Genomic DNA, 115,343 nt, shown 5'->3' on the forward strand with positions numbered 1-115,343 from the left:
CCCTCCACCCGTTCCCCTTAACACTGAAAGGTACCAGCCAAAACAGCGGCAGGCTCCTTTCCTTTTTTCCTTATCAAATGAAAATCACCCTCGCCCCCAAAAGGTTGGTAGCGCAGCGGAGGCGTCGTGAGGGCGTTTATACCCCAAAGGGCACAGGCCAACCGAGCAGCCGAAGCAAGCGGGACCTTTTGGGGAAGAGCCTCGCGCCCGCAGGCGCATTTCGGAGGCCAACCGCCGCAGGCGGCTCTTAGGCCGGAGATGGGCAAGGGAATGGAGTGAATGGTCCCCGTCCAGGGAACCGAAGCGGAATGAACTTTGTCCCGGCGAGAGTCCCTTTGGGCGTATCCCCCGTATCCCGGCACAAACTTTCCCCGGTACGGCAAAGGGCGCGGCCTCCGGTTTGGAGCAGCCGCGCCCTTGTTCTGATTCTGTTTGAAACGATCAGTCGCTGTCCAGCTTGAGCACCGCCATAAATGCTTCCTGGGGCACCTCCACGGTACCCAGCTGGCGCATCCGCTTTTTGCCTTCCTTCTGCTTTTCCAGCAGCTTCTTTTTCCGGGTGATATCGCCGCCGTAGCACTTGGCCAAAACGTCCTTCCGCAGGGCCTTGACCGTCTCCCGGGCGATGATCTTGCCGCCGATGGCCGCCTGGATGGGGATCTCGAACATCTGGCGGGGGATATGCTCCTTGAGGCGCTCTGTCATCTTTCTGGCACGGGGATAGGCGCTGTCGGCAAAGACGATGAAGGACAGGGCATCCACCATATCGCCGTTGAGGAGGATATCCAGCTTGACCAGCTTGCTGGGGCGATAATCCCCCATCTCGTAGTCAAAGGAAGCGTAGCCTCTGGTACGGGATTTGAGGGCATCGAAAAAGTCATAGATGATCTCATTGAGGGGCAGATCATAATGAAGCTCCACCCGGTCGGTATCCAGATACTTGGTGTCCTTATAGATGCCCCGGCGCTCCTGGCACAGGTCCATGATGCTGCCGATGTAGGCGGTGGGGGTGAAGATGCTGGCCTTCACATAGGGCTCCTCCGCCTCAGCGATGGTGCCGGGATCAGGATAATTGGTGGGATTATCGATGGTGATGGTCTCGCCGTTTGTGAGGATCAGCTTGTACACAACGCTGGGGGCGGTGGTGATGAGGTCCAGGTTATATTCCCGCTCCAGCCGCTCCTGGATGATCTCCATATGGAGCAGTCCCAGAAAACCGCAGCGGAAACCAAAGCCCAGCGCAGCGGAGGTCTCCGGTTCAAAGGTGAGGGAGGCGTCGTTGAGCTGAAGCTTTTCCAGCGCCTCCCGCAGGTCGGGATACTTGGCGCCGTCGGCGGGATAGATGCCGCAGAACACCATGGGGTTTACCTTCCGGTAGCCGGGGAGGGCCTCGGCGGCGGGGTTGGCGGCATCGGTGACGGTATCGCCCACCCGGGTATCCCGCACCGTTTTGATGCTGGCAGCGATGTAGCCCACCTCGCCGGCGCACAGCTCTTTCCGGGGCGTGAGGCTGGTGGCTCCCATGGAGCCGGTCTCCACCACGTTGAATTCCGCTCCGGTGGACATCATGCGGATGGTCATGCCGGGGGTGATTTTTCCTTCCATCACCCGCACATAGACAATAACTCCCCGGTAGCTGTCGTAATAGCTGTCGAAGATCAGGGCCTTGAGGGGCTTGTCATCATCGGCCCCCTTGGGCGCCGGGATATCCCGGACGATACTCTCCAGCACAGCGTGGATATTGATACCATTTTTGGCGGAAATCCGGGGCGCGTCCAGGGCGGGGATGCCGATGACATCCTCGATCTCATGGGCCACCCGGTCGGGATCAGCGGCGGGCAGGTCGATCTTATTGATGACCGGCACTACCTCCAGGTTGTGGTCCACCGCCAGGTAGGTGTTGGCCAGGGTCTGGGCCTCGATACCCTGGGATGCGTCCACCACCAGAATCGCTCCCTCGCAGGCGGCCAGGGACCGGGAAACCTCGTAATGAAAGTCCACATGGCCGGGGGTATCGATGAGGTTGAACTGATAATCCTTGCCGTCATCACTGCGGTAGTCGATACGGACAGCCCGGGCCTTGATGGTAATGCCCCGCTCCCGCTCCAGATCCATGTTATCCAGCAGCTGGTCCTCCATCTCCCGCTGAGAGACTGCGGAGGTGCTTTCCAGAAGGCGGTCCGCCAGGGTGCTTTTACCATGGTCGATGTGGGCGATGATGCAGAAGTTGCGGATATTTTCCTTGGGAAAGGACATAAAGGGTCGTTCCTCCTTGCAGGTACGGCCTGCTTTGTTCAGGCTTGCATTGTTGATTTTCCGGCGGCTCCCCAAAGGCGGGAATACAAGTGGCAGAGGCTCCAAGACCGCTTCGCCGGTACATTTTTACTGGGGTTATTATAACACAGCCTATCTCAAAAGAAAAGTTTTGCTCCACCTGAAATTTCCTGCCTGATAAAGAAAAGCGAAACCCGGCTGGGGGATCTTCTTCCCCAACCGGGTTTCGTGCGCCGCCTGAAGTGAAACACTGTTTCCGCAGCGGAGGATCCCTTCCCTCACTCCGCAAACAGAGCGCCGTCCTGCGGGCCCTTACAGGAACGCCGCTCTATGGCCTCCGGTGGTTTAATACAAGATCAAAATAAGTTTGAGTTGTAACCGGAGACTGTATCTTTATGATACCCTCATTGAACCTGAGAGTAAATTCGCAGAAACAAGGATTTTTTCCAACACTTTTCAGCAGGGTATCTAAAGTTGTGTCGAATCTTGTCGAAAGATGGCATTTTTATGGCAAAATCGACATCTGATACAAGTTTTGTGCGGTTTATTCCTCAGCTGTCACTGTTTTGGAACCGCTCCAGCGCCTGGCGCACCTTTTGCTGAGGCGCCTGCTCAGTGGGATACCAACCGCGTTTGGACAGTTCTGTAAAAATATCCGCCTGCATCTGGTGCTCCTCCCCCAACAGGTCCATCAGCACTCCCCGCAGGGCGCCGGAGGCACATTCTCCCGCCGCCAGGTTGTACAGTCCTGTCATCTCCTTTTGAGAGGCCAGCATATCGTCCAGGATCTCCCGGTCTCCAAAGTTTCCGCTGATTTCAGCCATATTTCTCTCTCCTCTCAGTTGAGCTGGTTAAGCAGGGTATTATAATGGTTCTGATGCTGTCCCGCTGCCTGCTCACAACGGGTGCGAAGCTGAGGGTCGGCACACTGGAGGGCATAAAGCTTGTACTTTTTGATGAGATTCTGTTCTCTGGAAAGCTGTTCCTCCAGCAGTGTCAGTTCCTTGGCGGTGAGGTTGGCCATAAGTTCCACTCCTTTATCGGTTAAAATGGGAGAGACTTGTTCCCCCTGGCTGTAGTATAAAACGGAACAAAGAATTTATGCCCGCCGGGACAGAAAATTTTCTCCCCATGCATCAAAAACACCTTTCCAGACCACTATTACAGCGAAAGCACATTTTTCCTGTGCCATATCTGTCTATAAACGGCGTTTGGATACCGGCCTTCGGTGCTTGCCCGCCGTCCTGGAAAGGAGAAGTTATCATGACCACCTTCAAACATTTTCTGGCCCTCACCCTCACCGGGGCCATGCTGGCCGGAGCAGTGGGCTGCGCCCCCGCAGGGCATTCCGCCTCCGGCTCTGTGCAGGAACCGTCCTCTGTCTCCCAGACCCGGCAGATGATTTCCCGTGACCCTGTTTACCCCACCGCCCTGGCAGCGGATGATTACGAGGGACGAGCCAATCAGCGGGAACAAAACCAGGCGGATGACGCCTTTTTGGCGGGGCTCTCGGATTTTTCCGCCCGTTCCGCCGGGATCATCCTGTCCGGAGAGGAAGGAAACGTCTGCTACTCTCCCCTGAGCCTGTCCATGGCCCTGTCTATGCTGACCGCCGGAACCGGGGGTGACTCCCAGGCCCAGCTGCTTTCCGCCCTGGGGATGGAAGGACAGGATATCCAGTGGCTGGCGCAGCAGAACGGTACGCTGCTGCGGTATCTGTGGCGGGAGGACGAAAACGGCGGGCTGAAGCTGGCCAACTCCCTGTGGGTGGACCAGGACGCCCTGCTCAAGGAGGAATACGCCGATCTGGCAGCGGAGGAGTTTTACGCCGCCAGCCGGGAGGTGGACTTTTCCAGCGGGGATGTGGCGGCGCAGATGAGCCAGTGGATCTCCGACCAAACCAACGGCCTGCTGAAACCTGATCTGAGCACCGATCCCGACCAGCTGCTGGCTATTATCAACACCCTGTATTTCAAGGATTCCTGGCGGGAGCCTTTCGCGGCTCAAGCCACCACCACCGAAACCTTTACCACGGGTGATGGCCGTCAGGTACAGGCAGATTTTCTCAACGGCGTTTTTACCGGCCACAGCTACGCCAAAGGGGAGGGCTATATCAAAACCGCTCTGCCCTTCGCGGGCGGCAGCCAAATGATCCTCATTCTGCCGGATGAAGGCGTTTCCCCCTCCGATCTGCTGGGAAATCCCGATGTAGCGGCGCAGCTGTTCTCAGCAGAGATGGATCAGCCGGCGGATGTCACCCTGGCCTGTCCCAAGTTTTCCTTTGATACCACGCTGGACCTGGTGGAGGCCATGAAGGCCATGGGCGTCACCGATATTTTCGGGGATCAGGCGGACCTGAGCGGAATGCTGGAGCAATCGGCGTATGTATCCAGCATCCAGCAGGGGACCCATGTGGCGGTGGACGAAAACGGAGCGGAAGCCGCCGCTTATACCTCCATCGGCATTAACGCCATGTCCGCGCCCCTGCCCCTGGAGCAGGTGACCATCCGGCTGGATCGCCCCTTTATCTTTGCCATCAACAGTGACAACGGCGTACAGCTTTTCACCGGCATCGTCAGCGACCCCACCGCATGACGCAGCCAGGCCAAACTGTGGTTTTCTTCTTTTCTCGGCATTCCCAGCAAAGAGGGCGGGACCTTCCTAAAAGGTCCCGCCCTCTTTATTGTTGTGTGTGCTGAAAAGTTTCATACGCTTCCAGGGGATACCGGATGCTACCTGGATACGAAGCCGGTTGATGCTCAAACCAGCGGCAACACCCCGGTTTCACCTCCCGATGGGCTGGGGCCAAGGCTGCCCCTTTACTTTTTGAAGGGAGTTCATGCCCCCGTCATCCGCCGGCGAATCAGGGTCCACAAAGTTTTTCTGGGAAGTTTGGTGGCCTCCAGCTCAGGAGGATGCTCCATAAAATACTGCTGGGAAGAAATACGCAGCTGACTGTCCACAGGGGTGACGGTGATATATTCCCCGCTGGCCAGCAGCCGTCTGGCCTTGACGTTGTCGCTGAGCAGCACATCCAGGTAGTGGCTCAGCCACCGGCGCAGCTCGGGGCTTTTCACCGGCAGGGCGATCTCCACCCGGCGGGTCTGGTTGCGGGTCATGATGTCGGCGGAGGAAATGAACAGCTGCCGCAGCTCACCATCCCCGAAGCAATAGACCCTGGAATGCTCCAGAAAACGTCCCACGATGCTGGTGACGGTGATATTTTCGGTTTTGCCGGGGACCCCGGGCACCAGGCAGCAGATGCCCCGGACGATCAGTTCGATTTTCACCCCGGCCTGAGACGCCTGGGAAAGCTTGTCGATCAGCTCCCGTTCGGTGATGGAGTTGACCTTGATGATGATATGCCCCTGGCGGCCCCGGGCGATCTCCCCGTCAATAAGGCGCATCAAGGTGGATTTCATGGATATGGGAGCCACCAGCAGCTTCTCATAGCTGCCGGAGAGATTGCCGATGAGCATATTCTGGAAGAAGGCAACCGCGTCCCGGGCAATCTCCGGGTCCATGGTCATAATGCTCAGATCGGTGTAAAGTCCGGAGGTCTTTTCATTGTAGTTTCCGGTGCCGATCTGGGTAATGTGGCTGAGCTGTCCGTTCTTTTCCTGGCGGGTGATGAGACAGATTTTGGAATGGCATTTATAATTTTCCGCCCCGTAAAGAACATGGCATCCGGCTTCCTCCAGTTCCCTGGCCCATTCAATGTTGTTCTTTTCATCAAACCGGGCCCGCAGCTCCACCAGCACCGTAACATTTTTGCCGTTCTCCGCGGCGGCGCACAGGTGTTTGACCACCATGGAGTTTCTGGCCAGGCGGTAAATGGTCATCTGGATGGACACCACCCGGGGATCGGCGGCGGATTCCCGCAGCAGATTCAGAAACGGCTGCATGGTGTGATAGGGATAAAACAGCAGCACATCCCGCTGGCGGACCTGCTTCCACATCGGCAGCTGATCGCTGAGATATTCCGGCCAGCAAGGGGTGAAGGGACTGTTATAGAGGCTTTTGTCACAATCGTTCAGCTGATAGGCATAGCCCAGGCTGAGAGGACACAGCCCGTGATACACCTGGCTGTCCGGCAGCCGGAGCATTTTCTGCAACAGCTTGCGCAGCTGGGGCGTATCCCCCTGCATCTCCAGACGGACAGGGGCCAGCCGTTCCCGCTGGCGCAGCAGCTGGGTCATCTGGTTGCGGAAATCCGGGGCGCTGTCGTCCTCTTCATATCTGTCCATGTAATTGATATCCGCGTTGCGGGTGACCGACACCACGCACTGCTCCACCACCCGGTAGATCTTGAATATCTTGTGCACCTGAGCCAGCAGCAGCTCCTCGGTGCGGATGTAGCGCCCATTTTGCCCGGGAAGCAGCAGAATGGGCGGGATGGGATAGGGCACCCCCACGATCCCCAGCAGATCCCTGTCCTGGCTTTGGAGCAGGGCGGCGGCATAAAGGGCCTTGTTGCGCAGATGGGGAAAGGGGTGGTTCCGGTCGATGATCTGAGGGGAAAGGAGGGGGAAGATCCGGTCCTTGTAGTAGTCCAGCACAAACTGCTTCTCTTCCTTGGACAGCTGATTGTAGGCCACATCGGCCACACCCTTGTCCTGGAGCTCCGCCATCACCTGGCGGTAGACAGCGTCCCGGTGGCGTACCAGGGGACGCACCGCCTCAAAAATCAGGTCCAGCTGCTGCCGTGGGGTTTTGCCGCTTTTGTTGTCCCGCTTCTGGGGCATCACGGCGTCCAGGTCCAGCAGGCTTCCCACCCGTACCATAAAGAATTCATCCAGATTGCTGGTGAAGATGGATACAAACCGCAGCCGCTCCATCAGCGGCACCGTGGGGTCAGAGGCCTCCTCCAGTACCCTGGCATTGAATTTCAGCCAGCTCAGTTCCCGGTTCTGGGTATAGCTCAAGTCCCATCCTGAAGCAGTTTGTGGCACAAATATCCCTCCCTTACGCCATACTTGCTGATATACAGGCCCCCGGCACACAGCTTGTCACAGACATTCTCCATCATCATCGCCCCGGGCAGGATGGTGTGTGCCCGGTCAGGGCAGCATTTGAGGATCAGCCGCCGGGCTTCACTCTCCCTGTCGGTAAGGATCTTCACCGTTTCCCGCAGCTCTTTTCCGGTGAGTGTCCGGTTGTCCGCCTCTTTTCCAAAATGGGCGTTGGCAATTTTCAGCACCGCACGGGCGGTACCGCCGATGCCGCAGACCTGATCCGCTTTTTCCGGCAGAGAGGCCCTATCCAGATTTTTGCGGATGTACCGTTCCATCTTCTCCATCTCTCTGCGTCCGGGCCAGATACGGGTGACAAAGCGGTTGAACAGGTTCAGGGACCCCACCGGCAGGCTTTGGGCCGATTGGATGATCCCCTGGCGCACCGATACGATCTCAGTGGAGCCGCCGCCGATGTCGAACATGGAACCATCCCGGATACCGCTGTCCAGCATCGCTCCATAATAGTCCAGCCGGGCCTCGGTTTCACCGGAAATAACATCCACTTCCAGGCCGGTACGATCCCGGATGGCGGCCACCGCCTCCGCGGTGTTGTCAATATTTCGCAGGGAAGCTGTGGCGAAAACCTTCATTTCGGTCATGTCAAACTGCCGCAGCAGCCACTGAAAGCCCTGGAGCACCTGGCAGGCTTTGTCGATGCCCTCGGCGGACAGCAGGCCCTTGTCAATGTAGCTGGCAAGGCCCGCCATCTGCTTTTCTGAAAAAAGCATCTGAAACTTTTTTTCCTCATCCACATCGTAAACGGACATCCGCACTGTATTGGAGCCCAAATCGGTCAGCGCTATTTTCAATCCTTTTCGTTCCTTTCCATTTTCAAGCTGGTATCACGCAGTTTTACAATCAGTGTTATTTTAGGCTATTCCTTCGGTGGGAAAACATCCTGCTGCTGTCAAATTTCAGTAAAATTCTGCATCATTTGGGCGCCTGAGCGAAAAAAGGCCGCCAGGGAAGGCGGTCTCATTGTGCAAAAAAATATTTCAAAAGCAATCAAAATCCGGCATCATAAAAATGACCATCTGCGTCCACCAGAACGGCAACCGGGAGGATTTGAGCCCTCTGGATTTGGATGCGAAAAAGCCCCGGCTTTCATGGAAGCCGGGGCTGAGCGTGTCGAAAAAGTTCGACACGCTTCCAGGGGGTATCCAATACCCCCTGGATACGCCGCAGGTTCCTGACGAAACCAGCGGCGATACCCCCGGTTTCGCGCCCTGGTGGGCGCGGGTCGTGGTATAAAAATCAGGCGCATGTCCTGATTTTTATGATTTTGAATTTTGCTTGTGCGTTGAAATAGGTTTTTCGACAGAAAGAGCCCCGGCTTTCATCGAAGCCGGGGCTTTTATAAAAATCAATATCCAATGTAATTGCTGGGGTTCTGATAAGCACCCTGATAGATCACTTCAAAATGGCAATGGGGACCGGTGGCATTGCCGGTACGTCCCACCAAAGCGATCACCTCGCCTTGGGAAACCTGCTGGCCTTCTTCCACCAAAACGCTGCTGCAATGGGCATAGCGGGTCTGATAGCCGCCCCCATGATCGATAATCACATTTTTGCCGTAAGGCCACACAGAGGCAGGCTGGGCATAGGTGACCACACCATCTGCCGCCGCGTAAATATCGGTGCCTATATCCGCGGTAATGTCCACACCGGTGTGACCATAGTAGCCCCAATAGCCGCAGTAGATGTATCCGCCGTCCACAGGCCAGATAAAGTCGCCGTCAAAATCGTCGTCGGGAATATATTCCTCCGGTTCTTCCTCCTCCGGTTCCTCAGGTTCCTGCTGGTCCGGTTCCTCGGGCGCCTGAGCGGACTGAGGCACTGCCTGCTCCTGCTGAGAGGACGTCTGTTCCTCCTCCGGCAAAGCAGCTTCCTGCTCCTGTTGGGGGTCCTGTCCGGCATCCTCCGGCTGCTGCTCCTGAGGCTGATCCACAGAAGGCTGCTCCTGCTCTGCGGAAACGGTCTCCTGCTGAGACTGCTCCGGAACCTGGACAGGCTGCTCCTGGGGCTGCTCTTCTTCCGGCTGAGGCGTTTCTTCCACAGGCTGATCCTGCATTTCTTCTGCCTGCTCAGTCTCTTCCGTCTCATCGCCCTCAGGCTCCTGGGCGGTCTCGTCCGCTTCCGTCATACCCAGGGCTTCCAGCGCTTCCTGCTCCTCGGCCAGCTGCTCCTTGCCATCCACAGTACGGTCATCCACCGCCGACAACACCCGGGAACGAAGCTGAAGGTCCTCCGACTGGGACTGCTGCTCCAGCTGCTGGAAATACTCCTCGGGGGGAGCCCACGCGCTCTGGACCGCGCCTTCAGTTGCCGCTGTCCGGGCAGGGGCCAGAACCGCCGTCAGTGTCAGGCCGATCACCGTGACCCCCAGAGACAGGGCCACCGCCAGTACCTGCTTGCCTTTTCCCACCGCCGCGCTGTGAAGCACCAGCCGCAAACGGCGCTGAAGATCCCGGCGATCCATGGCAAAACCAGCGGTGAAAGCGGTCTCCCCCGCTGTTTCTCCGGCGGCCAGCTCCAACAGCATATGTCCATAACTTCTGCGGCGCTTGGCATCCATGGAGCTGACCACCCGGCGGTCACAGCAGATTTCACAGGCATAGTCCAGATCCCTGGACACACGGTATACCACCGGATTCCACCACTGGAAACTGTTGACCACAAGGGCCAGCGCCTTGAACCAGTGGTCCTTATACTGAAGATGGGTCAGCTCATGGGCGAAAATCAGCTCCAGCTGAGCCCGGGAAAAATCCTCATGGGGCAGGTAGATCACCGGTCTGAGAAAACCGATGACCAGCGGCGTGCCCACGCCGGGACAAAGGCGCAGCTTCACCTTGCCGGAAAGACCGGCGGTTTCCGCTGCCCGGTCAAACAATCCCTGAGCCCGCTTGCCGCAAAGGGAAGAGTGCTCCGCCAGGTAGTTTCTGATCCGGCGGTAATCCATCCCCCGCACCAGGGCGAAAAACACAGCGCCCCCTGCCCACAGCACCAGCAGCGGCATGGCGGCCGCCAGCTGAAGCTGTCTGGAACGTGGCAGCATGGCGGAAAAAATCAGCTTCTGTGCAGGCTGGGGATCAGCCAGAACAGAGGAGGCTGTCTGCGCCCCTTCCACCAGCGCGGGAACCGTTTGCTGGGCCTGAGAGCCCGCGGCAACCAGGATCCTGTCCAGAGGCAATCTCAAAATATCCGGCAGGGGCATTGCCGCCGGCAGCAGAAACAACAGCAGTACCGGCAGCCAAATGTAGCAGCCAAAGGCGGGGGAAAGCCGGTCTCCCGCCGCTTTCTTCAGTGCGAAGGCCGTTAATGCCGCCAAAGTGCCGGACAATGTCATGGCCAGCAGAGCGGCAAACAGTTCGGTCATTTTTCCTCTCCTCCCTGTTGGTCGAACCACCGGCGCAGCTCCTGGGCCTCCTCAGGAGTGAGGGGTTGAGCGTCACAGAGCGCGGACAGCAGGCTGGCGGTGGAACCGCCGTGGATCTGTTCCAGAAAGGCGCGGGTCTCCATGGTTTTATACTGCTGCTCCGTCACACGGGCAGAATAGGTATTCTGCCGCCGCCGTTTGGAGATGGTAACAAAGCCCTTTTCCTCCAGACGGGAAAGGAAGGTGAGCAAGGTGGTGGGTTTCCAGCCTTCCTGGGGCAGCTGCTCCATCAGCTGTGCCGCCGTCAGGGGCTCGGTGCTGTTCCAGATCAGCCGCATGATCTTCATTTCAGACTGGGATATTTTCATTGCTGTAAACCTCCAGCGAGTGCATTCTACATCATGTAGTGAAGTCAACGATCATCATTCTACATGATGTAAAAGCTTCTGTCAACCTTTGGCTCCCTTTTTCATGGAATGTTCACAGCAAATTTTATTTTTAAGACCATTTTCAGGGCTGTTTTGCCGGAAAAAAAGCAGTGGGAAAGCTGATCTTCTCTCCCACTGCCAATGATCACAACGATATTGAAAAGGAACGAAACCGCCCTTGTCAGCAGCTGCAAGGCGGAATGGAACCCAGGAATTCCCCGGGTTTCCCAAAGCACCCGAGAAAACAGCAAGATGCCTGCCGATGGAGCGTTTCCCTATCCTCTCCTCCCTGTTATCTGCGTCCCTTTTCCATGGAGGCGGCGATAAAGGCCCGGAACAAGGGATGAGCCCGGTTGGGGCGGCTCTTGAACTCGGGGTGATACTGCACGCCCACGAAGAAGCGGCAGGAAGGGTCCTCCACCGCCTCCACCAGCCGGCCGTCAGGAGAAAGGCCCGCAATGGTCAGTCCCTCTTCCTCCATCGCCTGGCGATAACGGTTGTTGAACTCATACCGGTGGCGGTGCCGCTCGGAGATCTCTCCACAGCCATAAGCTTCCGCCAAACGGGTGCCGGGGGTGAGCACACAGGGGTACGCCCCCAGGCGCATGGTGCCGCCTTTGGGCAGGTTTCCCTGCTGATCGGGCATCAGGTCGATGACCGAATGGGGCCCCTGGGGATCAAATTCACTGGAATTGGCCTCCGCCAGCCCCAGGCGGTCCCGGGCAAAGCCAATGACCGCCGTCTGCATTCCCAGGCAGATGCCAAAGCAGGGGATGTCTTTTTCCCTGGCGTACTGTCCCGCCAGGATCATTCCCTCCACGCCCCGGTCCCCGAATCCGCCGGGGATGATGATGCCGTCACAGCCCTCCAGGGCGGCGGCAATGGTTTCCCTGGTGAGGGGCTCCGAATCCACCCAGCGGATCTTCACTGCCGTGCCGTTCTCCCAGCCTCCATGGCGCAGGGCCTCGGCCACCGAGAGATAGGCGTCGTGAAGCTGAACATACTTGCCCACCAGGGCGATCTCCACCTGGCGGTCCTGATGCTCCATTCTCCGGAGCATCTGCTGCCATTCCTCCAGGTCGGCGGGAGGGGGCGTCAGGCCCAGACGGCGGCAGACGATATCCGACAGGTGCTGCTGTTCCAGCATGATGGGCGCCTGATACAGTACCGGCAGGGTGAGGTTCTGGATGACACAGTCGGCGGGGACATTGCAGAACAGGGAAATCTTCCGCTGGACCTCCGGCTCCATGGGACGGTCGCAGCGGCAGACGATGATATCCGGGGAGATGCCCATTCCCTGAAGCTCCTTGACGGAATGCTGGGTAGGCTTGGTTTTGTGCTCTCCGGAACCGGAAATGAAGGGCACCAAAGTGACATGAATGAACAGGCAGTTCTCTCTTCCCTGCTCCAGTGCCACCTGGCGGATGGCCTCCAGGAAGGGCTGGCTTTCAATATCGCCGGTGGTGCCGCCGATCTCGGTAATGATCACATCGGCGTCGGACTTTTGTCCCACGGCGTAGATAAAGCGCTTGATCTCATCGGTGATGTGGGGGATCACCTGAACGGTGGAGCCCAGATACTCTCCCCGACGCTCCTTGTTGAGAACGTTCCAGTAAACCTTGCCGGTGGTGAGGTTGGAATAACGGTTCAGGTCCTCGTCGATGAACCGCTCATAATGGCCCAGATCCAGATCTGTTTCGGCCCCGTCATCGGTGACGAATACCTCTCCGTGCTGATAAGGGCTCATGGTCCCGGGGTCCACATTGATATAGGGGTCCAGCTTCTGGGCGGTGACCTTCAGGCCCCGGCACTTCAGCAGCCGCCCCAGGGAAGCGGCGGTGATTCCCTTGCCCAGACCGGAGACAACGCCGCCGGTAACAAAAATGTACTTGACTGTTTGTGGTACTGCCATCATCCATCATCCTTTCTGCACCTGTCAAAGGGTCTTTTCCCCATTTTGTTCCCCTATAACCGGGGGCCGGGGGAAAACGGTCTTTTTTTAGTAAACAGTGTCTTTTATTGGGGGAGAAGTCCCCAAAGCATTCCCCGAAAGCATAAAAAGAGAAGCGCCCACCAGGGGGTGCGGAAACCGCTTTCCTCCTGGTGAACGCCTTTGCTCACGGGGAACATTATACGGCCCCCGCCGGAAACTGTCAAGGGAAACTTTATCCCGATGAAAAAAGGAGATTGGCCCTTTTGGGCGGCATCCGGCCCATGGCTTCCGGGAGGAAAAAAGGTTCCCGCTTTTTGGGGAAGACATCTGCACGCTTTATGAAAACTTCTTCTTTTTGGGGGAATGCTGATAGTCCGGGAGCCTGGGGCGGCCGGACTGCCGTCGGTGCTGCATCCGCTCCCTTCAAGTCAACCCCAGGTCCTTCTTGTTTTTCCCAATAAATTGACAAAAAACCGCCTTCGTACTATACTGAGAACGAAAAATTTTCCCCTCCAAAAATCCCGGCTTTCCGGGGACACAGAAAGGAAGTTTATTCTATGACCATCACCAAGGAAATGGGCATTATGGAAGTTGTCAACCAGTATCCGCAGACCGTTCAGGTGTTCCGCAATTTCGGCATGGGCTGCCTGGGCTGCGCCGCCGCCCACTTTGAGACCATCGAGCAGGGCGCTGCCGCTCACGGCATGGATATCCCCGCGCTGATGGAGGCTCTCAACGCCGCTGTCGCGGAATAAGTTTTCCGGCGGAGATTCATTTTAAACGTCTGCGATGCGCAATATCATCGCATGAGGCAGGCTCTCATTCCTCCGGGGATGGGGCCTGTTTTTCCTAATCCCATCCCCTGATTCATTGGAAACACAGAAAGGAGAAGGCTATGACTGACGAAAAGATCCAGCGTATCAACGCTCTGGCCCGAAAGTCCAAGGCTGAGGGCCTCACCCCCGAGGAAAAGGAGGAGCAGCAGGCGCTTCGGCGGGAATATCTGGATGAAATCCGGGCGGATCTGATCCGCACCCTGGACAACACCTGCATCGTGGACGAGAAGGGCAACAAAACTCCTCTGCGCCGTCAGGTGCCCCTGTCCTGATTTGTTCCGGGGCTCCTTCGTGTCCCCTCTTTCCATGCCGGAATAGGATAAGGGAAGGAGGTGACGCCATGGAACACAAAAGCTTTCAGGGGATGATTCTGGTGGATGTCCGTTCTCAGGAGGAATATGAGGCGGGCACCCTGCCGGGAAGCATCCGTCTGGACTGTTTCGACATTCAGGAGGACACCGTTCGCCTTCTTCTGCCGGACCGGAACGCCCCCATCGGTGTATTCTGTCATACCGGTTCCAGAAGCGCTCCGGCGGTTTTGCGGCTGCGCCAGCTGGGATATACCCAGGTAACCGATCTGGGCGGTCTGCCGCTGCCGGGGGCGGAAGAAGAGGAAGAAAACGGCGGGATGGACAAATCCTCCCCAATGGAGTAAAATAAAGTCGGAAACAGGGTCTCAGCCGACCCGGAAAGGAGGAAGCAGAATGGATTGTATTTTCTGCAAGATCGCCGCGGGGGAAATCCCCTCCAACAAGCTGTATGAAGACGACCTTTGCGTGGCTTTTTATGATCTGTCTCCCCAGGCGCCGGTCCACTTTCTGGTGGTGCCCCGGGAGCATATCTCCGGTACCGACAAGCTCAATGACCAAAACTGCGCTGTGGTAGGTCATATCTTTTCTGTCATCGCCAAATTGACCGCCCAGCTGGGCCTGGATAAGGGCTACCGTGTGGTCAACAACTGCGGCGAGGACGGCGGACAGACGGTGGGACATCTTCACTTTCATGTCCTGGGCGGCCGTACTTTAGCCTGGCCCCCCGGTTGACACCGGTCTTTCACCTATTCCAAGCCGAACAGGAGAGATCATCCATGAAGCGGCCGCTATGTGTGTTTGGTGCAGGTTTTCTCACCACCATAGCGGTCGCTTTTGTCTGTCCCGGAGCAGTCGCGCCCCTGTTGGCGGCGGTGGCCGGCGCGGGGCTGATCCATCCGCGGAACCGTCGTGTGGGCTGTGTACTGCTGGCAGCGTCAGCCGCGGCCCTTGGCCGTATGGCATTGGTGGACCGGCAGCTGGAGCAGCTTCAAAAGCTGGAAGGCCAGCAGCAGACCGTGGTGGGGTATGTCTGCCGTGTCAGTCCCTGGAACCCTTCCCGGCTGCTGATCCGGGTAAAGCTTTCCAATGGCGGCTGTTACGGGGTGTGGCTGGATGCCGCAAGCCAGGATTTTCTGCCTGGAGACTGGCTGCGGGCAACCATTCACATCACCGGCGCCAGGGAAGATACCCAGGATTTCTTCTTTACCGGCGGATGGGTGCTCTCCGCGCTCCCTGTGGAGGCGCCCGAAGCGGAAAATCCTCAGTGGCCAAGCCCCCTGGCCCATATGGCCTCGGTGCGGGAACAGCTGCTGCACAAAGCCCGTCTTCACAGCTCCGGCAGCGGCACCCATGTGGTGACCGGCCTGCTCTTTTCCGCCGATGAAGAGCTCCCGGATGAGGACCGCAGAGCCATGGAACAGGCGGGCATCAGCCATCTGCTGTCTGTTTCAGGCTTTCATATGTCCCTGGTTCTGGGATGGACGGCGATGAAAGCGCCCCGGTCCAGGCTCAAACGGGGACTGCGGCTCCTTCTGTGTCTGGGGCTGGTCTTCCTGGTCCTTTCCCTGGCAGGATACGGCGCCGCGGCCATGCGGGCCGGCATACTGGGTCTGATGACGGTACTGGCGGGATGCCTCAACCGGCGGAGCGACCCGTGGACCTCCCTGTGTCTCTCCGCTCTGCTGCTGATTACCTTTTCCCCGGCCCTCATTACCGACGCCGGTGTGCAGCTTTCCTTCTGCGCCACTGCAGGGATCTTTGCTTTCAGCCGCCTTTTCCGGGGCCTGTGGGAGGATGGGCTGGTTCGTCTGCTGGGCGGCAGATGTCCTGCCCTTTGCAGAAGCTTCTGCGGCTGTATGGGTATGCTCATGGCGGCACAGATTTCCGCCGCTCCTGTTCTGGCGCTCCGCTTCGGCACAGTTCCCCTGCTGTCAGCTCCTTTGAACCTGCTGATACTGCCGCTGGTGTATCTGTCCATGGCCCTGGGCGGGGCGGGAATCTTTCTGCTGGCAACGCCTCTGGCGGGTGCAGGGGCTTTGCTGCTGGACCTTGCCTCCCTTTGCGGGGAGGGAATTCTCATCCTGGCCAAAATCTGGTGCCGGCTGCCGGGATGCACCCTGTCCACGGTCTGGCCGGGAAGGTTCCTCCTTCTGGGGTTGTTGGGAGCGCTGATCTTTACTCCCCTGCTGCCGGTACCGCGACTGGTGAAACGTCGGCTGCTGGTGATACTGACAGTGGTTCTGCTGCTGACTCAGGGAGCACTCTCCATCGTCTTTGAAAATCAGGTGCAGCTGCTTGCCCTCTCCGGCAGCAGTTCCCTCTTGCTGCGCTGGGGACAGCGGCAGGTGGTCATCAGCGGCGCGGGCGAACTTTGGCAGCTGCGGCAGCTGGAAGAGGAGCTGCTGAGCGCCGGCGTTGTCCATCCCGACGTGCTGATCTGCGGCCGGGGCGGACCGGACCTGCTTCTGGAAGCCTCCCACACCATCAGTCCCCGGTGTCTGGCAGCCCCGGAGGAGGACCTTTCCCGGGTAAAGCGGCTGATGCCCGCCTCCCTGCGTACAGTGGAGCTGGGCAAACAGGCTTTGCCGGTGGGCGGGGTATCGGTGGAGCGGTTTGACGGAGATTTGGTGGAAGTAAGGATCGGTCAAACAAAAGTGCTGAAATGTTGGGGCGGTTATGCTATAATGGATTTCGACCTGCTTTTGGGCGGCACCCAGGAGGGCGCTCTGGTTTCAGACCGGGAGGGGCGGCTTTGGCTGCGTCCGGGAATGATCAGCCTGCCCCGTTCCATGGGAGTGCGGTGGGTACTGGCCGGCAGCGGCTGAGGCAAACAGCGCCGGCGGACCAAAATCCGGCCGCTCAGACAGTGGTTTTGTATCTCAAACAGAGGAAAAGGAGGGGAACGCCATGGAACTGGCAGGGGACCGGCAGCTGGAGGGCTGGTGCAGGGAGCACGGACTGCCTCTGGCGGCACTGCTGTACGGTGACGACGGATATCAGATCCAGCGGCAGCGGGACAAGCTGATCAAGATGGCGGTCACCGCTTTCCCTGATTTCAATCTCTACACCGCTGACGGCCGTCGGAAGGTGGATATGGCCCGGGCGGTGGATTCGGCGGTCTCCACCCCTTTTATGGCGGAAAGCCGGGCGGTGGTGCTGGACGACCTGGATCTGACCCAGCAATCCGCCGAGGAGATGGACCGGCTGTGGCGGCTGCTCCAGGAGCCGCCGGAATCCACGGCGCTGATCATCACGGTACGCACCGTGCCCCTGGATCTGAAGAAAAAAAGCGGCTGGGGCTCAAAGCTGCGGCAGCTGTGTGACAAGATCGGGCTGGTGTGCTCCTTTCCCAAGCCCAGTCAGGGGGATGTGGCCCGGCTGGTCCTCTCCCAGGCGGCCAAGCTGGGGGCCTCCATGGACCGGGAGGCAGCGGCGCTGCTGGCGGAATACTGCGGCGGCGATACGGTCCGGGCCCTCAACGAGACGGAGAAGCTGGCGGCCTACCGGGGCCGGGAGACCATCACACAGGACACGGTGAAGCTGCTGGTGGAACCGGTGACCGAGGCCAGAGCCTTTGATCTGACGGACAAGATTCTCCGGCGGGACCGGGAGGGGGCCATGGCGGTGGTGGAGGACCTGCTGTTCCAGCGGGAAAGCCCTGTTTCCATCCTGTTTATCCTCTCCATGGGCTTTGCGGACCTGTACCGGGCGGCTGTAGCCAAGCGGGCGGGGATTCCCACTGCCCAGGCGCAGAAGGAGCTGGGTTATTTCGGCGGAAGCGCCTTCCGGTATCAGCGGGCGCTGGAAAATCAGCGGCGCTTTTCCCTGGACACTCTGGGAGCGGTGGTGACGCTGCTGGCAGAGGAGGACGTCCATCTCAAGGAAACCGGAGTGGACGCCGTCACTGAGCTGGAGACGGTCATCACCCGCATTTTCATGGTGCTGGACCGGGAGGGGAAACGATGATCCGTCTGAAATACCCTGTGATTGTAGAGGGCAAATATGATAAAATGAAGCTTCGGGGCATGGTGGAAGGGGAAATCATCACCACAGAGGGATTCCGGATCTTCCGGGATAAGGACAAGCTGACCCTCATCCGCCGTCTGGCAGCGGCGGGAAAGGTGGTGCTCCTTACTGACAGCGACCGGGCGGGATTCCGCATCCGGGGATATCTGTCGGGGGCCATCCCGCCGGAGCGGATCATTCAGGTATACATCCCGGAGATCCTGGGAAAGGAACGGCGCAAGGCCGCTCCCTCGGCGGAAGGCACTCTGGGGGTGGAGGGAATGCCGGAAGAGGTGCTCCGCCGCGCCCTGGAACAGGCGGGAGCCCTGGAGGATGGCAATGCTCCCCCGGTCCGGGAGCCCATCACCAAGCAGGATCTGTTCGCTCTGGGGCTTTCCGGGGGACCGGACAGCAGCACCCTGCGCCGTCTGGTGCAGCGGGAGCTGGGGCTGCCGGGGGCCATCAGCGCCAACGCCCTGTGCGGGGTGCTGTCCCGGGTGGTGACCCGTGAGGAACTGGCCCAGGCGGTGGCCCGGGTCAAACAACAACTGGAGGAAACATAACATGGAGATCGTTCATTATATCGTTGCCCGTCTGGATGGAGACTACGCCATATTGGTGCCCGCCGACGGCAGCGGCGGAGAAAATCCCGTGGCGCTGGCTCTGCTGCCGGATGCTGTGACCGAGGGTTCCCGGCTGCGCTGGGAGGACCTTTCCTATGAGCTGGAGTGAGGCGAAAGAATGAAGGGATTGCAATTATTCCTGTTGGCCCTGCTGCCCTGTGCTGCCGGATGGCTGCTGCCTCAGGGGAACGTTATTTTCTCTGACGCCTACCTGGGCGCGGTGGAGATGGTGGAGGGCTTGCTGCTGTTGTCAGTGTGGTACTGGGCGGGAGGCTTCTGGCGCCATCGGATGAAAGGGACCGGGCGCAGCCTGCTGCTGGCCAATCTGCCGGGGATCGTATGTACCATCGCCTTTGTGCTGTCGGTGCTGTTGAGTTTTTCTCTGCAGAACACCTTCCTTTACCGGATGCCGGTGGTGGCCCAGCTGGTCCAGGGGCAGTTTACCGCCCAATATTTCAGCGGCCTGCTGCTGCACCGGTATGTATGGCCCATCTTTTCCCATAATCTCATCGGCTATCCTGTGACATTGGGGCTGCAGCTCCTTGTTTTCTGGCTGGGATACCGCTTCAAACGCAGATGAACCGGCCACTTTATCATTCCAAAGGAAAGGAGGCGGTGTGATGGACGTTTTCAGCCTGCCCTTTCTCTTCTTCTTTCTGCCGGTGACCGGCCTTGTTTTCTGTCTGGTCCCCCGCCGCTTCCGGGTATTTGTACTGTTTGTAGCCTCCGCTTTCTTCTACGCCATGACCAGCCCCGTTGGATTGGGAATCATGGCGGTGAGCGTGGGCATCGACTTCCTTCTGGCCCGCCCCATCTTCCTCTGCGGCAAGGGAAGCCGCTGGGGAAAAGCGGCGGTCACTGTGGGCGCGGCAAAAAACATCCTGCTTTTTGTCACTCTTTCCTCCATCAGCCAGCTGGACCTGATGGAAATGCCCCTGGGGGTAACGGTCTACTGCTTTACTTCCCTGGGATACCTGGTGGACCTGTATAATGGGGAAACCGATCCCATCACTTCCTTTTATGACTATGGATTGTTCTGCTGCTTTTTCGGCAAGCTGTATGTGGGCCCCATCATCTCCGCCAACCAGTTCCGGGGACAGCTGGGGACCCTGCGGCCCTCTTTGAGCCTGATGGGGCAAGGGTTTATCTGGCTCTGTCATGGTCTGGCCAAAAAGGTGATCCTGGCAGACGGGGTATTGGCTTTGGGCACACAGTTCAAGGACATCCCCTATCAGGAAAAAACCGTCTTCGGTGTATGGCTGCTGGTGATCTGCCATCTGCTGGCCACCTATTACACTCTTTCCGGGTTCAGCGATATGGCCCGGGGAGTGGGCGCTCTGTTCGGCATGGAACTGCCGGAAAACTTCCACTATCCCCTTCAGGCGGATTCGGTGACCGACTTCTTCTCCCGCTTCAACATCTCCGCCAACCGCTTTGTGCGCAAGTATGTCTACGGCGCTCTGTCCGCTGAAGATAACGGCAAGCTGTCCACCACCCTGAATATCCTCCTCATTACCATCCTCATGGGCCTGTGGTACGGCATCAACATCAATTACCTCGCCTGGGGCGGTGTACTGGGCTTCTTCATCGTGCTGGAAACTTTGTATGGGGAAAAGGTCCTCCATCGTCTTCCGTCCCTGGTCCGCTGGCTGTATACCTTCGTGGCAGTGGTGTTTTCCTTTGCCATCTACAGCAGCGGCTCCATCAGTCAGGCACTGTTTTACCTCAAAACCATGGTGGGTCTGGGCACCTCCCGGCTGTGGGATAATCAGGTGCTGTATCTGCTGACCAGCAACTGGCTGCTGCTAGTGCTGTGCGTGGTGTTCTGCAGCGGCTTTATCAGCCGTCAGGGCAAACGCCTTCAGGCCCGGTGGCTGCTGGTGAGCCAGATTACCTCCCTGGCGGTGAATCTGTGCCTGTTTGTGGCTGTGCTGGCTTTTCTGTAAGATGCATCCCCGCTAGGGCTGAAAGAAAGCCGGTTGGCCCCCCGGAAAGCCGGAGGAGCAAGCCTGCTTGGAGCGCATCTCTCAGGGAGCGCCGGAATCGTTCCCCCTTTTCCTTTGCTTACAATAAGAACCTTTTTCTTTGAGGGAAAGGCTTCTTGCTTTCATCTTTCACCTGGGACAGGGTACCTGTTCCAAGTATTCGTCACTACAGTCTCTGGGGCCTTTCATCCCAGCTCAAGGAGGGATTACCCACGAAAAAAAGCCTGCTTCCCCTCACCTTTATCGCCATTATCCTGGCCATTTCCATCACCACCCTGGTGGGCGCGCCCCCGGAACTGGGGTTGTCCACTCTGGCCACCATAGGCCATCCCGTACGCCTGGCGGAGCAAATGACCCAATATTTCAAAGAGAACCTGTCCATCCGCCAATCTCTGCAAAATCTGTCTCTCCAGCTGCGGCTGATGGGGGGAAACCGGGAGATAAACGGTATTTTTCTGGCAAATGACGGTTTGATCAAAAACTTCTCCGCCACTACGGATACCAGTATTTATCAGAAAAACACCCAGTCTCTGCTGGAATTTGTCCAGACCACCAAGACCCCCTGTGCTCTGGTGCTCATTCCCACTGCCTGTGTTATTTATCAGGACCAGGTGCCGGATTACGCTCCCATTGAAAAGACCAATCAGAAGCTTTTCATTGAGGAAACCACCAAGGCTTTTGCAGGGCTTGCCACAGGAGTGGATGTGTACACCCCTCTGTACGATGCCAGAGACCGATATCTGTATTACCGCACCGATGACAATCTCACCACCGAGGGAGGCTTTGTGGTCTACCAGACATTGGCCAAGCGTCTGGGGCTGACCCCCAAAACGCCTGAGGACTTCGCTCTGGACAATCTGGGAGAAGGATATTACGGTCCCCTCTACGACCAATGGGGATATGGCGGGGTCAAGCCCGATACCATTATGGCCTGGCGTTATATTTCCCAGCCCCGGGCCTGGCAGGTGGATCACTGGCTGCGGTATGAAAACCGCACCTATTACAGCCTCTATCCCACTGAGGCAGTGGTTCAGGGCGAGGAGATCAATGGCATTCTGGGCGGCCTTTCTCCCAAAATCACCATCACCACCCTGGGCAGCGGCGCCAAAGGCAGCCTGCTGGTGCTGGGGGACCGCACTACCCTCAGCTATCTTCCCTTCCTGGCTATCCATTACCAAACCATCACCTTTGCCGACACCTCCCTGCTCACCGACAGCGAGGTACGGGCCCTGAATCCGGAGGATTATGACCAGGTATTGTTTTCCTACAGCTTGGACACTTATCTCAATACTTCGGAGCCCTACAGAGCCTCTTCCATCGGTTCCACAGCCACCCAGTAAAAATCAGTACGTCGCCTTCCATCCTTGGGAAGAAGGGAGCGCAGCGCCTGCTTTTTCAGGGGGCTTTTGGGCTGAACATTTTGTAGCAAGCATCAAAACAAACTCCATAAGAAACGATAATTGGGGCCGGAGGAAATTCCTCCGGCCCTCATTCTGTCGAAAAATCTATTTCAAAGCGTAAGCAAAATTCAAAATCATAAAAATCAGGACATGCGCCTGATTTTTATACCACGACCCGCGCCCACCGGGGCGCGAAACCGGGGGTATCGCCGCTGGTTTCGTCAGGAACCTGCGGCGTATCCAGGGGGTATGGGATACCCCCTGGAAGCGTGTCGAAAAAGTTCGACACGCTCAGGCCGGAGGAAATTCCTCCGGCCCTACCCATAAACCTGTTCAGAACGGAAAACAGCATCAGCCGCCTCCAAGGAAGGCAGAAATCATCTTCCAGCCGGGTCTCCCCAACACTTCAAACCTGCCAATGAAATCGGTTTGCACGCCCTTTAAAGATAACCGTAGCGTCGGCGGCCCCAGGCGAAGAAAAAGACGCTCACCGCCAGGGTCAACAGCTCCGCCGCAACGATAGCCAGCCAAACGCCGTCCATTCCCAGCACCACCGGCAGCAGCAGAATCGCCATCAGCTGGAACACCAGTGTCCGCAAAAAGGAGATGGCCGCTGAGACCCCGCCGTTGTTCAGGGCGGTGAAGAAGGCGGAGCTGAAAATATTGAAGCCGCTGATGAGAAACGACAGGGCATATACCCGAAATCCCCGGCAGGTAAGCTGGAAAAGCTCCTGGTCATATCCTACAAACAGCCGGGAAAGGGGGCCGGACAGCAGCTCTGCCGAGAGAAGCATGGCGCCTCCCGTTACAGCGGTGATGCACAGGCTTTTGCGAAACAGCCCCTTTAATTCCTTTCTGTTCTGAGCCCCATAGTGATAGCTGATCACCGGGGCCGCTCCCAATGTGTAACCAAAATAAATGGCGGAAAAGATGAAGTTGACATACATGATCACCCCATAGGCCGCCACGCCGTTTTCACCGGCAAAGCGCATCAGCTGCAGATTATACAGCATATTCACCAGGGAGGCGGAAAGGTTGTTCATCAGCTCGGAGGAACCGTTGGCCGCAGCCTTCAGCAGCACTTTGGGCTCCAGGGATGTTGGCACCAGGCGCAGCAGACTGTCATTTTCCCGGGCAAAATACACCAGAGGGATGCCGCCTCCCACCAGCTGACCAATGACAGTGGCCGCCGCTGCTCCCACGATGCCCCACCGGAACACCGCCACAAACAGCGTATCCAGCACAATATTGGTCATCCCTGCCGCAACCGTCACCAGCAGCCCCAGCTTGGGCTTTTCCGCCGCCGCCAGAAAGCTCTGGAAAGCGCACTGAAGCATAAACGCGGTTTGAAAGGCCAGCAGAATGCCGCCGTATATGACACAGTCCTCCAGCATCTGTCCGGAAGCCCCCAGCGCCGCCGACAAAGGGCGCAGAAAGGGAAAAACCACTGCTGTCAGCAGGATGCCCAGGGCAATGGTGATATAAATGAGCATGGAGAAATAGCGATTGGCATCCTCCCGCCTTCCTTCTCCCAGCGTCATGGAAACGATGGCGCTGCCGCCGGTACCGATGAGAAAACCTACCGCTCCCATTCCCATCAGCACCGGCATAATGAGATTGACAGCGGCAAAGGCGGTTTTGCCGGCAAAATTGGAAACGAAAAGTCCGTCCACCACACTGTAGATGGAATTGAAAACCATCATCACCACAGATGGCATTACAAAACGCAGCAGCTTGGGATAGGTAAAATGATCGGATAACTGAATCCGCATAAATAACTCCTTTTCACTTGTTCCGGGGAAGGGGATTTATCCCTGTTCCTCCTCTCCGGAACAGGGGAGCAAAAGCCGGTTGCCTTCCTGGCGCAGCGCCTGGGCATACTGCTCCTGGAGGGAGAGTAAGCTCTCCCTTTCCTCAGGCGTAAAGCGCGCCAGCGTATTGATCTCCGCCTGCAGCACCAGATCCACCGTATTCCGGCACAGCTCTTCGCCCCGGTCGGTCAAGCGCAGGGGTTTGTTTTTCCGGTTGCTCTCTCCCGGGGCCATGGCAATGTATCCCTCCTGCTGGAGCTTTTTCAAGGCGGAATTGACGGTCTGGCGGCTGAGAGACAGATTCTCACTGACGCCGCTTTGGGTATATTTCACCTCCGATTCCCGCAGCAGATACAGAATCCAAAAGGCGCAGTCCGGCAGGCCGCAGATTCTGGCCATTTGATGATAGACCTGGTCAATATCCTTAAAAACACGGTTATACCGCAGCAGCATTTGATGGAGGGAATCTTGTTCCATATCGTTCCCCTTTCCTTTATTCGTCCGAATTCGGACATTTTGCAACGTTTCTATTATAATCCGAAATCGGACAAAAGTCAAATTTCATCTTTTCTTCCTCCAAACAAGTCTTTGGTCCAAGGGGGGGAAGAAGGGGCAGCGTCCTTGTTTTTGCGCTTTTCCCCCTTTTGTGGAATCTCAAACAAAAGAGTGGTACAATAACCATGTATCATGAAGCTGACAACCAAAGCTGTCTTCCTCTGACCGGGAATGGTTCCTTCCGGCCTGCAGAGGATCACAGCGGCGGCATTTCCAGGGAAGGCGGCACAAATGAAACGGCTTATCCTTATTAACGGTCCCATGGGCGCAGGCAAAACCACTGTTACTCCGCTTTTGGCCCAAAAGCTCTCTCCGGCGGTCTGGCTGGACGGAGACTGGTGCTGGAAAATGGAACCTTTCACCGTCACCGAAGAAAACAAGGCGGTGGTGCTGGAGAACATCCATACCTTGCTGGGGAACTTTCTGCGGCGTGGAAGCTGGGAAACCGTGCTTTTTTGCTGGGTGATGGATCATCCGGAGATCCTGCGGCAGGTGCTCCAACCCCTGAGGGACGAGAAAATCCCCCTCTGGCTCTTTACCCTTACCTGCACGCCGGAGGCTTTGAAGGCCCGGCTGGAAAAGGATGTGAAGGCCGGTATCAGAACGCCGGACATCATCCCCAGAAGCTTGGAACGGCTCCCCCTCTACAGGGATATGGATACCGTACAGGTGGACGTCACCCGGCGCACCCCGGAACAGGCCGCCCAGGTAATGGCGGATTTGGTTCTGGGGAACCGGGAAAGGAGATGTTGGCCATGAGCCGTCTGTTTGCGGCAATTCTGCCTGATGACCCCTTCCGCGACGCGCTGGAGACACTGGCCGGCGGGGCGGTAACGCTGGCGGGAGGAGGAAAAGTCACACCCAGGGAAAATTTTCATCTGACCCTGGCCTTTTTGGGGGAAACCTCCCGTCAGGAAGCGGCATTGGAGGGGCTGATGGCAGTGGAGATACCCGCCTTTTCCCTGGAGCTGGGGCAGGGTGGGTTCTTTCCCGGCCATCGTGGAAATACTCTCTGGCAGGGGGTCAAGCCCTGTCCTTCCCTGGCTGCCTTGCAGCGGCAGCTGTGGTCAGAGCTGACCCGTCGGGGCTTCTCCCTGGAGGACCGGCCCTTTCTGCCTCATTTTACACTGGCCCGTGGGAGTGGGGGAAAATATTTCTCTTCTCCGCCCCCGTCGGCGCTTCCCTCCCTGAAGGTGTCCTCTGTGTGGCTGATGGAAAGCATTTTCACCGGCAGCGGGGTACGATATCGTCCCATGGGCCAGCGGCAGCTGAACCATAACCTTCACCAGCAGTGAATCCTGATTCCTTCATCGCCGATGCAAGGACTGGTCAGCCCTCTTTTTGCTGCCTTCCCCAAGAATTTTCCTTCGGTTCCAAAGCTTTTTGGACTATCAGGAAAATTTGTGAAAAAGTGCAATATTTTCCCTGGCTGTATCGTTTTATGAACAGAATGTTTACAAAGGGAACTATTTCGCCCTTTTGAGCCGGGGGTATCTGAATCATGAAGCAAAGAAAACTGTTCTGCCAGTATCATCCTGTTTGTTACTGGATCTCAGAACGAAAAGAACGGCTGCTACGCCGCCTGCGGGACCTTTTAAGCAGAGAACGCTTCGCCGCCTGCCAGCAGCAGACCCTTCTGCCGGCAGTGGTGGTGAGCCATCGCTCTCCGATCCTGCGGCCCTTGGCCGGAGTGGATATGGTCCTGCAGCAAAACAAGGCCACCAATCTGTGGCTGGCCTCGGTCCATCTGGATCAGCTGGTCATCGGTCCCGGAGAAACCTTTTCCTTCTGGCGCCGGGTGGGGAATTGTACCGCCGCCAAAGGCTACCTGCCGGGGCTGACCATCTCCAGCGGCAAGATCTCCTCCTCAGTGGGAGGCGGTCTGTGCCAGCTGGCCAATCTGATTCACTGGATGGTGCTCCAAAGTCCCCTCACCGTAACCGAGCTGCACCATCATACCGACGCCATTTTTCCCGACAGCAACCGCCGCGTACCTTTTGGTACCGGCACATCCATTTATTACAACAACGTGGACTACCGGTTCCGCAATGATACTGACCGCACCTTCCAGCTGCACATTTGGCTGGAGGGGGGAGATCTGTGCGGGGAGCTGCTGTGCGACCGCTCCCTTCCCTTCCGCTGGCGGATCGAGGAACGGGACCATCACTATCATCTGGAGGAGGACGGCTGGTACCGCAACAGCGAGATCTGGAAGCGGACCATCCGCAAAAGCACCGGCGTTTCGGAGGAAGAGCACCTGATCTTCCGCAACCATTCCAAGGTGCTGTTTGATCCGTCCTTCATCCCACAGGAGGAGATTCGATGACCAAAACACTGGCTCGTTTTCTGGCCCAGGCCCGCCGCACCCCGGATCGTGTGGCCTGCCGCTATGGAGACGGCGTACTCACCTATCGCCAGCTGGAGGAGGGTTCCGCCGCTCTGGCCGCTGTGCTGGAAGAGGCTCTGGGGGAGGATCGCCGTCCTGTAGCGGTGTACGGCGGACGGCAGCCGGAAATGATCCGGGCTTTTCTGGCCTGTGTCCGTTCCGGCCGGGCCTATCTGCCCATTGACGACAGCTGTCCCATGGCCAGGCTGCAGACCACTCTGGCTGCCGCGGACGCCTCTGTACTGCTGTGCTGCCAGCCTTTGCCGGAGACTTTGGAGGGGCTGAACATTTGGGAAGCTTCCAGGGTGGAGGAGGCCGCGGCCTGCGGCAAAGAATGCCCGGAAAACCTGGCAGTATCAGAGGAAGCACCTTTTTATATTCTTTCCACCTCCGGCAGCAGCGGACAGCCCAAGTGCGTAGCGGTCAGCGGCGGCAATCTGGACGCCTTTATGGAATGGGCGGGGCCGCTGTGCGGCAATGGAGTGATTTTGGGGTCCTCTCCTTTTTCCTTCGATCTTTCGGTGCCGGGCATCTATTGCGCCATCACCAGCGGAGGAACTTTGGCCGCCGTATCCCTGGATGATATGGACTACCGGGAGCTGTTTTACCAGATGGGCCAGTCTCAGGCGGATCTTTTTATTGCCACACCCTCTTTTGTTTCCTTCTGTCTGGCGGATCAAACCTTCAATCAAGACCTGATGCCCCGGCTGGAGCGGTTCCTGTTCTGCGGGGAAACCCTCAGCCCGCGCCAGTCCCGGGCGCTGTTCCGGCGATTTCCCCGGGCGCAGGTGTGGAACTCCTATGGTCCCACCGAGGCTACTGTAGCCGTGACAGCGGTAGAGGTGACCCGGAAAATGGCTGAAAGCGGCGACCCTCTCCCTGCCGGTGCCCCCATGGGACGCAACCGCATCTGGATCTCCGATAAGGAGGGCAATTCCAAGGAGGATGGCCGTCTTGGGGAAATCATGCTGGAAGGCCCCCAGGTAGCCCTGGGCTATCTGGCGGGAGAGCCGGGCTTTTCGGTACTGCCCAATGGGGACCGGCTGTACGCCACCGGTGATTTGGGCTGCCTGCGGGATGGACAGCTGTGGTATCATGGGCGTCTGGACCGTCAGGTAAAACTGCGGGGCTATCGGGTGGAGGCCGGAGGGGTGGCGGAGCATCTCCGCAGCCTGCGGGGAGTAGCCGCCGCCGAGGTGGTGCCGGTACTGGATGAGGAAGGCCGCCCCCAATGGCTGGCAGGCTTCGTCATCCCTGAAGAAGGCTGTCCTTCCCCGGAACGGCTGGCAAAGGAGCTGCGCAAGCAGCTGTACCCCTACATGGTGCCCCGGCGGATCGTACTGGTGGACGCCTTCCCCCTGACTCCAAACGGTAAACTGGATCGGAAAAGGCTGGTGGAACTATTATGAATCCCACAGCAGACCACCGTGTAATGCTAGAGGATATTTGCGCCATCGCCGCCCGGGTCTGCCAGGCTCCGGAAGTGGCCGGACAGCCGGACCGGAACTTGTACGAGGATCAGCTGATGGATTCCCTGGCCTTTCTCCAGCTGTTGTATACGCTGGAAGACCGCTATGGCGTAGAGATTTACCCCACCCGCCTGTGCCGGGAGGACTTTGCCTCTCCCCGCCACATCGCCGCCCTGGTGGAGCGGCTCCGCTGCCAGGGGTGATTTTTCACCTTTTATCTACCGGGCTGTGGAAAAAGAACAACTGCAAAAGGATGCGGAAAGCTTGTGTTTCAGCTCTCCGTATCCTTTTTTCTCAGGGGATGTTTCTATTTTGCTATCAGTTGGGCGAAAGTTTGCGCAGGGGGATGCGGGAGGTACGCCCAAAGGAACTCTCGCCGGGACAAAGTTCATTCCGCTTCGATCCCCTGGACGGGGACCATCCGCTCCATTCCCTTGCCCATCTCCGGCCTAAGAGCCGCCTGCGGCGGTTGGCCTCCGAAATGCGCCTGCGGGCGCGAGGCTCTTCCCCAAAAGGTCCCGCTTGCTTCGGCTGCTCGGTTGGCCTGTGCCCTTTGGGGTATAAACGCCCTCACGACGCCTCCGCTGCACTAGCAACCTTTTGGGGGTTAGGGTGATTTTCATTTGATAAGGAAAAAAGGGAAAGAGCCTGCCGCTGTTTTGGCTGGTACCTTTCAGTGTTAAGGGGAACGGGTGGAGGAATGGTTTCTGCTCCTATTTCAGCAGAGGCAGTATCACCCGCTCGCCGGTTGCCCAGATAACCTGGACAGGTCCGGGTAAAGCTGGACAATCCACTCGCTCCTTTGGGTGGGGATTTGCTCTCTGTGCTGCATGGCTGCTGGGTCAAAGTTGGTGTTGGGGGGTACGCCCAAAGGGACTCGTCCCTTTGGAATCCCATAGTTGAGGCAATAGCGAGTAGGTTAGTCAGGGAAGGAGCCTGCCGCTGTTTTGGTTTGTACTTTTTAGTTTTAAGGGGAACGGGTGGAGGGATAGTTTCTGCTCCTGTTTCAGCAGAGGCAGTGTCGCCCGCTCGCTATTTGCCCGGGTAAAGCCGGACAAAGCCGCTTGCTGCCTGGGTGGAGAAATGGCCGCCCAAGGCGGCCAAAGGCGGCGGCAGATAAACTGCCGCCGCCCCACACTGCAGAAAAAACCTATGTGAAAAACAGATAAATTCAAACTCATAAAAATCCGGTTCACGCTCTGATTTTTTATACGGGGTTCTGCGTCCTTTGGCGCGCGAGGACATCCCCCAAAAGAACCGGGGGTCTCTGGAAGGGAGCCCAATCGTTACGGCACACACAGGGACATACACCTGATTTTTATACGCCTCCCCACACCTGCCGGAGAGAAAAAATGGGGGGCACCGGCGGTTTTGTCATCAGCCAGGCAGCGTATGCAGGGGAACCGGGCCGTGGAAAGTATGCGGAGCTTTTTGCGTACGCAAAAACACGCCGGGAACCCGAAAGTTCCCGGCGTGCGGTATTTGGTTCGAGCTTTTTAGTTTTCGGCTGGAACACAGACGATGAGCGGAAATTACTTCAGCTCTACCTTGGCGCCGGCTTCCTCCAGCTTCTTCTTCATCTCTTCGGCGTCGGCCTTGGAGACAGCTTCCTTGATGGTCTTGGGAGCGTTGTCTACCAGCTCCTTGGCCTCTTTCAGGCCCAGGCCGGAGATCTCCTTGACCAGCTTGATGACGCCCATCTTGGAAGCGCCAGCCTCGGTCAGAACAACGTCAAACTCGGTCTTCTCCTCAGCAGCGGCAGCGGCGGGGCCAGCAGCAGCAACCATAACGGGAGCAGCAGCGGAAACGCCGAACTCCTCCTCGATAGCCTTGACCAGCTCGGACAGCTCGAGGACGGACAGGGTCTTTACTTCTTCAACAATAGCAGTGATTTTCTCAGAAGCCATGATAATTTACCTCCTGTTTACTGTTTATTCAGTTCATCAATAACAGAGCCATCTGCGTATTTCTTACGCGGGCTGCTCCTCGCCCTTCTTCTCCGCGACGGCATTGAGGGCCACAGCCAGACCTCTGATGTTGCCATTCAGAGCCATGCACAGCATGGTGAGCAGCTCCTGCTTGCCGGGCAGCTTCGCCAGACTCTCAACACCGGCTACATCGAGGACCTTGCCCTCCATGAAACCAGCCTTGATGGCGTACTTGCCTTTGGAAGCCTCCGCATACTTATGGAGGATCTTCGCTGCGGCGATCGGATCAGACTCAGACATGGCGAAAGCGGTGGTGCCGGTCATAGAAGCAGTCAGGTCACTCAGACCAGCGGCCTCAGCGGCACGGCGCAGGATGTTGTTCTTGATAACGGCGTATTCCACACCGGCCTCACGCAGCTCCTTACGCAGCTTGGTGTCGTCGGCAACGGTGATGCCTCTGTAGTCAACAACAACGCCGGCGACAGCCTTGTTCAGCTTGGCGCTGAGGGCCTCCACCTGCTCCTGTTTTGCCTTCAGAATTTTTTCGCTTGCCATTTGGTTCACCTCCCAGATAATTGCTGAAACTAAAAAAGCTCTTTCCAACATACCGTGGAAAGAGCGTAAAGATCCTGTGAGCGTTGCTCGCGGTGTTACACTTCTACTCCTCGGCAGGCTGGTGTCAAACCTTTAAGCCATCCAAATGATGGCACCTGCTGTCTATGGAACTAGAACAGCTTTATTATTATAGTAAAGGCGCGGGGCCTTGTCAAGGTATTTTTTCGGTTTTTTAAAGGAAAATTGCAGGTTTCTCCGTTTTTTCCTTTCTGTTTCCCCATACGCTTTCAGCCCATGGACACAGAAACTCAAATCCTGCTTCAGTTCTTCTTTTTGCCCAGCTTGCTTTCCTCGCCCCGGAGCAAGCGTCCGATATTGGCCCGGTGCATAAAGATCACCAATCCGCCGATAACGCCGGAGTAGACAAGGCCCAACAGAATTTTTGAAGGCTCCCAGCCTGCCAGCAGCATTCTCCCCAGGGTCACCACAGGATACAGCGCCGCCACGGTGATGGACGCCAGTGACATATAGCGGGTCAGCACAATGATCAGCACAAAAGGCACCAGCAGCACCAGCAGGGTACCGGGGCTCATCACCAGGATCATTCCCGCTGCGGTGGCCACGCCCTTGCCCCCCCGGAAGCCGAAAAACACCGGGAACAGATGCCCGATGACCACAAAGAAGCCGGCCAGATAGCCTCCCAGCTCTCCGCCGATCAGATGGCCCAGCACCACCGCCAGGCTGCCCTTGAGGAAATCCCCCACAAACACCACCGCTCCGGCTCCCTTGCCATAGGTGCGCATCGTGTTGGTCATACCGGCGTTTCCGCTGCCATGGCGGCGGATATCGTCCCGGTAACGGAGGCGGGAAAGAATGATACTGAAACTGAGGCTGCCCAGAAGATAGCCCACCAGGGCGCTCAAAACAAGCTGAAGCATGGAAGCTTCCTCCTTTTTATCTCAATCACAACAATGGGTATTGCATGAAAAATCAGGATGGCGGTGCTGCCGTCACCCTGCTTTGCTCCAAAATACCAAACGATCTGCAGCCGCCGGAGCAATGGGGTTTCCAAAAACCCGCACTTCTCAGGCCAGATGCCTTTTTAATCAACGGTTCTACTGGTATTGTATCATGGATCATTTTGATTGACAAACAAAATTTATTTCAAATAACAGGGAAAAAACTGTTTCAAAAAGCAAACAAAATTCAAAATTCCCATCATATGCCTGATTTTTATACCTCAACCTACATCACCGGGGCGCGAAACCGGGGGTATCGCCGCTGGTTTCGTCAGGAACCTGCGGCGTGTCCAGGGGCACCTGGTCCCCCTGGAAGTGTGCCGGCCCCCTCTTGGGACACTTATTTATCCTTTTCCTGGTTTTTCCTCCCCTTTGATGGGCCGGGGGCAGGAACTTTTTCTGTGGTATTTTTCCGAAAATCCTTCCGGCATCTTTCCTTTCCTTTGGACATAAGCTTTGGGAGAAGCTTTTTCGCCCTGGAGAGGAGGAGGATTCATGCTGGCGCTGGCCCTGGCTGTTTGTCTTGTCTTTACACCTATTTTATCCGGAGAGGCCCCTTTGAACCGGCAAGGGGTATCGGTGGGCGCCAAAGCCGCCATCGTTATGGAGGCGGAAACAGGCGCGGTACTTTTTGCCCAGAATATTCGGGAACAGCTGCCTATGGCCAGCACCACCAAAATCATGACCGCCCTGCTTGCCCTGGAAAGCCCGGAGCTGGAGGAGCCCTTTGTGGTGGACCCGGATGCCATCCGGGTGGAGGGCAGCTCCATGGGCCTTCAGGAAGGGGATGTGGTCACCCTGCGGGACCTGGCGGGAGGGATGCTCATGGCCTCGGGCAACGACGCTGCCAACGCCGCGGCGGTACGTCTGGCGGGGACCCTTCCGGCTTTCGCTGAGGAGATGAATCGCCGGGCGGAAGCCATCGGCATGCGGGACACTTTTTTCGTTACCCCCTCGGGACTGGACGCGGCGGGCCACTGCTCCACCGCCTACGACATGGCCCTGCTGGCCCGGGAAGCCCTCCAGAACGAAGATTTTGCCCAAATGGCCGCTTCAAAAAGCCTGCGGCTGCGTTATGGGAATCCCCCCTATGACCGCACCCTTTCCAACCATAACCGGCTGCTGTCCCTCTATCCCGAGGCCATCGGGGTCAAAACCGGCTTTACCAAATCAGCGGGGCGCTGTCTGGTGTCCGCTGCCCGGCGGGATGGCATCACCCTCATCTGCGTCACACTCAACTGTCCGGACGACTGGAACGTCCATGAGCTGCTGTATGAGCGTTCTTTTCCTCTGGTGAGCCGGGTGGAGCTGACCTGGGACCTGCCGCAGCTGCCTGTAACCGGGGGAATTGTGGACCAGGTGCCCCTGCGGCAAACCCGGCAAACCCAGCTGCCCTTGGCGAAAGGAGAAGCGGAGGGGATCACGGCGGAAATTTTTGCCCCGGAATTTTTATACGCCCCTGTTTTGGAGGGTGACATTGTCGGCAAGATAGTATATTATAAGGATGGAAGTCCTGTAGCCCAAAGTCCCCTGGCCGCTGCCGGGGAGTGCGCCGCCAGGACTGTTCCCAGTCTGTCCTGGTGGGAGCGGCTGAAAGCCCGCCTGGGATGGGAATAAATGCTGGAGCCTCTCAGGGGCTTTCCGGGCTGTGAAAGAAAAAATCAGGCGCTGGGCCTGTTGAGAAGGGGGCATGGTGCCCCGCATCACAAAGGAGAGAGAATATGCCAAAGCCCATCCGAATTCAGAAAGCATTGACCGACAGCGGGATTTTATCCCGGCGGAAAACAGAGGAGTATATCAAGGCCGGGCGCATCACTGTCAACGGCCGTCCCGCCCAGCCGGGCAATCCCGTCAATCCCGACCGGGATGTGGTTGCCATCGATGGCGTCCGGGTACCTCTGAGCAGCAAAAGGGAAAATATCTATATCATGCTCAACAAGCCCCGGGGCTATGTCACCACCACCAGCGACGAGCTGGGTCGGCGGTGCGTCACCGAGCTGGTGGAGGATCTGGGGGAGCGGGTCTATCCTGTGGGACGTCTGGATAAAAACAGCGAGGGCCTGCTGCTGATGACCAATGACGGCCAGTTTGCCAATCTGATGATGCATCCCAGCCATCATGTCTCCAAGACCTACCGGGTCACTGTGCGGCCTGATATCACCGAGGACCAGGTGGTGGCCCTTTCCACCGGCGTGGATATCGGGGAGGAGCGGAAAACCCTGCCCGCCCAAGTCCATGTGCTGGAAAAGGTTCCGGGACGGGTGGTTCTGCAGATCACCATTACCGAGGGCCGCAACCGCCAGATCCGCCGGATGTGCGAGGCGGTGGGGCTGGAAGTGGCACGGCTGAAACGGATATCGGTAGGCCCGGTGCGCCTGGGGATGCTCCAGCCGGGCAAGTGGCGGGAGCTGAAAAAGAGCGAAGTCATCGCTCTGCGCAATGCCGCCCGCCCCGCCGGACAGCAGGAACCCCTGCCCCAGGAGGACAAGGGGCCTCATGTGGCCAGCTTTGGCGGCACCGAGCGTCGGGGCGCCCGGCGCAAGGATCATTTTGTAGGCAAAAAGGAATCCAGAACCGAGGCACTGCTTCGGGAAACCGATGCCTATACCAGAGGCGGCAGGAGTGGCCGTCAGGGAAAGCTTTCCCGCGCCTCAGCCCGGCCCACAGGGCAGGGGCTCCGGGGCGGACGGGGCGACGGACCCAAGAAATAAGTTTTTGACAGACATGAGGGTTGTCTCCGGCTGGGGACGTGAAAAAAGCGGTCAGGGAAAAGCTGATGGAACCCCAGCAGCTATATTTCCTTTCCGGCTGTGTGTCTGAAAAATATCGTACCGGGAGACCGGTTTTCCATCGTTTCAAATGACCAGCCTCTGTTCAAGGGGCATGGAAGGGAGCGTTTCTGTGATGATTACCATTCTGCCTCTGCCGCCGGAACTGCTGGAGCCTTTGTGCGATCAGCTTTCCATCCAATGTGAGCAGCGGGTATGGGGCTACGCCGCGGCGGACGCCTCGGAACTGGCCGGCTACTGCGTGGTGGCGGAAGGAGCCTATGACGATGATCCCTGCCAGATCCTGTGGATCCAGGCGGAGGACCAATATGTGGCGGACGGTCTGCTGCGGCGGGCGTTGTATCCTTTTTATGAGGCGGGATACAAGGAATATGAATTTGTCCGCCTTCCGGAAATGACCCTGCTGCCGGATTACATCATAGTGGGCCGGGGCAGTCTGGAAAAACTGTTTACGGGGCATTGCGCCTCCTGAAAGGACAGCCTTTGGGGCAGAAGCAGCCTGGCTGTTTCTCAGGGAATGCCGGCCCCTTTGGAGCAGGCGGGAAAACACAGCGACACAGAACAAGAGGACCATGGGGAGATGCTTGCAGGCTCTCTCCCCTGGTCCTCTTTTACATGGGTATCCTGGAATCCAGGTTTTCAAAAATCGGGGTGGGCAGGGCTATGCCCCAATAAAACTTCTTCTCAGCCTTCCACCGGTACGTTGTCCCCGCTGTCCGCCAGGGGAGTATAGGCGATTTCCTTATACATCCGTACTTCCAGCGCGTTGCCCTGAGGGGGCAGGCTGCGGGTGGTGGCTCCGGTATGGAGAATATTCAGCTTTGCGCCCAGAACCAGTTGATCTTGGGACAGATAAAATTGTGTGTCGTCACCGCAGTGGAAGACGATCTCCGCCAGGGGATACAGCTCCTCCAATGTGCTGTTGCCGCAGAAGGGCTCACTGTCCAGAGAAGCCATCACCAGGCTTTTTCCTCCGTTTTCATCCTCCTGCACGCCCAGCAGCACACCATTGTAAACGATCATTTCTTCCTCCCCCAGATAGTTGGACGCGATGGCCCCGGCAGGGCTTTCCTCCCCGCCATAGAAAACTTCCACATAAGCTCCCTCCGTCAGCTTTTCCAAGGGATAGCTGAACCGGGTGTTCTCATCCACGGTAAAGGTCATTTCCGCCGCGCCGTAATCGGTGCCTGCCGCCTGGGCAAGGGTGAAGGTACCTGTGCCGTCCTTTAAAGATACCTCCGTCACAGTTCCCCGGTACAGGGCGGCGTCCGCCACATACAAGGGGGCTTGGGATGCTCCTGTTTCCAGCTGGGCCTCTTCCACCAAAGTGGAAGTCACCACCATGGGAGGCTCTCCGGAAACCTCCAGCTCCACCTGATCCCCAGGCTGCAGCTGGTCCGGCTCGCGATCAAAACGGCTTTCGCTGGTGTAATCAAAGGTCTGCTGGCTGCCGTCCGACAAGGTAATGGTGAGGGAACCGCCTTCGTTTTCTGTCTGTGTGCTGACGACAGTTCCGGTAACCGGTTTTGTTTCCAGCGGTGCCGAAGATTGGCTGCCGCTGTTTTGTCCCGCCGTTTCACCGGCCCCGGCGCATCCCGCCAGGAGCAGCATCGCCGCCGCCAATGAAAATGCCTTGTGAATCATCCCGTTCATGGATATACCTCCTTACAATCTCCGTATCCGTATGGTTGGCACAGTCTCATTTCTTTGATAAAAACCGCGTACCTGCTGTGTCAAAAAGCAAGTTCCTTATGAAAGCTGATGAAAACGTTTTCTTTGTCTTTATAGTGTCTGCCAACAGGATTTTTACTGCAAAGAAACGAAAAAAATCCTGGAAAAAAGCTGTTGGCAGATATTTGTTACAGACTGCCGCTCAGCCTGGTTGAGGAAGAAAAGCAAAAAATCCATGGCGGCAAAAAGCAGCGGGCTGCTTTGCCAGCTCCAGGCAAGAAGCAGAAAACATTCCCCAATCCGTTCCCCTTAAATCCAAAAGGCGCCAGCCAATTCGCCCAGCGGCCTGGACCGCTGCCGTGGAGGTCCCGGGCTTCCACAGCGATCAATTTCTTTTGGGGCAGCTGCTGAAGCAGCCTTCTTGATTCAATGAGAATCCTGGAGAGAGAGCCTTTGGAGATATCCCAGCGCGTCACTTTCTTTGACAAACTTTCTGTCAGACGACCACGAACAAATATTCGTTTTTTGCTGTTTTCCTGTTGAAATCCCAGGCGCAATCGTCTATAATGGAGACAGCAAAGGGGCACTATAACCCTTTATCAACACATAAACGCGGGAGGACAAACGATGGCGGACGATAAGAAAAAAGCACTGGAAACGGCCCTGAGCCAGATTGAAAAGCAGTTCGGCAAGGGCGCGGTCATGAAGCTGGGGCAGAACACCACCATGAATGTGGAGGCTATTCCCACCGGCTCCCTTTCCCTGGATATCGCCCTGGGGATCGGCGGTGTTCCCCGGGGCCGGATCATCGAGATCTATGGTCCTGAAAGCTCCGGTAAAACCACCGTTGCCCTCCATGTGGTGGCGGAAGCCCAGAAGATGGGCGGCGAAGCGGTGTTCATCGACGTAGAGCACGCTCTGGACCCGGTATATGCCAAGGCTCTGGGGGTGGATATCGATTCCCTGCTGGTGTCCCAGCCGGATACCGGCGAGCAGGCGCTGGAGATCTGCGAAGCCCTGGTCCGTTCCGGCGCGGTGGACGTGGTGGTGGTGGACTCGGTTGCCGCCATGGTCACCAAAGCGGAGATCGAGGGAGAGATGGGCGAGACCCATGTGGGCCTCCAGGCCCGCCTGATGTCCCAGGCCCTGCGGAAGCTCACCGGCGCCATCGGCAAATCCAACGCTGTGGTGATCTTCATCAACCAGCTGCGTGAAAAGATCGGCGTGGTATACGGCAATCCTGAAACCACTCCCGGCGGCCGGGCGCTGAAGTTCTACTCCTCTGTGCGTCTGGATGTACGCCGCACAGAGCAGATCAAGGTGGGCGGCGAGGTCATCGGCAACCGCACCCGGGTCAAGGTGGTCAAAAACAAGGTGGCTCCTCCCTTCAAGGAGGCGGAGTTTGATATCATGTACGGCGAGGGCATTTCCCGGGAGGGAGAGGTGCTGGATCTGGCCATCCGCCTGGATATCGTCAACAAGAGCGGCTCCTGGTTCTCCTACAAGGACAACCGTCTGGGCCAGGGCCGGGACAACATCAAAGCCATGCTGCGGGAAAATCCTGCACTCTGTGAGGAGATCGCCCAGCAGGTGATGGAAAACGCCGACAAGCTGCGGAAAAACGGCGGCAAGGCGGCGGCCGCTCCCAAAAAGCTGGGGGCTGTACCCACCGTGGACATCAACGCCGAGGTGGACCCGGAAGAATAAAGTTTCCAGGCATCGCCTCTTTTTCCACCCAAGGCGGTGCTTGCTGTGGAAAACACCGGACATTTCCAAGGTTATTCCCCTGGTTTCCTTGCAGCTGCTCACTTCTGAGACGAAATCTGCGGGTTTCTTTGTTTTGAGAAATCCATAGTCATTGGGAACAAAAACGGCACGGCCCTTTCCTTTGGTTGGGTCGTGCCGCTTTTTGCTGCGGAAAAACTTATTTTATGGGGAAATCATGGATTGGGAACCGGTAAAAACAGCACAAGCCCTGGTTTTTCAGCCTCTGCCCAGGGGTACCAGGGCGGAAAACAAAGGCATCGGATTCCCTAAAAAGTGGAACCAGCTTTTTCTGTGCCCTCAAGGGACAGAACCTTTCCTTCCCCTCAGGCATGATGCTTTTTCACTGATTGCCTGCCAATGGCATCACGCCCGCCCATAACGGGCCCCAGGGCCCAGCTCCTTTTCAATCTCCAAAAGGCGGTTGTATTTGGCGGTGCGGTCACTGCGGCAGGGGGCTCCCGCTTTGATCTGCCCACAGGCAGTGGCTACCGCCAGGTCCGCGATAAAGGGGTCCTCCGTTTCGCCGCTGCGGTGGGAAAGAATGACCCCCCAACCGGCCTTTTGGGCCATTGCTACCGCTTCCAAAGTTTCGGTGAGGGTTCCGATCTGGTTGGGCTTGATGAGCACGGCGTTGCCCGCCCCCTCTTCCAGGCCCCGGCGCAGACGCTTGACATTGGTAACAAAGAGATCGTCCCCCACCAGCTGCATCCTGCCTCCCAGGGCGGCGGTCAACTGCTTCCACCCCTGCCAGTCATCCTCCCCCATGCCGTCCTCCAGGGATACCAGAGGATAGCGCAGCGCCAGGTCCTGCCAAAAGGCGGTCAGCTGGGCGGGTGTAAAGGGACGCTGACCTTTGGGTGTGAGATACAGCTCCCCTTCCGCCTTCCACTCGCTGGCGGCGGCGTCAATGGCCAGGGAGATATCCCGCCCCGGCTGATATCCCGCCTGCTCCACCGCCTGGATGATCAGCTCCAGCGCTTCCTCATCAGAGGAGAGATCGGGGGCAAAGCCTCCCTCATCCCCCACACCGGTGCTCAGCCCCCGCTGCCGCAGCAGCCGCCCCAGGGTGTGGTAGATTTCGCAGCACCACCGCAGTCCTTCCCCAAAGGATGGGGCCCCGTGAGGACGGATCATAAACTCCTGGATATCCACATTGTTTGCGGCGTGGGCTCCGCCGTTGAGGATGTTCATCATGGGTACCGGCAGCACCGGCGGCGTTTTTTCCGCCAGATACCGGTACAAAGGCTGCTGGGTGGCCTGGGCCGCGGCTCTGGCAACAGCCAGAGATACCGCCAGGATGCTGTTGGCGCCCAGATGCTCCTTGTTTCTGGTGCCGTCCGCCTCCATCATGGCCTGATCCACCGCTTTCTGTTCCCGGGCGTCCATGCCCCGGATGGCGGAGTTCAATACCTGCTCTACCTGAGCCACCGCCTTTTGGGTCCCCTTACCGCCATAGCGGGCCGGGTCCCCATCCCGCAGCTCATGGGCCTCATGGACCCCTGTGGAGGCTCCCGAGGGGGCCGCCGCTTCTCCCCAGGCTCCGCATTCCAAAGTGACCCGCGCCTTGACGGTGGGGTTTCCCCTGCTGTCCAGAATCTCCAGCGCCGACACCTGCGTAATGGCAAAATCTTTCATGGTTCCACTCCTTCTCATCGGCGGCGCTCAGGGGGCCGCCCTTCAGTTGTTAGGCTGGACGATTTTTGTTAAAATATACCTGTAGCGTTCATACATTTTCCGCCTTCGACGGTACAGAATAGGGAGCGTCCCACTTCTCGCCGGACACGACGGGGAGCGGGACGGCCGGGGAGAGTGCGGTGATCCTCTCCCCGGTCTCCCTCCACCAAAACCCATGAAAGTGCAGGTGTGACTGATGACCAAGCAGTTTCGTTTTCCCATTTGGATGACCGTCATGGTGCTGGTCCTCTCTCTGGCGCTCACCGGCTGCTGGATGGATAAGGATGAAAGCTCCTCCCAGGAGACCCCTTCCACTTCCTCCTCCATGCCGGAAAGCATCCCTGAGAGCAGCGACAGCAGCATCCCCGAAAGCTCTTCCATGCCCGAAAGCATACCGGACAGCAGTATGCCGGAGGAGATGAGTCCCTCCTCCTCTTCCGGGAGCGACAGCTCTGAAGGCAGCGACAGCGCCTCCTCCGGCAGCAGCGCCGGGGAGGGCTCCGTAGCCGCCATGGGCGCCGATTTTGAGGAGATCGGCGCCCTTTCCGCCGAAAGTCTGGACTGGGGCCCAGGCGGTCCGGTGGACGAGAAAAACCGTTCTCAGGGGGCGCTGCTGTACAATGAGAAATATGGGGACTACGGAGCGCTGTTTATCGGTCCTGAGGAACCGGTGGTCTATCTTACCTTTGACGAAGGGTATGAATATGGTCTGACCCCCTCTTTCCTGGATACCCTGAAAGAAAAAAATGTCAAGGCGTTGTTCTTTATTACTTATGACTTCGCCAACCGCAGCGGAGACCTGGTCCAAAGAATGATCGACGAGGGCCATGTCATCGGCAACCACAGCTATTCCCATAAGAACTACTCCACCCTCACCCCCATGGAGGCGGCGGAGGACCTGACCAAGATGCACGATTTTGTCCGGGACAAGTTCTCCTATGAAATGAAGTATTTCCGTTTCCCCAGCGGAAATTTCAATGAGCAATCTTTGGCAGTGGTGCAGCAGCTGGGTTACCGTTCCGTTTTCTGGAGCTTTGCCTACAAGGACTGGCTTACCGACGACCAGCCGGAGCCTGCGGCCTCCCTCCAGAAGGTGGTGGGCGCTGTCTGCCCGGGAAATATTTACCTGCTTCATGCGGTCTCTTCCACCAACGACCAGATTCTGGGGGATGTGATCGACCAGGTGCGGGCCGCGGGATATGAGTGGGGCGATCCCAACAATCTCTGATTCCGTTAAAAATAACTGGGAGCGGGAAGGTAGATTCCCGCTCCCATCAGTTTGCAGAAAAATCTGATTTTGAAAAACAAGCAAAATTCAAAACCATAAAAATCAGGACATGTGCCTGATTTTTATATCACGACCCGCGCCCACTGGGGCGCGAAACCGGGGGTATCGAAGCTGGTTTCATTAGGAACCAGCTTCGTATCCAGGGGGTATTGGATACCCCCTGGAAGCGTGTCGAAAAAATTCGACACGCTCATGGGAGCGGGAAGGTAGGTTCCCGCTCCCATTTTATTTCAGCTTTCCCCAGGGTGGGGCAAAGACTTTTTGTCCTGAGAAGAATTATTGTTTCCTTTGGAGGATTTTTTCCGGAATCCCGCTGCCATATCCATTGCCAAATCCACCAGCCACAGCAGCAGTATCCGCATCCCACAAAGGAATGGGGTAATCAAATAATTCACCGCTTCAAAAACCGGATCAGTCAGGGCAAAAGGCAGCGCCGCCAGCACCATTGCTCCCACCGGTATCACCAGCATCCCCAATCGCTTCCTCCAGGGCAGGGGATATCTCCCCTTTCGTTTCTGCCACAGCAGCAAAATTCCACTCACAAGGGTCAGGAGCAAAATCAAACTGTCCATCGCTTCCCAGGCGGAGATCAGGCGATGGTGCGTTTGAAAAACCACCCGTTCTTCCGCTGTCAGCTGTCCTGTGCTTACGGGGAAAAAGCGGTTTCCACTCCATAACAGGGCGGAACTGATGAAGGTAAGCCCTCCCAGTACTCCTGTCCAGATCTTCCAAAGCCGTTTCAGACGACTGGGATTTTCTTTATTCCCAGTCCTGCCGTGGAGCATCGTCTCCAGATCCGTTTCATAGATCCGGCACAGCTTTTCCAACATCTCAATATCCGGGCGGGTTCGTCCTCCTTCGTAACTGGACAATGCCTGACGGGTAATCCCCAGTTGGTCCGCTACCTGCTGCTGGGTCAATCCGCATTTCAAACGCAGCCGGCGCAGACGATCTTTCATCTCCATCATTCCCCCACCTCCCCTTTGAGCATACCTGCCGGTTGGAGAAATTGTCAAGCAACAATTTGTTGCGCGGCGGCAGAAGATGATTTTACATCCTTCCGGGAAGCCGGTTTTCCAGAGAAAACAGCATGAGGGCAATTTCTTGCTTGTCAAAGCCGCGAAAAAACAAGCTCAGGCGCTGGCTTTCACCAGCAGCATCATGGGACGGCGCAGCTCGTCGGTCATTCCCGGCAGCCCCATCATTTCCTTGGGCGGACGGGCCTCTTCCACCCGTTCCAAAGTAAATCCCGCTTCTATCAGACCCATGAGGATCTGCGTCAGGGTATGGTGCTCCTTTACCACATCACAACCCAGGAAGGAGGTGTGCCGGGGGCCGGGCATAAAGTAGCCGTCCACCGGCCAATACAGAGGATTTCCATCCTGGTCCCGCACCCAGTCCTGGTTTACGCCGGCGGTAAAAACCGGGTGCTCTATATTCATCAGGAAAACTCCCCCGGGCTTGAGGGTACGGTGAATACAGCGAAAAACGAAATCCAAATCAGCGATATAATGGAGCACCAGGTTGGAAATGACACAGTCCCACTCCTGGGAGGGATAGGAATACTCCTCCAACCCCTGTACTTCATACCGGATGGCGTCGGCACTGTTTTGCAGACAGGCCTGCCGGATCATTTTTTCGCTGGAATCCAGCCCCAGCACCTCTGCGGCTCCATGGTCCGCCGCATATTTGCAATGCCAGCCATAGCCGCAGCCCAGATCCAGCACCTTTTTACCCGCCAAAGAGGGAAACATGGGGGCCAACTGGCTCCACTCCCCGGCTCCCGACAGCCCCTCCCTGCTTCGGGTCATCTGAGAATACTGCTCAAAAAAGGCTTGATCATCATATTGTTTGCTGATATTCATCTTTTAGAACCTCCCCCATTCCCGCTGCCCTGGGATATCCTTAGGAACACTCCTTGGAAGCGCTTTTGGGGTTATTATAACATATCCGGACAATGGGCAAACAGAATAAAAAGAAAGCTGGACACCCATTGCCTGATGGTATGTCCAGCCATGACCGCTGTTATTCCTTACCTATGTTGGTGCAAAAATGTTATCCCCGGGCCTGCATCCACCAGAATACAAGGCCGGGGATATGGAGCATCCCTGGGAAAGGCGCAAAGCTTTTTGAACGTCACTCCTTGGGTGCGGAAAACCCTATGTTCTTACATAATCTGCTCTTCCCGATAGATACCGGTGCTGCGGCAGATGGTCCATTCGCAGATGTTCACGGCGTGATCTCCCACCCGCTCCACATATTTGGCCATCATCAGCAGATCCAGAGCCTCGTCCCCGATACCGGCGTCCTGGGCGATCTGCTGGATCAGGCGCTTTTTGATCCGGTCAAAGTCCCCGTCTATCACATCATCAAGGGCGATGGTTTGACGGGCCTTATCCAAATCCTGGGCCAGATAGGCTTCCACGGCGCTGTCCACCATGGCTTTGGCCTGATGGAGCATCGCCAAGAATTCCTCATCCTGGGGGTTGTGCTCCAGGGTACGGGCGATCTCACAGATATCCGCGGCGGCGTCCCCCACCCGCTCCAGATCGGTGACCAGCTTGAGGGTGGTGCTGATGCGCCGCAGGTCGCTGGCGATGGGCTGCTGACGCAGAAGCAGCGTGACGCACAGCTGCTCGATCTCCCGCTCCATCCGGTCGATGTCGCTGTCATGGGCGATGACCTCTTCCGCCAACGTGCCTTCCAGCGTGGAAGCCACCTGAATAGCCTTTGCCAGAGCGACGCTTGCCATATGTCCCATCTTTTCCACCAGGCCCTCCAGACGGAACAGTTCCTGGTCATAATAATTGCGGTAACTCATTGCTGTTTCCTCCTCCCGCTTAACCGAAGCGGCCGGTAATATAGTCCTCGGTCCGCTTGTCTTTGGGCTGGGAGAACAGCTGCTGGGTGGGACCATACTCCACCAGCTCTCCCAACAGGAAGAAGGCGCAGTGATCGCTGACACGAACCGCCTGCTGCATATTGTGGGTGACGATGACCACGGTGTACCGCTCCTTCAGCTGGCTCATCAGCTCCTCGATGCGCATGGTGCTGCCGGGGTCCAGGGCGCTGGTGGATTCGTCCATCAGCAGCACGTCCGGCTGCACCGCCAAAGCCCGGGCGATGCACATTCTCTGCTGCTGACCGCCGGAAAGACCCAGGGCGCTCTTTTTCAGCCGGTCCTTCACCTCGTCCCACAAGGCCGCGCCCCGGAGGCTCTCCTCCACGATCTGATCCAGCTCCGCCTTTTTGCGGATACCGTGAATGCGGGGGCCGTAGGCGATGTTGTCATAGATGCTCATGGGGAAGGGATTGGCTTTCTGGAACACCATGCCTACCTTTTTCCGCAGCCAGGTGACGTCAATTTCCGGGCTGTAAATGTCCTCGCCCCGGTAGGTCATCTTGCCCCGGACCGAAACCCCGGGAATCAGATCGTTCATGCGGTTGATGGTCCGCAGGAAGGTGGACTTGCCGCAGCCGGAGGGGCCGATGAGGGCGGTAATGCGCCGCTCGGGAATTTCCATGTTGATGGCCTTGAGGGCCTGATTTTCACCGTAAAACAGGTCCAGGTCCTGGGCCTGCAAAATTGTCTGAGTGTTCATTTCTTCTCTCCACCTTTATTACCTTTCATCCGTTTACCCATCACCTTGGCGCAGAGATTGATGCCGAAGGTGATCACCAGCAGCACCACCGCCACCGAGAAAGCGAGATCGTATTTGGCCCGTTCCTTGGCGTAGACGTACAGAGCCACGGTGAGGGTGGCGCCGGAGCTTTTGAACAGTCCGCCCTTGCCGAAGAAATCCTGCATGGCGGTGCTCATACCGGCGGTGAACATCAGTACCGCCGATTCGCCCACGATGCGTCCGATGGCCAGAATACAGCCGGTGACGATACCGTCAATGGAGCTGGGCAGGACGATGGTGCGGATCATGTGCCACTTTCCCGCTCCCAGGCCCAAAGCTCCTTCCCGGTAGCTGGCGGGGACGGTTTTCAGGGATTCCTGGGTGGTGCGGATGATGGTGGGCAGGGTCATGATCACCAGTGTGAAGGCGCCGGCGATAAGGGTTTTGCCCAGATTAAGGAACTGACAGAACACCAGCATACCCACCAGGGCGTAAAGGATGGAGGGGATACCGGAAAGGGTCTCGGTGGCAAACTCAATGGCGGTAACCAGCTTGCGGTTGGAGGCATATTCCGTCAGGTAGATGGCGGAGCCCACACCCAGGGGCATAATGAAAATGAGGGTAACGATAATGACGTAAATGGTATTCTGAATGGCGGGGAGGATGCCGTCGGTCTTCTTGAGGATGCTCTCCTGGCTGGTGAGAAACTCCCAGCTCAGCCCCGGCAGCCCCCGATAGAGGATATAACCAATGAGGAACAGGAGCAGGGCGCAGGTGATACCGGCGCAGAGATAAAGCAGGCTCCGCATGGTCACCTCGTAAGCCCGGCGGCGGGGCGACAGCTTCCGGCAGTCCCGCTCCTCTGTGGAAACAGGGGACGCAACAGGTTGTTTCATGGCTCTTACTCCTTATCCTTTTTGAGAAACAGATTCAGCATGACGTTGATGAACATGATGAACAAAAACAGCACCAGGCCGATGGAATACAAAGCGTTCCGCTGGAGGCTGCCCACCGAGGAATAGGACATTTCGCTGGCGATGGCGGTGGTGAGGAACTTGACGCTGCGGAACAGTCCCGGCATATTGGGGCTGTTGCCCGCCACCATCAGGATGGCCATGGCCTCGCCGATGGCACGGCCCACACCCAGCACCACCGAAGCGGCAATACCGCTGCGGGCGGCGTGAACCGACACCTTGAAATAGGTCTCCAGGGGGGTGGCCCCCAGAGCCAGAGAGGCTTCCTCATATTCTTTGGGCACCGCTTTGAGGGCGGTTTCGGAAACGCTGATGATGGAGGGGAGGATCATCACCGCCAGCACCAGGATGGCCGCCAGCAGGCTGTCTCCCGCTTTCAGATCAAAAGTATCCTTGATCCAGGGCACCAGCACCATCATACCCACCAGACCGTAAACCACCGAGGGGATGCCGGCCAGCAGGTCCACAGCGGGGCGGATGACTGCCGCCACCTTTGGGGGAGCCACCTTGGACAGGAACACCGCCGCCATAAAGCCGATGGGAACGCCGATGAGGATGGCTCCGGCAGTGCCGTAAATGGAGGTGAGGATAAAGGGAAGGATGCCGTAGGCGGGATTGGTTTTATCGGTAGAGGCCCAGCGGGTGCCGAAGAGGAAATCCACAAGACCGATCTCCCGGATGGCAGGCAGGCCGGAAATAATAAGATAAACGGTGATAATCAGCACAAAAGCGATGGCGATGAATCCGCAGACGGTGAAAATCACCCGCATCAGCAGTTCAATCATCTCTTTGAGGGTGCTCCTGCGCTTGGTTTGAGGCTCCATAGCTACCAACCTTTCTGTGGTTTGAGGAGGAAAAGCTTTTACTTGGAAAACAGGCCCCCGAAAATCCTGTTTCCGGAGGCCTGTGTGCAGCTTCAATGTATGGACAATCAGGCGTTGGCGGAGACAGCGCCGGCGGCGGCGATGATCTCAGCAGCGTCAGGGCTCATGGCAAAGTCCAGGAAAGCCTGAGCAGCGTCGGAAAGAGCGGCTCCATCCTTGGTGACCATCACGAAGGGGCGCTGGATGGCATAGGTGCCGTCCTTGATGGTGGCTTCGCTGCACTCAATGCCGCCTACCTTGACAGCCTTGACGGTGTCGCCCACAGCGGACAGAGAGGCATAGCCGATGGCGTTCTCGTTGCTGGCCACGTTGCCGATGACATCACCGGTGGAGCTGTACTCGTTGGTCAGCTTGCAGGCGTCTTCCACACCCACGATCTCCTCGAAGGCGCCCCGGGTGCCGGAACCAGCCTCACGGCCATAGACAGCGATCTCCAGGTCAGCGCCGCCCAGCTGGCTCCAGTTGGTGATCTCGCCCTTGAAGATCTGTGCGATCTGCTCCACGGTCAGGTCCTCAACGGTATTGGCGGGGTTGACGATGACAGCCACACCGTCCAGAGCAACCACGTTGGAAACAGCGCCGGCGGCAGTCTCGTCTTCCTTCAGAGCACGGCTGGAAAGACCGATGTCGCAGGTGCCGGCGGTAGCGGATTCAATACCGGTACCGGAACCGGTGCCGCTGTAGTTGACGGTCACATCAGGGTTCTCCGCCATAAAAGCCTCAGCCAGAGCCTTTACCACACTCTCCATGGAGGTGGAACCGTCGGTGTTGACCACACCGCTGACAGCAGCGGCAGCTTCGGAGGAAGAAGCCTCGGAGGAAGCGGCCTCACTGGAAACAGCCTCGGAGGAAGCCGCGGCGGAAGAGGAAGCAGAGCTGGCAGGCTCACTGCTGCCGCAGCCTGCGAACATACCCATGGACAGGGTCAGGGCAGCTACTAAAGCAATCACTTTTTTCATGATGTACGATCTCCTTTTTCACATTGTACCGCCTGAAAAGATTCTATCCCATCTCATCAGGCTTTGAGATGTCTGGCCGGTTTTCTTTTCCGGCGCTGCTTTTCTTTTTCTTTCAAGCATGGTCATTTTAACATGTGGGAAAGTGCGCCGCTATCAAGGCTGAGTTTTGTTTTTGTAAAATGTACCCTGCCTTTATCTCTTCATTGGTAAAGAAACAGAAAAACAGGTAAACACCTTGTAAAACTTCGTCCGTTTTCCCCCAAGTCCGCTCTTTCACTGCTCCGGGAGAAAACAAGTGATCTCAAAAAGCGACGCTTTCTTTCTCTCCAGCTGCTGATGAAAAGCTCTCATTTGCGCTGAACTACATTCTTCCTGGGGCTGTTTTCTTTTTCTATGCCAAGAAATATCATTGTATATAAGAAAAAGTCCAGCCGAAGCTGGACTTCAAAATGCAGAAAACCTGTTTCAAGAGATGAATAAAATTTATCATTATAAAAATCAGGACATGCGCCTGATTTTTATACCACGACCCGCGCCCACCGGGGCGCGAAACCGGGGGTATCGAAGCTGGTTTCGTCAGGAACCAGCTTCGTATCCAGGGGGTATTGGATACCCCCTGGAAGCGTGTCGAACTTTTTCGACACGCTGAAGTCCAGCCGAAGCTGGACTTCAAAATGCAGAAAACCTGTTTCAAGAGATGAATAAAATTCATCATCATAAAAATCAGGATATGCGCCCACCGGGGCGCGAAACCGGGGAATCACCACTGGTTTGGTCAGCAGCCCGGGGCGTATCCAGGGGGACTGAGTCCCCCTGAAAGTGTAAACAAAAGGAGTTTCGTCTTAAGCCGTTGTCACTCCCAGATATTCCGCCAACAGAAGCAGAGTATTTTTCACACCATCCACATGGCTGCGCTCGTAGCCGTGGGAAGCGTATACGCCCGGGCCGATCAGACCATGACGCACATCCCATCCCGCCCGGAGAGCGGCGTCGGCATCGGAGCCGTAATGGGGATAGACGTCCACTGCCCAATCCGCTCCTGCCGCTTTGGCCGCCCGGATGAGATCTGTGGTCATCTCATAATCCGAGGGACCGGCAGAGCTCTTGGCGCAGATGCTCACCTGACGCTCGGTGCAGGTAAGCCCTTCTCCAACACAGCCCATATCCACCGCCAGCAGCTGGGTAACACCGTCGGGCACCGTACCGCATCCGCCGTGGCCGATCTCCTCATACACTGTCACATGGGCATAGACCTTCCGGGCCGGGACCACCTTTTCCTCCCGGAGGTACTTGGCCAGAGCCAGTACAATGGCCACGCTCAGCTTGTCATCCAGAAAGCGGCTTTTGATATAACCGGAGGCGGTCACCACCGTTCTGGGGTCAAAGCACACCACATCCCCGGGAAGGATACCCAGCGCCAGCACCTGCTCCGGCTCCTTGACATCCTCATCCAGCACCAGCTCCATGTGGCTGAAATCCCGCTTCTGGGTGGCATAATCGTCGTTGACATGAACGGAAGCGTCACACAGCTGGAAGGTACCGCTGTAGCTGCCGTCAAAACGGGTGTAAATAGTGCAGTTTTCGGTGTTGGTGTTGTCCGGCTGCAAGCCTCCCAGAGGAGACAGTTTCAGGCGTCCATTCTCTTTAATGGAGGCCACCACCGCCCCCAGAGTATCCACATGGCTCATCAGCAGCAGCCCTTCGCTGTCGTCGGGGCCTCCCAAATCCACCAGCACTCCGCCTTTTTGGGTGATTTTAGGCTCATATCCCAGCCGTGTCAGCTCTTCAAAAACATATTTTCCCGCCTGCCGGGCAAAGCCGGAGGGACTGGGGATGGCAGTCAGTGCTTTCAGCTGTTCCACCGCATAGTCCACATAGGCATCCATCTTCATCGTCAAAACTTCCTTTCTGTCCATGGAAAAGCCTTTTCCCCGATATGTGGGTGAAAAGGCCTCAATCCTATTTTATATTCTGTCTGCCCCTTTCCATATCCCCTGTACTACATCAGAGGCGGTGACACTACTCCGCACAGCCCCACATAAACCGGGGAAAACCGATCCTGCAGATATTCACTGCTGTCGGAAGAGAAGGTGGAATCCATCGGCTCCTCCCCCACGGCCGCGGGAAAGGTAAAGGCTACCGTTGTGCCGCTGCCCTCCTGAGACTGTACCGCCATGGTGCCTCCCATGGCTGTGACGATCTGGCGGGCAGTATTCAGCCCCAGGCCCAATCCGGGAACACCGCCGCCTTTCTCCAAACCGGGAGCGGGTTCAAACACCCCCTCCAGCTGCTGGGAAGGGATACCGGGGCCGTCGTCGGAAACGGTAAGCACCAAAAAGCTGCCCAAATCTCTGCCTATGACCCTTACCGTGGCCTGAGGACCGCTGTAAAGGCACGCGTTGGAAATGATATTGAGCAGCGCGCAGCTCACCTGGCTGAAATCACACCGGACACAAACGGTGGTGAAGGGCAGCGCGTAACTGAACTTCACCCCTGCCCCCTGAAGCAGCGCCGAGGCGGCTTCCAGCAGCTGTGCGCACTCGCTCCAGAAGTCTACCGGCTCTATATGCTGTCCCTTTGGATCACCGGCTCTGCCCCGGCGGGCGATATTGTCCATATCCCGCAGAATCCGATAGCAACTGCGGCTGATGGTTTCGGTCTGCTCCCGTACCTTTTCCGCCTGCTCCGGGTCCAGCTTGGCTCTGGCTGATGCCAGCGCGTAAAAAATATCGGACAGCGACTCTCGCACCCGGGCGGAAAGCCCCAAAGAGCTGTACCCCAGCAGCGAAGTCAGCGGCATTTCCCTGTCATTTTGGGCAGACATGGCCGCTACAAAGAATACATAAGCCATCACGCTCTCGCCGTCGTCCTCAGCGGGAACAAACGCCGCCGACATGGGCTGCCCGGACAGCGAAGATAGGTTCTGTTTAAAATGTTTCCGCTGCCGGACCCTGCTGACACATCCGGCGGCCTCCTCCGCTGACAGCAAAGTTCTCAGGCCGTCGGGCAGACGGAAGGCGGGGAACTGCTCCGACGCCTCTTTATTGGCAAAAAGAATGGTCAATTCGCCATCCACCAGAAGTACTGGAAAACAGGCGTCCGCAAAATGATCCCTGGCGGATTCGGGATCAGCCTGTAAACTTTGCGTCATTCCAGTCAAGCCTCCTTCATCTTCCACACCGGACAACCTGCCGGCGTGAAAAAAATGTCTTTCTTTAGTATAATGTATTTTTGCCCAAAAGTCACCCCTTTTTCCTGGGAAGAACTGCCGGATTTCACAGTTGAACATTGGTTTAATTACACAAGAAAACTATAGAAACTATAACACTTTTTGCAATAACCCCAAATATTTGTCTGTTTTTCGTTAATCAATTATCAGGCCCTTGTAGTTTTTTCGTTTTTGGTATACAATAAGGGTGTTCGTGGGACCCAAAATCAAGGAGTAAAGGAGTTTTTCACTATGGCTATCAAAATTGGTATCAATGGTTTCGGCCGGATCGGCAGACTGGTCTTCCGCGTGGCCGTGGCAAATCCCGACGTCTTCGATGTAGTGGGCGTCAACGATCCCTTCATCACCCCTGACTATATGGCCTATATGACCAAGTATGACACCATTCACGGCAAATTCAACGGCACCGCTGAGTGCGTCGATGGCAAGTTCGTTGTCAACGGCAAGGTCATCAACGTTTTTGACAAGATGAATCCTGAGGAAATTCCGTGGGGCGAAGTGGGCGCTACCTATGTTGTGGAGTCCACCGGCGTGTTCACCACCACCGAGAAGTGCCAGGCTCACCTGAAAGCCGGCGCCAAGAAAGTGGTTATTTCCGCTCCCGCCAAGGACAAGGATACCCCCACCTTCGTTATGGGCGTCAACAATGACAAGTACACCAAGGATATGACCGTGGTCTCCAACGCTTCCTGCACCACCAACTGCCTGGCTCCCCTGACCAAGGTCATCAACGACAACTTCGGTATCGTTGAAGGCCTGATGACCACCGTTCATGCCACCACCGGCACCCAGAAGACTGTTGACTCTCCCTCCAAGAAGGACTGGAGAGGCGGCCGCGCCGCTGCCGGCAACATCATCCCCTCTTCCACCGGTGCCGCCAAGGCCTGCGCCCTGGTTATCCCCGAAGTGAAGGGCAAGCTGACCGGTATGGCTTTCCGTGTACCCACCCTGGACGTTTCCGTTGTGGACCTGACCGTCCGTCTGGAGAAGGCTACCACCTATGAGGAAATCTGCGCCGCAGTCAAGAAGGCTTCCGAGGGCGAGCTGAAGGGCATTCTGGGCTACACCGACGAGGATGTTGTTTCCTCCGACTTCTACACTGATCCCAGAACCTCCATCTTCGATGCCAAGGCTGGTATCATGCTCAACGACCACTTTGTCAAGCTGGTTTCCTGGTACGACAATGAGTGGGGTTACAGCAACAAGCTGCTGGATCTCATCAAGCACATGGCCAAGGTAGACGCGGAGTAATTTTCTTCGCCCACCCAATATTGTGTGCCAAGCACCCCTGCCGGTTTCAGATCGGCAGGGGTGCTTTTGCGTCCGGCAGGAAACCATTCCGGTGTACTTCAGAAACAGATCCCAGACCCCGGGACACATCCCGGTTTTCCGGTGCAGCCGGTACAGGGTGGAGGATAAAGATCAAGTTTATATGCTGATTTTACGATTTTAAAATCAGTGCGTCTGTATTTTCCCCAAATATTTTTTACTTTTTTACAAGCGGAAGCGTCCCCGCCGGTTTTGAGACGGCAGGGACGCTTCCGCAGGAAACATTCAATTTTCTTTCTGTCCTATTCCGGATGAAAAAGCTTCGGGCTTTCATCAGATCCGCTGAGAGATCTCCTCAGGCGTCAGGCCGGAGAGCCCCAGGTTTTCCAGTGTCCGTCCCTGAGCCATATAATCAGCCCCATTAATAGCGCCTGCAACGGTAAGGAACGCCTCAGTGAGGGGAACCGGCACCCCGCAGCAGCGGCCCAGGGAAACCAGCATCGCTACGCCGCAGGCAGCGTCCTCCGAAACATAACGGTGGGCAAAGCTGGAGGGACCATCCAATGACCGGAAGAAATCCATTTCCCGGTGGCTGCTCCGGTCCATCACCATCCGCATATGTCCTTCCGAAAAGGGGTTGTAAGCTGTCAGCCCCATCGCTTCCAGAACCGCGTTGCGCTCCTGCTCCAAAATGTGCAGGCAGTGGAGCACCGTCTCCCCCAAGCCGTCCTGGAAGAAGGCAAACTGAGGGCCTTTTTGCTCAATGCCCTGGGCGTTGAGCACCGATCCCCCCACATGGCTGACCACATTGGGAGAATTGAGCGACGCCTCCAGTACATTGGCGGCAGCCTCCAGGGGCAGAACCCCTTCAAAAGCCTCCAGCAGACGGGGTGTATCCGCCGATGGAAGAGCGGCAGCTTTTATTCCATTTTTCAGGGGTGTCGCAGACAGCACCTCTCCCGGGGCGGTCCGGCGGCAAGCCCAAAGATTTCCGCTGAGCTCTCCGATCAAAACGCCTTCCTTGCCAGCCTTTTTCAGTTCCTTCTCCAGCAAAAAAGATCCGAAATTTCCCGGACTAAACAGAAATGCCTGGCCGGATCTGGCCGCAGGCGCGATTTCCCGGGCAATTTCTTCATGGCGCTGGGCGGAGGTACAAATGAGTACCCGCTCAGACCAGGACAAGGCCTGCTGAAAGTCGTTGGTCAGCTGGTGGGGCATCACGCAGCCGGTTTTTCCGCTTCCCCCCCGGAGCATGATCCCTCCCTGACGGCGGATCACCTCAAAGTCCTCCGACTGTTCCGGCGTATCCCAAAGGGTCACTTCCCATCCGCCGGATTCCAGCCAGGCCGCGGTGGTCATACCGGTGGAACCGGCCCCCAATATCGTAATTCTTCTATCCATACAAACCACCTGTGCCTTCCCAATTGTTACATGAAATCAAACTGTTCCATAAAATTTGCTCCAGTCCCGGAAGGGGCTGGAGCAAACAGTGCCGCATCAATCTGCGCTCTTATTTAATCATGCCCTTCTGGAACAGGTAACGTGCCCAAACCACGGTGATGGCAATCAGTACCAGCATGATCCAGATGCCATAGGAGCTGAACCACGCCTGACCAAAGATCAGAGCGGCAATGCAGCCCAGCACAAAGGGCACAACGCCCACCTTCCAGTTCCACATAATACGCTGTACCAGCATGGCGCCCATGACAGCGGGAAGAACGTTATTGAATCCAGGCTCCAGCGCCGGACTGGTGAGGACAGGATAAATAATATGGACAAAGGCGACGCCCAGAGCAACCTCCAGAGTAGTGACCAGGCTGCAGGTACCCACAGCCAGTGTGGCAACCACATCGCCTTCCTTGGTGCCCATCTCCACGCCCATGATCTCCTGGCAGCTGGTGACGCAGGGGATCTTGGTCTGGCTGACGTTGCCGGTGGTAAAGCCGATATAGGTACCGCCGGCGCCCAGCATGGGGGCAAAGGTAAAGGGCTCAATGATCTGGTTCATACCGAAAGCGGCCAGAACCGTGAGAACACCTGCGCCCACAGAGGCCCATTCAATGGATACTCCATACCGCAGACACACACCTACCACAGGGAAATACATGGCAATCAGCGCCATCAGCATGGAGATGCGTCCCCAGCGATGAACTTTACGGTCATAAGCGGAAAAGGCTTCATTATTGGCAGCTGCCGTTGTTTTCTCAGCACTCATTACGCCGTTCTCCTTTCAAAATGAAATTCACAATGGGCTCACGCCACCAGGCAGCAGGCGATAACGCCGGCTACAATGGCGATGGACAGGGCGAAATCTCCAATGACCGGATAGCGGCTCTTGAGCTTCATGCAGATGAACATGAACACAGCGCCGGTAACCGCCGCGACAAAGGGCAGCATCTTGCTGAAATCGGTGAAATAGGGAACATTCAGACGGGCAACCACGGCGGCAAAAGCGGCAGAGGTGCCGATAAGCAGGAAACGGCTGGTCTTTTTGGCTTTTTTCAGCGCCTTGTCATAGCCCTTGAGAGTCAGCAGGCAGTTGACGGGAGCCAGGCTCATGCCGATGTTCATGACCATCATAATGACCACGAAACCACCCAGGGTGCAGGCGGAATATTCTGTGAAGCCGGCAGCTTCCAGGCCGATGCCCGCCGCCATGGGCTCATATCCGCCGGCGCCGATGTTGGACAGACGGAGCCAGGGGAAGAATTTGCCCAGATTGGGGGACATGGCGATCATCAAAGAAACCAGAGAAAGGGCGGGGATGACGGAGATGGTGGCGGAGGTGGTGATACATTTTTTCAGCTTGTTTTTGTCCATCCCGATCTCAATTCCCTGCTTCCAGGCCATGATCATAAAGCGGAGCGCCTGCAAAACGATGACGCCCACCGGGACCAGGCAGAGTACAAACATAAATCCACTGTTGGCAACATCCAAGTAATTCATTGTTTCCCTCCTCAGTGATCTTTAGCAGCTGTATGGTTTTCATGGAGCCGGCAATGGAAAAGTGCCTCTGCCGGCTCCGGTCGGTCCATGGAAAACCGTTATATTATTGCTTCTGACGGTCTGTGAAGGTCATCAGCGGGAAAATCTTTCTCTTTTCCATCATCTTGGCTTCCAGCTTCTTGTCGCTCTCCAGCATATCATTGAGAGCGAAGTCACCCAGGAAGTCGATGGAGGCGTCGGCATTGATGTCCAGAACGCCCTGATTATTGGCCAGACGCACCCCTTTGAGGGCAAGCTCCGCGGCATCCAGAGCCATGGCGGTACCGGAAGCCATACGAAGGGCGCAGGCCAGCTTGGCGCCGTCGCACACCACACCGAAGACGTTGGGGATCAGGTTCTGGATGGCGTTTTCCGCCTGCTGCTCAGTACCGCCCTGGAGCAGGACCGCACCGACAGCCACACCCATGGTGGCGGCCACTTCGCAGGAGCACATGGTGGGCGCCTTGCCAATACGGTGGATCACAGCGGTAGCCAGCAGAGAGCTGATGACCAGAGCCCGCTGGAGGTCCTCCTGCTTGCTGCCCAGGTCCTTGGCCAGGCTGATCAGCGGCATGGAGGAAGCGATACCCACGTTGCCCTTTCCGCCCACGCTCATGATGGGGAGCGGAACGCCGGACATCCGTCCTTCGCAGGCAGCGGCGGCAGCGGCCTTGGCGCGGCTGACGGGGCTGGGGGTGGAGGTGGCCAGCAGGTTGCGTCCGATGCCGATGCTGACATCGTCATGGGTCAGAACATATTCGGACATCTTGGAGTTCATCTCAATGGCTTCCAGGATGAAATCGAATTTCTCAATGGGGGTGGTGGTGGCAAACTCATAGAAATCCTTGATCTTGTACTTCATCAGGGGAGTGTGACCGGCCCGGTTGAGGGCATCGGGCTCCTTCTCCAGCAGGACCTCGCCATTGCGGGCCTTGTAGATCAGGCCGTCCTGAGCGCCCTTGATGACAGCCACGCCCACGCCTTTGTCGGTCTCAATGGTAATCTTGCGGGCCGCGCCCAGATCCAGATCGTCTGTGGGCACCAGTTCCACCAGCTCAGCCACCTTACGGGCTTTCAGCTCGCCCTCGGGGGTAACGGAATGGAGGACCTCCAGTCCGGCGTTGGGATCACCGCATACCGCGCCCAAAGCGGCGGCCATCTCGGCGCCCAGCATCTCGGTACCAGGGAACGCCACATCGTCGCTCTTGGGACCAAAGCCTTCACAAACAATCTTTTTGATCTCACCGCCGATGGCGTCATAAGCCTGAGCGGCCACAAAGCAGATTCCGATGGGACCGGTGCAGCCCAAAGCGGGCTTCATTTCTTTGCGAAGAATTTCGTACAATTCCTGGTACTTCTCCATGTTGAGTCCTCCTTTTCATTCGTACGCATAGCCTTGTCTCCCATCCTGATGGAGCTGGGCAGACAAAGTATCGGTGTAAGACCGTCCTGGGCCAGGTCTTATGATGATCTTGTCTTGTTTCCCCGGGGCGTATCTTATGGCTACAGTATATTGTCTGACCACAAAAAAGTCAATCTGATTTTTGCATTTTCTCCATTAATACAAAATATTGTCATTAGTTTATGGATAATTTGCCCTATATTCATTTCTATATTACCGAAAAAGTGTACCAATCTCCAGGAAAATCCCCGTTTTCTTTACAAAGCTATTGTGTGATGATAAAATAATATTGTCCTATAAAACGCCACCGGCTTCAGGAGGGGAAACAAATGAGACAGGAAGTGGAGATCCTTCAGCCCGCTTTTTATGAAAAATTCGCTTGTATCGGGCCATCCTGCACAGACAACTGCTGTCATACCTGGGAAATCAACATTGATAAAGAACATTATTTGCTGTATAAAGCCCAGCAGGACCCCTCGTTCCGCAGTCTTTGCGCCCGTGTGGTGCATCGGAGGAAAAAAGACGGCACCCCGGAACAGTTTGCCTCCCTTGCCCTGGACGAAGATGGCCGCTGCGGCTTTCAGGACCCGGACGGAGGATGCCGCATCATTCGGGCACTGGGGCCACAGGCCCTTTCCCACACCTGTACCCTGTATCCCAGAAGAAAGGCGCAGTTTTTGCCGGGAATATGGGAGCTGTCCCTGTCTCTTTCCTGCACAGAGGCGGCCCGGCTGGCCCTCTTTTCTCAGGAGAAAACAGAGTTTGTATCCCGCACAAGGTCTGTGGATCCTCATGATCCTCTGGATGCCATGCCTCCTTTGGGCATTGGTCCCGGGGGAAAGCCTGTTGCGCCTCCTGTCTATGGTTCACCACTGCGCCAAGCCTGTCTGGAGCTGATCCGCTGCCGGGATTATCAGCTGCCGGAGCGGATTCTGGCGGTGGGGCTGCTGCTGCGCCGGGTGGACCGCCTGCTGAAAGATGGGCGGGACGGGGAAATTCCGGCGATGTGCGCAGGATTTCTCACCTCTGTGCAGAAGGGGGAATTCCAGGGCTTTTTCCAGCGGCTGGAGTACCATCCTGAGGCTCATCAGGCAGCTATGAGGCTGCCGGTGGCCCATCTGCTGGGAGGCGCCCGCAAACCGGTGCTGTGGCACCTGTGGCAGGCTTTGGAACCCTGGTGCGCCGCGGACCCCGCCACAGGAGAGTATCAGGCGGGCAGAGAGGCGCTGGATTTCCTCATCAAAACAGGCAAAGAAAAAGGGGACCCCATTTTGGAGTCCCTGGCCACAGCGGCGGAAAATTATTTTGTCAGCTACCTTTTCTCCAGTATGTTCCCCTTCCTGTACCGGGCGGAAGGCTTGTCCTTTGAGCACAACGGCATCCTGCTGGCCGAGCAGTACGCCCTGCTGCGGCTGCTGCTGGCGCTGGCCCCTCAGGCGCCTTGCCCTGAGGATCAGCTGATTCAGGCAGTGGTGAGCCTGGCCCGCCTCAGCCAGCATTCCGACCTGGGAGGGGATCTGCTGCGGCTGACCAGGGCGGTACAGCTGGACGGTCTTGCTCACGCCGCATACCTGCTGAGATAATGGAGCTCAGATACCGATAAACTGATAGACCTTTTCAAAATAGTGGACCATGATCTCATAGGCGCGGTCCGGGTCCTGATCCTTGATGGCGTCCACCATCTCCTCATGGAGATCCGGCCCGTCCTTGAAGTCAATGATCTCCGCCTGTGTTTCCAGCTTTTGAGCGATCACCGTCCGCAAAGAGCCCAGCAATTCCTCAATCACAGGATTTCCCGCCACTTTGGCAATGGTATTGTGGAAGGCGATATCCCTTTTCTGGCTTTCCATCTTGGTCAGACCAGGCTCCTTCATCAGCCAGCAGGCCCGCTCCAGAGCCACAATGTCATCAGGTGTAGCCCGCTGACAGGCCATGCGGATAGTGCTCAGCTCCAGAATCTCCCGCAGCTCGATCAAGGCGTTGATATCGCTGTCCGGCTGCATATTGATGATCAGCTTCAAAGGGTCCACCAGGCAGCCCTTGACCGCGTCCCCCACAAAGGTACCCTCATTGCGGCGCACCACCATCCGCCGCGCGGAAAGGACCTTCATACTTTCACGGATGGTGGAACGTCCTACAGAAAAACGCTCGGAAAGCTCCTTTTCGGTGGGAAGGCGCTCACCCGGCTTCATGGTGGAGATCATGGCCTCCAGCTTCTCCACCACCGTATCGGATAAATTTACTCTGCTGCCATTGGTTTGCATATGCCATGCCTCCTGTTGTCAAAAGCGCGCTCCCGGTATCCCATCGGCATCCGGGAGCGCCGGCTTTTTGCTTTTTATGATCAATCCTTTCTTTCAGTATATTGTCTGACCACGGTTTTGTCAATCTTTGTATTCCCTTCCGTTGCTCCTGAGAAAACGGTGTTTTTGCTGGAAAAGCCCTGAGAAAAGTTAGATAAATTGCTCCTTTACATCCGTATTGTATGATGATAACATATAAGTGTCGTACAATTATTGCTTAAAAACAATATTTTCAGATGAATGAAGGAGGCGCTCTCATGAGGCTGAAAAAGATGATCACCGTGCTGTCCCCATCTTTCGCCCTCACCTCCATTGTGGCCCTTTCCCCCGCCATCGCCAGCATTTCTCAAGCATTTCCACAAACCAGCATTTCGGCGGTGCAGTCCCTGACCACACTGCCTTCTTTGGTGGCCATTGCCATTATTTTGCTGTCGGGACGTCTGTCCTCTGTGGTGACCAAAAAGCGGATCGTCGCCTTTTCCATTGGTCTGATGATCCTGGGAGGACTGATGCCCCTGGTGCTGCATCAGCACTTTTGGCAGCTGGTAGCGGCGGCGGTCATCTTCGGCCTGGGCTACGGCGGCATTTCTCCCCTGACCACAGCGCTGATCCATGAACACTACAGCGCTCAGGAACAGCCTACCATGCTGGGCTTTCAATCGGCGGTCATCGGTATGGGCGGCGTGCTGTTCTCCTATATCGGCGGACGTCTGGCCTCCCTGTGCTGGTGGTATGCTTACGGCGCGTTTGTGCTGTTTATCCCCATCCTTTTCCTGGTGCTGATGCTGCCCAAGGGGGAGCTTTCTCCCCCTGTAAAAGGGTCGGGGCTGGGGGAGCTTTTGAATCCCTCCCTGCTTTTCTATGTGGGACAGTCCATCGTGTTCGCCATCTTCTTCTACATCCTGCAAACCAATCTTGCGCTGCTGGTGGCTGAGCGGGGTTTGGGAGGCTCTGAGCTTTCAGGAAAGATTCTTTCCTGTCAGTCGGCGGTGGGAATCATCTCCGGCGTATTGGGCGGACGGGTCCTGGGACGGCTGCGGGAGTTTTCGCTTCCGGTAATTCTGGCCTGCACCGGCATCGCCCAACTGATCGTCTATTTTTCCGGTTCCGCGGCCCCTCTGTTCTTTGCTGCCGGGCTGATCGGCTTCTTCTTCTCCATCCGGATGCCCGCGGGCTATCTGAAAGCTACCGCCTCGGTGACGCCTGCCGCCGCTACGCTGGCCATCTCTGTTTATTGCAGCTCCAGCCAGGTGGGACAGTTTCTCTCCCCTCCGGCGGTCAACAGTCTCAGTGAGCTGCTGAGCCTGACGCTGGAGCAGAAGTTCCTGCTGGGAGGCTGCTGCCTGTTGGGCGCGGCCATGATATCGGCGGCGTGGGAGCTGCGCTGCCGGGGCAGAAAAGCGGCGGAAACACCCCGCGGATAAAAATCCTCAGACAGTTTTTCCTCTCCGCCTCTCCTTTTGGGAAATACAAGAGGAAATCCGCGGAACACCAGCGGCCTGTATAACTGATGGTTTTTCTCAAAAGCTGCTTTAAAACCTTTTTGAGACTTTCCCCGACGGCATCGGGCCGCGGCATACAGCAATATATCCCCCATGGCTCTCCTTACAAGTGAGGCCGCTGTTTATCCTGAATCCTCCTCATACAGACAGATTCGTTTCCCCGCTGGTCTGGCTCCGGCGGGGAGACTTTTTCTTTTAACCGATCCGCAAAAGGCAGCTTTCTCCCCCAGCGCCATCAAGGAGAGTATACGGCCTCCCAAGGAGCAGGAACTCTTTCTTTTTGGTTTTGGCATGGAGGCTTTTCCTGCGCCTGCCCAAAGCCGGGCAGGCATTTTTCTCTGTTTGCTTTGCCGCAAATTTCCATCCCATCAGTTACAGGCAGAATTTGAGAATAATGGCCAAAAGCACTTTTTCTTTTCACACTGGCTTTGTAATGGATTCACAGAATATTTCCAATCCCTTTCCATAAAATTTCACTTTAACCCGCCCCTTCTCTTGAAAAAGACAGGCGGATAGGGTACAATAAAACAAACATCCCATATCCCCCGTTCCTGCCGGGACCCGGGGGAAGCCGACAATATGGAAAGAAAGATTGGTGATCGTATATGGGAATCCATCTGAACGAAAAGCATCTGGGCCGTTTCGTCGCTCCTCAGGAGATGCAGGCTATGGAACCCCTGGTGGGCGCCGCTGTCTCTCAGCTGGAGGCCGGAACCGGGCTGGGCAACGATTTTCTCGGCTGGCTCCATCTCCCCACCTCCTATGACCGTGAGGAGTTTGCCCGCATCCTTAAAGCGGCGGACAAGATCAAGGCTGACAGCGATGTGCTGGTGGTCATCGGCATCGGCGGCTCCTATCTGGGCGCCCGCTCCGCCATCGAGCTGCTTCGTTCCCCCCTGTACAACAGCCTGCCCAAGGATACTCCTGATATCCTGTTTGCCGGCTGCAACATCAGCAGCACCTACCTCAACGAAATTCTTACCCTGATCAAGGGTCGGGATTTTTCTCTCAATGTCATTTCCAAGTCCGGCACCACCACCGAGCCTGCTCTGGCCTTCCGTGTGCTGCGGAAAGCCCTGATCGAGAAGTACGGCGAGGCGGAGGCCGCCAAGCGGATCTACTGCACCACCGACAAGGCCCGCGGCACCCTGAAAGGTCTGGCGGACCGTGAGGGATACGAAACCTTCGTTATCCCTGACGATGTAGGCGGACGTTACTCGGTCCTCACCGCTGTGGGTCTGCTGCCCATCGCTGTGGCGGGGGTGGACATCGCCGCCATCATGGAGGGTGCGGCGGCCGCTGAAAAGGAATTGGCCGAGCCCTCTCTGTGCAAGAACCCCTGCTACCGCTACGCGGCGCTGCGGAACATCCTCTACCGCAAAGGCAAGAGCACCGAGGTCTTTGTCAGCTACGAGCCCGCCTTTGCCATGATGAATGAATGGCTCAAGCAGCTGTTCGGCGAAAGCGAGGGCAAGGACCAGAAGGGCGTGTACCCCGCTTCGGTCACCTTCTCCACCGATCTGCACTCCATGGGGCAGTTCCTCCAGGATGGCAGCCGGATCATGTTTGAGACGGTGGTGGACATCCAGAAGCCTAAAACCGACTTCTTCCTGGAGCCGGATGCGGAAAATCTGGACGGTCTGAACTTCCTGGCGGGACAGGGAATGTCCCAGGTCAACCGCCGCGCCATGGAGGGCACCATTCTGGCCCATACCGAAGGCGGCGTACCCAATATCGTTCTGGAGATGCCGGAGCTCAATGAGTTTGAGTACGGTTATCTGGTTTACTTCTTTGAAAAAGCCTGCGCCATCAGCGGCTATCTGATGGGGGTCAATCCCTTCAACCAGCCGGGCGTGGAAGCTTACAAGAAGAATATGTTCGCTCTGCTGGGCAAGCCCGGCTATGAGGATCTGAAGGCGGATCTGCTCCAGAAGCTGGGCTGAGAACACCGGTCCATCCGTCCGCTCCCCCCTAAATACACCAATTCAATTTTCTGAAGGAGGACTTTACCATGATTAAGCTGATTGTAGGAAACAAAGGCTCCGGTAAGACCAAAACCCTCATTTCCATGACCAACGAGGCGGTCAGCCATTCCGCCGGCAACGTTGTTTGCCTGGAGAAGGGCCTGAAGCTCACCTATGACATCACCCATAAAGCCCGTCTGGTGGATACCGACGAATACGCTGTGGAGGGCTTTGACGCTCTGTACGGCTTCCTGGCCGGACTGATGGCCGGTAACTATGACATCACCCACATCTTTGTGGATGCCACCCTGAAGATCGGCGGCAGAGACTATGAAGCCTTCGCCCTGATGGTGGATAAGCTGAACAAGCTCTCCGCCGCCAGCCATGTGGAGATCACCTTCACTGTTTCCTGCAGCGTGGAAGAGCTCCCCGAGAGACTTCACGAAATGGTCATCAACAAATAAAAAGTCCCCCTGACTCAAAAAGCACCGCGTTCCCAGGGAACACGGTGCTTTTTTGCGTGTGGAAAAGTTCAGCGCATTCCCGGCGGGTATCCACCATCCCAGTTTTTAAATCCGGTGTACCTGAGGCGGAGGAGAAAAATCAGGCGGATGTTCCGCTGGATACGCCTCCGGTTTTCCCATCTGCCGCGTCTGGAGCGGAATATAAAAATCACACGCCATCAGGGTATATGGCATGATTGTGTCCGATTTTAAATTCTGCTTGCTCTTGAAAACAGGTTTTTCTGCCGTCCGACATCATCCCGCTGTGGAGCCGGGCGCTTTTCTGTATGGGAAAATCCCCGGGAAAACACGGGAATACATAGAGCCGCAGGCAAATTTTATGCCTTTGGATGGTGAAGCTCCCCTTTTGAGGAGCAGTCCCTGACAGAAGGAAAGTTCCGTCCCTGAAAGACCTTGCAAAAGTCAGATATTAAAAAATATTCAGCTTTTTGCCCTTGAATGACAGAAAAGAACAGTGTATCATTGCAGAGTGGGAGAATATTTTTAATAGGAAGGAGTTTCCCTGTGTCCCGTTGGCTCAAAGGTGATTTTTCCCGGGAGGACTGGATCGTGGCGCTGGTCACCGGAGTCTTCGCCGTTATTTTTTTGATCGCAGGCAACCGCGTGGCGTCTGTCGATCCTATTTCCGCTGAGATTCAGGACCGCCCTGTACCGGCCAAGGTGCTCCAGGTGCTGGATCATCAAACTACCAGCACCGACGCCGGAGGCGGCATTGTGGTCAGCGGCTATAACCGCATTTTTTCCGCCCTTATCACCGGCGGTGACCAAAAGGGCGAAACCGTGACAGCGGTACAGAGTGTGGACGACCTGCTGGGTATTCAGATGGACCCGGTGGACCCTGGAGATCGGGTGCTGCTTTATTACAGCGATAACGGCAGCCAGATGGTCTGGATGGTAGGGGAATTTGACCGTACCCCCGCTTTGGGGCTCTTGGGCGGGGCTTTTTTGCTGCTGCTCCTTCTTTTCGGCCAAACCAAAGGGGCCCGCACTATTTTTACACTGGGGCTTACCTGCGGAGCGGTATTTTTTGTCTTTGTCCCGGCGGTGCTGTCCGGGCAGAATATCTACTTCTGGTCCAGCCTCATCTGCGCCTATGTGGTCTTTACCACTTTGGTCATCGTCAGCGGCTGCGGTCGCAAAACCCTCTGCGCCGGGCTGGGGTGTATGGCTGGCATCGGGGCGGCGGCGGCGCTGTCCCTGGTTTTGACCTCCTCCCTTCATCTGACCGGAATGGTGGATCAGGAAACCTCTTTTCTTTACTATCTGCGGCAGGATCGCCCCCTGGATCTGCTGGGGGTGCTGTATGCCGGTATCCTCATCGGCGCCATGGGCGCGCTGATGGATGTGGCCATGTCCATCGCTTCGGCCCTGTGGGAGCTGCGGGAAAACGGAGAGAACCCCACCTTCCTTACCTTGACCCGTTCCGGCTTTGCCATTGGGCGGGACATGATGGGCACCATGTCCAACACCCTGATCCTGGCCTATATCGGCAGCTCCATGTCTACGGTGCTGCTGCTGGCGGCCAATAACGACAGCCTGCGGGGACTGCTGAGCCGGGAGATGGTGGCGGTGGAGGCGCTCCAGGCACTGGTGGGGAGCATTGGTATTCTCCTGACCATTCCCTTCACCACCATTATCTGTGCCTGGCTTTATCTGCGGGGAAAAAGCCCTGGTCATAAGGAAATTGTGTCAAAAACCCCTGCCGGTTACCCGGGGGAAACTGGCGCAACTGACGACTTTGAAGGCAATTCCAGGTAAGGGAATAAAAATCCATTGCCTTTTTTGACTAAATGGGTATAATATTGGTTGTAATGATTGTAAATAAAAGTTTACTTTCCTGTTCTTCCTCTCCTTTGGGAAATGCAAACAGGGATTTTTGCCGGAGGACCGGCAGAATGGATGGTTGATGGTATGAGAATCGGTTTGGACATTGGTTCGACAACGATTAAATGCGTAGCGATGGATGAAGAGGGAAAACTGCTGTATCAGTCCTATGAGCGGCATTTTTCCCAGATCACCCAAAAGACAGCCCAGCTGCTCAGCCAGGTGCGGGAACGTTTTCCCCAGGAGCAGACAGCCAAGCTGACCATTTCTGGGTCTGCGGGCATGGGTATGGCGGACAGCTGCGGCATCCCCTTTGTCCAGGAAGTATACGCCACCCGTGTGGCCGCCAAGAAGCTGATCCCTGACGGGGACGTTATCATTGAGCTGGGGGGCGAGGACGCCAAGATCCTTTTCCTCTCCGGCAGCATGGAGGTACGGATGAACGGCTCCTGCGCGGGAGGAACCGGCGCCTTCATCGACCAGATGGCCACGCTGCTGGGTGTGTCCGCCGATGAGATGAACACCCTGGCACAGGAGCATGAAAAGATCTATACCATCGCCTCCCGGTGCGGCGTTTTCGCCAAAAGCGACATCCAGCCCCTTCTCAACCAGGGAGCCAAAAAGAGCGATGTGGCCGCCAGCATCTTCTATGCCGTGGTCAACCAGACCATCGCCGGACTGGCCCAGGGCCGGGAGATCACCGGCAAGGTCATCTATCTGGGCGGTCCCCTCACCTTCCTGCCTCAGCTGCGGGTGAGCTTTGACAAGACCCTTCATACCACCGGCGTCTGCCCGGAAAATTCCCTGTATTATGTAGCCATGGGCGCGGCCTTCTGCGCCAGCGAGGAGATCGATCTGGCAGCTGCTCTGGAGCGTCTGCAGCAGTACCACACCCAGGGCCGTTACGCCACTATGCCTCCCCTGTTCCACAACCAGCAGGAATATGAGGAGTTTTGTGCCCGGCACAACCGGGACGTGGCTGTCACCGCCGATCCCGAAACTTATGAGGGCCCTGCCTATATCGGCATCGACGCCGGTTCCACCACCCTGAAAGCGGCGGTCATCGATCCCCAGGGACGGCTTCTCACCTCTGTTTACCAGTCCAACAACGGCAACCCTGTTCCTCTGGTGCGGCAGTTTTTGCTGGACTTTTACCATCGCTATCCCAAGATCACTTTGAAGGGCGGCACTGTCACCGGCTATGGTGAGGACATCATCCGCAACGCCTTCGGTGTGGATTACGGCGTGGTGGAAACGGTGGCCCATTTCACCGCCGCCAAAAAGTTCCTGCCCCAGGTGGACTTCATTATCGACATCGGCGGCCAGGACATCAAGTGCTTCAAGATCCGCTCCGGCGCTATTGACAACATCTTCCTCAATGAGGCCTGCTCCAGCGGCTGCGGCTCCTTCCTGCAAACCTTCGCCAACGCCTTGGGCTACTCCATCGCTGACTTTGCCAAGCTGGGGCTCTTCGCCGACCATCCGGTGGACCTGGGCAGCCGGTGCACCGTGTTTATGAATTCCTCGGTCAAGCAGGCTCAGAAGGACGGCGCTTCCATTGAGAACATTTCGGCGGGTCTGTCCATCTCGGTGGTCAAGAACGCTTTGTACAAGGTCATCCGCTGCGCCAACGCCCAGCAGCTGGGAGAACATATCGTGGTGCAGGGGGGTACCTTCCTCAACGACGCCGTGCTTCGTGCCTTTGAGCAGGAGCTGGGGGTGGATGTGGTCCGCCCGGATATCGCCGGACTGATGGGCGCCTACGGCGCGGCCCTCTATGCCCTGGAGAAGGGCGCGGATTCCACCACCATGCTGGGTCTGGAGGATCTGGAGCATTTCACCCATGAGGTGCGGGCGGTGGCCTGCGGCGGATGCAGCAACAACTGCCAGCTGACGGTGAACACCTTCAGCGGCGGACGGCGCTTCATCAGCGGCAACCGCTGTGAACGTCCCGTCACCAAAAAGGCTCAGGATGACAGCGAGAACATCTACCAGTACAAGCTGGAGCTGCTGCGGAGCTATCAGCCCATCAAAGGCTCACGGGGCAAGCTGGGGCTGCCCATGGGGCTGAATATGTATGAGCTGCTTCCCTTCTGGTATGCCTTCTTTACCCGGCTGGGCTTTGAGGTGGTCCATTCCCCCGCATCCAACCGGGAGCTCTACCTCAGCGGCCAGAGCAGCATTCCCTCCGATACCGTCTGCTTCCCCGCCAAGCTGATGCACGGCCATGTGGAGGCCCTGATCCATGAAGGGGTACATACCATCTTCTATCCCTGCATGAGCTACAACCTGGACGAGGGGTTGGGAGACAATCACTATAACTGTCCGGTGGTGGCCTATTATCCCGAGGTGATCGCCGCCAATATGCCCGATATCGGCAAGGTGAACTTCATCACCGACTATGTGGGCATCCACCGGAGGAAGGACTTCCCCAAAAAGATCCACGAGATCCTCTGCCGTTATTTCGGCGATATCCCCCTGCGGGATGTCAAGGCGGCGGCGGATGAAGCATATGAATCCTATGACGCCTACTTTGTCCGGGTGCGGGCCCGGGAGAAGGAGATTGTGGACCGGGCCAGAAAAGAAGGACGGCCCATCATCGTCCTGGCGGGACGGCCTTATCATGTAGACCCGGAGATCAACCACGGCATCGACAAGCTCATTGCCGGTTTCAACGTGGCAGTCATCTCCGAGGATTCCGTCAGCTGCAATGTGCAGAAGTTCCCCACCGGGGTGCTCAACCAGTGGACCTACCATTCCCGCCTGTATGCGGCGGCCAGGTATATCGCCACCCAGCCGGACATGAATCTGGTGCAGCTGGTTTCCTTCGGCTGCGGCGTGGACGCCATCACCACCGACGAGGTGCGGGAGATCCTGGAGGCGGAAGGAAAGATCTATACCCAGATCAAAATCGATGAAATCACCAACCTGGGCGCGGTAAAGATCCGGCTGAGAAGCCTCTTTGCCGCCACCGGTCTGGAGTAAGGAGGCAAACCTTTTTGGCAAAGCTTGTTTATGATGAAAAGGGACGGCTGCTGTTTACCAAGGAGATGAAAGAGGAATACACCATCCTCATCCCCATGATGGCGCCCATCCATTTCGGCATCATCAAGACGGTGTTTGACAACAGCGGCTATAACGTGGTGCTGCTGCAGAATAACGGACATTCGGTGGTGGAGGAAGGGCTGAAATATGTCCACAACGACACCTGCTACCCGGCACTGCTGGTCATCGGCCAGATGATGGACGCCCTCCACAGCGGCAAGTACGACCTGCATAAAACCGCTCTGCTCATCTCTCAGACAGGCGGCGGCTGCCGGGCCTCCAACTACATCCATCTGCTGCGCAAGGCCCTGAAGAAGGCCGGACTGGATTACATACCGGTGGTGTCCATCAACCTCTCCGGCATGGAGAAGAATCCCGGGTTCAAGCTGACGCTGCCCATGATCCGCAAGATGATCGCCGGGCTGGTGTACGGGGACCTGCTGATGCTGCTGAGCAACCAGACCCGCCCCTATGAGATCCATAAAGGGGAAACCGACGCTTTGGTGGCCCATTGGGTGGAAAAGCTGGCCGGCCAGTTCAAGATCGGCAAGGGCTATGGCAGAGCGGAACAGAAAAAATATCTGGACAGCATCGCCCAGGCTTTCGCCGCCATCCCTGTGGACCGCTCCAAGCCCAAGGTCCGTGTGGGCGTGGTAGGTGAGATCTACGTCAAATACGCCAGCCTTGGCAACAACAACCTGGAAGCCTTCCTGGCGGAGCAGGACTGTGAAGTGATGGTGCCGGGGCTGATGGGCTTTATGCTCTTCAAGGTGGATAACCGTCTGGAGGATATCAAGCTCTACGGCGGCAACGCGGTGAAGTATGCCGCGGTCAAGACCTTTATGGACTATCTGACCAGTATGGAAACCACCCTCATCGAGGCGGTGAAGAAGGTACCCGGCTTTGTGGTGCCCTCCCCCTACAGCCATGTGAAAAAGCTGGTCAAAGGGGTCATCGGCTACGGCTGCAAGATGGGTGAGGGGTGGCTGCTCACCGGCGAGATGATGGAGCTGGCAGAACAGGGCTATGGCAACATTGTCTGCACCCAGCCCTTCGGCTGCCTGCCCAACCACATTGTGGGCAAAGGAATGATCCGCCGCATCACCTCCATCTTCCCCGACGCCAACATCGTTCCCATCGACTATGACCCCAGCGCCACCCGTGTCAATCAGGAGAACCGTATCAAGCTGATGCTCTCGGTGGCCAAGGAACGGCTGGCGGAAAAAAGCGGAGAACCTCAGCCGGCAGGGGTGTGAGGAAAAAAGACTGCCCACCGGCAGAATAGTAAAAAATGTCCCCTTCTGCGCCAATCCCTGACGATCGGCTCCGGGAGGGGACATTTTACAGCTGCTGGTGTGGGGACCGGCAGAGGGGCAGATAAAATTTTTGCTCTTTTTCCCCAATTCCGGCGAAAAAATTGACATCACCCGGCTTCTATTGTAAACTGGTAGCATACTGGAAAAAAGGGCGCGGTTTTTTGCCCTGTTCCAACAAATGACAACAATGAAAAACGGAGGTTTTTACAAGGCCATGGACCCTGACGCAGGTAGTTTCATACTGTTTCTGATCTTTTTGTTTCTAGGCTCGGTGGTGGTGCTCTGTCAGAATGCCATTATCGCCATTCCTGACAGCCGCATCAAAAAAGGAGACAGCGAGGAAAAAAATCAGCAGCTGGTGGAGCGGATGCTCCGCAGTCCCAGCCGGTTTTCTTCCGGTATGCGCACCGCTTATACCTTCTTCCATCTTTGCGCGGTGGCTTTTCTCAGCCGGTTCTTTGTCAGCCTTCAGCTGCTGCCGGAACAATACCGGGGCACGCCTTGGGGCCAGGGAGTGGAAGCCCTGGTATCCATGCTGGTGGGCACCCTGTTTATCCTCATCTTTTCCCGGGGCGTCCCCAGACGCATCGGCGCCCAGTCAGCGGAGCAGCTGGCTTATTCCCTGGCTCCTCTGGCCCGCCTGTTCCTGATTTTGTTTACCCCGCTGCGGATCATCATTGATTGGGCGGTGGGCGGTCTCTGCGCTCTGTTGGGTGCGGAATACCGGGAAGGACAGGAGAACGTTACCGAGGAAGATATCCGGATGCTCATGGATGTCAGCGAGGAGAGCGGCGGCATCAACCAGCGGGAGCGGGACATGATCAACAATGTCTTTGAGTTTGACTACCGCACCGCCAACGAGATCATGACCCATCGGACCGATGTGAAGTTCCTGGAGGAAGACGCTACCCTTGCGGAAGCGGTGGGCCTTTCGGTGCAGTTCGGCTTTTCCCGTATCCCGGTGGTGGGGGAGGACCTGGATGATGTCAAGGGTATCCTCAACGTCAAGGATCTGCTGCCCCTGATCCTCACCGATCCCGGCACTCCTTTTTCCCTGAAGGACTATATGCGGGAGGCGGTATTTGTGCCGGAATCCACCCGCTGCCGGGACCTCTTTTCCCACCTGAGCGCCAAAAAGGTGCAGATTGCCGTGGTGGTGGACGAATACGGTGGCACCTCCGGTATTGTTACCATGGAGGACCTGCTGGAATCCATTGTGGGCAATATTCAGGATGAGTACGATCAGGAGGAGGAGGAAGCCACCTGCGTGGCCCCGGACACCTACACACTGGACGGAGATATCGACCTGTCGGAGGTGGAGCGGCTGCTGGGGTGCGATCTGGACCAGTACCGGGAGGAGGATTACGAAACCCTGGGCGGCCTGCTCATCGGTCTGCTGGACCGGATTCCCGAGCCTGGAGAGCATCCCTCTGTGATGATCGACGACATTACCTTCACCGTTATGGAGGCAAATGAACGGCAGATTCTGAAAGTTGCGGCCAAAAAGCAGCCGGAACCGGAGGAGCAGACCCAGCCTGACGAGAAGGATAAAAAGCGGCGGTAATACCCCCCGCATATGACCATGAAGAATAAAGCCCCCGGCGAGAATAATCTCTCCGGGGGCTTTATATATGAAGACAAAAAGCCGCTCCCCAGCTTCCGCCGGAAAGCGGCCCTTTTTCAAAGATGTACCGCGGCTGGTTCAGATTCCAAAATCCTCAGGATCCATCGGATTTTGATTGACAGCCCCTTTTATGCCCGATTGGGGTCCATGTCTTCCCAATCTCCATCTCCCAGCAGCCACCTGAAAGCCCAGGCCCGCTCGTAAACCACACCCTGATTGAGCTTGCCGGGCATCCCTTTCCGCTGTGCTGCCGCCTGCCTGCAAGCCCATTGACAGCGGAAAGTAAGATCTGCCTGCTGCCAAATCTCTTCCTCCGTCCGATGGGGCCGGGCCGTCAGCAGCTTTTCCATACCGCCGCAATTCCATAACACGCTGCCGATTCCCGTGGCATTGCAGCCGCGGTCCGGGAAAGACAGTTCCCGGTGTCCCAACACCCACAGCAGCACCTGGCAGGCCTCATATTTCCAGGCAAAATCAATGGTGTCTCCCATGGGGGGCTTTTCATCTTCCAGATAGGCCCTCTCCCGGGAGGTGGTCCATTCCATCAAGCCCCCTCCCAGAGTTTGATTCAACCGTTCCACTACCTTCTTTGCCACCAAAGGAGCCGCGCCATTTTGAATCGTTTCGGCGCAGACAGCAGCCGCAAACAGCGCTGACGCCCGATGGGCGATCTCCTCAGCGGTCCGCTGGCAGGAGGGATGCTCCCCCACAAAAGCCGTCAGCTCCCGTGGGGTATCAATTCCACGGGCAGCCAGCAGCTCCCGGTTCTCACTTGTGGGGGAACTCTTTTGCCCATTCTCCCCTGGCTGTGCCGTCTCAGAGGTTCCGAACTCCTCCAGCTCTTCCTCTCCCACCTGGCTGTCCCCGGACGCTCCAAGGAGCAGCCTGCCGTCAGGCTGATACAGAGAACCATCCGCAGCCGCGGTCAGCGCATCCAGGCGGGCAGCGGCCATAAAGATTCCTCCCATCAGGCAGTTGGTACGGGCCTTCTCCTCCGTAGTCTCAAAGCGGATGCTCACCATTCCCTGAAACTTGGGCACACAGCTGAGCACAAAAGCCTTTGCCCGGGGATGGGAAGTCTCCATCCGGCGGAAAAAATTCACCATCTGTGCCAAATATCCTATGAGGAACACCGGATCATAGTACATTCTTACTGTCAGCGCTGTGCCGTCCATCAATTCCAGCTCAGCCATTTCCTGGCCGGACTGCTCCAGCTGATGGGGCGTTGTCTTTGTGATAAAAGGCGCCAAACCTTCCTGTACAGCCTTCAGCAGTGCTGTGGGCTCCCGAACAGGGGTGTAAAGATTCAGCTGTATTTGTGCCATGGATCAAAACCTCCAGTATGATCAGTCAATTTGCGGGGCAGGTAATTCGCATCTTTCAGGTGGAACCTGGGGATAAAAGCAGCCGTTTCTTACCGGTCTTGCTCCTTGTCAGTGACATCCACCGCTTCCACTTCAATCGGACCGGGGTCCCCAAAACGGTCCGCATAAAAATCCCGTACCATGCGGGAAACCAGCATGGATGTCCCCAGGCCGGCACAGCCCACCACCACCAGTGAAACGCCGATAAACCGGATGAGAAGCAGCGCCGTATCAAAGGGATTGGCCAGCACCACCGCACCCAGTATCAGCGTCACCAGCGCGGCAATGATGGTGCCCAGCCAGTAACTGGAGCCCATCCGCCGCAGATCCATTCCCGCCTGGAGCCGGTCCGCTCCCGCCACCAGCAGCAGCAGGCCAAAAAGCACCGGCAGGAAAGAGGCCACCATTTGCGGCCAGAACAGCAGAAATCCACCGCCGCCCAGGCACAGCAGACCCACTGTCAGATCCTGCCGCAGCAGGCCCAGGTAGCTGTCCCGGATAAAGTACAGCGCGATCCGAACGATCCCCACCGCCGCCAGAATGGCGCCCAGGACAAAGCAGATCAATCGGGTGGACAGATCGGGCCAGATCAGAAGCACCAGTCCCAGGATCAGGCAAATCCAGAACATCATACCGTTTTCAGAAAACTTTCTTTTTTTCATCCTGTTTACATCCCTTTCTTTCAGGCCTTCATCTCACAGAAAATCCGCCTTGTTCAGCGCAGCGGCGCAGCCATCCCTCCCGGATACCGCCCCGACAGCATCCTTTGGCTTCTATCCCTCAGAATGGCGAACAAATACCATCAGGTTTTCCCCCGACAGCTGCGGACTGTACTGAAAACCGCCTTCCTCAAAGGCCGTCAGCTGCTCAGGACGCTGCCAGCCCTCCCGGATGATGGTGCGGGCCATGGCGCCCCGGGCGCCTTTGGCGTCGGTAACGATGGTGCGGAGCTTTCCTCTCTTCCAGGTGAGAAAACGGCATTCTATCATTCTGTCCCCAGGGCGAAGAAAGGCGGAAACCGCCGAGCTGTATTCTTTGGACGCCAAATCCACCACCGGTCCGCCATCCTCAAAAGCAGCCTGATAAAAACCATCTCCCCAGAAACTGCGGAGCTTCTGATCTCCGGGGCGGAACAGACTGTCCAGTTCCAGACGGTAGGGCTCAATGCCGTCCAGGGGCCTGAGCGGTCCATAAAAAGCGCTGCACAGCACCAATTTTTCCTGGGCGTTTTCAAACTCCTGCCTGTTGAAGGTCTCTGCTCTCAGGCTCCGATAGACCATTCCCTGATAAGCCAGTATGGCTGCTGTACCGCCGGCATGGTTCAGCTCCATATCCCTGTACCAGCCGAAGGCATCCAGCGCCAGCTCCGGGTTTACCTTCAGCAGGCTTTCCAGCTGCCAGGGGCTCAGCTGCCGCAGCTGCTCCAGCAGCATCCCGGCTTGCTGCTGATATCTTGGCCGGGTCAGCTCAGGCAGCTGATCCGGTGCGCACCGGCGAAACCGGCGTGCCGGGGACAGGATTACTTTCATGGATCATCCCACCTCATTTCAGGCAGCCACATTGCCGCCGGGGCGGGAATGTGTCCGCTTCTATTGCTCAGTGTACCACGAACCGCGAGGAAACACAAATCCCATTTCTTTTTGGGGAAAACGGTTCTTTTCTCTTTTTCATCTTTCCCCAAAAATTCCTTCCGTCTCAGCAAAACCTCAGTATTTACCTGTTTTTGCTGAAAGCCTCATGCTTTATAAGGATTTTATACAATTAAAAAGAACAATACGCCTTTATTTTTGTGTATAATTGTAGTATAATGAGAAAAAGAAAGAAAGCTTTCTGAAAGGATGGCTCAAAGGGGGACACAGCAATGGCAAGGAATCCCAACCAGAAGCTGAAGCTTTTATATTTGATGCAAATTTTGCAGCAGCATACCGACAATGACCATGGTATGACCATTGCGGAACTACTGAGGGAATTGGAGCGCTACAATGTAACGGCGGAGCGGAAAAGCTTGTATGATGATATGGAGGCGCTGCGCAGCTACGGACTGGATGTACAGCGCACCGGGCATCGGTATTATCTTCTCAGCCACACCTTTGAACTGGCGGAATTGAAACTATTGGTGGACGCCATCCAGTCCTCCCGTTTTCTCACCCACAAAAAATCTCAGGAACTGATCAAAAAGCTGGAAGGGCTCACCAGCATCCACCAAGCCCGGATGCTCCAGCGGCAGGTTTATGTGACCAACCGCATCAAAACCATGAACGAAAGTATTTATTACAATATCGATAAGCTTCACAACGCCATTTCCACCAACCGGCGCATCAGTTTCCGGTATTTTTCCTGGAGCATCCGTTTTGACGGCGGGGAGCAGGTTCAGAAAAGGTACCGCCATGAGGGCAACCGCTACAGCGCCAGCCCCTGGGCTTTGTGCTGGGACAATGAAAACTATTACCTCATCGCTTACGACAGTGAAGACAAACAGACCAAGCACTATCGGGTGGATAAAATGAGCGATATTCAGCTGAGCAAAAGCCCCCGGGAAGGTCAGGAATTGTTTGAGCGCTTCGATATGGGCAGCTATGCCAAAGGGGTTTTGGGGATGTTCAGCGGCCAGGAAGAGCAGGTCCGTCTGAGGTTCCATAACGACCTGGCCAATGTGGTGGTGGACCGGTTTGGAAAGGATGTCTTTGTTCAGCCGGATGAGGACCGCAATCATTTTATCGCCGTCGTGCGGGTACAGCTGAGCCCGCAGTTCCTGGGATGGATCTTCGCCCTGGGGGATGGCGCGGAAATCCTTTCGCCCGAAAGCGCCCGCCAGGCCTTGCGGGAACAGGCCGACAAAGTGTTGGCTTCCTACGATCCTGTCACCGCCCAATAAGGGAAAGGCCCCTGGATCAAGGGCATCCGGCTGTTCTGAAACAAAAAAGTCCACAAAGTCCCGTTCCACTGTGCAGGGTGGGGCGGGACTTCTTTTTTTGACGCCTGTAAAAAAGGATTTTCCATGCCCAAAACTGCCTGTCTGGAACCTGAAACGGCTGCTGCGCACTGGTGCAGTCTCTTTGGCCAAAGGCTGTCCGCTTCACGAAGGAGAACATACAAGCTGTTCAAAAGCATTGGCTGCAAAGGGATTTTATTTAAAAGCATAAAACGCAGGATGTGGGGTTGCGTTTTATCCCCGCCCCATCAGACCGGAATACCGGGAGAATGGAAGCTGGTTTTGCGCCTCTTATCCAAAATGGGATGGGACATTCCCCCCAAAGCCGTGTTCCGTCTTTGGGGTACGCCGAAAATATCTTTTCCCCCAACAAACTACAGCGGCGGGCTTTCAGCCCGCCGCCGCATAAAGGGAAACTTTCCCCAAAGCTATTACATAGAGGTGGAATAGTTGGGCGCTTCCTTGGTGATGTAAATGTCGTGAGGATGGCTCTCCTTGAGACCAGCGCCGGTGATCTTGACGAACTGGGCCTTCTCATGGAGCTCGGCAATGGTGCCGCAGCCGCAGTAACCCATACCGGCCCGGACGCCGCCCATCAGCTGGAAGATGGTATCAGCCACAGAGCCCTTGTAAGGTACACGGCCCTCAACGCCCTCAGGAACCAGCTTCTTGCTGTCCTCCTGGAAATACCGGTCCTTGCTGCCCTTGGCCATAGCCGCCAGGCTGCCCATGCCGCGATAGACCTTGAAGCGGCGGCCCTGGAAGATCTCCTCCTCGCCGGGTGCCTCGTCGCAGCCGGCCAGGATGGAGCCCAGCATGACCACATTGGCTCCGGCGGCCAGCGCCTTGACGATATCGCCGGAATACTTGATACCACCGTCAGCGATGATCGGGATACCATACTTGGCTGCCATGCAGGCGGCGTCATACACAGCGGAAACCTGAGGTACGCCAACACCGGCTACCACACGGGTGGTGCAGATGGAGCCGGGACCAATACCAACCTTGACGCAGTCGGCGCCCGCTTTGATGAGGGCTTCGGTGGCCTCGGCGGTAGCGACGTTGCCGGCGATGAGAGCGATATCAGGATACAGGTGCTTGACCATCTGTACCGCCTTCATGATACCGGCGCTGTGGCCGTGAGCGCTGTCCATAACCAGTACGTCTACCTGGGCCTTGGCCAGAGCGGCAACACGCTCCTCCAAATCGTGGGAAACACCGATGGCGGCGGCACACAGCAGCCGGTCGGACTTGTCCCGGGCGGTATTGGGATACTGGACCGCCTTTTCAATGTCCTTGATGGTGATAAGGCCCTTGAGATGACCCGCCTCATCCACCAGGGGCAGCTTTTCGATCTTATGCTTCATCAGAATGGCCTTGGCCTGATCCAGAGTAGTGCCCTGGGGGGCGGTGATCAGGTTTTCCTTGGTCATCACTTCTTTGATTTTCACATCATAGCTGGTCATGAACTTCAGGTCACGGTTGGTGATGATACCCACCAGCTTGCCGTCCGCCTCACAGATGGGAACACCGGAGATGCGGTATTTGGCCATCAGCTCGTCCGCGTCGGTGACCATATGCTCGGGAGAGAGGAAAAAGGGATTGGAGATGACGCCGTTTTCAGAACGCTTGACCTTGTCCACCTCATCAGCCTGCTGCGCGATGGGCATATTCTTGTGAATGACGCCGATACCGCCCTCTCTGGCAATGGCGATGGCCATCTGGGATTCGGTCACGGTGTCCATAGCGGCGGTGATGATGGGAGTATTGAGGACCACATCACGGGCCAGGACGGATTTGACATTGACCTGATTGGGCAGGACGTCCGACTTGGCTGGAACCAGGAGAACATCGTCAAAGGTAAGAGCTTCCGGTCTGAATTTGCTGGCGAAATCAGTGTTAAGCATAGTTTCCTCCTTTGAAATCTTTAGTGATGACGGGACGGCGTAATGGGCCGGTTCCGATAGGTGATTAGATATTATTCTACCTGATGGCAGCTATCATTTCAAGAGAAATGTTCTCCGACAGAATACAACTTTTTCCGACACTTTGGAGGAAAATTAGCTTTATTACACAACTTCTGCTTTTTCTGTGGATCAGCTGCTGTCGGCGGACAAAATCGCCCCTGTGTCCCACGGCGGGGATGAGCTTCCGGCTTTCTCCAAACTGTCCGCTCTGTGCCGCCAGGGGGAGAATGAAGAGCAATGAAGCCACGTTTTTATTTATTATACCACACAACCCTGCCCTGGAAAAGGGATTGTCCCCCTTCTTTCCCTTCCTCAAAATCCCTTCTGCTTTTTACCGGGCTGCGGGTATGCCGTCTGTTTTGACAGCGGAAAAAGGACCTTTTCACCCACAGCAGCGCCGATCTCCGGGGGCGGAAGCCGCCTGGGGAAGACGATAAATCCTTTGAGCAGTCCGCGGTACTTGACAAGGAGGAAAAAGGGATTTACCATTCATATGTTAAGTATTGACACAGGAGGCTGGATGAATGGCAAAAGAATGGCTCAGACAGACAAGGCAGACGGCGTGGGAAGCCTATCTCAAACAGATCGACGTGGACGGCTCCTACCGCCTTGCCCGTAAAATGGAGCATTACCGCACCAATGAGGTGTTGGGCTACCGCACCGCCGGTTCTCAGGCGGAACGGCTGACCGGGGAAATGCTGGCCCGGGAGATGGAGGAGATGGGGCTTTCCCAGGTGACCCGGGACCCCTTCACACTGGATGGTTGGGACTTCAACCACGCCCGGCTCTCCTTCGTGGACCGGGACGGGCAAAAATATGTCTGCCAGCTGGGGGGCTATCAGACCGAATTTGACACAAACGGCCGCCATGAATATGAGATCGTTTATGTGGGCAGAGGAGCCGCCGAGGATTACCAGGGCTTGGATGTCCGGGGCAAGCTGGTGCTGGCGGAGATCAACCAGCGGGATGAGTGGTGGATCAACTTTCCCGCCTATCAGGCCCACCTGAAAGGGGCCACAGCCCTTATCGCCGTTCAGGACAGCGGCTACGCCCAGGTGGATTCCGCCGCCCTCAATACCCAGGACTTCTGCGGACCTAAGGAGGCTCCCGCTTTCTGTATGTCCCGGGCTGACGCCAACCGGATGATCCGGGCTCTGGGCATCACCAAGGGCACCGGCGGAAAGGTGTGGTTCAGCGCCAAGTCCACCATCATGCCCAAAACCACCAGCTTCAACGTCACCGGCTGTATCCCCGGAGAGGACCCGGAGCAGATCGTGCTGATGAGCGCCCATTATGATTCCTATTTCCATGGCTTCCAGGATGACAATGCTGCTGTGGCTCTGATGCTGGGCATTGCCCGGGCCCTGGTCAAAAGCGGCTACAAGCCCCGGAAAACCCTCATGTTCTGCGCTCTGGCTGCTGAGGAGTGGGGCGTCATCGACAGCCGGTACGACTGGAGCACCGGCGCTTATAACCAGATTTTCCGGGTCCATCCCGAATGGGCCGGAAAGGTGGTGGCGGACCTGAACCTGGAGCTGCCCGCCTTCTCCCATGACACCCGCCACAAGGTCCGCAGCGTCTACGAGTACAAGACCTTTCTGGAGGAGTTTATCCGCAACGTCCCCGAGCGGGAGTGTTATCCCGGAGGCGTGGGGGTCATCTGCCCGGTGCAGACCTGGTCCGATGACTTCTCCTTCTCCATCGGCGGGGTGCCCTCCATGGTCAACGAGTTCGGGGACGGCAGCTTTATGGAGACCCACTATCACTCCCAGTTCGATACCACCGACGCCTATGACGAGGATGTGTACCGCTTCCACCATGAGTTCTACGGCCTTTTGATGATGGCCTTTGACAGCACTTCGGTAGCGCCTCTGGATTTCTTCCCCCTGCTGTCCGCGCTTCACAGCACCATCAATATGAAGCGGCTGCCTTCGGAGCTGGCGGAAAAGCTGCAAAACGCCTGTGAAAGGGCGGGACAAGCCGCCCGTTTGGCAGCGGAGGAGGTCTGGCGGCTGGAGTCCCTCTGCGCCAGATATCCCCGGCGGGAGGATCAGCGCTCCCGGCAGCTTCATGACCGGGCCCGTGAGATGACCGCCGCTTTGTTAAAGGCCTTCCGCTTTGCTCAGGACAGCTTCACTCGTCTCACCTGGCACGACAGCGCCTGCTTCCCTCATCAGATCCCCCAGTACAATCTGGACCGGCTGGAGGGCGCCTGGGAGGCCCTGGAAAAGGGATGGCGCACCGAAGCGCTGTCTCTGCTGGCAGAAGTGGACAACAACTGTTATGTTCTGGATTTTGACCAGGAGGTATGCCGTTATTTCACCGACGCGGTGCTGCGGCAGCCGGCGGACCGGCTGATGTGGGGCGCGGGACGGATCGTGGGCTGGCAGGACCTGTCCCGTGTGATCCGTTCCCTGAAGGACAAAAAGGATCGCACCCCCGGCGCGTTCGCAGGGGAGAAAAAGGCTTTGGAACAGGCCCGGCAGGATCAGCAGCAGCTGCTGGAACGTCTGGCGGAGCAGGAAACACAGAACCTGCTGAAGCTGGCCCAGATGCTGGACGAAGCCAGAGGATAAGCTTTTGGCCGGCATCCCCGGGAGAAAGAGGCGCTTTTTCCCGAAAGTTTGGAGAATGCCGCCCGCAGCCTGACCAAAACAAACAAGATTGGAGCATTTATGGAAACAGACCGACTTTACCGCCTGGGGGAGCGGGATTTCCCCCGTATGGTAGAGATTTTGACCCAGTGCTTTGCCAAGGACCCCTTGTATTGCCATCTGATCCCGGACCCGGAAGTACGCAGCCGGGCCCTGCCGGAGCTGTTCAGCTGCGATATTGGCCAGATGATGTCTGATTGCCAGATCTACGCCGACAGCCCCGATATCAATGGCCTGATCATTGTGGATGATGAGAGCGAGCCCTATAACCCCCTGGAATACTACGCCAACGAGGCCTTTTATTCCCTGAAAGCCGACGCTTACCTGATCCGGGAGGACCTGTCCTTAAAAACCCTGTTCAATTTTCTCCGGGGCGGTCCTTATCTGGATTCCCGCTGGACCGACCGGCTGGAGCAGGACCAGAGGCTGCATATTATTTATTTGGCCGTCACCCCCGATCACCAGGGGGAGGGATTGGCAAGGAAGCTCCTTTCCGCGGTGCTGGAATACGCCGACCAAAAAGGATTGCTCACCTCTTTGGAAACCCATAATGTCCGCAACGTCTCCTTTTATGAGCAGTACGGCTTTCAGCTGTTTGACACCGTCTGCACCGACGGGGAACTGAAGCAATACTGCATGATCCGTCCTGCTGCCGGTAAAACCCTGGCGGACCACCTGTCCCCTGAGGTGCTGGAGCAGGTGGCTCCGGGAATGGAGCTGTAAAAACACCAAACCATAGTATACTGAAAAAAGCAGCGGCTCCGGAGCGATTGTCTCCGAAGCCGCTTTGAGCGTGCCGAAAAAATTCGGCACACTTCCAGGGGGACCCAGTCCCCCTGGATACGCCGCCTGGTTTCTGACGAAACCGGCGGCGATACCCCCGGTTTCGCGCCCCAGTGGGCGCGGGTCGTGGTATAGAAATCAGGCGCATGTCCCTCTGAGTGTGCCGAAGGAATTCGGCACACTTCCAGGGGGACCCAGTCCCCCTGGATACGCCGCTTGGTTCCTGACGAAACCAGCGGCGATACCCCCGGTTTCGCGCCCCGGTGGGCGCGGGTCGTGGTATAAAAATCAGGCGCATGTCCCTCTGAGTGTGCCGAAGGAATTCGGCACACTTCCAGGGGGACCCAGCCCCCCTGGATGCGCCGCCTGGTTCCTGACGAAACCGGCGGCGATACCCCCGGTTTCGCGCCCCGGTGGGCGCGGGTCGTGGTATAAAAATCAGGTACATGTCCTGATTTTTATGATTTTGAATTTTGCTTTTTCTACAGTCTCGAAACGGATAAACCGCCGGTGGTTTTTTCTCTACTTCTCCTGGCCCTGTTTCCAGAAGTCCTCCAGCAGCCGGGACAGGTCCTCTGCCGTGGAAACATTCTTCCATCCCTGCCAATGATGGGGGAACAGCAGCTGATAGTCCTTCTGAGGAAAGCGGCTGTCAATCAGCAGCACCACACCCCGGTCCGTCTCCCCCCGGATGACCCGTCCCGCAGCCTGCTGCACCTTGTTCATGCCGGGAAAACGGTAGGCGAAGTCAAAGCCCATCCCCCGCTGCCGCTGAAAGTAGTCCCGCAGCAGCTCCAGTTCGGGACCGATTTGGGGCAGGCCGGTGCCGATGATGGCCGCTCCCAGCAGCCTTTGCCCCTGGAGATCCACCCCTTCAGAGAAGATGCCTCCCATCACGCAGAAGCCCAGCAGCCGGCGCTTTCCGTCCAGCCGGGCCAAAAACTGTTCCCGGGCCTCCTCGTCCATATCCCCAGTCTGGCAGAGAATGGGATCATCGGGATATCGCGCGGCATATACCTCCCGCACCTGCTCCATATAACGGTAGGAAGGGAAAAAGGCCAGGTAACAGCCGGGACGGGCGGCAGTCATGGCATGGAGCATCCCGGCCACCGGCTCCAGGCTTTTCTCCCGGTCTTTATAGCGAATACTGACCTGTCCCGCCACCGCCAGGCACAGGTTTTCCCGTGGGAAGGGGGAGGCCAGGGACAGGCGCAGCGCCTCCTTGCCCCCTCCCAGAATATCCCGGTAATAATCCAGCGGGGAAAGGGTGGCGGAAAACAGCACCGTGCTGCGTCCGCAGGCCATCCGCTCCGCCAGCAGACGGGCCGGGTCCAGGCACAGGAGCCGGGTGACCACCTCGCTGCCGTGGCAGCTGTCCAGGACGATATAGCTTTCATCTACCAGCTCCAGAATTTTGAGGTAAAAACCCGCCTCAAAAAAACGTTCCAGCACCTGTCCCCGGAGAGGCGACGGCTCCCGATGCTCCTCCAGCCACTCTCCGGCGGCGGCATGAAAAGCGGCCACGCTGCCGGTCAGCTCCTCCTCCGGCTGAGGCAGGGTTCTGCTGCCCTCTTCCCCACAGGCTTTCCGCACCCGGACCAACTGACTGTTTAACTCCCGTACTGACCGGCGCAGAGGGCCGCCACCTTTGCCCAGGGCTTTTTTCAGCTCCAGAAACCGGGACTTTACCAGGTGCGCGGAATACATCTCCCGGGCCCGGTCCGGCAGGTTGTGGGCCTCGTCGATAAGGAACAGGTATTCCCCTTTCTTTTCCCCAAAGAAGCGCTGGAGGCTCACCACCGGATCAAAGAGATAGTTATAGTCACAGATGATGCAATCGCACCACAGCGACAGGTCCAGGCCCAGTTCAAAGGGACAGAGGCGGCGGGCCTTCCCCTCCTCCTCCAACAGGGCTCTGGTGAAGCAGTCCTCCCTCTCCAGCAGCTCCCACACCGCCGGACGCACCCGGTCATAGTACCCGTCGGCGTAGGGACAGACTTCGGGATTGCAGTCCCGCTGTTCCAGGGGGCAGATCTTGTCCTTGGCTGTGAGGGTGATAGTCCGTATTCTCAGCCCCTTCTGCCGCAGCAGATGAAAGGCATCCTCCGCGGCCTGACGGGTGATGGTTTTGGCTGTGAGATAAAACAGCTGCTCCCCCATCCCCTCCCCCATAGCCTTGACGGCGGGAAACAGGGTGGAGATGGTCTTGCCGGTGCCGGTGGGAGCCTGACAAAAAAGCTTGCTTTTGAGCTTGATGGTGCGGTATACCGCCACCGCCAGCTCCCGCTGCCCGGGCCGGTAACGCTCAAAGGGAAAGGGCAGCTGATGGATGGATTGGTCCCGCAGCAGGCTCCAGCTCTTTCGGCCTTCCGCCCATTTGCGGTTCTGCTCCAGCAGGTCCATCCCCCACTGCTCCAGCTCCTCCAGGGTCCTGCACCGGTAAAATTCCTTCCGCTCCCCGGTGTCCGCCTGATAATAGGTCAGCCGCACTCCCACCTGCTCCAGCTGCCGCTGACGGGCCAGCATCCAGCCATAGCAATATCCCTGCCCCCAGTGGGCGGCATCCCAGTCCTCGTCAATCAGCTCCAGGGGCACCGAGACGGTTTTGATCTCATCCACCACCCACAGCCCATCCTGGGGAAAGATGCCGTCGGCACGGCCTTCCAGGCAGTATTCCTCCCCGCCCAAAGATACGGTCAGGGAAAGAGGGACCTCCGCCTGGTATTCTTCTCCCGCCTCCTTTTGAAGCTTGCGATGGATCCGGCTGCCCTCCGCCGCCCGGTCCCCGCCGCCGAAGCGGTTGTCGATACTGCCGGTGTGGAGCAGAAATTCGCACAGCTGACGCACCGCCAGATGGATGCTTTCCCCCATGGCGTTTCCCTCCTTCCCCATTTTCTTTTTCCATTCTACCACGAAATCAAGGCGGGTCAATGTCTTTGATGCTGCCATGGCCTCTTTGCCGGTGTGAAAATGGGGACCCATATCATTGCGTATTGCGCCCCAAAGCCTGTGTCCTCCAAACCCGGAGCCATTCTTCCCTGCGGCCGGAAATCCGGAAATATAAAATGATAACAAAACGGCGTCCCCGGAAGCATTTCCGCTCTCGGGGACGCCGCTGTTCTTATCTTTGTAGGGTGCGGTCTGTTTTCACCCAGACCTTTTCCCTTCCTGGCTCAGACTGTCTCAGGCCGCCTTGGGGGTAGCGTACATGAAGTACTTGAAGCCCAGGGGAGAGGCCCAGGTGTTGTCCACCACAGGGCTGAGCATATAGATGTCGGTGTAGTAGTACAGGGGGCAGAGCATCCAGTCAGCGAAGATCATGTCCTCCGCCTGATGCATCTTCTCCATCCGCACAGCCTGGTCGCCGGTGGACTTGATCTCGGTGATCAGCTTGTCATACTCGGGGTTGGACCACTGAGCATCGTTGTTGCCGCCGCCGGTGATCCACATATCCAGGAAGGAGATGGGATCGTTGTAGTCGCCCAGCCAGCCGTTACGGGCCACATTGTACTCGCCGTTCTTACGGGAGTTGAGGAAGGTTGCCCACTCCTGGGAAACCAGCTCCACCTTCACGCCCAGCTCGCCCCACATGCTCTGGAGGGCTTCGCCGATCTGCTGGTGAGCGGTACCTTCGTTATACAGATACTCGATAGTGGGCAGGCCCTCGCCGTTGGGATAGCCGGCCTCAGCCAGGATCTCCTTGGCCTTGGCCAGGTTGTCCTCATAGGCCTCAAAGGAAGGATCATAATAGTCGCCGCCCACTTCGCGGAAGGACTGGGTGGGATCAGCGTCGCTCAGTGCGGGGGGAACATAAGCGCCGGCGGGAACCTGATCGGCCTTGCCCACGTTGACGCAGATCCAGTCACGGTCCACAGCCAGGATCAGAGCCTGACGGACCTTGGGATTATCCAGGGGAGCCTTCTGAACGTTGAAGCTGACATAGTAGGTACCGATCTGGTCCATGACATAATAGTCCTCATTGGGCTTGAGGGCATCGATCTCGTCGTTGGGAACGGTATCTACAAACAGAACCTCGCCGGTCTTGTAGGCAGACAGCTGGGCCACATCATCCTCCACCAGGTTGAAGCGGATGGACTCCGGTCCCAGAGCCTCCACGTTCCAGTAGTTCTCGTTCTGGACCATGGTGATGTGGGAGCCGCGCTGCCACTCGCTGATCTTGTAGGGGCCGTTGCCGATGTAGGTCTCGGCGGACAGAGCCCACTGCTCGCCATTGGCCTCAACAGTGGCCTTCTGGACAGGCATATAGGTGGGGAACGCAGTCAGCTCCAGGAAGTAAGCGGTGGGAGCGATCAGCTTGACCTCCAGGGTCTTCTCATCCACAGCGGTGACGTTGAGCTTGCCGTCGGCATAGCCGTCGATGCACTCAAACATGTAGGAATAGTCGGCAGCAGTGGCGGGGTCGATGGCTCTCTGCCAGGAATAGGCGAAATCCTCAGCGGTCAGAGGGGTGCCGTCGCTCCACTTCAGGCCGTCCCGAAGGGTGAAGGTATAGGTGAGGCCATCCTCGCTGAGGGTGTAGCTCTCAGCCTGCGCGGGCTGAGGAACACCGTCTTTGTCCAGCGCAAACAGGCCCTCGAAGGCATGGGCGATCATGGTACCGCCGTCCACGGTGGAGTTGAGGGCGGGATCAATGGTGTCGGGATCGGGACCAACGACCACAGACAGCTCCTTGCCGTCCCAGCTGGTAACGGGAGAAACAGCGGCAGTGTTCTGCGCGGCGGAGCTTTCGGCACCGGATTCACCGGCAGCCTGAGAGCTGCTGGAGGCAGAAGTGTTGCTTCCGCAGCCGGCGACGCTGACTACCAGCATCATTGCGGCCAGAAGCAGTGCAAGTTTTTTCATTTCTTTTTCCTCCTGAAAGAGTTTGTTGCCCGCCGGGGATCAGCATCCCGGGCAGGTTTTTCTTTATTTCAAAAGCCATGTAAAAACAACGGCTTTCAAAAACAGACCTTTGGGCGTACCTTTGTCTCAAAATAAGAGGCTTTATCCTCCAGAGGGCCTCAGTTGATCTTGTCCAGATGATGGCAGGCGGCATAGTGACCGCTGGAGACCTCCCGGAACTCCGGCTCCTTCTGGGCGCAAAGCTCGGTGGCATAGGGACAGCGGGTGCGGAAACGGCAGCCGGAAGGGGGATTGAGGGGGCTGGGGACGTCTCCCTGAAGGACGATGCGCTTGCTGGCCCGGCTGGTCTTGGGGTCGGCAATGGGGATGGCGGAGATCAGGGACTTGGTATAGGGATGGAGGCTGTGGAAGATAACTTCATTGCTGTCCGCCAGCTCCACCAGCTTGCCCAGGTACATCACGCCAATGCGGTTGGAGATGTGCTTGACGATGGACAGGTCATGGGCAATGAACAGATAGGTCAGGCCCATGCTTTCCTGCAGGTCCTCAAACATATTGACCACCTGAGCCTGGATGGAAACGTCCAGGGCGGAAACCGGCTCGTCACAGACGATGAACTCGGGACGCACCGCCAGCGCCCGGGCGATGCCGATGCGCTGCCGCTGGCCGCCGGAAAACTCATGGGGATAGCGGTTGGCGTGTTCGCTGTTGAGGCCTACCCGGCGGAGCATCTCAATGATGATCTCCTCTCGCTCCTTTTTGGTGGCGGCCAGCTTGTGGATGTCCAAAGGCTCGCCTACAATATCCGCCACCGTCATACGGGGATCCAGAGAGGCGTAGGGGTCCTGGAAAACGATCTGCATCTTGCGGCGGTAAGGGAGCATATCCACATTGGTGATGTCCTTGCCGTCATAGATGATCTTGCCGCCGGTGGGCTTGTACAGCCGCAGCAGGGTCCGTCCTGTGGTGGTCTTGCCGCAGCCGGATTCTCCCACCAGGCCCAGGGTCTCTCCCTTGTTGATAAAGAAGGAGACATCGTCCACCGCTTTGACATATTTCTTTTTGAACATGGAGGAACCCACATCGAAATACTGTTTCAGGTGTTCCACCTCAATGAGTTTTTCACTCATGTCCGGTCTCCTCCTTTCCGGGCTTCAAATTCCTTCTTCTGGGTCAGCCAGCAGGCGCTGTAATGATCCTCAGAGAAGTGGGTATAGGGGGGCATTTCCCGCAGGCAGATCTTCATGCAGGATTTGCACCGGGGGGCGAAGGGACATCCGGCGGGAGGATTGAGCAGGTCCACCGGCTGACCCTCAATGGGCACCAGGCGTTCATGCTCGGTGGCGTTGAGCTTGGGGATACTGGTGAGCAGTCCCCGGGTGTACTCGTGCTGGGGATTGTAGAAAATATCGTCGGCGGTGCCGTATTCCACGATTTTGCCGGCGTACATGACGGCGATCTTGTCGCACATATTGGACACCACGCCCAGGTCATGGGTGATCATGATGATGGACATACCGATTTTCTTTTTCAGCTCCATCATCAGTTCCAGGATCTGCGCCTGGATGGTCACATCCAGTGCGGTGGTGGGCTCATCGGCGATGAGCAGCTTGGGCTCACAGGCCAGAGCGATGGCGATCATTACACGCTGGCGCATACCGCCGGACAGCTCATGGGGATACTGCTTCAGACGCCGCTCCGGCTCGTTGATGCCCACCAGGCTCAGCAGCTCCACCGCCCGGGCATGGGCCTGTTCCTTGGTCTTGTTGGTGTGGAGGCGGATCACCTCACAGATCTGGTTGCCAATGGTATAAACCGGGTTCAGCGAGGTCATGGGGTCCTGGAAGATGATGCTCACTTCCTTGCCCCGGATGGAACGCATCTCCTTTTCGGTCATCTTGTGGATCTCATGACCGTTAAAGTGGATCTCGCCTCCCACAATACGTCCCGGATAAGCGGTCAGACCCATGATGGAATAGGCGGTGACCGATTTGCCGGAACCGGATTCTCCCACGATGCCCAGTACGTCTCCCTGCTCCAGCTGGAAGGAAACGTCATTGAGGGCCTTTACTTCACCGGCAGGGGTGAAGAAGGAGAGGCGCAGATGTTCAATATTCAGCAAAGGCTGGTTGCTCATAGATATTCACCTCTCCTTTCGTCAGTTTTTCAGTTTGGGGTCGAAGGCGTCCCGCAGACCATCACCCAGAAGGTTGAAGGACAGAATGATCAGGGAAATCATCAGCGCGGGGATCAGCAGCCGGTGAGGATAGGAGCTGATGCCGCCGATGGCCGCCGAGGCCAGAGAGCCCAGGGAGGTCATGGGAGCGGCCACGCCCAGGCCGATGAAGCTGAGGAAGCTCTCGGTAAAGATGGAGCTGGGGATCTGCAGGGTGGTGGTGACAATGAGGGTGCCGATGCAGTTGGTCAGCAGATGCTTGCGGATGATATGTCCGCTGCCCGCGCCCAGGGCCTTGGCGGCGGTAACATACTCCTGCTCTTTGAGGATGAGGATCTGGCTGCGGACGATCCGGGCCATACCCACCCAATACAGCAGGGCAAACACGATAAAGATACATACCAGACCCACACCTACCGTCTCAATCCAGCCAAACATGGCAGGATAGTCCGCCGCCAGCTGTTTGAGAGGATACTTGAGGGTAACACTCAGCAGAATGATGATGAGGATATCCGGCACGGTGTAAATGATATCCACCAGACGCATCATCATCATATCCACCTTGCCGCCGAAGTAGCCGGCGATGGCGCCGTACAGCGAACCGATAAACAGGATAATGACACTGGCGGTAATACCTACCAGCAGAGAAATGCGGGTGCCCATCATCACACGGATCATATAATCACGGCCCATGTTGTCGGTACCCAGAATGTGGGGAAAGGTGGAAAGCCCCTTGCTTTCCGCCAGGGCCAGGGCCTTTTCCGGAATAGGCTCCATCATGCCCAGGTTTTCCCGTCCCCGCAGCTGCTCGTCATAGGAGTAGGGATAAAAGATGGGCAGTATAAAGGCAAAGATCATCACCAAGATGATGACTACCAGGGAGACCATGGCTACTTTATTTTTCAGCAGACGGCGCATTCCGTCCTTCCAGAAGCTGACGCTTTCCCGCATCACCACCAGGCTTTGCTTTTCGGTCTCGTCGGCGGGCAGGAAGTCGGAAACATCCAGCTGCACGCTCAGGGGATTCTTTTTCATTTTTTCCTGTTCCATTTTTTCACCGCCTTACTTCAGTTTGATCCGGGGATCAATGAGCTTGTACACGATATCCACGATGACGTTCATCATGATGATGAGGAAGGCCAGGAAGATGGTGGTGCCCATGATCAAAGGATAGTCACGGCTGGTGATGGAGCCGATGAACTCGCTGCCCAGCCCCGGGATGGTGAAAATTTTCTCAATAACAAAGGAACCGGTGAGAGTATAGGCCAGCAGGGGACCCAGATAGGTGACAACCGGCAGAATGGCGTTGCGCAGGGCATGCTTGAAGAGCATGACAAACTGGCTCAGGCCCTTTGCACGGGCGGTGCGCATATAGTCCTGACCAAGGACGTCCAGCATACTGGAACGCATCAGCCGGGAGATATAGGCGGTGGGATAGAAAGCCAGGGCGATACATGGCATGATGTAACTGAGCGGCCCGCTCAGGCCCATGGTGGGCAGCCAGCCCAGCTGAACACCGAAAGTAACCATCAGCACTGTGGCCATAACAAAGCTGGGGACGGCAATACCGCAGGTGGCCACCACCATAATGATGTTGTCCAGAGGCTTGCCCCGGTTGAGAGCCGCCACAGAACCCAGGGGAACGCCGATGAGCACCGCTCCGGCGATGGCGATGCCGCCCACCTTGGCGGATACGGGAAAACCGGTGGCAATGATATCATTGACCTCCAGGCCTCTCTTTTTCAGAGAGGTTCCCAGGTCGCCGTGAATGAGACGCTCCATATAATTGACGTACTGTACCGGCACTGGCTGATCCAAACCGTATTTAGCCTCCAACGCGGCCAGTGTTTCAGCAGACGGAGCCTTCTCGGAGAGGAAGGGCCCGCCAGGGACGAGGAACATCAGGAAAAAAGTGATGGTCGCCACCAGGAAGATGGTCACAATGGCGGAGAGCACTCTCTTGATGATGAATTTGCCCATCTGTAGTCACTCCTTCGTTTTTCATTCCCCCCGGACCGCGTCCTCAAGGGGTTTTGTGCTTTAGACAAAAACACACGGCCGCCGGTGTCCCGGCAAAGCCGTTGTCAGGATCGCTTTTATGCATAATCAGGAACCTGTTTCCGTCGCAAGCGTGTTACCGTGTTATGATACCCGATTTTCATCTTCATGTCAATTTTCAACAATTTCCTTTCATCAGCCAATCCGCAGAAAAACGCGCCAAAATCTTCATGAAATAGACAAAATAAGGCCATTTTGACGTTTTAGGGTGGATTTTTTTCCTTTTTACCAAAAATCTTTTCCAGATGATTTTTATGGAAGACTTATTTTGAAAGTGGAAAAAAGAAAGTTAGAATCCTCCATTTGCACACAATATAAATACATATTGTATTCCTACAAAAGAATTATACAAGTATACACTGTGCCAACCTGCAAATATACAAATTGTCAGTAACCCTGTCCGTCACGCGGCAGGCATTTTACTTTTTTTACCATTATCTTTTTTGTGCACAAATATCATTTTATGCAACCACAAACTATGCAACATAACAATTTTGCAAAAAATATCTTTTTTGTACAAAAGTGGTTTTCCTTTTGTATCATATATTTCACATTTTCCCAGTGTCCATGTGGGAAATACAACTCTCTCCCATTGCCTTTTCACCAATGTTCTGCCTTCCAGAAGAGTGTGCTTTATCCTGCATTGTAAACTTTATTTTTATTTTATGTTGACAATTAGGACGGAACATGGTATATCTATGACAAAGAACTTTCATTGCATATGGAAAGGAGCATCACTCTCCATGGAACATTCCACCCAGAATAAAACCCGGCAGATGGCTGCCTGTGCCCTGTTCGCCACACTAATGGCTGTGTGTTCTCAGATCCAAATCCCATTGCCTATGGTGCCCATCAACCTGGCCCTGTTCGGCGCCTATCTGGCAGGAGCAGTGCTGGGGCCCCGGCTGGGAGCCCTGAGCGTGACGGTCTATGCTCTGATGGGCGCGGTGGGCCTGCCTGTTTTTGCGGGGTTTGCCGGCGGCCTGGGCACCCTGCTGGGTAAAACCGGCGGTTATATTTTAGGCTATATCCTCACCGCCTTTTTGGTGGGACTGCTGACGAAAATTTGGGGTCACAGCTTCAAGGCTCTCATTCCCGCTATGGTTCTGGGCTGTCTGGTGTGCTACCTCTTTGGAACTGTGTGGTTTATGGCTGTCACCCGGTTGGGATTGTGGCAAAGCCTCATCTACTGCGTATTCCCCTTCCTCCCCGGGGACGTGGTAAAAATCCTCCTGGCCGCTGCCGTAGTGCGCCGCCTTCAGCAGCCTTTGGCCCGTATGGGTTGGAGCTGGTGCTGAAAAGATCTTCCTTTCTCCATGGGATTGGGAAAAGATTTTCCACAGAAACGCCCATGTCCTGTTGAAAAGTTTCCTTTGCCGAAATATATTAAAAAACCGGTCCCCTTCCTGCAAACTCACTGGAAAGGGCGCCGGTTTTTCACCTTCAGGGGGCTTATACAAACTTGGAACTTGTTTTTTTGTTTACCGCCCCCCCTGTTTGAAGCGTCGGATTTTACCTCCCAGTGAGCGCAATAGGCGGCAGGATGATTCAACAGGGTTGAAAACAAGCTGGGGGCGGCGTTTACCCGCCGCCCCCTTTGGCCGCCTTGTGCGGCCATTTTTCCACCCAAGCAGCGAGTGGATTGTCCGGCTTTACCCGAACAACCGGCGAGCGGGCGATACCACTTCTGCCAAAACAGAAGCAGAAGCCATTCCTCCATCCGTTCCCCTTAACACTGAAAGATACCAGCCAAAACAGCGGCAGGCACTTTCTCGGACTAACCCACTCGCTATTGCCACAACAATGGGATTCCAAAGGGACGAGTCCCTTTGGGCGCATCCCCTACAGTACAAACTTATGGTCAGCGTTTACCTGAAAAGAAGAACCGACTGCTGCCCAAGCAGCGAGTGGATTGTCTGGCTTTACCCAGACAACCGGCGAGCGGGCGATACCACCTCTGCCAAAACAGAAGCAGAAGCCATCCCTCCACCCGTTCCCCCTAAGACCGAAAGGTACCAACCAAAACTGCGGCAGACTGTTTGCCGGACTAACCCACTCGCTGCGGCCACAACAATGGGTTTCCAAAGGGACGAGTCCCTTTGGGCGCATCCCCCGTGACACCAGCTTCCGCCCGGCAGACATCCGGGACAGAGAGCAAATTCCCCAAAAGGAGCGAGTCCCTTTGGGCGCAACTTTTCCCAAACAATTGAAGGGCCCTGCAAAAAGCAGAGCCCTCTTTTTTTATTTCAGATTATATACTTTTCGTAAACAATTTGTGATTTTTATACATATAGTTTATTCCAGACAGTACCGTAGCTACTACCACCAGCACCATTCCCACCTGATAAATCAGGGTGAGGGGACCACCGATCATCATTTCCAGAGAAGCCAGCCACCGCAGCAGCAGGGTATAGACGATCCAGAACATTTGCAGCACTGTTTTGACCTTGCCCCAAATATCGGCGGCGATGACCACTCCTTTCTCCACGGCGATCAGCCGCAGGGAGGTGACCATAAATTCCCGGGCCAGGATGATAACGATGACCACGGCGGGAACATCCTGCACCTCCACAAAGGAAACCAAAGCGGACATCACCAGCAGCTTATCCGCCAGAGGGTCCATCAGCTTGCCGAAGTCGGTCACCAGATTCCGCCGCCGGGCAATCTGCCCATCCAGGGTGTCGGTAATAGCGGCCAGAGCAAAGGTGAGCAGCGCCAGCAGCTCATTGCCGGGGACGATATCCCACAGCAGAAAAAACAGAAACAGCGGAATCATGATAATCCGCATCATCGTCAGTTTGTTGGGCAGATTCATTGCCGTCTCTCCTTTCAGCGGGCCACACCCACCAGATCATACTCCCGGCTGCCGGTGATCTCCACCGGTACCAGCTGTCCGGCAGACAGCTTTTCCTTGGATGTGAAATAAACCCGTGTATCAATGTCGGGGGCGTCCATATAGCTGCGGCCATAATAACGGCCTCCCTGGCGTCCCTCCACCAGCACATCCAGCACCTTACCCTTGCAGGAGCGGGCAAACTCAAAGGCAATATCCATCTGCAGCTCCATTATCCGGTCGGCCCGGTCGGCCCGAACCTTGGGATCGATCTGATCCTCCCGCTCACCGGCGGGGGTATCCTCCTCCTGGGAATAGGCGAAGCATCCCAGCCGCTCAAACCGGGCCTCAGTCACCAGCTGGCACAGCTCCTCAAAGTCCTCCTGAGTCTCTCCGGGGAATCCGGCGATCATGGTGGTGCGGATCACCACACCGGGGATCCGCTCCCGCAGCTTTTTCACCAGGGCGAGGATGGTGTGGCGGTCCCCCACACGGTTCATCTCCCGCAGGACCTTGCCGCTGCCGTGCTGTACCGGGATATCAATGTACTTGACCACCTTGGGCTCTTTGGCGATGGCGTCAATGAGCTCATCGGTGATCCGCTCAGGATAGGCATAGAGGATACGGACCCAGTCCACCCCTTCCACCTGGCACACCTGATGAATCAGCTCCGGCAGCATATATTTGCCGTACCGGTCCAGACCGTAGCGGCTGGTATCCTGAGCCACCAGGTTCATCTCCCGCACACCCCGAGCCGCCAGACGGCGCACCTCGGTCATGATGTCCTCCATGGACCGGCTGCGGAAGCCACCCCGGATCAGGGGAATGGCACAATAGCTGCACCGGTTGTCGCAGCCCTCCGCCACCTTGATGTAGGCGAAATAGGGGGGATTGGCCAGAATCCGCTCTCCTTCCAGCCCCAGGTCCTCCTTGGGTCCAAACTCCACCACCCGCTGTCCTTCCAGGGCTTCCCGGATGGCCTGTACGATATGGCTGTTTTTGCCGATGCCCAGCACCACATCCGTCTCGGGGATCTCCTGCGCCAGCTCCTGCTGATACCGTTCCGCCAGACATCCGGTGACCACCACCGCCCGGAGGCGGCCTTCCTCCTTCTTGCGGCAGTACTCCAGAATGGTATCGATGGATTCCCGCTTGGCATCCTCAATAAAGCCGCAGGTATTGATAATGACCACGTCACAATGCTCCGGGTCCCCCACTACCTGCCAGCCGCCTTCCACGATCATAGCCATCATCAGCTCGGCGTCCACCTGGTTTTTGGAGCATCCCAGAGAAATCATTCCCACTTTGATTGGATTCATCAGTTCTCGTTCCTTTCCCCCTGTCTTTATGGGAACAGGGTGTTGTTTCTATTCTTTGGTCTCAGGGCTTTTCCCGGGAAATAAAACCGGTCCCACCCTGTCAATCCTCTTATCAAACATCACAGCTTGCCACTATCTGAAAAATAAAACATCCCTCTGCGCGGAATCCTTATTATGGACCCGGCGCCCGGAAGGAGAAAGCAAATCCCTTCCCCCATCCATGAAAAAAGCATTTCCCAAACGCCCCGGACATGGGGATTTTCCACCGTTTTTTCCTTTGGCTGTGAAAAACAGGAGAACAGCTCCCCATCATTCCAGCAGAAGCGCCTTGCAGATACCCATCTGCTCCCGGAGCCAATAGGTAGGCAGCAGACCCCAGGGGGTTTTGGATGGAAGGCCGGTGGGCTCCAGCCCCACGCGCCGGGCGTAAAGCTGCCCACGCAGCTGATGAAAACCATCGCTGACGATCACCACCTGAGGACCCAGCCCAGCCTGTTTAAGCAGGGGAGCTGTCAGCTCCAGATTCTCCCGGGTGTTGGAGGACTGGTTTTCCACCAAAATCCGGTCCGGGGAGATCCCATGCTCCTCCAGCCAGCGGGCGGAAACCTCCCCCTCGCTGCAGGTTTCCCGGTCCCCTTTGCCGCCGGTGACCACCACCATGGCCTCAGGCTGCTGTTCCAGGTAAGACAACGCCTTTTCCAGCCGGTACCGAAGCATCCGGGAAGGCTGGTCCCCTATGGTCAGGCATCCCAACACCACCGCTGTGGCCTGCTGTCCCTGAACAGGGGGATGAAACCATCCCGCCTGAATCATCACAATGGAAAACAGTCCCTCCACCGTCAGCCCCACCCCCAAAGCCAGAGATAACAGCCGGTGAAGTATGGGAGCGGCTTTGCTCTCCTTCAGCCAGCGCCTTAAAGCAGGCAGGCGGGAGGCCCGGTCAGGAGACAAAAACAGCACCTTCATCCACAGCGCCAGAGCAAAAAGAAGCATCACTGCCACGCCGGGATGAAAAATGCCATAAAATACAGGGGGAATCAGGCCAAAAAACGCAGCCAGTATCCCTGCCCCTTCCCAAAGGCGGAGGAGCCGGGGCGCGGCGGACTTCTGCTTTACGTTTCCTCCCATTCTTCCTCCTCCAGCCGCTCCAAAGCCTGTCGGATCACCCCCAGGGAAAAACCCTGGCGCTGGAGGGCGGCAATGGTCTTGCGCACCCCGTCGCTGTCTAAAAGGCGGGAGCGGTACTTCTTCTTCACCAGACGCAGGGCCGCTTCCAGATCGCTGTCCCCGTCAAACTGCTCCAAAGCCTCCTCCACCGCCCCGGGGGGAAGCTTCCGCTTCTTCAGCTCCAGCCGCACCCGGCTCAGGGACCAGCCTTTGAGGTTCACCAGATCCCGGGCCAGACGGGCGGCATAGTCTCCATCATCAATGAGATCCAGCTCCTCCATCCGCTCCACTACACGGCGGGCAATCTCTCTGTCCCAGTGGCGGCACAGCTTTTCTTCCAGCATCCCGGCACTGTGGGGAGCGTAGGACAGCAGGGTGAGGGCTTTGTCCTTGGCGCTGTAGAACTCATCGTCCAGGCGCAGCTGCTCCAGCTCCTGGACGGTCATCTCCAGCCCAGCCTTCACCTTGGAGGTCTTGTAGATGTCCGGATGGATGCTGAACAAAAATTCCCCATCCACAAACAGGGAATACCGTCCCCGTTTGGTCTTTTCGATCCCTGTAATGGTCATACCTGAGCCTCCTGTCCGTATTTTTTTATCATACCACAAAACCGGACCGGTGAAAAGGCGGAGGGGGAATTTTACAGGGGTCCAAAGAGGGAAGGAAAATGTTTTTTACCCTTAAACAGGTCCCTCCTTTGCCCCGCTCAAAAGGCTTGAAGGAAAAAATTTCCTGTCTGGGGCTCCATTCCCGTGGGGACTTGTCTCAGGATGCTATGTAGATGGGCTTTATCATTTTGAGGAAAAACGGCAAGCTTTCAGGGACAAAATAAGGGGAGACAAAAACCATCCGCTGCCGGCATCTGTGCCTGATGGTTCTGCCATGGTCCCTTCTGCCGGAGGAGAAAAACCGAAGCATCCCTGCTGGTCCTGCCATCTGCTGAGGAGCGTATTCAGCCTGTGAAAATATATGGCTTCTTCATATGTTCAGCGCCCCTTTGCCAAATAAGGAAAGGAGCGCTCAGACTGTAGAAAAACCTGTTTTAAGGAACAAATGAAATTCAAAATCATAAAAATCAGGACATGAGCCTGATTTTTATACCACGACCCGCGCCCACTGGGGCGCGAAACCGGGGGTATCGCCGCTGGTTTCGTCAGGAACCAAGCGGCGTATCCAGGGGGTATTGGATACCCCCTGGAAGCGTGTCGAACTTTTTCGACACGCTCAGCGCCCCTTTCCTCATTTGGGAAAGGAGCGCTGAGCCGTTCGTGGGTCTGTCAGATGTTTTTGTCCCGGGTCATCTGCCCCGGTCCGCCACGGCGTCCTCCCGGAACAGCATGGAGATACACCATACACCCGCCAGCGCCACCAGCGTATAGATGACCCGGCTGAGCATAGCTCCCTGGCCGCCAAAGAGCCAGGCCACGGTGTCAAACTGGAACAGGCCGATGCCGCCCCAGTTGAGTGCGCCAATGATTACCAGGATCAAAGCGAGTTTGTCCAGCACTTTCTTCACTCCCTTTCTGTGTCCGCTGGGGACAGGGCTCGGAAAAACAACAAAAAAGCGGTTTTTCCCACCGTTCTTTCACGTCCGGGAAATAAACGGGACGGGACAGGACGGCTCATTTATTGTATGCGGTGAAGAATTGAGTATACTCGCCTGCGGCTGGCAAAGGATTCCGGCAAATTTTGAAATTTTTGCGGGAATCTGCTCTATGCTTTCTTTTCTGGATTTATAAGGCCGTCAGAAGTCTTCACAAAGTTTTTTCCAACAGCGTACCATTTGCGGATATTCCCATTATTTCAGCAGACGGGACGCTGCCCATCAGCCCTTTTTCGGCAGAACCGAAAAACAGAAGGGAACTTGTGGTGTGACAACACAAAAGCCATACCGTTTTTGGTGCTGAGAAAAGTACCAAAGAAAAGGTTTCTCACACCCCGTCGATTTCTATCTTGCGGCGGTTGCCCTCGTCCAGCAGCCGGTACACTTCCTCCCGGTCCCCCCGGTCTATGGCCTGCCGCAGCTGCCCCAGATGGAGGGTCAGCTGGTCCATCTCCTCCAGCAGCGCCTGACGGTTCCACAAAAACAGCTCCGTCCACATGGCCGGGTCCAGCCGGGCCACCCGGGTCAGATCCCGGTAGCTGCCGGCGCTGTAGCCGTGATGATCCGGGGCGGAGGGGCTTTTGATATAGCAGTTGGAAACAGCGTGGACCAGCTGGGAAGTAAAGGCGATCATCCGGTCGTGATGCTCCGCCGTGGTCACCTCAATGCGCCCAAAGCCCAGGGCGGTGAAAAACTCAGAGGCTTCTTCCATGGCCTGAGGCGTGGAGGCGGCGGTGGGGACCAGGATCATGCTGGCTCCCCGGTACAGATTGGTGAGGGCGGCGTCATAGCCGGAGCGTTCCCGTCCCGCCATAGGGTGACCGCCGATATAGACCAGACTATGGGCCAGGCACAGCTTTTCCAGCGTGGGACAGACCGCCTCCTTGACGCCGCACAGGTCAATGACCACACAGCCGGGCCGCAGACGGGAAGCGTGGGCGGCGGCAAAATCCATCGCCTGCCCGGGGAACAGCGCCAGCAGCAGCAGATCCGCCTGCCGGAGCCCTTCCCAGTCATTGGCTGCCTGGATGGTGGATTCCTCCAGGGCGCGGTCACAGACCTCCTGACGCAGCTCATATCCCAGCACCCGTGTTTGAGGAAGGTACTCCCGTACTGCTTTGACCATAGAGCCTCCGATCAGGCCCAGACCAGCCACGGCAATGGTTTGATACATAAAGATCCCTCTTTTCCCGCCCCTTTGGAGGAGGCGTTTTTCGTTTCCAAAACCCCTCTTCTGATAAATTCCCCCCTGTAAGCAGGCAGCGGAAAAGGGTTCGGATGTAATGGTAATACTATAATCTTTCCGGGGACGGTTTGCAATGACCGGAAAGAAAAGACTTCCCTGAATTTTTTGCCGGAGAACCATTCCTGACCGCTGCGGGAAAAGATGAACCTGGCCTTCCCTTGTCCGGTTTCTGGCCTGTTTGAGACCGTCTGGTAGTTGTTTTTTTGTTTCTCTCAGAGAGAGGTTTTGTCCGCGGCAGAATGATTTTCCTGTCAAAAGCGTCCTTTTGATGTAAAGCTTTTATTTGTATTTTCCGGAAAATTGTTCCATTTCCAAAGCACTTGGGAGCAAAGCAAAAGGGCAGGCCCATGGAAATCCACAGCCTGCCCTGGAAAATAGATTTTAAAAAACGTGGGACACACGGTTTTCGCTTTTGCCACCGGGCGCTGCCATTTTCACAGGCCCGCGGCAATCATTCCTTGAAAGAGACAGCCTCACAAGTGGTCTGCTGCGTTTTCCTCCTCCTGCCGGGGAGGACCCTGGACAGGAAGAGTGACCGTCATGGCAGTACCCACGCCGGGATGGCTCTGCACCTGAATGGAACCATTATGCCGCTCCACAATATGCTTGGCGATGGACAACCCCAAACCGGTGCCCCCGGTCTGCTTGGAACGGCTTTTGTCCACCCGGTAAAACCGCTCAAAAATCCTTCCCTGGTGCTCAGCGGAAATGCCGATGCCGGTATCCCGCACCTGAAGGATGGCGTTTTGTCCCTCCTGCCAGGCCCTGATGGTCACCGAGCCCCCCTGCTTATTGTACTTGATGGCATTCTCACAAAGATTGAAGCACAGCTCCGACAGCATGGAGGGACAGGCGGTAAGAAACACCTCCGGACCGTCCTCCAGGCAGAGGCTCACCTGGCGCTTTTCCGCCACCGGCTCCAGGGAGCTGATGGTATCCCGGGCGATGCTCTGAAGCGAACAGCGGCACAGGTCCATCTGTACCCCTTCATCCAGCCGGGACAGACGGATGATGTCGTCAATGAGCGCGATGAGGCGGGAGCTTTCCCGGACAATGCGTCCGGCAAACATCCGGCAATCCTCCGGGGTTGACGCCATACCGCTTTCAATGATTTCGGCAAAGCCGGAAATGGAGGTGAGGGGGGTTTTCAGCTCGTGGGAAACGTTGGCGGAAAAATCCCGGCGCATCCGCTCATTCTGTTCCTGCTGGGTGGAATCCATCAGCAGTACCACCGCTCCGCTGCAGGTGCCGGACTGGAGCACGGGGCTTGCGAAAATGCGGCAGCACTGGCCTTCCTCCAGAATCTGGCCGTCAGCGGAAGCCCCCGACAGAGCGGTGCAGACGCAGCGGTGCAGCTCATCGCTGCGGCTGATGTTCAGATAGCTGCGTCCCTGATAGTTGCCGGGAGGGGCATGAAGAAGGGTCAGGGCGCTGGGATTAAAGGAAAGGACCTTTTGATCGGGGGCAATGGTGATCAGTCCCTCCCGCATATTTCCGGTAATGACTGAAACGGTGTCCCTCTCGTTTTGCAACCGCTGAATCTGACGGCGCAGCTGCTGCCGCTGACGGCGGATCTTGCTGACAAAGGGCGCCAACTCCTCATAATATTCCTGAGGCAGCTCTCCGTTGAGGCTGCTGCCCAGCTTTACAATGGGTGTGAGGATGGTTTTGGTCAGCCGGGCTGAAATCAGCACCGACGCCAGCAGCACCGCCACCAGAATCAGACAGAGGGAGGGAATAATGGGAGCCAGTATGGACAAGGCGCTGCCATAGCTGCGTGACATCCGCAGCACCATGCCGCTGTCCAGGCGCATGGCATAGTAACAGGTCTCCTCATCCAGTGTATGGGAATACCGGATGCAGGAGCCCTCTCCGGTGCGCAGCGCCTGCTGTACCTCCGGACGGTCCAGATGGTTTTCCATGGCGGAGGGATCGCTGCTGCTGTCCCAAATAACCGTGCCATCCTCTTCAAGGAGCGTGGCCCTGGCCCGTGGGGGCAAAATGCTGTCACTCAGCTTCCCCGCAGGCAGGGCAGCGGCCAGCAGCCGGCACTCATCCCGCAGATCCGCCTGGAGGATGGCGGTGTACTGTCCGGAAAAAAAGCAGATGGCAAGAAGCATGGCAGCCAGAACGGCAGCCATGGCGGTCAGACAGATGCTGCGATAGATGCGTTTTTTCATGAACGCCCTTCTTCCTGGCGGGGCAGCTGCACGATTTTATATCCTACGCCCCGTACAGTCTGGATCATTTCACTGCAAGAGCCCAGCTTTTGACGCAGGGACTTGATGTGCATATCCACGGTGCGGCTTTCTCCCTCAAAATCAAATCCCCATACCGTCTCCATCAGCCGCTCTCTGGTGAGAACCAGCCCCTCGTTGCGCATGAGAAAGGAAAGGAGTTCAAACTCCTTGTAGGTCAGCGTTACCGGCTGGCCGGAAACTGTGACCGTGCGGCGGGCAGGGTCCACAGTGATGGGTCCCAGTGTGAGTACCCCAGCCGGGGTGTCGGTGCGGGTGCGGCGCAGCACCGCCCGAATCCGGGACACCAGCTCCATCACCCCAAAGGGCTTGGCGATATAGTCGTCGGCACCGGTATCCAGACCAGTGACCTTGTCGTATTCCGAAGTCTTGGCGGTGACCATGATCACCGGAATACGGGCCGTGCGCCCATTTTCCCGCAGTCTGCGCAGGATGCTCAGCCCATCCTCTCCCGGCAGCATGATATCCAGCAGCACCAGGCTGGGCAGCTGCTGGTCCAGCGCCTCAAAAAAGCTTTCTCCGTCTTCAAAACCCCGGGTCTCAAATCCGCTGGAGTGGAGCGCGTACAGCACCAGCTCCCGGATGCTTTCGTCATCCTCCACGCAGTAGATTCTATCCATTCTATCCTACCTCCGTCCTGTGCTTCCCCAGGCCCTTTTCCCAGCAAAACCATGGGCAGTACCGCAGAGTGCCTCTTGCCCTCTTCCGGCTGGGATGGACCGTCAGGAATGCCTCCTTGATCCTATCATTTTAAACCTGTACGCCGCTCTTTGAAAGGGGAGAGCAGTCGTCTCAATGGCAAAGGGATGGCCTCGCTTTTGACTTATGTCTGAGCTTCGCCCAGCAGCGGAGCGTCCTTATAAATACCGGACGCCGAGAAAATCACCCACTCCGCGATATTGGTGGCATGATCTCCGATCCGTTCCAGATATTTGGCAGCCATCAGCAGATCCAGAGCCTCGCCGCCGCTGTCCTCCCTGGAGCGGATGGTTTGCAGCAGATCCTGACGGACCTTGATAAACAGACCGTCCACAATATCATCCATCTCCAGCACCTGCCGGGCCAGTTCCATATTTTCCCCCACATAGGCCTGAATACTTTGGCGCACCATCTTCACCGCTGTCTGCGCCATTTCAGGGATGTGCCGCATGGGCAGACGGTCCCCCTGGACAGGCAGCTGCCGGACAATGGCCGCCAGATCCGCCGCCTGATCGCCGATGCGCTCCATGTCGGTGATCATTTTCAGCGCAGCGGATACCGTCCGCAGATCTCCCGCCACCGGCTGCTGCTGGAGCAGCATTCTCAGACAGTGGCTCTCGATCTCCTTTTCCTTTTGGTCCACATTGCTGTCATAGGCAATGGCCTTTTCAGCCAATTCCACATCCCGTTCCGACAAAGCTTTGGCGGCGCTGGAAATGGCGTTTTCAATCATCATGGCCATCTCCAGCAGATGCTGGTTGAGGATATCCAGCTGGTCGTCCAGATGGGTTTTCATGGTCGTCCTCCTTCACAGGACAGGCCGCCCCGGAAGCGGCACTGAAAAATCAATTCCTCTTCCGCACCCAGTATAGCTCTCTTCCCCTTTTCATACAAGCCCCGCCCCAAAACAAGTTTTTGCCTATACGGAGATCGCCCCGTCAGGGACCATCGCGGCAACCGACGTCCTGGCGGGGTATGTTGCAAAGGAAAGAGGAATTGCCGGAACCCTATCCGGCGGGAGAGATCGTCAGAAGAAGAAATCACTTGCACATGATTTGCAGTTCTTCACTGCACCTTCAGTATATCTTCCCTGTGTAAAGGACGCGCCCCAATGGAGGTAAAAAACGTGTAAAGGCGTAAAAGGCCCCTTCTCTGGGGCGACTGCGCCCGTGTCTTTCTAATTTGTCACCGTTTCTTCCATTTTCCCCGCTGCCAAACCGCAGCCCCTTGCCCGCTTCCGGCACAGCCCCGCCGGCACCCCTCTGAAAAAATCGGAATAGCCAAACGGCGGGGTCAAGCCCCGCCGTCCAGACTGTGGAAAAATCTATTTCCACGAAAAAACAAAATTCAAAATCATAAAAATCAGGACATGCGCCTGATTTTTATACCACGACCCGCGCCCACCGGGGCGCGAAACCGGGGGTATCGCCGCTGGTTTCGCCAGGAACCAGGCGGCGTATCCAGGGGGACCGGGTCCCCCTGGAAGTGTGCCGAACCCCTTCGGCACACTCAGAGGGACATGCGCCTGATTTTTATACCACGACCCGCGCCCACCGGGGCGCGAAACCGGGGGTATCGCCGCTGGTTTCGCCAGGAACCAGGCGGCGTATCCAGGGGGACCGGGTCCCCCTGGAAGTGTGCCGAACCCCTTCGGCACACTCAGAGGGACATGCGCCTGATTTTTATACCACGACCCGCGCCCACCGGGGCGCGAAACCGGGGGTATCGCCGCTGGTTTCGTCAGGAACCTGCGGCGTATCCAGGGGGACCGGGTCCCCCTGGAAGTGTGCCGAACCCCTTCGGCACACTCAGAGGGACATGCGCCTGATTTTTATACCACGACCCGCGCCCACCGGGGCGCGAAACCGGGGGTATCGCCGCTGGTTTCGTCAGGAACCAGGCGGCGTATCCAGGGGGACCGGGTCCCCCTGGAAGTGTGCCGAACCCCTTCGGCACACTCAGAGGGACATGCGCCTGATTTTTTTACCACAACCCGCGCCCACCGGGGCGCGAAACCGGGGGTATCGCCGCTGGTTTCGTCAGGAACCTGCGGCGTATCCAGGGGGACCGGGTCCCCCTGGAAGTGTGCCGAACCCCTTCGGCACACTCAGAGGGACATGCGCCTGATTTTTATACCACGACCCGCGCCCACCGGGGCGCGAAACCGGGGGTATCGCCGCTGGTTTCGTCAGGAACCTGCGGCGTATCCAGGGGGACCGGGTCCCCCTGGAAGTGTGCCGAACCCCTTCGGCACACTCAGCGGCGGGGTCAAGCCCCGCCGCCATGAACAAATCCTCTGTTTTTATCCTGCCCCAAAGGAAAAGCGCTGTTTATCCTCTCAGCCCCGGAAATGATACTCCCGCTTTTCAGGGGTCTCCAGACGGGTGGCGTTGCCATAAGCAGTGGCCTGCTCATTGATGACAGTCAAAAATGTAGCCGGAGCGTCCACAGCGATCTGTGTATGGGAAATCCGGGGATCAAAATAAAGGCTGTCCCCCTCTTCCAGAAGCAGCTCCGATTCACCCAAAATCACCTTCACCTTGCCGGAGAGAACATAGTTGAACTCCTGGCCGCTGTGGCAGAACCATTCCTTGGGCTCCCCCTCAATGGGATCGATATGGACCACCATAGGCTCCATCTCCCGGTTGACAAAGTTGGTGGCCAGAGACCGGAAGGTATAGCCGGGGTACCGCTGCACCTCCACACCGCTGCCCTTTTTCACCAGCGTATAGGAATGCATTTTGGGGGATTTTCCCGTCAGCAGCTGGGTGGGGTCCACCTTGCAGATGGCGGCGATGCCGTACAGCACTCCCACCGGGATATCCGACTGAGCCGATTCATAGCGGCGGTAGTCCTCCACACAAACGCCCAGCTGAGCGGCCAGGTCCTCTTCTTTCATTTCCAGTACCTCCCGCAGCTCCCGGATGCGGCAGGCGATCTCCACGACCTGAGAATTCATAGCGATGCTCCTTTCCGTTGGGACGGCTCATGCTCCGCCCCGGTGATCCGCAGGGAAGGGAATGACCCTGCCCTTATTGTTTCTATTGTACCGGAAAACCCCGGCGGTTGCAAGAAGGGGCGCCCGGTTTGCAGCGGAACAAGAGCCGCTTTTTTCCTGTTTTAATCCTTGTTTCCCCCACCGGTTCTCTCCCGGAAACCCAGAGCCGGAGCACTTGCCACGGTACACTTTTCTCATCCCCCGGTCCAGGCATAATCCTTCGCCTGGGGACCTTTTCTCTCCTCCGGTGAGGCCGCCGGCCAAGTCATGGGCTTTTGGGGAAAATTCTTCTTCCGGGGAGAAAGATTTCAAATCCATTTGAGAGAATAAAATCCTTTGCTCCTCCAGCTGTGTTCGCAGCCGGCGGTTTTTGTTTGCCAGCCACCGGCACAGCGGCAGTCCCACTAAAATCACCATCCATACCACGGTCATTTTTCTTTCCCTCCCCTATCCTGTTTTCATCTGAACCTCAGTTTAGCTTTTCAAGAAAATCATACGCCTTTCTCTGTCCCATAATCAGTACCATTTCTGTCCTGATGAAAAAAGCCGGACTTTTCCCCAGCTCCACTGTGCCCGGGAAAGCCCGGCAAGCAGCCTTTCTCCCTTTTGCGGCACATCTCCCCTTTCTTTCTCATAGGATGGGGAGAAAAGCCCCGTCGAAAGGATGACTGTCTGATGTTTGCTCAAATTCTTCTGCTGGTCCTGGCTCTTTCCCTGGACACTTTGGCCGCGGCCGCCGCCCTGGGAGGCCGGGAAATCCGGCTGCCCCTTTCCTCCACCCTCATCCTGGGAGGCGGTTCCGCTCTGGCGCTCACTCTTTCCGCCGCTGTGGGACAACAGCTGTCGGATTTTCTTCCCGCCGCCGCAGCTGCCCGCCTGTCCTGGCTGATTCTCACCGGTCTGGGATTGGCCCGGCTGCTGGACTGCCTGCTGAGAGGCTGGACCGGACGTGGGGAGGATGCTCCAGCCCAGCTGAAATTTCATCTGCTGCGGTGCAGCTTTCTGCTCCAGGTGTGGCGGGACAGCGCCGCCGCGGATGTGGACCGCTCCCACAGCATCAGCCCCGCCGAAGCGCTGCCCCTCTCCCTGGCGCTGTCGCTGGATAGCCTGGCGGCAGGAGTGGGCGCCGCCTTCCCCCTTGAATGGCTGCCGGCGACCGCCTCATTGTGCCTGCTGGCAGGCTGCCTGTCGGTGTGGGCGGGAACCGCTTTGGGACGAAAAGCCGCCTCCTTCCATCGGGCTGACCCGGGACTGGCGGCGGGACTGCTGCTGCTGGTGTTAGGGGCGGCAAAGCTGCGGGGGATTTGATTCCCCCGCGCCTCCGGGAAAGCCTTTCCCCGGTTATTTCACCCAAAGGATTTCTTTTTCCGGCAAAATCACTGAGTCATAAAAAAGGAGAATACGAAAGCCTCTCCAATGATTGGATACCGCTTTCGTATTCCCTTTTACCACAGTTTTGGATTTTGTCGGACAGGGCAAGCCCTGCCGTTAGGTTCACGCAGTAGACTTCAGAATCCGGTTTCTTTGGGCGTCCCCTTTTTCCCGACTTCCGGCGTTTCGTGACACGTTATGGCCTTTTCTCTCTTATCCCAGAAGACTGCTGAGGAAGGTCTGGGGCATATACATATCGTTGGTGCCGGAACCGGTGGCGGACCATGCTACCAGCAGCGCGCAAACCAAGGCGCCCAGCCAGATGCTGTGGGTGCGTTTGTACAGTACCCGGCTGATCAAAGCCACCATTGGGACAGTGAAATTGAAATGATAGGTGTTCATGAAATTACAGAAGAAAGAGGTGCTGTTGTCAAAGGTACCGGCAGCCCCGGCGCTGATGGCGCCCACCTCATTGATGATACAGGCTACCCACACACCGGCGGAAAAGATCACCACAGTCATGAGGGTATCTTTCCATTGGGGTCCGTCGCCGCGGGACAAATAGTTGACCCCAACGCCGATAATAAGGTACGCTCCAAAGAATATGGCAATGGTGGGAAGCAGGCGGATCCAATACTCCGGCCTGACATAGGAGAAATACATGGTGAAATACCGGTAATCCTGGCCGAAGAGGTAGTCAATAACTCCCAGGGAAATATAGGCACTGGCAAGCAGCGTCAACGCCAGCAGAAGTGTCTTGCCCAGCCGGGCTCCTCCTATGGCAATGTTGAGATTTTCCAGGCCGGTGCGGCCGGTCTTTTTCCGTAATACCATGGCGTTGGCTGCCACGATCACCACGGTTCCAACTGCCAGAATCAGCACGAAAGCGATGGCCAGAAGGGTGCCCTGCCCAAAGGGCAGCACCGGGCTGAGGAACATCTCAGACAGCGCGAAGCCGTTAATGCCTTTATTGATGTAAACAATCGCGGCAAAGGTCAGCAGGAAAGTGGCCCCGCAGGAGAGTAAATACTGCTTTCTGCTGAAAGAGAGGGGCGTGGAAGCGGCCTGCGCCACACAACCGTGGAACAGCGGTGTTTTCAGCAGCAGAATCCCCAGGGTGATCACCATGCCCACCATGCAGATCATAGCCAAGCCATTGCAGATTTCTCTCCAGATGCCGTAAGTTTCGCCGGCGTCCAGTGGGGTTGTCCCTTCCGCACCCAGATCTCCCCGGTTATATCCCAGAGTCTGTTCAAAAAATTTGGTCTGCTGGCTGAACAGTCCGGTGGAAAGACAGATACCGGTATGGGTCACATTTTCCACCGGCTGGCAAAGTACCCGGGCAGTACCGTTTTCAATGGCCAGAGCCAGGGCTTCATCTTCCGTCACAGAGGAATTGTCAAAATCCCCCAGGATCGTATTGGTTTTGGTTTGGTCATCAATGGAATACCAGGAACCATAGGTGATATCCGACTGAGAGTACCAGGTGGATTTTATGGTTTCATCCTGGTTGATCGTTCTCCATACATCCAGTGAACCCGTACCATAGGCAACATTGGTCTGTACATTTCGTGTGACGGTATAGCCCGCTACTTCCACATCCTTGGAAGGTGACAGAGGCGGCAGCCAGTTAAGTCCCACTACCATAACGCCTTTGAGGCGGGTATCAAATTTTTCCCACGCCTGTTCCCTGAGGGCCTGGTAATAGGTCAGCTGATCTTGGTTGAGCCGTTGGGCGGCCAGTGTGTCGGCGTCCATGGCGATCTCTTCTTCTGTAAAGCGCTGGCCGAAAGTATCGTAAAGAAGATTGATGAGAATATCGTTGAAGGTGTAATAGCCGCAGTCAATCACCGCTGCGGCTCCCGCACGGTTGGCGCCCATGGACTGTCCCAGCAAGCCGACCCGGGTGGGGTCAACAATCGCCATGGAGCGGACATAGTCCACCGCGTCGAAAAGTCCTGCGGAAGCGCCTTCATCCCCCAGCAGATTAAAAACCTCTACACCGTTGCCCGTTTCATCATAGGGAGGCATCAGACTCAAGGAGGAACCGTAGGCACTCAGACTCAATACCACAAAGCCCCGGCGGGCAATCTCCGCAGCAGACCCACGCATGGCCCCGTAATTCATTCCGCCGCCATGGGCGATGACCACTGCCGGCAGCTTCTCCTGGGAGCTGGTTCCCGCAGGATAATACAGTTGTCCATCCATGACGCCTCCCCGGACATCAATCAGGACATGCTCTACATGAATGGACCCAAAGTCGCTTTGGATCAATTTCCCCAGAAAGCTGAAAGCTAAAATACCAGCTATGAAAAGAGCCAATAACCTGACAGCCCATTTTTCCCCTGTACCGTTTCTTTCAGATACCGTTGTTTGCGTCTGCCGATTCATTTCTTCACTTCCTGTTCTTTGTTGCCGACCATCCAGCTGTACTGCGCCGTGAGAAAAACAGAACCCAAAAATTCCACAGCCGTGGGGATGGACGGTTGATTTTTTTGGAATAGAACTGCTGGAAAAAGAATTTCGATGAGGCCCTCATTAATTCTGATTATATTATATATATTATATAGAATCAATAATATATTCTAACAAATTTATTTTTATTCTTTCGTTGCAGTTGTCCAAGGACGTTTTCATGGTAATGTCTCTAAAACTATGGTACAATAAAGCCAGAATGGAAAAGAAGTTTTTCCATTGCCTGATTTTGTCTGATTTTTGGGACAGTACAGCCTTTTGACGTGTCTGAGATGGCTGTGCTGCGCTTTGGGCCTCTGTAAACAAGGTGCTCTGTCTTGCCACCACACGATCTTCCAAAGGAGGTATTTTTTATGCCCAACTGGATGGGGCGGTACCATTCCCTGATGGAAGCGCTGGTTCTCCATGGAAACACCAGCGCCCGCTATATCAATACCAAACATGAGTATGCTCAGGATATTTTTCTCACCTTTCAGGAAGGTCAGGTATTGGAATATATCATTGAGCATGAATCGGACGACGACAGTATGATCCGCATTTCGGAACGGCTGGGAATCCCTCAAAGTTCCTTTTCCAAATATACCAAGGTGCTGTGCGGATATGATCTGGTAGCCAAATATCAGATGGTCAACAACCGCAAAAATATCATCCTCAAGCCTACGGAAAAAGGGAAAAAAGTCTATGAGGAGCATATCAGGACCAGCGCCAGGATCAGTTTCGCCCCTTTTTTCAAGGCTCTGGAACCAATTCCAGATGAATATCTGGAGCTGATGGCCCAGGCTTTGACTGCCCTTGACAGCGATATGCACACCCCCGCTCCGCCGGAAAAAAGTCCGCTGGTAAAAATCTGAGAATCGCCTTTTTTATCGCCTTCAAACAGAGGGGAGCGAAAACCATATATTTGGGGAGCTCACTGGGCTTTGCTCCACTAAAGGGGAGGCAAGACAGATGAAAGTTCTGATTTTTTGCAGCGCTGTGATACCCGCAGCGGGCATTGCCGTGGAACTGCTGACAAGGAAAAGCTATGGAAAGCTTCCTTCAGGCACCTTATATGTTCCTGCTGTCTGCCGAGTCTGCTGGCATATCATCAGTCTTGCATTGGCCATGATGGGGATTTTGCCGACAGATCTTTCCATGAAAAGCCGGCAAACCCTTTGGGTGCTGATGGCGCTGTGCGTGGCGCTCATCGAGATTCCCACCTGGATGAGCCGAAGATACCGAGCAGCTGTGGTGAAGGATACTTTATATGTGACACCCTATTGGGGAAAAAAACGAGCCCTGCCTTTGTCCCAAATCAGCCGGGTATGGAGGAGCACCCGGCACGAGGCGCTGAACATCTGCACAGAGGGAAAGCTGTTTTGCAGAATACCGGGAATTTGTGTGGGATACAAGGAGTTTCGGCGGATGCTTGAAGAACGGGGCCTGCTGCCCTGTTGGAAATAAGCATCATCAAATGTGGAATCCGCAACGTCTCGGAAGGGGTTTATACTGTCACATTTGCCATCTGTACCATTTGTTCCACTATCCGTAAAGAGCAAGTTTTCAGCGCCGTTGTTTTATCTTTACTTCTTTATGACATCCCGCTTTTCTCAAAGTTTGAGGAGCGCTTTTGTACTACCGGCAAATTCAGGATGTCTTTGTGCTAAAACCCGCAAAATAACAGGAAGCGCCGTCCAGGATAATACCTCCCGGATAGCGCTTCCTATATTTTTAATATCCAGCAAGGATAACGGTTTATGCCATATTATACCGATGAACGAAAGCATCCAATCTTCCCGCAAAAGCAGCGAGCGGCTTTACCCGGGACTGTCCAGATTACCTGGGCAAATAGCGAACGGGCGATACCGCCTTTTTCAGAATAGGAGCAGAAACCATCCCTCCATCCGTTCCCCTTAACACTAAAAGGTACAGGCCAAAACTGCGGCAGGTTCCTTTCCTTTTTTCCTTATAAATGAAAATCACTCCCGCCCCCAAAAGGTTGCTAGCGCTGTGAAGGCGTTGGGAGGGCGCTTGCTGCCTTAAAGGGCACAAGCAACCGAGCAGCCGAAGCAAGCGGGACCTTTTGGGGAAGAGCCTCGCGCCCGCAGGCGCATTTCGGAGGCCAACCGCCGCAGGCGGCTCTTAGGCCGGAGATGGGCAAGGGAATGGAGTGGATGGTCCCCGTCCAGGGGACCGAAGCGGAATGGACTTTGCTCCGGCGAGAGTCCCTTTGGGCGTATCCCCCATGTCACCAGTTTGCCTCCAGCAGCCATGCAGGACAGAGAACAAATCCCCACCCAAAGGAGCGAGTGGATTGTCCGGCTTTACCCGGGCAACCGGCGAGCGGGCGGCACTGCCTCTGCCGAGACAGGATCAGAAGCCATCCCTCCCATCCGTTCCCCTTAACACTAAAAGGTACCAACCAAAACAGCGGCAGGCACTTTCCCGGACTAACTCTCTCGCTGCTGCCACAACAATGGGATTCCAAAGGGACGAGTCCCTTTGGCCGTACCCCCGTATCCTCTGACACAACCCTCTGTTAACACCTATTTCCATATCTAGGCTTTTCACTCCTCCAGCCTGCGGCTTTTTCCACTGCGCAGCGCCAGCACCAGCCCGGAAATGACCGGCACAATGGCACAGCAAAGGATAATCAGCTGGAGCTGCTGTCCCGAAAGGGCGGCGGTAAGGAAAATTTCCCTGGCGGGGGCCCACCAAACCGCCGCCGCCGCAACACTGGCGGACACCGTAACCGCTCCCACCAGTTTGGGATTGGAGGAGAGGGGAACAGCAAAAAGGCTGCGGGTCTCACTGCGGCACTCAAAGACGTGAATAAGCTGGGTGAGAATGAGGGTGAGAAGGGCTCCGGTGCGGGCGGCCTCCAGGGGCGCGCCCTGGCGGAGCATCCAGCCAAAAACCCCCAGGGTGGTCAGGCCGATGAGGATTCCCCGCAGCAGAATGGTGGCCCCCAGACCATGGGAGAAGATGGATTCATCAGGCTGGCGGGGCGGACGGGACATCACTTCCGGCTCTCCCGGCTCCAGACCCAAAGCAATGGCCGGGAGGCCATCGGTGACCAGGTTGATGAGCAGAATCTGAATGGGCAGCAAGGGTACCGGCATCCCCATAAGCATGGCAAAGAACATGGTCACCACTTCGCCGATGTTGCAGGAAAGCAGGTAGCGGATAAACTTGCGGATATTGCCGTAAATGATCCGTCCCTCTTCCACCGCTGCCACCAGGGTGGCAAAGTTGTCATCCAGAAGGATCACCGAGGCCGCTTCCTTGGTGACGTCGGTGCCTCCCTTACCCATGGCTACACCGATGTCCGCCTCCTTGATGGCGGGGGCGTCATTGACCCCGTCTCCGGTCATGGCCACAATATTTCCCTGCTCCTTGAGGGCGCGGACGATGCGCAGTTTGTGGGCGGGGGTGACCCGGGCAAAAACCGCCACCCGGTCCAGCTGGTCCTTCAGCCGGTGGTCATCCCACTGATCCAGCTGGGCTCCCGTCACCACCAGGTCCCCTTCCCGGCAGATCTTCAGCTGCTGGGCAATGGCTCTGGCGGTCACTCCATGGTCGCCGGTAATCATAATGGGGCGGATATGGGCCCGACGGCACTTCCGCACCGCCTCAAAGGCCTCCTGCCGGGGTGGGTCCATCAGTCCCGCCAGCCCCAGGAAAATAAAATCCCGTTCCTGAACATCCGTGGGACCTGCCGCCGGACGCCAGGCAAAGGCCAGCACCCGCAGGGCGGATTCCCCCATCTCCGCCACCTGGGCCAGGATCTTATCCTTTTTCTCTTTGGTGAGGGTCTGTTCTCCCTTTTGGGTCAGATATCGGGTGCACCGTTCCAGCAGCACATCGGGAGCCCCCTTGGTGAGGACCCGAAGGGTACCGTCGGGCCCTTTGGCACAAACGGTCATCCGCTTCCGGGCGGAATCAAAAGGCTGCTCCCGCAGCACCTCCCAGCCCAGCTTTTCCCGGGTGACGCCCCCTCTGGCCGCCGCCAGCAGCAGAGCGGCTTCGGTGGGCTCACCGGAGGCCTGGTTGCGGATGCCTCCATCCACTCCTTTTTTGGTGGTAAGAACGGCGCTGCTGCATACCGCCGCCACAGTCAGCATCATCCGCAGACCGGTATGGTCCCGGACTGAAACAGGATTTTCCCCGCAAAAGAAGCTGTCCCCTTTCCGCTGATACCGCAGGCGGATGATCTGTTCCGGGGTACGCAGCTCCTGGACTGTCATCCGGTTTTCGGTGAGGGTACCGGTTTTGTCGGAACAAATGACAGTGGCGCAGCCCAGGGTCTCCACCGCATGAAGACGGCGTACCAGGGCATTGCGCTTGACCATCCGCCCCACTGACATGGCCAGGGCAATGGTGACAATGGCGGGCAATCCCTCTGGCACCGCCGCCACAGACAAGGATACTCCTGTCAGCAGCATCTCAAAGGGCGGCTCCCCCCGAAGAATACCGGTAGCCGCCACCACAGCGCACACCACCAGGCATCCCAAACCGATCACCTTGCTCAGCTGTGCCAGACGCTTTTGAAGAGGGGTCTGCCCCACCTCAATGCTCCCCAGCATTCCTGCGATGCGGCCCATTTCGGTACTGCCGCCGGTACCTGTGACCTGGATCACCCCCCGCCCTTTGGTCACCAGAGAGCCCATATACACCTTACAGGGGCGCTCGGGGGTGGAAGGGACCTTCTCCACCCCATCGGATTCCCCGGTGAGCATGGATTCATCGCAGCACATAACGGCAGATTCCAGTACCAGACCATCCGCCGGAATCCGGTCTCCCGCTTCCACCAGGGCGATATCCCCCGGCACCAGCTCCCGGGCGGGGATTTGCCGGCGGGCGCCGTCCCGGATCACCTCCGCTGTGGGGGCTGATAACTCACCCAGCTTCTCCAAAGTCCGTTCGGTGCGGTATTCCTGCAGAAAGCCCAGCACAGCGTTGAGGAACACAATTGCAATAATGGTCAGCGCCTCGGAAATTTCTCCCATCGCCGCTGACGCCGCCGTAGCCGCCAGCAAAATCATCATCAGCGCGTCCCGGAACTGCCCCGCGAACATTGCCAGCGCCCCGCTGCGGCGCTTTTCCTTAATGGCGTTTTCCCCGTGCTCTGCCAGAAGCTCCGCTGCTTCCCTGCTGCTCAATCCCTCGTAACGTTCCATTCCCTTGACCTCCGTCCTCTCGCGGCTTGTCTCGCCTGTCCTCTTATCTATATGCGGACAGGGCCGGAAGATATGACGGCAGAGATCAAGCCCTCCCAAAGGCAGCCAAAAAAGCCCAAAAGGCCATGTGAAACATCCTCTTTGCGATACAGCATACGCTTTGCCTTGCCCAAAACAGCACCATTTTTCCAAACTGTACCAAACAATATCCATGTATTGTTCCTGCCTGTGGGTTATGGGCGCCAATTCTCTGTTTTTACCAGGGAATTTCTAATTTTTTTTTGCTAAAACCCTTGCATTTTCTCTTAAAAAATGATAGGATAACTTGTACTGTCAAGAAGTGTGAAGGAGGTGTCACTATGCCGAACATTAAATCTGCCAAGAAGAGAGTCCGGGTCATTGAGACCAAGACCGCTCAGAACCGTGCGCTCAAGAGCAATCTGAAGACTGTCATCAAGAAGGCTGAGGCCGCTATCGCCAACGCCGCTGAGGATAGAGAGGCAGTTGTCAAGCTGGCCGTCAAGAAGATCGACCAGGCTTCCGCGAAGGGTCTCCTTCACAAGAACAACGCTGCCAGAAAGAAGTCCAGCCTGGCCAACAAGCTGAACGCTTCTGTCTGATCTTGATTTTTTGTTTACAGTTTTGCGCAAAACGAAAAGACGACGTCTCTGCGGGGGCGTCGCCTTTTTTGTTATCCGTCTTCGGGCTGGGGGAATCCCTGGCATTATCATGACTTTATGCAGGCCAGCAGATACGCGTGATCCGGCGTTCCGATGGGAGCATTGGGGTGGTAATGGGAATATCCCGGCGCTTCCAGGTAAGAAAATGCATCGCCTACAGCGATATGATCGATTGCCAAATATCCTGCATAACTATGTTCCTTATGTCCAGGCTTCAAATTGATTCCCATGGAAAGCCCTCTTATTTTTAAATCATTTTTGATTTTCTGATAATGAAAGCTTTCCTGATTATAGCCAGCGTATTGAGATCGAACCCTGGCATGATTCCAATCCCCCGTCAGGATCAACCTGGAAGTCTCCTTTATGTTTGAGTCAATATATTCCATTACAATATTCCATTGTTTGGCCCGGTCCTCAAAATCCTCTTTTGAGCTGTCAGAAACCAAAATGCGGAAAACAATGACATCTGCGGTCTCGTTATTTTTGGTGATCCGAAAGTGCAGAAAGTGGGGATATTCTTTTCTGTGGACTACCGTTATTCCCAGCTCCTTTTTCACATAGCAGAGTATTCCCCGATTGTCTTTGCCAAAAAGCGCACTGATCCGTTTGTAGCCTTTGGAAAATTCATAAAGATACTCCTCATCCTGACATTCCATATACTCTACATTGCAATACAAATCCACATCTTTATATGCCAATTGTTCCCTGGCAACTTCCTTTTTCAGTTGGTAGTCCGTATTGGAGAGACGAGCGTCGTTTCTCCGATCCACACGCAGGTTTAAACTGGATTCAAGTATTCTTAGTTCCATCCCCTGCTCCTTTCAGATAAAAATGATGGTCTCTGTACCTCAAACAACCAATAATCGGTCAGACACAGACGGCAGGGAAAATCCCTGCCGTCTGTGCGTGTCGAAAAAGTTCGACACGCTTCCAGGGGGTATCCAATACCCCCTGGATACGCCGCTTGGTTCCTGATGAAACCAGCGGCGATACCCCCGGTTTCGCGCCCCGGTGGGCGCGGGTCGTGGTATAAAAATCAGGCGCATGTCCTGATTTTTATGATTTTGAATTTCATTTGTTCCTTAAACCAGGTTTTTCTACAGTCTGAGACGGCAGGGAAAATCCCTGCCGTCTTGCTTTTATAGTTGTTATATTTAGTTGCGGTTGATACCTTTTAGGGGCGAATCTCGCTCTTGCCGCCCATATACATCCGCAGTGCCTCGGGGATAGCCACGGAACCGTCGTCCCGGAGATTGTTTTCCAGGAAGGCAATGAGCATCCGGGGAGGAGCCACCACAGTGTTATTGAGGGTGTGGGCCAGGTAGTTGCCCTTTTCCTTGCTGCGGATACGGATACCCAGACGGCGGGCCTGGGCGTCACCCAGATTGGAGCAGCTGCCCACTTCAAAATACTTCTTCTGACGGGGAGACCAAGCCTCCACATCCAGGCTCTTTACTTTCAGATCCGCCAGGTCGCCGGAGCAGCACTCCAGGGTGCGGACAGGGATATCCAGGGTGCGGAAGAAGTCCACCGTATTGTGCCACAGCTTGTCAAACCACATGGGGCTTTCCTCAGGCTTGCAGACCACTACCATCTCCTGCTTTTCAAACTGATGGATACGGTAGACACCCCGCTCCTCGATGCCATGGGCGCCCACTTCCTTACGGAAGCAGGGGGAATAGCTGGTGAGTGCCTGGGGCAGCTGGTCCTCATCCAGGATGGTATCGATAAACTTGCCGATCATGGAGTGCTCGCTGGTACCGATGAGGTACAGGTCCTCTCCCTCGATCTTGTACATCATGTTCTCCATCTCAGCAAAGCTCATAACGCCGGTAACCACGCTGCTGCGGATCATGAAGGGAGGGATATAATAGGTGAATCCCCGGTCGATCATGAAGTCGCGGGCATAGGAAAGAATGGCGGAATGAAGCCGGGCAATATCAGCCTTCAGATAATAGAAGCCGTTGCCGCTGGTGCGCCGGGCGCTGTCCAGATCAATGCCGTTGAGGCGCTCCATGATATCCACATGATAAGGCACCTCGAAGGGGGGAACTACAGGCTCACCAAAGCGCTCCCGCTCCACATTCTCGCTGTCATCCTTGCCGATGGGCACGGAAGGATCAATGATATTGGGGATGACCAGCATCCGCTCCCGGATCTTGCCGGTAAGCTCGTCCAGGCGGGTTTCCAGCTCGGTCAGCTCCTGTGCCATG

At 56.6% G+C, this 115,343-nt stretch carries 92 protein-coding genes, 1 pseudogene and 1 other annotated feature (1 of these 94 only partly in view); of the genes and pseudogenes, 40 read left to right on the forward strand and 53 right to left on the reverse strand.

Annotation, left to right across the window (positions count from 1 at the left end):
* Positions 1–441 precede the first annotated feature (441 nt).
* From lepA to BQ5383_RS09125, 3 genes are all read right to left on the reverse strand, one after another.
* Entirely contained in the window at positions 442–2,256 is a 1,815-nt protein-coding gene (lepA, locus tag BQ5383_RS09115; protein WP_071431311.1) for a translation elongation factor 4, read from the reverse strand.
* 569 nt (positions 2,257–2,825) lie between these two features.
* The gene (locus BQ5383_RS09120) at positions 2,826–3,098 is read right to left on the reverse strand and encodes a spore coat protein (protein ID WP_071431313.1); all 273 of its coding nucleotides are present in this window, start codon (positions 3,096–3,098) and stop codon (positions 2,826–2,828) included.
* 14 nt (positions 3,099–3,112) lie between these two features.
* The gene (locus BQ5383_RS09125) at positions 3,113–3,298 is read right to left on the reverse strand and encodes a spore coat protein (protein ID WP_071431315.1); all 186 of its coding nucleotides are present in this window, start codon (positions 3,296–3,298) and stop codon (positions 3,113–3,115) included.
* A 239-nt stretch (positions 3,299–3,537) separates the two neighbouring features.
* On the opposite strand from BQ5383_RS09125, the gene BQ5383_RS09130 reads away from it, so the two are divergent.
* On the forward strand, positions 3,538–4,869 hold the full coding sequence (locus tag BQ5383_RS09130) for a serpin family protein (RefSeq protein WP_071431317.1): 1,332 nt from the start codon (positions 3,538–3,540) through the stop codon (positions 4,867–4,869).
* A gap of 242 nt (positions 4,870–5,111) precedes the next feature.
* Here the strand turns inward: BQ5383_RS09130 and ppk1 are convergent, their stop codons facing one another.
* Positions 5,112–7,226 (reverse strand): polyphosphate kinase 1, encoded by a 2,115-nt coding sequence (gene ppk1, locus BQ5383_RS09135; protein WP_235821963.1) that lies wholly within the window; start codon positions 7,224–7,226, stop codon positions 5,112–5,114.
* The gene (locus BQ5383_RS09140; protein ID WP_071431322.1) at positions 7,196–8,098 is read right to left on the reverse strand and encodes a Ppx/GppA phosphatase family protein; all 903 of its coding nucleotides are present in this window, start codon (positions 8,096–8,098) and stop codon (positions 7,196–7,198) included. The genes ppk1 and BQ5383_RS09140 overlap by 31 nt, the downstream gene beginning before the upstream one ends.
* Positions 8,099–8,267: 169 nt before the next feature.
* Between BQ5383_RS09140 and BQ5383_RS09145 the strand changes: the two genes are divergently transcribed.
* A complete protein-coding gene (locus tag BQ5383_RS09145; RefSeq protein ID WP_071431323.1) occupies positions 8,268–8,540 on the forward strand; it encodes a hypothetical protein in 273 nt (90 codons plus the stop codon).
* A 112-nt stretch (positions 8,541–8,652) separates the two neighbouring features.
* Here the strand turns inward: BQ5383_RS09145 and BQ5383_RS09150 are convergent, their stop codons facing one another.
* From BQ5383_RS09150 to BQ5383_RS09165, 3 genes are all read right to left on the reverse strand, one after another.
* Positions 8,653–10,665, reverse strand: coding sequence for a M23/M56 family metallopeptidase (locus BQ5383_RS09150; protein WP_071431325.1), 2,013 nt, complete (start codon positions 10,663–10,665; stop codon positions 8,653–8,655).
* Positions 10,662–11,033, reverse strand: coding sequence for a BlaI/MecI/CopY family transcriptional regulator (locus BQ5383_RS09155; protein ID WP_071431327.1), 372 nt, complete (start codon positions 11,031–11,033; stop codon positions 10,662–10,664). Before BQ5383_RS09155 ends, BQ5383_RS09150 begins: the two co-directional genes overlap by 4 nt.
* Positions 11,034–11,385: 352 nt before the next feature.
* Positions 11,386–13,005: a CTP synthase gene (locus BQ5383_RS09165; RefSeq protein ID WP_071431331.1), complete on the reverse strand. Its 1,620-nt coding sequence runs from the start codon at positions 13,003–13,005 to the stop codon at positions 11,386–11,388.
* A gap of 578 nt (positions 13,006–13,583) precedes the next feature.
* Here BQ5383_RS09165 and BQ5383_RS09175 point away from each other — a divergent pair.
* The 11 genes from BQ5383_RS09175 (at position 13,584) to BQ5383_RS09220 (ending at position 22,126) form a co-directional block, all read left to right on the forward strand.
* A complete protein-coding gene (locus tag BQ5383_RS09175) occupies positions 13,584–13,781 on the forward strand; it encodes a DUF1858 domain-containing protein (protein ID WP_071431334.1) in 198 nt (65 codons plus the stop codon).
* A gap of 140 nt (positions 13,782–13,921) precedes the next feature.
* Positions 13,922–14,134 (forward strand): DUF896 domain-containing protein, encoded by a 213-nt coding sequence (locus BQ5383_RS09180; RefSeq protein ID WP_071431337.1) that lies wholly within the window; start codon positions 13,922–13,924, stop codon positions 14,132–14,134.
* Between the two features lie 68 nt (positions 14,135–14,202).
* The gene (locus tag BQ5383_RS09185; RefSeq protein ID WP_071431339.1) at positions 14,203–14,517 is read left to right on the forward strand and encodes a rhodanese-like domain-containing protein; all 315 of its coding nucleotides are present in this window, start codon (positions 14,203–14,205) and stop codon (positions 14,515–14,517) included.
* 49 nt (positions 14,518–14,566) lie between these two features.
* A complete protein-coding gene (locus tag BQ5383_RS09190; protein WP_071431340.1) occupies positions 14,567–14,905 on the forward strand; it encodes a histidine triad nucleotide-binding protein in 339 nt (112 codons plus the stop codon).
* A 44-nt stretch (positions 14,906–14,949) separates the two neighbouring features.
* Positions 14,950–16,998 (forward strand): ComEC/Rec2 family competence protein, encoded by a 2,049-nt coding sequence (locus tag BQ5383_RS09195; protein WP_071431342.1) that lies wholly within the window; start codon positions 14,950–14,952, stop codon positions 16,996–16,998.
* Positions 16,999–17,080: 82 nt separating this feature from the next.
* Positions 17,081–18,139, forward strand: coding sequence for a DNA polymerase III subunit delta (gene holA, locus BQ5383_RS09200; protein WP_071431344.1), 1,059 nt, complete (start codon positions 17,081–17,083; stop codon positions 18,137–18,139).
* Entirely contained in the window at positions 18,136–18,741 is a 606-nt protein-coding gene (locus tag BQ5383_RS09205) for a ribonuclease M5 (protein ID WP_071431346.1), read from the forward strand. Before holA ends, BQ5383_RS09205 begins: the two co-directional genes overlap by 4 nt.
* A 1-nt stretch (position 18,742) precedes the next feature.
* Positions 18,743–18,910, forward strand: a complete 168-nt coding sequence (locus BQ5383_RS20740; RefSeq protein WP_139193395.1) for a chorismate--pyruvate lyase — start codon at positions 18,743–18,745, stop codon at positions 18,908–18,910.
* A 9-nt stretch (positions 18,911–18,919) separates the two neighbouring features.
* A complete protein-coding gene (locus BQ5383_RS09210) occupies positions 18,920–19,381 on the forward strand; it encodes a hypothetical protein (protein ID WP_071431348.1) in 462 nt (153 codons plus the stop codon).
* Between the two features lie 40 nt (positions 19,382–19,421).
* Positions 19,422–20,747, forward strand: coding sequence for an MBOAT family O-acyltransferase (locus tag BQ5383_RS09215; protein WP_071431350.1), 1,326 nt, complete (start codon positions 19,422–19,424; stop codon positions 20,745–20,747).
* Between the two features lie 155 nt (positions 20,748–20,902).
* Positions 20,903–22,126, forward strand: a complete 1,224-nt coding sequence (locus BQ5383_RS09220) for an alginate O-acetyltransferase AlgX-related protein (RefSeq protein ID WP_071431352.1) — start codon at positions 20,903–20,905, stop codon at positions 22,124–22,126.
* A 500-nt stretch (positions 22,127–22,626) separates the two neighbouring features.
* On the opposite strand, the gene BQ5383_RS09230 is transcribed toward BQ5383_RS09220, so the two are convergent.
* Together BQ5383_RS09230 and BQ5383_RS09235 are read right to left on the reverse strand one after the other, a co-directional pair.
* Positions 22,627–23,958 (reverse strand): MATE family efflux transporter, encoded by a 1,332-nt coding sequence (locus tag BQ5383_RS09230; RefSeq protein WP_071431356.1) that lies wholly within the window; start codon positions 23,956–23,958, stop codon positions 22,627–22,629.
* Between the two features lie 36 nt (positions 23,959–23,994).
* Complete coding sequence (locus BQ5383_RS09235; RefSeq protein ID WP_071431358.1) at positions 23,995–24,474, reverse strand: MarR family winged helix-turn-helix transcriptional regulator; 480 nt, start codon at positions 24,472–24,474, stop codon at positions 23,995–23,997.
* 309 nt (positions 24,475–24,783) lie between these two features.
* Here BQ5383_RS09235 and BQ5383_RS09240 point away from each other — a divergent pair, with 309 nt between their 5' ends.
* From BQ5383_RS09240 to BQ5383_RS09260, 5 genes are all read left to right on the forward strand, one after another.
* On the forward strand, positions 24,784–25,311 hold the full coding sequence (locus BQ5383_RS09240; RefSeq protein WP_071431359.1) for an AAA family ATPase: 528 nt from the start codon (positions 24,784–24,786) through the stop codon (positions 25,309–25,311).
* Entirely contained in the window at positions 25,308–25,847 is a 540-nt protein-coding gene (thpR, locus tag BQ5383_RS09245; RefSeq protein WP_071431361.1) for an RNA 2',3'-cyclic phosphodiesterase, read from the forward strand. The genes BQ5383_RS09240 and thpR overlap by 4 nt, the downstream gene beginning before the upstream one ends.
* Positions 25,848–26,053: 206 nt before the next feature.
* Positions 26,054–26,878 (forward strand): VanW family protein, encoded by an 825-nt coding sequence (locus BQ5383_RS09250; protein ID WP_071431363.1) that lies wholly within the window; start codon positions 26,054–26,056, stop codon positions 26,876–26,878.
* Positions 26,875–28,347, forward strand: a complete 1,473-nt coding sequence (locus BQ5383_RS09255) for an AMP-binding protein (RefSeq protein WP_071431365.1) — start codon at positions 26,875–26,877, stop codon at positions 28,345–28,347. Before BQ5383_RS09250 ends, BQ5383_RS09255 begins: the two co-directional genes overlap by 4 nt.
* Before the next feature lie 23 nt (positions 28,348–28,370).
* Positions 28,371–28,610, forward strand: a complete 240-nt coding sequence (locus BQ5383_RS09260) for a phosphopantetheine-binding protein (RefSeq protein ID WP_172724610.1) — start codon at positions 28,371–28,373, stop codon at positions 28,608–28,610.
* 1,329 nt (positions 28,611–29,939) lie between these two features.
* On the opposite strand, the gene rplL is transcribed toward BQ5383_RS09260, so the two are convergent.
* The 3 genes from rplL to plsY all read right to left on the reverse strand — a co-directional run bounded on the left by rplL (position 29,940) and on the right by plsY (position 31,828).
* On the reverse strand, positions 29,940–30,314 hold the full coding sequence (rplL, locus tag BQ5383_RS09275) for a 50S ribosomal protein L7/L12 (protein ID WP_071431373.1): 375 nt from the start codon (positions 30,312–30,314) through the stop codon (positions 29,940–29,942).
* A gap of 63 nt (positions 30,315–30,377) precedes the next feature.
* Positions 30,378–30,890, reverse strand: coding sequence for a 50S ribosomal protein L10 (gene rplJ, locus BQ5383_RS09280; RefSeq protein ID WP_071431375.1), 513 nt, complete (start codon positions 30,888–30,890; stop codon positions 30,378–30,380).
* Between the two features lie 22 nt (positions 30,891–30,912).
* Positions 30,913–31,076, reverse strand: a sequence feature (ribosomal protein L10 leader region).
* A gap of 134 nt (positions 31,077–31,210) precedes the next feature.
* Complete coding sequence (plsY, locus tag BQ5383_RS09285) at positions 31,211–31,828, reverse strand: glycerol-3-phosphate 1-O-acyltransferase PlsY (RefSeq protein ID WP_071431377.1); 618 nt, start codon at positions 31,826–31,828, stop codon at positions 31,211–31,213.
* Positions 31,829–32,404: 576 nt separating this feature from the next.
* On the opposite strand from plsY, the gene BQ5383_RS09290 reads away from it, so the two are divergent.
* The 3 genes and pseudogenes from BQ5383_RS09290 to BQ5383_RS09300 all read left to right on the forward strand — a co-directional run bounded on the left by BQ5383_RS09290 (position 32,405) and on the right by BQ5383_RS09300 (position 35,170).
* Positions 32,405–33,526 carry a D-alanyl-D-alanine carboxypeptidase family protein gene (locus tag BQ5383_RS09290; RefSeq protein WP_071431379.1) on the forward strand — a complete coding sequence of 374 codons (1,122 nt, stop codon included), beginning with the start codon at positions 32,405–32,407 and terminating at the stop codon, positions 33,524–33,526.
* Positions 33,527–33,630: 104 nt separating this feature from the next.
* Positions 33,631–34,353, forward strand: a pseudogene (locus BQ5383_RS09295) (pseudouridine synthase); the annotation flags it as partial.
* Positions 34,354–34,810: 457 nt separating this feature from the next.
* Positions 34,811–35,170 carry a hypothetical protein gene (locus BQ5383_RS09300; RefSeq protein ID WP_139193396.1) on the forward strand — a complete coding sequence of 120 codons (360 nt, stop codon included), beginning with the start codon at positions 34,811–34,813 and terminating at the stop codon, positions 35,168–35,170.
* 212 nt (positions 35,171–35,382) lie between these two features.
* Here BQ5383_RS09300 and BQ5383_RS09305 read toward each other — a convergent pair whose 3' ends face one another.
* Entirely contained in the window at positions 35,383–36,351 is a 969-nt protein-coding gene (locus tag BQ5383_RS09305) for a DUF5666 domain-containing protein (protein WP_071431383.1), read from the reverse strand.
* A 645-nt stretch (positions 36,352–36,996) separates the two neighbouring features.
* On the opposite strand from BQ5383_RS09305, the gene recA reads away from it, so the two are divergent.
* Complete coding sequence (recA, locus tag BQ5383_RS09315) at positions 36,997–38,076, forward strand: recombinase RecA (protein WP_071431387.1); 1,080 nt, start codon at positions 36,997–36,999, stop codon at positions 38,074–38,076.
* 423 nt (positions 38,077–38,499) lie between these two features.
* Here the strand turns inward: recA and eno are convergent, their stop codons facing one another.
* Positions 38,500–39,771 carry a phosphopyruvate hydratase gene (eno, locus tag BQ5383_RS09325; protein ID WP_071431391.1) on the reverse strand — a complete coding sequence of 424 codons (1,272 nt, stop codon included), beginning with the start codon at positions 39,769–39,771 and terminating at the stop codon, positions 38,500–38,502.
* A gap of 235 nt (positions 39,772–40,006) precedes the next feature.
* Here eno and BQ5383_RS09330 point away from each other — a divergent pair, with 235 nt between their 5' ends.
* Complete coding sequence (locus BQ5383_RS09330; RefSeq protein WP_083389909.1) at positions 40,007–41,038, forward strand: polysaccharide deacetylase family protein; 1,032 nt, start codon at positions 40,007–40,009, stop codon at positions 41,036–41,038.
* Positions 41,039–41,328: 290 nt separating this feature from the next.
* Here the strand turns inward: BQ5383_RS09330 and BQ5383_RS09335 are convergent, their stop codons facing one another.
* The 9 genes from BQ5383_RS09335 to BQ5383_RS09380 form a co-directional block, all read right to left on the reverse strand.
* Positions 41,329–42,066, reverse strand: coding sequence for a helix-turn-helix transcriptional regulator (locus BQ5383_RS09335; protein WP_071431392.1), 738 nt, complete (start codon positions 42,064–42,066; stop codon positions 41,329–41,331).
* 165 nt (positions 42,067–42,231) lie between these two features.
* On the reverse strand, positions 42,232–42,963 hold the full coding sequence (locus tag BQ5383_RS09340) for a class I SAM-dependent methyltransferase (protein ID WP_338061414.1): 732 nt from the start codon (positions 42,961–42,963) through the stop codon (positions 42,232–42,234).
* Between the two features lie 302 nt (positions 42,964–43,265).
* On the reverse strand, positions 43,266–43,919 hold the full coding sequence (gene phoU, locus BQ5383_RS09345; RefSeq protein WP_071431394.1) for a phosphate signaling complex protein PhoU: 654 nt from the start codon (positions 43,917–43,919) through the stop codon (positions 43,266–43,268).
* Between the two features lie 19 nt (positions 43,920–43,938).
* Positions 43,939–44,700, reverse strand: coding sequence for a phosphate ABC transporter ATP-binding protein PstB (gene pstB, locus BQ5383_RS09350; protein WP_071431396.1), 762 nt, complete (start codon positions 44,698–44,700; stop codon positions 43,939–43,941).
* Positions 44,697–45,617 (reverse strand): phosphate ABC transporter permease PstA, encoded by a 921-nt coding sequence (gene pstA, locus BQ5383_RS09355; protein WP_071431398.1) that lies wholly within the window; start codon positions 45,615–45,617, stop codon positions 44,697–44,699. The genes pstB and pstA overlap by 4 nt, the downstream gene beginning before the upstream one ends.
* Before the next feature lie 5 nt (positions 45,618–45,622).
* Positions 45,623–46,519 carry a phosphate ABC transporter permease subunit PstC gene (pstC, locus tag BQ5383_RS09360; RefSeq protein ID WP_083389911.1) on the reverse strand — a complete coding sequence of 299 codons (897 nt, stop codon included), beginning with the start codon at positions 46,517–46,519 and terminating at the stop codon, positions 45,623–45,625.
* Between the two features lie 107 nt (positions 46,520–46,626).
* Positions 46,627–47,538: a phosphate ABC transporter substrate-binding protein gene (locus BQ5383_RS09365; RefSeq protein ID WP_076944472.1), complete on the reverse strand. Its 912-nt coding sequence runs from the start codon at positions 47,536–47,538 to the stop codon at positions 46,627–46,629.
* Positions 47,539–48,380: 842 nt separating this feature from the next.
* Positions 48,381–49,454, reverse strand: a complete 1,074-nt coding sequence (locus tag BQ5383_RS09375; RefSeq protein ID WP_235821964.1) for a M42 family metallopeptidase — start codon at positions 49,452–49,454, stop codon at positions 48,381–48,383.
* An 83-nt stretch (positions 49,455–49,537) separates the two neighbouring features.
* Positions 49,538–50,689 (reverse strand): sensor histidine kinase, encoded by a 1,152-nt coding sequence (locus BQ5383_RS09380; RefSeq protein WP_071431404.1) that lies wholly within the window; start codon positions 50,687–50,689, stop codon positions 49,538–49,540.
* 309 nt (positions 50,690–50,998) lie between these two features.
* On the opposite strand from BQ5383_RS09380, the gene gap reads away from it, so the two are divergent.
* Entirely contained in the window at positions 50,999–52,018 is a 1,020-nt protein-coding gene (gap, locus tag BQ5383_RS09385) for a type I glyceraldehyde-3-phosphate dehydrogenase (protein WP_071431406.1), read from the forward strand.
* Between the two features lie 351 nt (positions 52,019–52,369).
* Here gap and BQ5383_RS09390 read toward each other — a convergent pair whose 3' ends face one another.
* The 4 genes from BQ5383_RS09390 to BQ5383_RS09405 form a co-directional block, all read right to left on the reverse strand.
* The gene (locus BQ5383_RS09390) at positions 52,370–53,437 is read right to left on the reverse strand and encodes an NAD/NADP octopine/nopaline dehydrogenase family protein (RefSeq protein WP_083389913.1); all 1,068 of its coding nucleotides are present in this window, start codon (positions 53,435–53,437) and stop codon (positions 52,370–52,372) included.
* Positions 53,438–53,546: 109 nt separating this feature from the next.
* Positions 53,547–54,251 carry a hypothetical protein gene (locus tag BQ5383_RS09395; protein WP_071431410.1) on the reverse strand — a complete coding sequence of 235 codons (705 nt, stop codon included), beginning with the start codon at positions 54,249–54,251 and terminating at the stop codon, positions 53,547–53,549.
* Positions 54,252–54,289: 38 nt separating this feature from the next.
* Complete coding sequence (locus BQ5383_RS09400) at positions 54,290–54,982, reverse strand: DUF5058 family protein (protein ID WP_071431412.1); 693 nt, start codon at positions 54,980–54,982, stop codon at positions 54,290–54,292.
* Between the two features lie 103 nt (positions 54,983–55,085).
* Positions 55,086–56,384: an L-serine ammonia-lyase, iron-sulfur-dependent, subunit alpha gene (locus BQ5383_RS09405; RefSeq protein ID WP_071431414.1), complete on the reverse strand. Its 1,299-nt coding sequence runs from the start codon at positions 56,382–56,384 to the stop codon at positions 55,086–55,088.
* Between the two features lie 368 nt (positions 56,385–56,752).
* Here BQ5383_RS09405 and fliB point away from each other — a divergent pair, with 368 nt between their 5' ends.
* Positions 56,753–58,006, forward strand: coding sequence for a flagellin lysine-N-methylase (gene fliB, locus BQ5383_RS09410; RefSeq protein WP_071431416.1), 1,254 nt, complete (start codon positions 56,753–56,755; stop codon positions 58,004–58,006).
* A 6-nt stretch (positions 58,007–58,012) separates the two neighbouring features.
* Here fliB and BQ5383_RS09415 read toward each other — a convergent pair whose 3' ends face one another.
* Entirely contained in the window at positions 58,013–58,687 is a 675-nt protein-coding gene (locus BQ5383_RS09415) for a FadR/GntR family transcriptional regulator (RefSeq protein WP_071431417.1), read from the reverse strand.
* Between the two features lie 296 nt (positions 58,688–58,983).
* Here BQ5383_RS09415 and BQ5383_RS09425 point away from each other — a divergent pair, with 296 nt between their 5' ends.
* The 7 genes from BQ5383_RS09425 (at position 58,984) to BQ5383_RS09465 (ending at position 70,465) form a co-directional block, all read left to right on the forward strand.
* Positions 58,984–60,150: an MFS transporter gene (locus BQ5383_RS09425; protein WP_071431421.1), complete on the forward strand. Its 1,167-nt coding sequence runs from the start codon at positions 58,984–58,986 to the stop codon at positions 60,148–60,150.
* A 683-nt stretch (positions 60,151–60,833) separates the two neighbouring features.
* Positions 60,834–62,171, forward strand: coding sequence for a glucose-6-phosphate isomerase (locus BQ5383_RS09435; RefSeq protein ID WP_071431425.1), 1,338 nt, complete (start codon positions 60,834–60,836; stop codon positions 62,169–62,171).
* A gap of 68 nt (positions 62,172–62,239) precedes the next feature.
* Positions 62,240–62,656, forward strand: a complete 417-nt coding sequence (locus BQ5383_RS09440) for a hypothetical protein (protein WP_071431427.1) — start codon at positions 62,240–62,242, stop codon at positions 62,654–62,656.
* 564 nt (positions 62,657–63,220) lie between these two features.
* Positions 63,221–64,474 carry a YibE/F family protein gene (locus BQ5383_RS09450; protein WP_071431431.1) on the forward strand — a complete coding sequence of 418 codons (1,254 nt, stop codon included), beginning with the start codon at positions 63,221–63,223 and terminating at the stop codon, positions 64,472–64,474.
* A gap of 153 nt (positions 64,475–64,627) precedes the next feature.
* The gene (locus BQ5383_RS09455) at positions 64,628–67,525 is read left to right on the forward strand and encodes an acyl-CoA dehydratase activase-related protein (protein ID WP_076944473.1); all 2,898 of its coding nucleotides are present in this window, start codon (positions 64,628–64,630) and stop codon (positions 67,523–67,525) included.
* A gap of 14 nt (positions 67,526–67,539) precedes the next feature.
* Positions 67,540–68,841, forward strand: a complete 1,302-nt coding sequence (locus tag BQ5383_RS09460; RefSeq protein WP_071431433.1) for an acyl-CoA dehydratase activase-related protein — start codon at positions 67,540–67,542, stop codon at positions 68,839–68,841.
* 274 nt (positions 68,842–69,115) lie between these two features.
* On the forward strand, positions 69,116–70,465 hold the full coding sequence (locus tag BQ5383_RS09465) for a hemolysin family protein (protein ID WP_172724611.1): 1,350 nt from the start codon (positions 69,116–69,118) through the stop codon (positions 70,463–70,465).
* Between the two features lie 188 nt (positions 70,466–70,653).
* Here BQ5383_RS09465 and BQ5383_RS09470 read toward each other — a convergent pair whose 3' ends face one another.
* The 3 genes from BQ5383_RS09470 to BQ5383_RS09480 all read right to left on the reverse strand — a co-directional run bounded on the left by BQ5383_RS09470 (position 70,654) and on the right by BQ5383_RS09480 (position 73,418).
* The gene (locus tag BQ5383_RS09470; RefSeq protein ID WP_071431437.1) at positions 70,654–71,850 is read right to left on the reverse strand and encodes a DUF4272 domain-containing protein; all 1,197 of its coding nucleotides are present in this window, start codon (positions 71,848–71,850) and stop codon (positions 70,654–70,656) included.
* Between the two features lie 89 nt (positions 71,851–71,939).
* The gene (locus tag BQ5383_RS09475; protein WP_071431439.1) at positions 71,940–72,551 is read right to left on the reverse strand and encodes an HdeD family acid-resistance protein; all 612 of its coding nucleotides are present in this window, start codon (positions 72,549–72,551) and stop codon (positions 71,940–71,942) included.
* Between the two features lie 111 nt (positions 72,552–72,662).
* Positions 72,663–73,418, reverse strand: a complete 756-nt coding sequence (locus tag BQ5383_RS09480; RefSeq protein WP_071431441.1) for a YaaA family protein — start codon at positions 73,416–73,418, stop codon at positions 72,663–72,665.
* Positions 73,419–73,750: 332 nt separating this feature from the next.
* Here BQ5383_RS09480 and BQ5383_RS09485 point away from each other — a divergent pair, with 332 nt between their 5' ends.
* The gene (locus BQ5383_RS09485; RefSeq protein ID WP_071431443.1) at positions 73,751–74,764 is read left to right on the forward strand and encodes a helix-turn-helix transcriptional regulator; all 1,014 of its coding nucleotides are present in this window, start codon (positions 73,751–73,753) and stop codon (positions 74,762–74,764) included.
* 488 nt (positions 74,765–75,252) lie between these two features.
* On the opposite strand, the gene guaB is transcribed toward BQ5383_RS09485, so the two are convergent.
* On the reverse strand, positions 75,253–76,728 hold the full coding sequence (guaB, locus tag BQ5383_RS09490; RefSeq protein WP_071431445.1) for an IMP dehydrogenase: 1,476 nt from the start codon (positions 76,726–76,728) through the stop codon (positions 75,253–75,255).
* Positions 76,729–77,312: 584 nt separating this feature from the next.
* On the opposite strand from guaB, the gene BQ5383_RS09495 reads away from it, so the two are divergent.
* Both BQ5383_RS09495 and BQ5383_RS09500 read left to right on the forward strand, forming a co-directional pair.
* Positions 77,313–79,364 carry a M28 family peptidase gene (locus BQ5383_RS09495; protein ID WP_071431447.1) on the forward strand — a complete coding sequence of 684 codons (2,052 nt, stop codon included), beginning with the start codon at positions 77,313–77,315 and terminating at the stop codon, positions 79,362–79,364.
* A gap of 99 nt (positions 79,365–79,463) precedes the next feature.
* On the forward strand, positions 79,464–80,165 hold the full coding sequence (locus BQ5383_RS09500; protein WP_083390108.1) for a GNAT family N-acetyltransferase: 702 nt from the start codon (positions 79,464–79,466) through the stop codon (positions 80,163–80,165).
* A 582-nt stretch (positions 80,166–80,747) separates the two neighbouring features.
* Here BQ5383_RS09500 and BQ5383_RS09505 read toward each other — a convergent pair.
* From BQ5383_RS09505 to BQ5383_RS09530, 6 genes are all read right to left on the reverse strand, one after another.
* On the reverse strand, positions 80,748–83,096 hold the full coding sequence (locus tag BQ5383_RS09505) for an ATP-dependent DNA helicase (protein ID WP_071434996.1): 2,349 nt from the start codon (positions 83,094–83,096) through the stop codon (positions 80,748–80,750).
* Between the two features lie 312 nt (positions 83,097–83,408).
* Positions 83,409–85,088, reverse strand: coding sequence for a peptide ABC transporter substrate-binding protein (locus BQ5383_RS09510; protein WP_071431450.1), 1,680 nt, complete (start codon positions 85,086–85,088; stop codon positions 83,409–83,411).
* Positions 85,089–85,246: 158 nt separating this feature from the next.
* Positions 85,247–86,218, reverse strand: a complete 972-nt coding sequence (locus BQ5383_RS09515; protein WP_071431452.1) for an ABC transporter ATP-binding protein — start codon at positions 86,216–86,218, stop codon at positions 85,247–85,249.
* Positions 86,215–87,225, reverse strand: coding sequence for an ABC transporter ATP-binding protein (locus tag BQ5383_RS09520; RefSeq protein WP_071431454.1), 1,011 nt, complete (start codon positions 87,223–87,225; stop codon positions 86,215–86,217). Before BQ5383_RS09520 ends, BQ5383_RS09515 begins: the two co-directional genes overlap by 4 nt.
* A 21-nt stretch (positions 87,226–87,246) precedes the next feature.
* Positions 87,247–88,314, reverse strand: a complete 1,068-nt coding sequence (locus BQ5383_RS09525; RefSeq protein WP_476726761.1) for an ABC transporter permease — start codon at positions 88,312–88,314, stop codon at positions 87,247–87,249.
* A gap of 12 nt (positions 88,315–88,326) precedes the next feature.
* The gene (locus BQ5383_RS09530; protein WP_071431456.1) at positions 88,327–89,244 is read right to left on the reverse strand and encodes an ABC transporter permease; all 918 of its coding nucleotides are present in this window, start codon (positions 89,242–89,244) and stop codon (positions 88,327–88,329) included.
* An 821-nt stretch (positions 89,245–90,065) separates the two neighbouring features.
* Here BQ5383_RS09530 and BQ5383_RS09535 point away from each other — a divergent pair.
* A complete protein-coding gene (locus BQ5383_RS09535) occupies positions 90,066–90,620 on the forward strand; it encodes a biotin transporter BioY (RefSeq protein WP_071431458.1) in 555 nt (184 codons plus the stop codon).
* A gap of 953 nt (positions 90,621–91,573) precedes the next feature.
* Here BQ5383_RS09535 and pgsA read toward each other — a convergent pair.
* From pgsA to BQ5383_RS09595, 10 genes are all read right to left on the reverse strand, one after another.
* Positions 91,574–92,137, reverse strand: coding sequence for a CDP-diacylglycerol--glycerol-3-phosphate 3-phosphatidyltransferase (pgsA, locus tag BQ5383_RS09545; RefSeq protein WP_071431462.1), 564 nt, complete (start codon positions 92,135–92,137; stop codon positions 91,574–91,576).
* A 14-nt stretch (positions 92,138–92,151) separates the two neighbouring features.
* Positions 92,152–93,474 (reverse strand): 30S ribosomal protein S12 methylthiotransferase RimO, encoded by a 1,323-nt coding sequence (gene rimO, locus BQ5383_RS09550; protein ID WP_071431464.1) that lies wholly within the window; start codon positions 93,472–93,474, stop codon positions 92,152–92,154.
* Between the two features lie 309 nt (positions 93,475–93,783).
* Positions 93,784–94,602 carry a YdcF family protein gene (locus tag BQ5383_RS09555; RefSeq protein WP_071431466.1) on the reverse strand — a complete coding sequence of 273 codons (819 nt, stop codon included), beginning with the start codon at positions 94,600–94,602 and terminating at the stop codon, positions 93,784–93,786.
* Positions 94,587–95,210: a regulatory protein RecX gene (locus tag BQ5383_RS09560; protein ID WP_071431467.1), complete on the reverse strand. Its 624-nt coding sequence runs from the start codon at positions 95,208–95,210 to the stop codon at positions 94,587–94,589. Before BQ5383_RS09560 ends, BQ5383_RS09555 begins: the two co-directional genes overlap by 16 nt.
* Positions 95,211–95,938: 728 nt before the next feature.
* Positions 95,939–96,148, reverse strand: coding sequence for a DUF378 domain-containing protein (locus BQ5383_RS09565; protein ID WP_071431469.1), 210 nt, complete (start codon positions 96,146–96,148; stop codon positions 95,939–95,941).
* Between the two features lie 424 nt (positions 96,149–96,572).
* Positions 96,573–97,418 (reverse strand): prephenate dehydrogenase, encoded by an 846-nt coding sequence (locus BQ5383_RS09575; RefSeq protein WP_071434999.1) that lies wholly within the window; start codon positions 97,416–97,418, stop codon positions 96,573–96,575.
* A 545-nt stretch (positions 97,419–97,963) separates the two neighbouring features.
* Positions 97,964–99,670: an ATP-binding protein gene (locus BQ5383_RS09580; RefSeq protein WP_071431473.1), complete on the reverse strand. Its 1,707-nt coding sequence runs from the start codon at positions 99,668–99,670 to the stop codon at positions 97,964–97,966.
* Positions 99,667–100,368: a response regulator transcription factor gene (locus BQ5383_RS09585; protein ID WP_071431475.1), complete on the reverse strand. Its 702-nt coding sequence runs from the start codon at positions 100,366–100,368 to the stop codon at positions 99,667–99,669. The genes BQ5383_RS09580 and BQ5383_RS09585 overlap by 4 nt, the downstream gene beginning before the upstream one ends.
* 203 nt (positions 100,369–100,571) lie before the next feature.
* A complete protein-coding gene (gene phoU, locus BQ5383_RS09590; protein WP_071431477.1) occupies positions 100,572–101,243 on the reverse strand; it encodes a phosphate signaling complex protein PhoU in 672 nt (223 codons plus the stop codon).
* A gap of 1,542 nt (positions 101,244–102,785) precedes the next feature.
* On the reverse strand, positions 102,786–103,406 hold the full coding sequence (locus tag BQ5383_RS09595) for a helix-turn-helix domain-containing protein (RefSeq protein WP_071431479.1): 621 nt from the start codon (positions 103,404–103,406) through the stop codon (positions 102,786–102,788).
* Between the two features lie 714 nt (positions 103,407–104,120).
* On the opposite strand from BQ5383_RS09595, the gene BQ5383_RS09605 reads away from it, so the two are divergent.
* A complete protein-coding gene (locus BQ5383_RS09605; protein ID WP_071431483.1) occupies positions 104,121–104,753 on the forward strand; it encodes a manganese efflux pump in 633 nt (210 codons plus the stop codon).
* Positions 104,754–105,029: 276 nt separating this feature from the next.
* On the opposite strand, the gene BQ5383_RS09610 is transcribed toward BQ5383_RS09605, so the two are convergent.
* Positions 105,030–107,024, reverse strand: coding sequence for a dienelactone hydrolase family protein (locus BQ5383_RS09610; protein WP_139193397.1), 1,995 nt, complete (start codon positions 107,022–107,024; stop codon positions 105,030–105,032).
* Between the two features lie 620 nt (positions 107,025–107,644).
* Between BQ5383_RS09610 and BQ5383_RS09620 the strand changes: the two genes are divergently transcribed.
* Positions 107,645–108,142, forward strand: a complete 498-nt coding sequence (locus BQ5383_RS09620) for a MarR family winged helix-turn-helix transcriptional regulator (protein ID WP_071431490.1) — start codon at positions 107,645–107,647, stop codon at positions 108,140–108,142.
* A 97-nt stretch (positions 108,143–108,239) separates the two neighbouring features.
* Positions 108,240–108,734, forward strand: coding sequence for a hypothetical protein (locus BQ5383_RS09625; protein ID WP_071431492.1), 495 nt, complete (start codon positions 108,240–108,242; stop codon positions 108,732–108,734).
* Positions 108,735–109,837: 1,103 nt separating this feature from the next.
* Here the strand turns inward: BQ5383_RS09625 and BQ5383_RS09635 are convergent.
* Entirely contained in the window at positions 109,838–112,450 is a 2,613-nt protein-coding gene (locus tag BQ5383_RS09635; RefSeq protein WP_071431496.1) for a cation-translocating P-type ATPase, read from the reverse strand.
* 359 nt (positions 112,451–112,809) lie between these two features.
* Here BQ5383_RS09635 and rpsT point away from each other — a divergent pair, with 359 nt between their 5' ends.
* Complete coding sequence (gene rpsT / locus BQ5383_RS09640; RefSeq protein WP_071431498.1) at positions 112,810–113,070, forward strand: 30S ribosomal protein S20; 261 nt, start codon at positions 112,810–112,812, stop codon at positions 113,068–113,070.
* Between the two features lie 107 nt (positions 113,071–113,177).
* On the opposite strand, the gene BQ5383_RS09645 is transcribed toward rpsT, so the two are convergent.
* Positions 113,178–113,939 carry a hypothetical protein gene (locus tag BQ5383_RS09645; RefSeq protein ID WP_071431500.1) on the reverse strand — a complete coding sequence of 254 codons (762 nt, stop codon included), beginning with the start codon at positions 113,937–113,939 and terminating at the stop codon, positions 113,178–113,180.
* A gap of 365 nt (positions 113,940–114,304) precedes the next feature.
* Positions 114,305–115,343, reverse strand: the 3' portion of a protein-coding gene (gene serS, locus BQ5383_RS09650; RefSeq protein WP_071431502.1) for a serine--tRNA ligase. It continues 245 nt past the right edge of the window; 1,039 of the gene's 1,284 nt are visible here — the last part of the coding sequence; its start codon lies off the right edge, out of view — the gene reads right to left on this strand; its stop codon occupies positions 114,305–114,307.

Source organism: Angelakisella massiliensis, assembly GCF_900104675.1.
Lineage (GTDB): Bacteria > Bacillota > Clostridia > Oscillospirales > Ruminococcaceae > Angelakisella > Angelakisella massiliensis.

Coding starts and splice junctions, on each gene's coding strand:
- BQ5383_RS09210 (WP_071431348.1), top strand. CDS start 18,920: ATGAAGGGATTGCAATTATTCCTGTTGGCCCTGCTGCCCTGTGCTGCC.
- fliB (WP_071431416.1), top strand. CDS start 56,753: ATGAGACAGGAAGTGGAGATCCTTCAGCCCGCTTTTTATGAAAAATTC.
- BQ5383_RS09205 (WP_071431346.1), top strand. CDS start 18,136: ATGATCCGTCTGAAATACCCTGTGATTGTAGAGGGCAAATATGATAAA.
- BQ5383_RS09330 (WP_083389909.1), top strand. CDS start 40,007: ATGACCAAGCAGTTTCGTTTTCCCATTTGGATGACCGTCATGGTGCTG.
- BQ5383_RS09625 (WP_071431492.1), top strand. CDS start 108,240: ATGAAAGTTCTGATTTTTTGCAGCGCTGTGATACCCGCAGCGGGCATT.
- BQ5383_RS09390 (WP_083389913.1), bottom strand. CDS start 53,437: ATGGATAGAAGAATTACGATATTGGGGGCCGGTTCCACCGGTATGACC.
- plsY (WP_071431377.1), bottom strand. CDS start 31,828: ATGCTTCAGCTTGTTTTGAGCGCCCTGGTGGGCTATCTTCTGGGCAGC.
- BQ5383_RS09155 (WP_071431327.1), bottom strand. CDS start 11,033: ATGAAAATATCCCAGTCTGAAATGAAGATCATGCGGCTGATCTGGAAC.
- BQ5383_RS09260 (WP_172724610.1), top strand. CDS start 28,371: ATGCTAGAGGATATTTGCGCCATCGCCGCCCGGGTCTGCCAGGCTCCG.
- BQ5383_RS09530 (WP_071431456.1), bottom strand. CDS start 89,244: ATGGGCAAATTCATCATCAAGAGAGTGCTCTCCGCCATTGTGACCATC.
- BQ5383_RS09165 (WP_071431331.1), bottom strand. CDS start 13,005: ATGGCAGTACCACAAACAGTCAAGTACATTTTTGTTACCGGCGGCGTT.
- BQ5383_RS09635 (WP_071431496.1), bottom strand. CDS start 112,450: ATGGAACGTTACGAGGGATTGAGCAGCAGGGAAGCAGCGGAGCTTCTG.
- BQ5383_RS09495 (WP_071431447.1), top strand. CDS start 77,313: ATGGCAAAAGAATGGCTCAGACAGACAAGGCAGACGGCGTGGGAAGCC.
- BQ5383_RS09580 (WP_071431473.1), bottom strand. CDS start 99,670: ATGAAAAAACGCATCTATCGCAGCATCTGTCTGACCGCCATGGCTGCC.
- BQ5383_RS09440 (WP_071431427.1), top strand. CDS start 62,240: ATGATTAAGCTGATTGTAGGAAACAAAGGCTCCGGTAAGACCAAAACC.
- BQ5383_RS09230 (WP_071431356.1), bottom strand. CDS start 23,958: ATGCGGATTCAGTTATCCGATCATTTTACCTATCCCAAGCTGCTGCGT.
- thpR (WP_071431361.1), top strand. CDS start 25,308: ATGAGCCGTCTGTTTGCGGCAATTCTGCCTGATGACCCCTTCCGCGAC.
- lepA (WP_071431311.1), bottom strand. CDS start 2,256: ATGTCCTTTCCCAAGGAAAATATCCGCAACTTCTGCATCATCGCCCAC.
- BQ5383_RS09455 (WP_076944473.1), top strand. CDS start 64,628: ATGAGAATCGGTTTGGACATTGGTTCGACAACGATTAAATGCGTAGCG.
- rplJ (WP_071431375.1), bottom strand. CDS start 30,890: ATGGCAAGCGAAAAAATTCTGAAGGCAAAACAGGAGCAGGTGGAGGCC.
- holA (WP_071431344.1), top strand. CDS start 17,081: ATGGAACTGGCAGGGGACCGGCAGCTGGAGGGCTGGTGCAGGGAGCAC.
- BQ5383_RS09435 (WP_071431425.1), top strand. CDS start 60,834: ATGGGAATCCATCTGAACGAAAAGCATCTGGGCCGTTTCGTCGCTCCT.
- pstA (WP_071431398.1), bottom strand. CDS start 45,617: ATGAAACAACCTGTTGCGTCCCCTGTTTCCACAGAGGAGCGGGACTGC.
- BQ5383_RS09485 (WP_071431443.1), top strand. CDS start 73,751: ATGGCAAGGAATCCCAACCAGAAGCTGAAGCTTTTATATTTGATGCAA.
- gap (WP_071431406.1), top strand. CDS start 50,999: ATGGCTATCAAAATTGGTATCAATGGTTTCGGCCGGATCGGCAGACTG.
- BQ5383_RS09150 (WP_071431325.1), bottom strand. CDS start 10,665: ATGACCGAACTGTTTGCCGCTCTGCTGGCCATGACATTGTCCGGCACT.
- BQ5383_RS09175 (WP_071431334.1), top strand. CDS start 13,584: ATGACCATCACCAAGGAAATGGGCATTATGGAAGTTGTCAACCAGTAT.
- BQ5383_RS09515 (WP_071431452.1), bottom strand. CDS start 86,218: ATGAGTGAAAAACTCATTGAGGTGGAACACCTGAAACAGTATTTCGAT.
- BQ5383_RS09585 (WP_071431475.1), bottom strand. CDS start 100,368: ATGGATAGAATCTACTGCGTGGAGGATGACGAAAGCATCCGGGAGCTG.
- BQ5383_RS09180 (WP_071431337.1), top strand. CDS start 13,922: ATGACTGACGAAAAGATCCAGCGTATCAACGCTCTGGCCCGAAAGTCC.
- BQ5383_RS09470 (WP_071431437.1), bottom strand. CDS start 71,850: ATGGCACAAATACAGCTGAATCTTTACACCCCTGTTCGGGAGCCCACA.
- guaB (WP_071431445.1), bottom strand. CDS start 76,728: ATGCTTAACACTGATTTCGCCAGCAAATTCAGACCGGAAGCTCTTACC.
- BQ5383_RS09400 (WP_071431412.1), bottom strand. CDS start 54,982: ATGAATTACTTGGATGTTGCCAACAGTGGATTTATGTTTGTACTCTGC.
- BQ5383_RS09415 (WP_071431417.1), bottom strand. CDS start 58,687: ATGCAAACCAATGGCAGCAGAGTAAATTTATCCGATACGGTGGTGGAG.
- phoU (WP_071431394.1), bottom strand. CDS start 43,919: ATGAGTTACCGCAATTATTATGACCAGGAACTGTTCCGTCTGGAGGGC.
- BQ5383_RS09375 (WP_235821964.1), bottom strand. CDS start 49,454: ATGGACAGAAAGGAAGTTTTGACGATGAAGATGGATGCCTATGTGGAC.
- BQ5383_RS09520 (WP_071431454.1), bottom strand. CDS start 87,225: ATGAGCAACCAGCCTTTGCTGAATATTGAACATCTGCGCCTCTCCTTC.
- BQ5383_RS09575 (WP_071434999.1), bottom strand. CDS start 97,418: ATGTATCAAACCATTGCCGTGGCTGGTCTGGGCCTGATCGGAGGCTCT.
- BQ5383_RS09595 (WP_071431479.1), bottom strand. CDS start 103,406: ATGAATTCTCAGGTCGTGGAGATCGCCTGCCGCATCCGGGAGCTGCGG.
- BQ5383_RS09645 (WP_071431500.1), bottom strand. CDS start 113,939: ATGGAACTAAGAATACTTGAATCCAGTTTAAACCTGCGTGTGGATCGG.
- BQ5383_RS09195 (WP_071431342.1), top strand. CDS start 14,950: ATGAAGCGGCCGCTATGTGTGTTTGGTGCAGGTTTTCTCACCACCATA.
- BQ5383_RS09340 (WP_338061414.1), bottom strand. CDS start 42,963: ATGAATATCAGCAAACAATATGATGATCAAGCCTTTTTTGAGCAGTAT.
- BQ5383_RS09290 (WP_071431379.1), top strand. CDS start 32,405: ATGCTGGCGCTGGCCCTGGCTGTTTGTCTTGTCTTTACACCTATTTTA.
- BQ5383_RS09500 (WP_083390108.1), top strand. CDS start 79,464: ATGGAAACAGACCGACTTTACCGCCTGGGGGAGCGGGATTTCCCCCGT.
- BQ5383_RS09185 (WP_071431339.1), top strand. CDS start 14,203: ATGGAACACAAAAGCTTTCAGGGGATGATTCTGGTGGATGTCCGTTCT.
- BQ5383_RS09605 (WP_071431483.1), top strand. CDS start 104,121: ATGTTTGCTCAAATTCTTCTGCTGGTCCTGGCTCTTTCCCTGGACACT.
- BQ5383_RS09560 (WP_071431467.1), bottom strand. CDS start 95,210: ATGACCATTACAGGGATCGAAAAGACCAAACGGGGACGGTATTCCCTG.
- BQ5383_RS09235 (WP_071431358.1), bottom strand. CDS start 24,474: ATGGAACAAGATTCCCTCCATCAAATGCTGCTGCGGTATAACCGTGTT.
- eno (WP_071431391.1), bottom strand. CDS start 39,771: ATGAAAGATTTTGCCATTACGCAGGTGTCGGCGCTGGAGATTCTGGAC.
- BQ5383_RS09395 (WP_071431410.1), bottom strand. CDS start 54,251: ATGAGTGCTGAGAAAACAACGGCAGCTGCCAATAATGAAGCCTTTTCC.
- BQ5383_RS09120 (WP_071431313.1), bottom strand. CDS start 3,098: ATGGCTGAAATCAGCGGAAACTTTGGAGACCGGGAGATCCTGGACGAT.
- phoU (WP_071431477.1), bottom strand. CDS start 101,243: ATGAAAACCCATCTGGACGACCAGCTGGATATCCTCAACCAGCATCTG.
- pgsA (WP_071431462.1), bottom strand. CDS start 92,137: ATGAATCTGCCCAACAAACTGACGATGATGCGGATTATCATGATTCCG.
- BQ5383_RS09465 (WP_172724611.1), top strand. CDS start 69,116: ATGGACCCTGACGCAGGTAGTTTCATACTGTTTCTGATCTTTTTGTTT.
- BQ5383_RS09130 (WP_071431317.1), top strand. CDS start 3,538: ATGACCACCTTCAAACATTTTCTGGCCCTCACCCTCACCGGGGCCATG.
- BQ5383_RS09335 (WP_071431392.1), bottom strand. CDS start 42,066: ATGATGGAGATGAAAGATCGTCTGCGCCGGCTGCGTTTGAAATGCGGA.
- BQ5383_RS09620 (WP_071431490.1), top strand. CDS start 107,645: ATGCCCAACTGGATGGGGCGGTACCATTCCCTGATGGAAGCGCTGGTT.
- BQ5383_RS09610 (WP_139193397.1), bottom strand. CDS start 107,024: ATGGATGGACAACTGTATTATCCTGCGGGAACCAGCTCCCAGGAGAAG.
- BQ5383_RS09255 (WP_071431365.1), top strand. CDS start 26,875: ATGACCAAAACACTGGCTCGTTTTCTGGCCCAGGCCCGCCGCACCCCG.
- BQ5383_RS09190 (WP_071431340.1), top strand. CDS start 14,567: ATGGATTGTATTTTCTGCAAGATCGCCGCGGGGGAAATCCCCTCCAAC.
- BQ5383_RS09475 (WP_071431439.1), bottom strand. CDS start 72,551: ATGAAAAAAAGAAAGTTTTCTGAAAACGGTATGATGTTCTGGATTTGC.
- BQ5383_RS09405 (WP_071431414.1), bottom strand. CDS start 56,384: ATGGAGAAGTACCAGGAATTGTACGAAATTCTTCGCAAAGAAATGAAG.
- BQ5383_RS09555 (WP_071431466.1), bottom strand. CDS start 94,602: ATGGGAGGAAACGTAAAGCAGAAGTCCGCCGCGCCCCGGCTCCTCCGC.
- BQ5383_RS09535 (WP_071431458.1), top strand. CDS start 90,066: ATGGAACATTCCACCCAGAATAAAACCCGGCAGATGGCTGCCTGTGCC.
- pstC (WP_083389911.1), bottom strand. CDS start 46,519: ATGGAGCCTCAAACCAAGCGCAGGAGCACCCTCAAAGAGATGATTGAA.
- BQ5383_RS09525 (WP_476726761.1), bottom strand. CDS start 88,314: ATGGAACAGGAAAAAATGAAAAAGAATCCCCTGAGCGTGCAGCTGGAT.
- BQ5383_RS09505 (WP_071434996.1), bottom strand. CDS start 83,096: ATGGGGGAAAGCATCCATCTGGCGGTGCGTCAGCTGTGCGAATTTCTG.
- recA (WP_071431387.1), top strand. CDS start 36,997: ATGGCGGACGATAAGAAAAAAGCACTGGAAACGGCCCTGAGCCAGATT.
- BQ5383_RS09510 (WP_071431450.1), bottom strand. CDS start 85,088: ATGAAAAAACTTGCACTGCTTCTGGCCGCAATGATGCTGGTAGTCAGC.
- BQ5383_RS09480 (WP_071431441.1), bottom strand. CDS start 73,418: ATGAAAGTAATCCTGTCCCCGGCACGCCGGTTTCGCCGGTGCGCACCG.
- BQ5383_RS09125 (WP_071431315.1), bottom strand. CDS start 3,298: ATGGCCAACCTCACCGCCAAGGAACTGACACTGCTGGAGGAACAGCTT.
- BQ5383_RS20740 (WP_139193395.1), top strand. CDS start 18,743: ATGGAGATCGTTCATTATATCGTTGCCCGTCTGGATGGAGACTACGCC.
- rpsT (WP_071431498.1), top strand. CDS start 112,810: ATGCCGAACATTAAATCTGCCAAGAAGAGAGTCCGGGTCATTGAGACC.
- pstB (WP_071431396.1), bottom strand. CDS start 44,700: ATGAACACTCAGACAATTTTGCAGGCCCAGGACCTGGACCTGTTTTAC.
- BQ5383_RS09380 (WP_071431404.1), bottom strand. CDS start 50,689: ATGACGCAAAGTTTACAGGCTGATCCCGAATCCGCCAGGGATCATTTT.
- rplL (WP_071431373.1), bottom strand. CDS start 30,314: ATGGCTTCTGAGAAAATCACTGCTATTGTTGAAGAAGTAAAGACCCTG.
- BQ5383_RS09365 (WP_076944472.1), bottom strand. CDS start 47,538: ATGAAAAAAGTGATTGCTTTAGTAGCTGCCCTGACCCTGTCCATGGGT.
- BQ5383_RS09240 (WP_071431359.1), top strand. CDS start 24,784: ATGAAACGGCTTATCCTTATTAACGGTCCCATGGGCGCAGGCAAAACC.
- rimO (WP_071431464.1), bottom strand. CDS start 93,474: ATGAATCCAATCAAAGTGGGAATGATTTCTCTGGGATGCTCCAAAAAC.
- BQ5383_RS09305 (WP_071431383.1), bottom strand. CDS start 36,351: ATGAACGGGATGATTCACAAGGCATTTTCATTGGCGGCGGCGATGCTG.
- BQ5383_RS09250 (WP_071431363.1), top strand. CDS start 26,054: ATGAAGCAAAGAAAACTGTTCTGCCAGTATCATCCTGTTTGTTACTGG.
- BQ5383_RS09425 (WP_071431421.1), top strand. CDS start 58,984: ATGAGGCTGAAAAAGATGATCACCGTGCTGTCCCCATCTTTCGCCCTC.
- BQ5383_RS09215 (WP_071431350.1), top strand. CDS start 19,422: ATGGACGTTTTCAGCCTGCCCTTTCTCTTCTTCTTTCTGCCGGTGACC.